Origin of the sequence: Streptomyces sp. UG1 (assembly GCF_049974585.1) — a bacterium.
GTDB lineage: Bacteria > Actinomycetota > Actinomycetes > Streptomycetales > Streptomycetaceae > Streptomyces.
On sequence record NZ_JBNGGG010000001.1, the window covers coordinates 115,344 to 226,816 of the forward strand.

Here is a 111,473-nt window from a genome sequence, read left to right on the forward strand (position 1 = left end):
ACGCGGTGAGCAGCATGAACGGCGGCCGGGCGGGGTCGGTGTGGAAGGCCGGGCGGCCGCCGAGGACCACTTGGGTACGGGGGCCTTCGGGTGCGTGGTTCGGGGGGATGCCGCCATAGAGGAGCTCGACGTCGCCGTACCGCTTGTCGAGCACCTCCTCGCGATGCCGGCCGATCCGCTCCCGGACGGTGTCCCAGTCGTCCTCGAACAGGCGCTGGAACCAGGTGGGGCTGTTGCGCAGGGCCGAGGGCGGCACGGCGCGCAGATGGAAGTACACACTCATCAGTGACTGGAGCGCACGGCGGCGGCAAAGCGTCACTCCCGGTAAACCTGGTTCCTGAGGGAGTCCTGTGTCCGTCGTGGGGGCGCGGTGGGGCGGTCCTGCACCGGTCCGGGAAAGCCGCCGGATCCGGGTGACGATTCGCCGGTCGAACACGCTTTTCCCAGATGTGACGACTCAGCAGGAGACCAGGCCCGCAGCCGCGACCAAGCCGGTGCGGTGGGCGGCGGACGCGGTGGCGACGATGCGCGAGGGAGCCCGGCTGCGGCTCGACTACTCGGCGCAGAGCCTGTGGCGGGTCGACCGGATGATCGAGAGCCTGCGGCGCGAGCGGACGCCGTATGCCGCCGTGGAGAACACGCTGCGTGGTTTCGGCGCGTACGCCGGTGAGGTGATCGCCCGCCAGACCGGCGCCGAGTGGTGGACGTCGGGCGGCGACCACTGGATCCGCACGCCCGACGGGCGGCTGTGGGATCCGATCGACGAGGCCCGGCGGTGTTTCGCGGGCGACGGGTCGCTGCGGCTGCTGTGCCGGGACGCGACGAGCGGGCGGCCGCGGTGGTGACGCGACGCCGTGGGGCATGACTCGGCCGGGACCCCGTGAATGGGAGGGGTCCCGGCCGAGTCAGGTGTTTCAGGTGGTGTCGACGGCTACGGCGTCAGCGCCTCGCCCAGTCGAGCGTCCGTCGGGGTGCCGAGGGAGCTCTTGGTGTAGTAGACGCCGCCGCTGTTGCTGATGCCGGCGCTGCCGCTGTCGAGCTGGAGGATGACGCCGTCGTAGCCGTTCTCGCCCTTCACGCCGATGGCCAGGTCGGCGCGGCCCCAGCCGGAGAGGTCCTGCAGGACGACGGCGGAACCGAGCATGTCGTTGGACTCGGTCACTCCGGTGATGCCGCTGCTGTCCTGTGTGAACCCCTTGCCGCCGGAGCCGGTCAGGCCGGACGAGGTGCCCCTGAGCAGCACGGCCATGCCCGCGTTGGTCCGGGCGACGTCGCTGCGGGTGAGGTCCTCGCCCGGGAGGCCGGCCAGGACGTCCGCGTAGCCGTCGTCGTCGTAGTCGCCGACCGCGACGGAGGCACCCATGCCGTCACCGGACTCGCCGGCGCCGGGAACGCCGCTGCTGCCCTGGTGGAGGGTGCGCATGCCGGTGGTGGTGAAGCCGGTCGAGGTGCCCGGAACCACGGTGACCTGACCCCCCGCCGCGGCGTCGGACTCGGCGGTGTACGGCTGGCCGATGGCGATGTCGTCGTAGCCGTTGCCGTTGACGTCGCCCGCGGCGATGGAGCGGCCGCCCTTGACGGACAGGACGCTGACCTTGACCAGCCCGGAGTCGCTGCCCTTGAACCAGGTGACGCGGGCGGTGCCGGACTGGTCGCGGTAGTTGAGGGCCACGTCCGCGTAGCCGTCGCGGTTGAAGTCGCCGGTGGCGGCGTCGAGGTACGCGAGGGACCCGGAGGCGCTGGTGAGCGTGCCGTACTGGGTGGTGCCGCCGGTCAGGCGGGCGTTCCAGCTGCCGCTGTTGCCGGTGCCGGCGGAGAAGACGTCGGCCTTGCCGTCGGCGTTGAAGTCGCCGACCGTGACGGCCGAGCCCAGCTTGGCGCCGGTCTGCGTCACGCCGGTGGTCGTGTAGTTGAACCCGGAGTCCAGGCCGGGACCGTACAGGACGGTGACCGAGCCGCGGTCCTTCGTGCTGCCCCAGTTCTCGCCGGGCGCGCCGACGGCGAGGTCGGCGTAGCCGTCGCCGTTGACGTCGCCCCAGGCGGTCGCGGTGCCGAAGTAGTCGTAGGACTCGTGGACGCCGGGGACGCCGGGGCTGTTCTGTGTGAGGGAGCGCTTGAGCGTGGCGTCCGGCCCCTCCGTGTTGCCCGGTACGACGGTCACCGTGCCGCCGCGGTTCAGCGCCAGGCGCGTGCCCGCGACCAGGTCGTTGACGCCGTCGCGGTTGAAGTCGGCGGTCGGGATGGCGGAGTTGGCGCCGGCGCTCGCGGCGTAGCGGCGGATCTCACCGAGCTTGGAGTAGAGGTTGGCGCCGGGGCACGCGGTGGCGTACGCGTCGCGGTGGCCCATGATCTGGTTGAGCGTGGCCTGTTCACCCTCGTTCCAGACGCCGGTGTTCCCCTTGGCGGTCAGGGTGACCTTGCCGTTGGGGTCGCCGCCGTACTGGCCCAGCTTCCAGGCCGCGACGCGGGCCACGGACTCCATGGCCGCGCGGCTCGGCCGGCCGGCCGGCTTGCCCCTGGCCGGGTCGCCCTCGAAGTCGCCGAGCACGGTGATCCCGGTGGTGTAGCTGTTGAAGCCGTAGGTGTGTGCGCCCTGAACCGGCAGGTCGACACCGCCCGCGCGGCCCTCGAAGATCTGGCCGCACTTGTCGACGACGAAGTTGTAGCCGAGGTCGTTCCAGCCGTTGCCGTCCACGTGGTAGGCCATGAGCCCGCGGACGATGGAGGCGGACTGGGCGCAGCTGTAGCTGTTGCTGCCGGCCGTGTGGTGCACGACCACAGCGTCGATCTTGTCGAGGTAGGTCGGCGGGTCGTCGACCTTGGACTCGTCCGCGCCCCAGGCGGCCCGGTTGATGATCGGCGGCTGGTTGACGGTGGAGGGCGGGGCGGTCGGCTTGGTCTCGGTCGGTGAGGGAGAGGCGGAGGTCGAGTCCGACTCCGAGGGGGACGGGGACGTCGAGTCGGACGGCGAGGGGGAGGCCGTGGTCTCCGCCGTGCTCTCACCAGAGGCCGGCGAGGCGGTGGCCGATTCCGTGTCCGTGGCGGTGTCCGTGGCCGTCTCCGCGGGGGAGGGACTGGTTTCGGCGGCGAACGCGGCCGGTTCGAACTCGCTGCCGGTGGAGGTGGTCTCGGCGGCCGTCACCACACCCGGGTCGACGAGGGTGACCTGAAGTCTCTTGGGCAGTCCGGCACTCGCGGTGCCGTCCTTGCCCACGACCTGCACCTCGACACCGTCGGACGGCCCCACCCACAGCGGCTCGGAGGCGCTGCGCGCGGCGGGCTCGTTCTTGTCCGGCTGGTCTCCGTCCAGGTCCAGGTTCTGCCAGCCGCTCCACTCGCCGGTCTCCAGGTTGCGGGTGCGCACCTGCGCGGTGCCGTCGAGCTTCTTCGCGGCCCCGGTCCAGGAGACGCCCAGCAGCGAGAACTGCTCGGTGCTGGTGCGCGGCAGCTCCCGCTTGCTGCTGCCCGTTCCCTTCAGCGCGAGGTCGAAGACCTTTACCGGCCGCTTGGCCCGGCCGGCCGCACCGGGTTCCTCGGAGGGCCCGGCCAGGGCGTACGTCGCCACGCCCCCACCTCCCAGGACGACGGCGCCGAGCGTGAGCCAGGCTCTGCGCTTCAGGCTCAGCGGTCTGTACGCGCGCGACGTACGACGCGTACGACGAGTACGACGACTCAAGACGAATCCACCCCAAATGAAGGTCGTTGGAGACCGAAGGAAGACCAGAGAAGAAAGTCACGCGAGGCACGTCCGTCACAGACATGGCTCGCTCCACCCAGCGTTTTGCACTGGGTAAACGTCACGGCAACGCATGCCGAAGTGACGGAGGTCACGTTTTGGCTCAGCCGATGGCGATGCGCGGGTGGGCGGACGGCTTGATCCAGCCCATGATGCGGTCCATGGTGGCCCGGGGCACGGAGACGCAGCCCGCGGTGGCGCCGCTGCCGTTGACGTGCAGGAAGATGCCCGCGCCGCGGCCGGGAGTGGCGGGCCAGCGGTTGAAGTTGATGACGAGCGCCTTGGCGTACTGCGTGGGGTAGTTGATGAGGTGCTCGCTGCCGCGCTCGCCGGACTCGGTGAGCGGGAAGTCCGCGCCCGCCTCGCCGTGCATGGAGTTGTAGAACTTCGACTCGGGGTCCTGCACCCACCAGTCGTCATCGGTGACCACGTGGTACGGCATGGCGGTGCCCCCGGCCACATGGCCGAAGCCCTCAGTGATCGTGTAGGTGCCGCTCGGGGTGGTGTACGTGCTCTGCCGCCGGGTCGCCCCGTCGGTCACGCCGTTGGAGCCGACCCGGCCCGCGCTGGTGCTGAACTGGGCTTTCCAGCCGGAGGATCCCTTGGCCCAGGCGGTGACGGTGGCGTAGGAGCCGCTGGCCTTCACCGTGATGAGCTGGGTGGCGTCGCCCACCTCGACCGGTACCGGGAAGTCGGGTGCGGCGGGTGCGGCGGGCGCCGGGTCCTGCTGACCGCCGGTTGCCGAACCGGTGCCTGTGCCCCCGCCCGTGCCGCTCGCCGCGTCGTTGGTCTCCTTCGCGGCGTCGCCGGAGGCGGAGGTGGAGGTGGACGGCGAGGCGGACGCGTCGCCGGAGGCGGAGGCGGACGGGCTGGCGGACGTGGAGGCTGAGGCGCTCGGCGACGCGGAGCCGGAGGCATCGGCGGGGCTGTCGCCCGGCGTTTGTGATATGTCGACCGAGTCGGCCGCCGCCTGCTGGTCGCCGGGTCCGCCGCAGGCGGACGTCACCGCCAGAACGCTGACGACGGCGGCGCTGATCAGAACCTGACGGGGGAAGACCTGCACGCTGGGCTCCTTGCCAATGGGGGCGTGTCGGGGGCGGGCGGTTCGCGGAGGCGGGCACGGTGACGAAGCGGGTGCATGTCACGGCACGACGGAGAGACCGCGCGGACGCATGCCGCACGGCCTGGGAGAGGTCATGCACAACCGGGCTCGGGTTGTAGTCAGGTCGCCGAACCGGTGTCAAGTGAGGCGACAAAGGGGCTGATATGGGGCAGCGTGGACGTCGGCCCTCGTCGGCCTTCGTCAGCCCTCGGTCGCGTTCGCCCGCTCGGGCAGGGCGCCGGTGCAGGTGGCGCGGCCGAAGGTGCCGGTGGCGGTGGCGCTTTGGACGTGCTTGCCGTTGATGGCGAGGGTGCAGCGGGCCTGGCCGCCCTTCTCGCCGAGGATGATGCTGACGGTCGGCTCCTGGCCGAGGGGGACGTCGACCGTCTTGCGCCAGGGCAGCGTCGCCGCCTTGACGACGACGGCCTCTCCAGAGGCGCTGCGAGCCTGGTAGGCGATGTCGGCGGTGCCCTCGCCGGTCACTTCGTAGGTCACCGCGGCGGTGGGGGTTCGGTCCGCGGGCTTCGACTCGTCCTCGCCCGGGTCGAGCACGCCGTAGAGGACGAGACCGCCGCAGACGGCCAGTGCGACGCCTGCGGCGAGCAGGCCGGCACGGTCGCCCGACGGCTTCTTCGAGCCTTTGGTATCCGAGCCTTCAGCATCCGAGCCTTCGGTGTCGGTTTCCATCACTTCGGATTCCTGGGTTTTTCCGGGCACGTTCAAATTCCCTTCCGCGTGTGAATGGTCAGGCGTTCGGCGCTGCAGTCGGCCGGGTTATACCCGATGCCATCCGTCGATGTCCAGCGAGCGGAAATATCGGACATCCGGCGACCTCTTTGGGGTCAAGTGCCCGAAATGGCCGATCGCTTGACATGGCGTCACCGGAATGACTAGAAATCCGGCGCCGCTGCCTATGGCCTGTCATCCGTGCAGGTGGAGGCGGGTTTGGGCGGCATATTTGGACCGTGACATTCGAGGAAAGGTTTGGCGTGAGACCCGGACTGGGCAGGCTTGTGGCGTGCCTTGTGGTGGCCGCGGTGACAAGTACCGCGCTGCCTCAGGTCGCTTATGCGGCGCCCGCTGACGACGGTGACGGAAAGGGAATTGTCGACACCGTCAAAGGCTGGTTCGCGGATGATAGCAAGGAAAACGAGAAGCCTCCGTCGCATGATGAATTGGGGATAGCCGACCGGCAGAAACTGCCGAAGGGCAAGGCCGATCCGGAGGCCAAGCGAGTCAAGGAGCTGACGGGACGGCGCACGGCGCACGCCCGCTTCTGGCAGTTGTCGGACGGCCGGGTGCAGGCGGAGCTGTCGGCGGTGCCGACGTCGTACCGCTCGGGTGAGGGCAAGAAGGCGACCTGGAAGCCGGTCGACACCGCGGTGCGCGGTACGAAGGCCAAGGGTTTCGCCTTCGCCAACACCACGAACAACGGGCGGTCCTGGTTCGGCGGGGATGCCGGCCGGCTGGTGCGGTTCGCCTCGCCGAGCGGCCGTTCGGTCACCCTGGGCCTGGACGGAGTGCGGGACAAGGACCTCGCCCCGAAGGTCAAGGATTCCACGGTCACCTACGCGGACGTGGTGCACGGCGCGGATCTGGAGTATGTGGTCGGTCCGGGCCGGGTGAAGGAGAACATCACCCTGGCCAAGCGCCCCAACGGTCCGGTGAAGTTCACCTTCACCCTGGATACGGACGGGCTGGAGCCGAAGGCCCGCAAGGACGGCTCGATCGCGCTGTACGGCGAGCTGCCGGACACGCCCGAGCTGGTGATCCCGGCGCCGTACATGACGGACGCGAAGAAGGCGGATACCTCCGTCTTCGGGCAGACCTACAGCACGAAGGTCACCCAGAAGCTGACCCGTGACGGCAAGCGGTGGAAGCTGACGGTGACGCCGGACACGCAGTGGCTGGCGTCGAAGGACCGGCAGTACCCGGTGGTGATCGATCCGACGATCACGATCGCGCCGTCGCCGTCGAGCGCGCAGGACGTGATGGTCCTGCAGGAGGCGCCGACGACGAACTACAGCTCCTCCTGGAAGCTGTCGGCGGGCCGCACGGACACGGGGGCGGCCCGGTCGCTGATCAAGTTCCCGCTGGACGAGATCCCGGCGGGCACGAAGATCGATGCGGCGCGGCTGGAGATGTACTACGACCAGTCGCACACCACCACCGGCACCAGTGTCCTGATCAAGGCGCACCGGGCGACCGGCGCCTGGGACGAGTCCACGGCGACCTGGGACAACACCAGTGCCCTGGTGGGTGAGCTGTCCGGCACCAGCGTGCAGGTCGACGACGGGGACGCGGGCACCACGGCCGCCTCCGGCACCTGGCCTGCCTCCACGTCGACGCTGACCCAGTACGCCGTCAACCAGGACTACCGCTACAACAAGGACGCGGTGGCCGGGGACACCTACACCTGGCAGCCCAGGCTGCCGGAGACCTCCACCTACCGGGTCGACGTGCACTATGTGCCGGCATCCGACCGGGCCACCAACGCCCCGTACACGGTGACCGGCACGAACGGCTCCACCACCTACACGGTGGACCAGACGGCCGGTTCGGGCGGCGTGTGGGAGTCCCTCAACGGCGGCTCGCAGATCAAGTTCTCCAAGGGCACCGCCGGCAAGGTGGTCCTGGGTGACGGCCCGGCCTCGACGTCAACGGCGGTGATCGCGGACGCGGTGCGCTGGGTGAACCCGGCGCAGTTGACCCGCAGCAAGGGCGAGTACAACACGTGGGACAAGTTCCCGGTCACCGACACCGTGCAGAAGTGGGTGAACGGCACCGAGCCCAATTATGGCTTCGTGCTCAAGGCGAGCGACGAGTCGACCAACGGTCCGCTGGGCGGTCCGCGCTATGAGGCCGGCGACGGCGATTACGGCGGCGAGACCTCCACGATCCCCAGGCTGACGGTCACCTACGGCAAGGTCGGCACCACGCTGAACTCCCCGCAGGTGATCCACTCCACTGGCCCGGAGCTGTCGTGGAAGGCGTACAGCAACGACTCCGGCGATGCGGGTCTGGACATCGTGGAGTACCAGCTGCACCGCTCCACGCAGCAGGCGTTCACCCCGTCCGCGGCCACCCTCATCGCGCCGGTCGACAAGGCGGCCACGTCGTATACGGACACCACCGCGACGCCGACGCCGGACTCGTCGTCGGTGGAGATCGGGCGGTCGTACTACTACCAGCTGGCGGTGAAGACGAAGAGCGGTGAGCTGCTCGGCTCCCCGACGCGGATCGTCGGCGTGCCCAAGGCGGGCCGCACGATGAAGCTCATCCAGGGCACGTCCGGGGTGACGGATACGACGTTGTCGTCCGCGCAGCCGGACACCAACCAGGACACCATGACGTCGTGGGGGGTGGGCCAGAACTGGCTGAGCGTGGGCAACAACTCCTCGACCTGGGGCACGACCCGCGCGGCGATGAAGTTCGCCACCGATGACATCCCGGCCACGGCGACGGTGCTGGAGTCGCGGCTGTTCATGTGGGCGGCGCAGACCACCACCGGCAGCGACGGTGCCGTCTACAACCTGCACGGCCTGACCCGGGACTTCGACGAGACCACGGCGACGTGGAACAACGCCACCTCCACCACGGCGTGGACGAGTCCGGGCGGGGATCACTCCTCCACGGTCTCGGATTACACCCCGCAGTGGAGCAACGACGTCGGCCGGCACTGGTGGGACGCCACCGGCCTGACCCAGGGCTGGGTCGACACCCCCTCCAGCAACCACGGTGCGATGGTCAAGCTGAAGGACGAGTCCTCGACCGGCCCGCAGGAGCGCACCCTGTTCCTGGCCTCGGAGGCGGACGACTGGCAGATCGGCCCGCTGCTGCGGGTGATCTACGTCGACTCCACCACCGAGGACACCTACTACGCGCCGCAGACGCCGTCCCGGATGACCCCGAACTCCACCTACAAGGTGGACTTCACGGTCACCAACACCACCAGCTCGGCGTGGGCGGCGGGTGAGCGGGAGCTGTCGTACACCTGGAAGCTCCCGGACGGCACGGACGTGACGACCGGCGGCAACCAGCTGTCCACGGCGATACCGGCGCTGAACCCCGGCCAGTCGGCCACGATCCAGGCGCAGGTCGCCACGCCGATCAACTCCGATGCCGGCAACAAGCGCACCGACTACGTGCTCGGCTGGGACGTCCGCAAGGTCTCCGACGGCAGCTGGCTGTCCGCCGGAACCGAGGGCATCGCGCCGCTGAAGCAGAACGTGGCGGTGGAGGACCCCACCTCCAACACCCTCGGTCTGGAGAAGTTCTACTCCTACACCGGCAAGAACACCGGCGCCGGCTCCACGGTGATGAACAACGTCGCCGCGGGCAACAGCGTCTGGTCCTACAACGCCATCAACAACCCCGGCCGCGGACTGAACACTTTCTTCCGCGTCGCCTACAACTCGCTCGACACCAGCGACACCGTTCTCGGCCACGGCTGGTCGGGCCAGGCGTCCGGCCCGCTGCGCCTGGGCGCGCCGCTGGACTTCCACCCCAACCCCAACCCGACCGAGGTCCGCCTCCCGGACGGCGACGGCACCACGCACGTCTTCCGCAAGCAGGCCGACGGCACCTGGAAGGCCCCGGCGGGCGTCCACTTCAAGCTGGACTTCAAGACCGGCACGGAGTGCACCCCGGACAAGGACAACACCCCGGACGCGTGGTCGCTGACCCGCCCCGACGGCACGCGCTTCTTCTTCGGCTGTGACGGCTATCTGACGTCGGTCGTCGACAACGACGGCAACACGCAGACGTACACGTACGAGGAGCGCAAGTCCAACAACAAGCCGACCAAGTTCCTGCGTTACATCACGGACCCGGTCGGCCGTCAGTCCCTGGTCGTCGACTACTACAAGAAGGGTGACGCCACCTACGAGTACATCGACGACACGGGCGCCAAGGTCAGCGGCACCAACCTGACCAACTCCAAGATCTACGACCACATCAAGTCCGTCACGGACATCTCCGGTCGCAAGATCACCTTCTACTACACGACCAAGGGCCTGATGGGCCGCATGGTCGACGGCGAGGACTCGTCCCAGCCGAAGGTCTTCAAGTTCACCTACGACGCCACCCAGGGCAACAAGAACGTCAAGCTGGTGACCGCCACCGACCCGCGTGGCAACGGCACCGACCTGGCGTACTACTACCCGCAGGAGGGGGACGACCCGAAGTATCACTGGTGGACGCAGACGATCACCGATCGTCTGAACGGCACCACGAACTTCGCGTACGCGGCCAACGCCACGAACACGAAGTTCACCGACACCACGGTCACCGACGCCGAGTCCCACGCGACGAAGTACGTCACCGACGACTTCGCCCGCCCGGTGGAGCTGACCAACGCCAAGTCGCAGACCACGAAGCTGGCCTGGGACGCGGACAACAACGTCACCTACCTGGAGGAGAACAACGGCGCCAAGGCCGCGTACTGCTACGACCCGAAGACGGGCTACCCGCTGCGTCAGTGGGACGCGGAGACCACCAAGTCGTGGACGTCGTTCACCCCGACCGACTACTGCGACCCGGCGAGCTACCCGTCCGGCGCCACGGCGTTCGAGTACCAGACCCGCGCGGACGGCTACTCGGCGAACCTGTTCCGCAAGACGTCCCCGCTGGGCAACACGTGGCAGTTCGGATACGACGACTTCGGCAACCCGACGTCGGTCACCGACCCCGAGGGTGTGGCGTCGGCCACGGAGGGTGACTACACGTCGACCACCACGTACGACGCGTACGGCCAGCCGCTGACGGAAACGGACGCGAATGGCCACACCACGAAGTACGACCAGTACGGTCCGTCCGGCTACCCGGAGAAGATCACCGACGCGAAGACCAACACGACCACGTTCGTCTACGACGAGCGAGGCAACACCCTGGAGGTCGTCAACGCCAAGGCCGCCAAGGTCACCCAGAGCTACGACTACTTCGGCCGCCCGCTGGAGCAGACGTCGCCGAAGGACCAGGCCGCCGGTGTCCTCATCACCACTCCGGCGCCGAAGTACGACGCCAACAACAACATCCTGACGGCGTACGCCCCGAACGGTGCCGAGACCTCCTCGGTGTACGACGCGGCGGACCAGGTCACCGACTCGCTGGCCCCGGTGGATGTGGCGGGCGACCCGGAGCGCCGTACGACCACGACGTACGACAAGGTCGGCAACGTCAAGACGGTCACCGAGCCCAAGGGCAACCTGACGGCGACGGTGGGCGACTACACGACCACGTACACGTACGACGAGATCTACCAGCCGGTCTCGGTGGTCAACGCCAAGGGCGACAAGGTCTCCAGTGAGTACGACAGCGTCGGCAACCTGGTCACCGTCATCGACCCGAAGAAGAACGCGACTGCGGACACGTCCGACTTCACCACGAAGTACACCTACGACCTGAACCACCGGGTCGTGAAGACGACGGACGCCGCGGGCAAGTTCACATCCGTCCACTACGACCTCGACGGCCGCGTCGATGAGGCGACGGACGCCGAGGGCAACACCACGGAGACGACCTTCGACCGGCGTGGTCTGACCAAGCAGGTCAAGGTCCCGTACTCCAAGGACGCCTCCACAGGCGCCGTCACCTATCGGACGACCCAGTACGAGTACGACGAGGTCGGCAACCGGACCAAGGTGATCAGCCCGCGGGGCGTGGAGACCACGGACGATGCCACCGACTACACGACGGAGACGATCTATGACGAGCTGAACCGGGTCAAGGAACAGCTCACAGCGTTCGACGCGGACGACACGCGCTACGCCACCCCGGACCGGACGTACTTCTTCTACGACGAGGCCGGTCAGCTCAAGGAGGTCTCGGCTCCGCCGTCGCAGGGCCAGAGCGTCCGCAACGTCACGTCGTACGAGTATTACGACAACGGCTGGGTGAAGTCGGCGAAGGATCCGTTCGACATCACCACGTCATACGACTACAACCTGCTGGGCCAGCAGACGAAGAACACGCTGACCTCGGCCGGCGGTTCCTCGCAGCGCACCATGACGTGGGACTTCTACCCGTCGGGCAACCAGAAGGCGCGCTCCGACGACGGTATCCCGGTCGGTCTGCAGGTCGTGGTGGTCGACTCCTCCGACGTCCACAACACCGCCACGCAGGGCACCTGGGATGCCTCCCAGGCGACCGACCAGTGGGGCTACGACGTCCGCACGAACGCGGCGGGTACGGGCACGGACACCTTCACCTGGCAGCTGGTCATCCCGCAGGACGGCACATACGAGGTCTTCACCCGCCACGGCAACGTGACGGGCGCGGCCACGAATGCCCCCTTCGAGATCACCCACTCCACGGGCACGGCCACCAAGACGGTGAACCAGTCGGCGAACGCGGGTGACTGGGTCTCGCTGGGCTCGTACACCTTCACCGAGGCCGGGACGCAGAAGATCACGCTGTCTGACAACGCCGACGGTTCGGTGATCGCGGACGGCATCAAGCTGGTCCGCTCCAACACGGGTGACACCGACAACGAGAAGAAGGACTTCACCTACACCTATGACGCCAACGGTCTGCTGAAGGAGGTCAAGGACCTCTCGCCGGGCGCCAAGGCGGATGCCTACGCCATGACCTACGACGAGCTGAACCAGCTGTCGAAGGTCGAGGAGAAGCTCGGCACGACGGTCAAGAACACGACGTCGCTGACGTACGACGTCAACGGCAACATCGACTCGACGACGCACGACGTGACCTGGTCGGCGTTCGAGTACGACGTCCGCGACATGATCAACAAGATCACGAACGCGGACTCGGCGACCGCCGGCAACCAGCAGATATCCACGTTCACCTACACCGACCGCGGCCAGCCGCTGAAGCAGGTCAAGCCGAACGGGAACACCGTCGACTACGCCTACTACCTCAACGGTGCGGTGAAGTCGCAGCTGGAGAAGAAGTCGGACGGGACCACGGTGGTGGCCTCGCACGATCTGGAGTACGACCCGAACGGGAACCGGTCGAAGGACACCGCGAAGGTGATGAACGCCGACAACTCGGCGGACTACCTGGACACGGTGTCGGTGTTCGACTACGACCCGCAGGACCGTATCGCCAAGGTCACCAAGACCGGGGACGCGGCGGGTACGGAGTCGTACGTCTACGACGGCAACTCCAACATCGTCGAGCAGACGGTCGGCGGTACGACGACGACGTCGACGTATGACCGCAACCGGCTGCTGAAGACGACGGTGTCGGGTGTGGCGTCGACGTACAACTACGACCCGCTGGGCCGCCTGGACACCGTCTCGTCCAACGGCAGCGTGCAGGAGAAGTACAGCTACGACGGTTTCGACCGGATCGCGAAGTACACGGCGGGCTCGGGTACGTCGGCGAAGTCGACGACGTACGTCTACGACGCCTTCGACCGCACTGCTTCGGAGACCACGTCCGGGACGAACGGGAAGACCACGGTCTTCACGTACCTGGGCATGGAGAACAAGGTGCTGCGGGAGGAGGTCGCGGACAAGGCGACCAAGTCCTACCAGTACGCGCCGTGGGGTCAGAAGCTGACCCAGATCAAGCACAACACGGACGCCACGAAGGAGTACTCGCACTACCTGTACCACCCCAAGGGTGATGTGGAGGCGGTTACCAAGCCGGATGGTACGACGCGTGCGACGTACGGGTACACGGCGTACGGCTCGGACGACGAGGGGCGCTTCACGGGTGCGGACAAGCCGGATGCGGCGAACCCGGACAAGGAGGCGTACAACGAGTACCGGTACAACGCCCATCGCTATGACGACGGGTCGGGCACTTATGACATGGGCTTCCGCAACTACGACCCGGGGCTCAACCGGTTCCTGACGCGGGACATGTTCGGCGGTGCGCTCAACGACATGGCCCTGGCCATGGACCCGTACACGGGCAACCGGTACGCGTTCGCGGGCGGCAACCCGATCTCGTTCATCGAGCTGGACGGCCACCTGTTCGGCCTGGACATCTCCCTGTCCGACGTGGGCCATGCCGCCCTCGATGTGGCGGGCATGGTGCCGGTCGTGGGCGAGGTCGCGGATGTCGCCAACGGCATCTGGTATGCGGCCGAGGGCAACTACGAGGATGCCGCGCTGTCCATGGCAGCAGCGGTACCGGGCCTCGGCGCGGCGGCGACGGCGGCCAAGTGGGCCAAGAAGGGCGCCAAGGCGGTCGACGCCGTCAAGGGCGGTAACAAGGCAAAGAATGCCGGCGAGAAGATCAAGGATGCCGGCAAGAAGATCAAGGATGCTGGCCAGAAGGTCAAGCAGAAGACCAAGGAGGTCAAGAGCAAGCTCAAGCGATCGTCGTGCAAGAAGGGGCAGAAGAACAGCTTCGTCCCGGGCACCAAGGTGCTGATGGCCGACGGGTCCACGAAGAACATCGAGGACCTGAAGACCGGTGAGTACGTCCTGGCCTCCGACCCGGAGACCGGCGACCTCCAGGCCCGCCAGGTCACCGACACCATCACCGGTGACGGCCTCAAGCACCTGATCACGCTGACGGTCGACCCTGACGGCAAGGATGGCAAGGCCAAGCCCAGCAAGATCACGGCAACGGCCAATCACCCGTTCTGGCTGCCGGACTACGGCCGCTGGGCCGAGGCCGGTGATCTCGAACCGGGCATGTGGCTGCAGACCGCAGCCGGCACCTGGGTCCAGATCACCGCGATCGACGACGCCCACCGTGCCCAGAAGGTCCACAACCTCACCGTCGACGGCCAGCACACCTACTATGTGATGGTCGGCAATGCACCAGTCCTGGTGCACAATGCCAAGCGGGACAGGAGCGATCCCGAGGAAGTCTGTCCGATCGGTCCCTATGCGTTCGAATCGATTCCGGCGCGGAGCAAGTCTCAGAAGTTCGACGAGTCTCCAGGCGGCGAAAGGGATCAGATCAATGAGATCGGGAGCCAGTTCGGATGCCACACCTGCGGAATCATCTTCCCCTTCGGCTCGAAGAAGGGGTATGTTCCTGACCACCAGCCCATCAGTTCGTGGGTGCCGGACGGATTTCCGCAGCGCCTGTATCCGCAATGTATCGACTGCAGTCGGAAGCAGGCTGGGTGGGCAAGGCAGTTGGCGCCCATCATGAAGCCGATATACGAGCGGATCGCCAAGGAAATGGGACTTTAGGGAGGTAGGACACCATGGACCTCACATGGGTCGAGTCGGAGGGCGGGCCGATGATTGTCGTGGAGGAATCGCTGAGAAACCTCTGGGGCGGCTACGCGAACTCTGATTACGAATCCGCCTGTGAGGTCGAAGACTACGCCGGGCTGGTGAGTTTTGGAGAGACTCCGGACTCCGGGCTGGCGCTGGTGATCGGCGATATCCCTGCCCCGACCGCTTTTATGGAGGAGTTCTGTGCCATTGTTCAATGGATCTCGGCCTCCAGCGATGCTCGATTCATCGAGGTCGTGCGCGGGGGTATCGACGATGTGGACAACTGGGTGGACGGTCCGGTGGTGAACGTGACGGGTCCGCTAGCCGTGTTCGATGCGGCTCTGCCTGGAGCAGAGGCTCGCGCAGACGAACTTCTGCTGGTGAATATCGAGCCGGCGGTCTATCAACTGAGGACCGCGGACATCGAGTCGGACACCGGTACGTGCGCAAGAGTCCACAAATTTGATCGAGTGATCCAGTCGGCTGAGCGTAGTCATTGAGTAGGGAAGCCCCGCTAGTCCTTGGCGGGGCTTTCCGTATTCTCTTGGCTCTCCGGAGCGCGCTCCGGAATCGTCTTGGTGACTACCGGTCGTTCCGGCGAACCCCTGATCGTCCACTGATCAACCCTTGATCGATCACTACATGAACTCAGGGCTGCTCCTCTCCTTCAATGGAGCGGATCAACGTAATTTCATTGAGGCAACCCAAGCGCCGAAATTTCCTACGCGGAGCTCTTTCGGTGTTATTTGCACGGACCTGCGCGCTCGGCCGGAACGTCAAGGACCAGGTCAAGCGGAAGAGCTGCAAGAAGAACAGCTTCGTCCCGGGCACCAAGGTGCTGATGGCCGACGGGTCCACGAAGAACATCGAGGGCCTCAAGGAGGGCGAGTACGTCCTGGCCTCCGACCCGGAGACCGGCAACCTCCAGGCCCGCCAGGTCACCGACACCATCACCGGTGACGGTGTGAAGCACCTGGTCACCCTCACCGTCGACCCCGACGGAAAGGACGGCAAGGCCAAGCCGAGCAAGATATGGCCGAGGGCCTGGAAACGGACGCGGTCGCCGAGAGACCAGTGGAGCTGGCCTACCGGCTGACCGTTGGCGAATTGGCGTCCGCGCTGCGGGCACGCGCGAGAAGCACCGGAGCAGGACGCTTTCAGCGCCGTGCGCTGGTCTGGACGGTGGCGGTCACGACCGTCGGCGCCCTGTTGTCGGCGGCTGGCTCCGGCCACCGGGACACACCATGGCCGCTGTATGCGGGGGTGGTGGTCTTCGCCGCCTTCATGACTGCGGTGCCGCGGTTGCAGGCGCGCCACCTCCACCGGCTCGCCGAACGGCAGGGAGACACCTGCGGGACGGTCGACGACACCGGGGTCCGGCTCACCACCGCGCACAGCTCGGCCAGCTTCGACTGGCACCTCTACTCGCGCTATGTCGAGACCCCGGAGTTGTTCGTGCTTCTCAGCGCCGACAAGTCCGCCGTCGGCTTCGTCGTCCTGCCCAAGCGGGCCGTGGCGGGCCCGGAGGAGGTGGACCGGCTGCGGGCGGTCCTCGACCGGCGGCTCGTGTGCGCGGACGACGCCGAGGCGCCCGGAAGGCCGCGGAGCCGGGGCCGGGCCGTCGGCCGTGGGGCCGGCTCCGTCGGACTGTTGCTGCTGGGGCTGCTGCTGTTCTTTTTCGCCTTCGCCGCCGTCCACCATGCCTCGCACCCGGACCGCTTTCCCGGGATCCAGAACAACAACGCCCCGATATCGGCCGTCATGCTGGGGCTGGGGGTGCTTGCGGTCGCCGGGGCTTGGTGGCTCGTACGGCGGATGACGGCCATGCGGATCGTGACCGCGGTGCTCGCCGTCCTTGTCCTGCTGGCCGGTGGCGCCGCCCTGTACCGCGTCGGACCGATGCTCCACTGTTGGGGCTCGGACCAGATCGCCCGCGGGCCCGAGGGCACCTACGTCTGCTACGACCTCTAAGGACCAGGCGCCGGAGGCGGTACAGGGTCTGGTGCCGGGGCCCATCACCTGACGCCTACCGCTATTTCCTGCCCTGTTCCCCGAAGGCGCCGCCAAGCGGGCTGGGGATGGCGTTGGCGGCGGCTCAGCCGCTCTCCCGGTAGTTCATGAACCAGTGGGTATCGAAATAGTGGGCCATCGTGAACGGGTGGTGCGGGTCGGTGAGGATGCGGCAGACGAACTCCGCGGCCTGGCAGTCGAAGGGGAGGTCCTCGCCGTCGAAGGACCGGATCACGACGGTCCAGCGATCGGGGTCGTCGCCGTTGGCCCTCCAGCAATACAGGTTTTCGTGTTCCGTGCCCGCCCAGATGAGCAGGCCGTCCTCCCTGAGATGTGTCCACGGCTCCTGGTACAGCCCCAGGAATCCGTCGAAGGCACCCTCTCCGAACGTCTCGACCATGCGCTTGTAGTCACTCGGCAGCGCAGTGCCCAGGCGCGACTCCATCCGCGTCCAGTCCACGTCCGGCCGCTGGGCGGGCTGTGTCCAGCAAGTGATCCGCTTGAGCCGCTCCACCTAGTCGACGTCCTCGTCCTGAGCGACCGCCAAGGGTTCCGGCACTTGCCCTCGAAGGGGCCGAGGAGAGGGGCGCCTCTGGACTCGTCGACCGTCGGATCGGTGAAGCCGTCGAGGACGAGGGTGCGCGGTGCGCCGTACCTGCTGCCGAGCAGGTCGATCAGGTCCTGCAGGTCCTGCAGGTCCAGGTCGCTGGGCAGGTACATGTAGCTGCTCCCGGGCCCGAGTTGGGCCAGCAGGTCGCTGACGGTCGATTGCGTGAGCTCCATGGCGGACAGTGAAGCGCACCGCACTGACAATGCACGTGCTCACAGACGTGGCCTCCGACGGCCGCGAGGGCCATGGCGGTGGCGAGCCCGCCACGTAGGAGGCCGAACCGGACGAGTGTGAGTTCAGGCGGGCAGTCCGCCGTCCTTGACGGCGGTGACGAACGACGACCAGGGGCCGGCCTTGAAGACGAGGGCTGGGCCGTCGGGGGCCGTCTTGCTGTCACGGACGGGGACGATGGCGGGGAGGTTGTCGGCGACCTCGATGCACGCGCCGCCGTCCGGGTTGCTGTAGCTGCTCTTACGCCACGTCACGTCCGTCAGGTCGATGGCTCGCACGGCACTTCCTCCAACATTCGCGTGATGAACTTCCGCGACTCGGCCGGGTTCAGCGCCTGGTCGCGCATTGCATCGTACGTACGTTGCAGCCGCTCAACAGAGGCGTTTTCTTCGATCAGTTCGCCGCGGTGCGCGTTCTCCGCGTATGCCACCGTAGCGCCGTCCAGCAGTCGCAGGAACATCACGTCTGTGCTCACCAGTCCGTGCAGGCCGGAAGTGTGCGGCAGTACCTGAAGCGTGATGTTCGGGCGCTCCGACACCTCCAGCAAGTACTCCAACTGTTCGCGCCATGCCTCGCCATCTCGCAGTGGGGTGCGTAGCACCGCCTCGGCGAGAAGGGCGCGGAATGGTGGCGCGTCCTCCCCTTCCAGCAGTTTCCGCCGACCCGTGCGCGCCTCGACCTGCTGGTCCAGCTCCTTGCCCTTGGCGCCACCCAGTGCGAGCACCTCGTACGCGTACGCCTCTGTCTGGAGCAGGCCGTGAATCGTGCTCACCCCGAAGTGCCACAGATTCACCGCCTCGCTCTCCAGCAGCATGTACCGCCGGTACCGCTCCTTGAACTGCGTCGGATCCGCCACCGCCAGCTCCCACAACGCCAACAACAACCCCGGCGTCCCGTAATGCCGATCCAGCGCCTCGGCGACCTCCGGGCTCCCCAGCGTCGCCCCGCTCTCCAGCTTCCCGAACAGCGACGCGTCCCAGCCCACCACCTTGGCCAGCTCACGCAGGCTCTCGCCCTTGGCCGTGCGCAGTAACCGGAGTTCCTCCGCGTACCGTCGGCGTGGTTCCTGGCTGCGTCCCGTGATCACCCTTCTCGGCGGCATCGCGCTCCTCCGTCGTCCCTGGAAGAAGGCCGTGGCAGGTGTGGAAGTAAGCCGAAGGGCGACGAAGGTGGACTCGTCCACGGCGTTCCGGTCCCGCTCGTAAGCCATGCTCGTAATGGCCAGAACACGCAGCGTAATCCAGGCAGTTCACTCCGCGTGGGTGAACGGCGGAAAGGGCGGACCATGACGACGGAGCGGCACCGGACGGCGGCGGCCGACACGATCAGAGACGCCGAAGAGGGCCGGGACGCCCTCGCGTCCGCCCTCGAACGCGCCGGGCTCCAGCTCCCCTCCCTGAGGGTGGACACGAACACCTACGCCGATGTGAACCCTCGCCCCCTCATCGAGCTGGGACGCTGTTCCCCGCCCCTGGCACGGGAGTTGGCGGCCGTCATCGAGAAGGGAACCGGCGGGGGAGCGGCACGGTGACCCGGCGTGTGTTCCGCTACGTCCCGTTCACCATCGAGCAGGACCGCACCGCGGAGCCCGAGTACGAGGCCCGCTGCGTGTCCGGCGACGAGACCGAGTGCGGGGCGCGGTCCGGTACGTACGGTCATCCCGCGCCCGTCGAGGAGTGGCAGCGCAAGCACACGCAGGAGACCCGGCACCTGCGCTACCGGCGGAACTTCGGCGACTACGCGGTGCTGCGGGCGAGCGGGGGCACGGCGTGAGCGTCGGTCACCACAGCTCTGCCGAGCGGGAAGAACTGGAGGGCCGGGAAGACGTAGCGGCCGGCTACCAGCCGTGCGAGCACCGGCAGATCGAGCAGCGTGACGGCAAGACCCACTGCCGGGACTGCGAGCGACAGCTCTACCTGTGAGGGCTCGGCCTCTCGGCTACACATCATCGCCGTCACTCGAAGTGACCGCGATGCATGGCCCTCGTCGGCGCCGACACCGCCGAATCCGGCCACTCTGCGCAGCCGCGGCACCGGCGAGGTCGGCCGTGGCCCGGGCGTGCCGCCCGAGCACCGCGCCGTCCGGGCAACTTTCGGCGCCGCGGTTCGCCTGCGCGCCGATGCGCCACGTGGTCGGAAAACGCGAACACCGCTGTGACATGTCCGCGCTCCTCGACGCTGAGATCAGCGTGATCATTGACGTGACGTACGGGGAGGACTGAGACGTCGCCTCCCGTACGGTTATGGGACCCATCAGCCGGGAGTGCGCCGCGAGCCGGGACGCCGCTGGCGAGCCCTACGCGGTCGTGTTGCGCGAGCGAGGGCGCCCCCAGCCGGTCGCCGTCCTCAATATCGCATGGGCGCACGGCTACCTGGGCGTGTGGGCGTACGACGACCAGGGCCGCCGCACCCGCGAGCTCGACCTGCGCCGCCTGGAAGCCGGTCGGCTCTTCCTCCGCCACATCGCTCAGTGGCGATACGACACCGAGGACATGGCGGAGTTCGCGGACCGCGCGGGGCGCGTCCTGGTCGACCTCTACCCGGACGGCCGGGGCCGGAAGGTCTCCGAGCCGAAGGGGATCGGGGGCGGCTCACTGCACACCCTGGCCGATGTTCCGGACGAGCGGCGCTGGGAGCCGGCTCGAACATTCGGAGACTGGGCGTGGGCGGTGGCCATGGCGACCGAAGGGCGTCTGTCGGGTGTCTCCTTGCGGGACGCACCGGAGGCACCGGAGGCAGTGGAGGAGAGTCCGAACCAACGCGGTCCGGCGGAAAACCGGGAGCACGGTCATGCCACCGCCCCCGGGTGGCGTCCGCCCAGCCCTCTGCGCCCTCGCCACCTCGACGAGATGTTCACGCCCGGCACCCGGTTCTCCCCGCCGGACGACCACGCCACCGGCCCGTATGTCGTGCGTGTCATCGACACCGGGACGCTACGGCTGCCGACCGGCCGGATCGTCGCCTGCGATCCGGGCTGGCTGCATCCCGGCGAGCCGTTCACGGTGGCCGTACCGCCCGGCCGCTACCGCATGCAGATCGCGACCGCGGCCTGCCCGAGCGAGCACTGGGGAAAGCCGCTGCGCATGGAGGATGTCACCGGTGCGCGCATCCTCATCTCAGACAAACCCACCGCCCATTGGGAGATGGCGCTGCGTCCCGGTGAGGACCCGCGGACACTGCGGGAGGACGAGTTCTACGGCTTCGGCGTGGACACCGGCACCGGCTGCTTCGTCGACGCCGCGGCGGCCGGCAGGCTCACCGGCGGCGAGAACACCGTCCCGTACGACGACAGCGCCGACGGCATCCTGGTCCTGGACGACCCGGAGTCCGGGGGCAACCTCATCGTCTACCCGAGCGGCATGGGAGACGGCTGCTACCCGGTGTGGATCGGCCGGGACACCGACGGCGAGGTCACGTGTCTCGTCGCTGACATGCTGATCCTGCGCCATCAGGAGCTGCTGCCGAACCGATCCCAGCATGACTCGTAGCGGACTCAGGCAGGACTCGTGGGGGGCACAGCCAGCAGCTCAGTCGTCGTTTGCTTCGAAGCTCTCCTAGCTCTGGAACCAGTGGACGTCGAAGTAACGGGCGGTCGAGAAGGGGTGGTGCGGGTCGGTGAGCATGCGGTGGATGAACTCGGCGGTCGAGCCGTCGAATCGCTGCCACGAGTCTGGGAACTCCTCCGACATGACGACAGGCCACTTGTCCGGGTCGGGGCCCTCGGTGAGCCAGTAGAACTGGTCGGCCTGCTCGGAACCGGCCCACTCGAGCAGCCCGCCGGAAGCCGGGAACAGGGTGTACGGCTCCCACAGCCTGTTGCCGTGCGCCCGGGCCCATTCGGCCAGCCACTCGGTGTGCCGGACGATGTCGGCGCTCTTGCATGGCGCATCGGGTACGGAGAGTTGGAGGAAGCCGTCGAAGGCGCCATGACCGAAGAGCTCGGCCAGCCGGTCGCCGACGAGCGCCTGTGCCGGGACTGCCGCCGTGCGCGGGCCGGCGCGGAAGCGGGTTCGGTCCCTGCGGATCGGGCCGCGCAGGCCGTCGTACGGGGTGCGGCGGCTGTTCGTGCTGCTCTGCGAGGGGAGGTGGCGCTGTGATCGGTGAGGGTGTGGATTGTCGTAATACGGCGTGTTACCTTCCTGGTATGGCGAAGACCCGTATCTCCATCAGCCTCGACCCCGGTGATGCCGAACTCATCAGGGCTGTCGCGGCGGAGAACGGCCTGGACGTGTCGGCGTTCCTGGTCATGGCGGGGCGCAAGGAGGCGGTACGGCTGGCGCGGCTCGCGGAGTCCTTCGTCGGCATCGATGCCGCGATCGAGGCGGCCGAGGCGGAGGCGGAGGAGCTCGACTGGCCGCCCGAGGGCGGGGTCGACGAGGGGGAGGTCGCCCGGATCCAGGCGGAGATCGCCGCTGCCCGTGCTGAGTCGGCCGCGCGTCGCAGGGGTGCCGTCGCGTGAACTTGGGGTGTCCGACCTGCCCGGACCTCGACTCGCTCGGTGATGTCGTCTACGACGCGGGCATGCTCATCGCCCTCGCGGAGAAGAATCCGGGACTCGCCGTGGCCCGGCACCGTGAGTTCGGCAGGAACGGCCTTCCTGTCGTTCCCGCACCCGTCGTCGCGCAGGCGTGGCGAGGCGGTGCGAGCCAGGCCCGCCTCGCACGCGCACTCAAGGAGTGCGCCGTGGTGTGCTGCTACACCGACAGGGAGTGGCGGCGCGTCGGAGAACTGATCGGCCGGGCCGACCTGCCCGCCCGGAAGAAGCCCGACCCGGTGGACGGACTCGTCGCGCTCACCGCCCTGCAGGTCGGCGCGGCACTGGTCGCCACGTCCGATCCCGACGACATCGCGGCATATCTGAGGCAACTGCCTGGAGCTGAGTCCGTCATCCCGATGCGGGTGTGACCGTGGGCGTCGGCCCGGGAAGACGTGAAGGCCGGTTCCGAACAACGGTGCTGGTGCCGGTCGCCGCGTCGACGACGCGCAGGCCGTATTCGGTGGCGTAGGCCTTGCGCTGCACGTCGGGCGACCAGTCGACGGGCGTCGTCGAGACGTCGTGACCGGTGGTGATACTGGGTGCTCCTCAGGAAGGCGATCAGCGACAGCGGTGGCGCCGGCAACATGGCTGCCAAGGAGGTCTACGAAGCCTTGGTCAAGTACACCGGTGGGGTCAAGACTGTGGGCCTGTGCGCCGGTGGCGGCTGCGGGTTCGTGGTCGGAGGGAACGCCTCGACCTGTCTGATCGTCGCGCAGCTACCGAGCGGGGAATTCGTCCTTAATCGGACTGAGTCGGTCGGCGTCGACTTACCTACCATTGGCGGCAGCGTGGAAATCAACCTGCTGGCAGCCTGGGGTGTCGGCGTGAACGTAGGCATTGAGTTCGGGATCGGCGCGGAAAATTCCAAGGGGAAGCAAGGGGAAGAAAGTTTGGGCGGCTCGCGGAGGGGTTGAATACGGTGCAGAACTGGAAGTCTCCATCGGATACAATTTCACCGGCGCTGGCGGCATGAGCAAGGATGCCGTCGCCGGCTTGTTCAGCTGACGCCTGAAGGATGCCGCCCAGCGTTTTGAGACCTCACGAACGGGCGAAAATGAACCTTGCAGCGAAATTCAGTGACGACATCATTGTCAGGATGGGCTTCGCCCCCTTCATGCTGGTGGTTGGCCTTCTGGTCCTGACCAACTTCAGGGGGGTCATTGATTACGTCTACTTCAAGAGTCAGGGGGAGGCAGCCACCCCTGCCCGGGTAATCGTATTTCGTATAGGCGGCTCCTTTTGGGTGATCGCTGCAGTCACCTTGCTCATTGGGATCTGGTGACGGCTGGACCAATGGTCCGTCCTCACCCGGCGATAAATAAGCTCTTCCGAACTTGCCCGGATCGGGTGGTGACGCGGGGCTTCGGCGTTCTCGCGTGATGTCGGGCTTGCCGACCATATCGATGAACCGGTCCATGTGTGACGACCCTAACGAAGCGCCTTGGTTTCCCCGCGTGCAAACAGGCCGACAGAATCCACGGGAAGGATCAGCGGGAGTCCCGCGCCTTCATCGAGGGCGTCACGGTAGGCGGTCAGGTCGTCGGGTTCAGACGTCAGAATGATCGACTCGGGATGCCGGGAGGCGATGACCACCGCCATGGCGTCTACCGCGTCCGGTCGCTTCTTCTCCGGTAGTGACGCCTTCCCTGTCAGGGCTCCCGTGCGCTGTGCATCACTCGTCAGGTGACCGGCGGCGCAGGTGGCGCAGTTTCCCGCGATGGCGGCCGGGGTGCCGAACACCACGCTTTCCCGGACGACGGCTCCCAAGGGATTCCACGGGCGAGGGCGCCAGGCCTGTGCCAGGACCCCGAGAGGAATGATCGGCGGGTGCTCTTGCCGGGCGAGCCAGGCATGGAAGGCCGCGGCCTCCCGGTTCCTGTGGTCCTCCAGGGCGATGAGCATGCCCCTTGTCGTAGAGGAAGACCGTCGCGCGGCGTTTCCTCGCTGACGGTGTAGTGCGGCAAGGGCTGCCGTGATCCCCGTTCCTGCCGCCTCGATCTCCTGTTCCGTGGGCGGCGCCCAGTCCTCGGGCGGGGCGGCGGCCTCCATCGCCGCGTTCTCGGCGTCCATGGAGGCGAACCGGGCGTTGATCATGTCCTGCTCGGCGTTCTCTCTGGCCACGGCGCAGGCGATGTACTTGGACACGTCCATGCCGAGTCTGTCGGTGTTACGGAGAGGGCTCGGTCCTTCGGCGGGCCGACGGCGGAGCTGGGGGGTGGGGACACGGATACCCATTCCAGTCCCGGGCTGGATGCCGGGGACCTTCCTACCCACCCCCCATGGCCGCGAGTCCCTCACGATCTCCGTCCGGCCCATCACCGCGCACCGTATCCCGAGCCACTGACATCAACGCGCCGCCGGCCCGTGTCCGAAGGCCGCGTGGCAACGGCGTGGTGTCACCGTGCGCCGCGCGACTGAAGGACCTGGGCGGCGCTGTAGTCGCGGGCGCGGACATAGTTCTCGGCATGGTCGCTTCCCGCGTACGACCAGGGTTCGGCGCCGATGTAGCCGTCCACCAGGCGGAACTGCTCGACCGCCGCCTCGTATCGGTCCTGCCAGAACAACAGGCTCGCCAGGATGTGGCGCACCGGTGGGATTCGCGGATCGTGCGGGTTCGTCGCGGCCGCCATCGCGACGTCGGCCAGTGCCGCGTCCACGGCGGCGACGATCTCCGGGCGCTTGTAGTATTCGTCCTGGTCGAGGTCGTCGTGCGCGATCTCGTACTCGAAGTACGCGTACAGCGGCAGCACGCTCAGCAGCCCGCCGGGGGCACCCTTCGCGGCCCCGGCCTGTGCGAAGGACAGCGCCAGTTCGTGCGAGCCGCCCCACTTGGCGCACCAGTACTGGAGGGCGGCGGTGTGGGCGGCCAGGTGGTACGGGTCGCGCTTGTCGATCTCGGCCCAGAGCGCCTCGAAGGCGGCGTGCGGATAGCCGAGGCCCATGGCCAGGGGGATCTCTACGATGTATGGGCAGGGGTCGTCGTCGCCACCGAGCGTCTGCGCCTCCTTGCAGGCCCCGTGTGCCTGTTCCAGCACCCGGTGGAAGCCCGCGAACTGCTCCTCGGTGGTGTGCCGCGCCGTCTGCGAGCCGCGGATCTCCCAGGCCAGGTCGATGAGCGACTCGGCGTGCACCAGGGCCGCGCCGGGGTCCTGCGGATGGGCGGTACGCCAGGCAAGCAGCCAGGAGTCGTCCTTCGCCGCCTCGCCGGCCAGCAGGCTGGAGCGGCGGTCACGCTCCTGCCAGTCGCGGCCCGCCTCGGCCAGATACGCCGCACCCGCCTGCCAGTTCCCCGCTCGTACGGCCTCCAGAACGACCTCGACCCGTGGGTCGGGGGCGGCGGAGCGCTCGGTGTCGAGCTGCTCGGCGGGCAGAAAGCCCAGTTGGGCGGCGGCCTTCGCCAGGTCTCGGTCGCGGACGCGCTCGGTTGAGGATCTCCACCTGCGGTACCCGAACCAAACAGCGATGAGGATTCCGACGATCGGGATGACGCGGTCCATGGACCTTCCTTGAGTAGCAGGCGATCAGTAGGCGATCAGTGGGCGGGAGTCAACAGTTGGCGCAGCGCACGTGTGTCCGGTACGTCGGCGACGGCCGCGTCCAGCGCGGACTTCAGCCACTCCTCGTAGCCATCGGGCATACGCAGCTTCGCGGACTCGGTCCAGGACAGCTCCCAGTGCGCCCAGCCGCGTCGTACCAGCTCATCGGAGACCAAGCCGGACAGTGCCGTACGGATTCCCGGGCGGGCGAACTCCCGCGCCGCCCGGCCCGTCGCGCTCGCGGCCTCCTCCGACGTGGGCAGCCGCTCGGCCATCTGCCACAGTCGGCCCGCGTCGATCGCGTCCAGCGTGGCCTGGAGTGAGCCGTCGCCACCGTGCACGTCACGCACGGCCTGCCGGAACGGTTCGGCGGACTCGGCCGCGTACTGTGCCATCGACGCGTGCACCAGCTGTGGCCAGTCCGCGGCCCGCCGTAGCTGCCGCGCCGCGGGCGACAGCGCCGCGTGCTCGACCTCGACGAAGGCGCGGGCCGGGTCGGTGAGCAGGGCCAGCGCCGGGCGCGCGCCGGCCAGGCCCCGTCCGTCGTAGGGCAGTTGCTCGATGCGGGCGATCCGGTCGGCGATCGGCGGGTGGGAGTCGTATGCGGAAGGCTCCTCCCTCGGCACCGACCTGCGCATCTCCGCCAGCTCTCCGGCACGCGCGGCGAGCAGATGACGCAGGCCGCCGAAGACCTCTCCGGGTGGCGGCAGCATCCCGGCGCTGGTGCCGAGGGTCGCGTACGACTGCATGTAGAAGCCGAATGCCGCGTCGAGTACCGGGATCTCGCGGAGCGCCGACGAGGTGGCGTCGCGGCCCGCGATCCGGGCGGCGGCGAGGTCGGCGGCGTACTCCTGCTGCCGCATGGTGCCGAGCATGCCGCGGATGTAGAGGTGTCCGTACGCCTTGAAGGGCACGGCCGCGAGCCGGTAGCTCAAGCCCGCGAAGCCGGAGTCGACCTCCCGGGCCTCCTTGCCCTTGGCCACCCGCCTGGCCTCCTTCTTCTCCAGCCGTGCCTGCTCCTTGGCGGCCTTCTTGGCGGAGCGCTCATGGAGCGCGGCGACGGTGCGGGTCACCTGGGTCCAGCCGCGTCGGTTGATCGCGGAGAGCCGGGTGTCGTGGTTGCTGTAATGGCCGAACTCATGGGCCAGGACGGCCGTCAACTGCGGCTCGCTGAGCCCGGTCATCAGCGGCAGGCCGATGAGCAGCCGCCGTTTGCCGGGCCGCAGCCCGAGCAGCCGGGCGTCCTCCGAGACGGCCGCGTTGACCTCGGCCACCAGATGGATCTCATCGGGTGCGCGGGTCCCGGTCTGCTCGGCCAGCGAGCGCACGAGGGCCCACAGCTCGGGCTCCTCCTGGTCGGTCACCCGTACCCCGCCCGGGTCCTCGCTGCGCGGCGCGCGCAACGTGAACATGCCCTGCACGATGGGGAACGCGAGGAGGGCGGACACGATCCAGATCTTGAGGTAGGCGGTGCCGGTGGTGGACTGCGCGGCGGCCCAGTCGATGGCGACGAGGGCGCCGAGCAGGATGAAACCGAGCAGGTAGAAACCGGCGAGCAGGACGAGAGCGCGCGTGGCTCCCAGAGTGGCTCCCATTGCGGGCAGAACTCCCCCAGGGTGTGGTGCGGAAAGCGGTGTGGGGGATGCGGGCGGGAGTATGACCCACCGCCGGATGTGGCGGCAAGCGCTTTCGCATAGCGGTCGATACGCACAAACCGATGGCAGACCGGGCCAAACCGCAAAGCCGATCCCCGGCGCAGCCGGGTCCGGACGGCCACCACGGGTGGACCGACGACGAGGACCCGCGCTCCCCGCGGGACCGGGGCCGGCTGGCGGGAAGGTCCGGAAAGGAGGCGCTGCGAGACCTGGATGTTGACCGCGGCGCTGGCCGCGGTGTGCTTCGCGTCGCCCGCGTAGCGGACGACGTAGCCCACTCAGCCCGCGGTGTCCGCGCGGTCGGTGCGGGACGGACTCGGGGCCTGCAGCGTGAGGGTGGACTCAACCCTCTTGCTGCTGTCCGGTGCCCAGGCCGGGCCGGCGTCCCGGAGCGTGGTGCTTCGGCCGCCACCAGCATGTCCGGGGCGCCGGGAGAGGAGGCGGCCGGCCAACGATGAGGCGTGGCCGCGTCGTCGGCGGACGCGGGCACGCCTCCAGTCAGTGTCAGGCCGCCCACACCTCCGCGTCGTCGGCCGGGACGGTGGTGGCCAGGCCCAGTTCCTTGCGGGCTGCGACCGTCTTGTTCGGGTCGATGCCGGAGAAGGCCGAGTCGTAGGCGATGTAGAACGCGTCGGCGTCGGCGGCGTTCGCGGCCTTCTTCCAGTGCCCGGCCGTCTTCGCAAGCTGCTCGCGGAGCTTGCCGACCTCCGTGCCGTCGATGCCCTTCAGGCCCTTGAGGTGCGTGTCGAGGGCGGCCGCGACGGCCTTGGCCTGCGCCTTGTAGCCGGGCAGGTCCTCCGCGGCGTCGTCCTTCTCGGGCTGGTTCGCCCACAGGGCGTCGTAGACGCCGTTCGAACCCTTCAGGAACGTGATCTGCTCGGGCTTCAAGGTCTTCGCGGTGTTCAGCGAGCCGCTGAACTTGCCCGATTCCTTGGCGTAGGTGCAGCTCACGGCGCGGTCGCCGGTCGCCCAGCTCTCCGCGGTCGGGTGGTAGTAGAAGACCTCGACCCCCTTGGGCAGCGCCCAGGTGTCCGGGGCGAACTTCGCCGCCTCGACCGGGCAGCGCTCGTCGGCGATCGCCGAGACCTCCTCGTCACCGGGGTAGCTCTTCTCCCCGGTGATCTTGAAGTCGGCCGCGACCTGACCCGTGTGGGACTCCTCGCAGGGCACGATCTCGACGAGCAACTCCTCGCCCTCGCCCTTGGTGTTCGGGTTGAAGCAGTCCCCGACTTCCAGTGAGAACACCGAGCGCTGGCGGGCCACCTTCTTGGCGCCCTCCTTGGTGCTGTCGACCGCGTCCGAGACCGTCGAGCACCCCACCGCGCCGATCGCGAGCAGGGCGACTACGGCAGATATACCGCGAAAGGGGCGATGCGGGGTACGGCTTGCCATGGCGTGTACATCCTCTTATGAGAACTTTATGGGGGATGGCGTGCGCATCGTATCCATTCGCTCCGACCTCTCCGACCCGCGGTGAGCCGCAATGGTTGTACCCCACGGGCAGTTGTACGAAGTTGGCGCCATCTCGCTGCGGATGAGCCCGAATACGGCGCTTTGTCCGGTGAGTTGACCTGAACGAACCCCGCCTGTTAGCCGTCTTGCCTGGTTGAGGGGGCTCGCAACCGATGACACGCACGACCGCTGATACGGGGGGACATTCCGCCAATGGGGCAGCACGTCAAGAAGCCGATACGTCCGCAGTGGCCTCGGTCGGGGGGCGTCGAAGGCCGGAGCCGGCTCCGTGGCCGCCGCGGCCTCGCGCGGACCGGTCTGGCCGGTGTCGCCCTCACCGCCGTGATGCTCGCATCCGGGGCCGCCGTCGCGTACTGGCACGGCGGCCGTGCCGACGACCGGGCAGTCGCCGACAACGCGGGGGACATGCTGGAGGCGCCCACCGCCGAGGCCGACGCCCCGCCCGCCGCGGAGCCGAGCACCGGCCGCCCCTCCGAGAGCCCCAGCGCCTCGCCCTCGTCCTCACCCTCTCCCTCCCCGACCCCCTCCAACTCCCCGTCGCCCACGACCGGCACCATCGACATCCCGGCCACCGGCCCCGGCACCTTCACCACCGCACAGGCCGACGGGTCGGCCGTCGGCACCGGCGGTCGCGTCCGGCGCTACAAGGTGATGGTCGAGGGCGGCATCGATGTCTCCGCGAGCGCGGCCGCCGAGGAGATCTCCGCGGTGCTCGCCGACCGGCGGGGCTGGACCCGCGACGGCGTGAACTCCTTTCAGCTCGTCAGCTCCGGGTCGTACGACTTCGTCGTGAAGATCGCCACCCCCGGCACGGTGGACCGCATCTGCGGAGCCGCGGGGCTGCTGACGCGCGGTGAGGTCAACTGCAGCGTGGGCACGGATGTCGTGGTCAACCTCAAGCGGTGGGTGCTGGGTTCGCCGGAGTTCGACGGGCCCATCGGGGAGTACCGCGCGCTGATCATCAACCACGAGGTCGGCCACCGCATCGGCCACGGCCACGAGGGCTGCCCGGGCCCGGGACGGCCGGCCCCCGCGATGATGCAGCAGATCAAGGGCCTCGACGGCTGTGTCGCCAACGCCTGGCCCTACGATCGCGACGGCCGCTACCTGGGCGGGCCCGCCGTTCCCTGAGATACGGCACATGCGGTGCCTCGCGGACGCGCCAGGCGCCGAAAGGTTGTACGAGTTCGGTGACTTCACCGTGTGCGAATGAACACGCCCGGTACCCGTGATGCTCATGACGTGACGTCCGCTGGGTCAGCGGGAGGACCGGTGGGAGTCCTGCCGCTGACCGACTGAATGGGTGGGGACCCATGAGCACAGTGGACAGGCGCGCCCCGCGCGCACGAGAGATGCGCCCGTACGCGGCGGCCTTCGTCGCCCGCGTCACCGCACGCAACCGTTTGCCGCTGGACTACTCCGTGGCCAGCCTGCGCATCGTCGACTTCCTGATCGACGGGCTGCGCAAGGGCGGCGCCGACCGGGAGCGGGCGCGCGAGACGCTGTTCGGTCTCGGGGCGTACGTCGGTGAGGTGCTGGTGCGCCGCGCGGGGGCGGTGTGGGAGGAGTTCGACGCCGACCAGCGCGCCTACTTCGGCCAGCCGGTCGGGGTGCGCATGCCGGACGGGCGGCGCTGGAATCCGCTGGGCAAGGTCCACAACCGCTTCGACGCCGGCGGCCCCGGGGAGTCGCTGCACGCCTTCTATCTGACCCTGCACGGGCGGGCGCGGAGGGCCGTGGCATGAGAAGGCGCCTCGTCGCGATGACCGTGTTCGCCGTCTCCGTCGCACTCACGGGATGCTCGACGGACCACGCGCCGCCCTCCGGGCCGAGCCACCCGTCCGCCGCACCCGCCGCCGAGCCCGAGCCCGCTCCCGAGACCCCCGCCGACTTCCTCGCCCTGGCCGAGGCGGCGATGGCCGCGGAGGACGGCTGGCGGTTCACCGTGCGCGGGAGCGAGGAACTGCTCCTGCGTGGGCAGAAGAGCGGCGCGACCTACTCGGCGCGGGTGCACCGGACCACCGGCGACCCGTGGGCGCTGCACTCCACCGGCAGCATCCGCAGCAGCAAGGGCGTGACCAGGTCCGAGGAGATCTACGTCGTCGACGGCACCGGGTACGTCAAGGAGGGCGACGCCGCCTGGCGGCACGGGCCCCTGTCCGACCCGGAGATCGCGGACAAGGTCGAGGATCCGGTCGCCGCGCTGGACGCGTTCGGCGACTACGGCGACGCGGTCTCCCTCGCCGTGTCGGACCGGCGGGTCGAACTGCGCGTGCGTACGACGCCCGCCGCGCTGACCGCCGTACGTGACCAGGCCGTCGTACGCAAGGCCCTGCGGGAACTCGCCCCGACCCTGGAGCAGTTGCGCGCGGCCGGTGTCACCGCGCCGGAGAGCGGGATCACGGTGGAGCGCGCCGAGGAGTCGCTCGTCCTCGACCCCTCGACGTATCAGGTCACTTCGCACACCTTCCGGTGCGTCTTCCGCATCCCGTACGGGAGCGGGGCCATCCGCTACGGCCAGGACGTGACCGAGCGGACCTCGGGGCCGTCCGGGGAGGCCGTCGTGCCGCCGGAGGGCGTGGAGTGATGGCCGCCCTGTGACACTTCCGTGCGGATCGGCGCTGTTGACCGTGGAGGAACGTGGGCAGCGGTGGCCACATCGCAGGGTGTGGATTCGCCACGAACCGGTACGGACGAGGACAGTTCTTGGGCCAGGGAGGGAAACCCCGCCGCGTGCGCGATCACGACGGGGAATTGGGCGCGGCCGTCGCGCGGGCTCAGGAAGGTGACGAGGCCGCGTTCGCGGTCGCGTACCGGCTGGTGCAGCCCGCCCTGCTCGGCTACCTGCGCGGGCTGGTCGGGGAGGACGCGGAGGACGTGGCCTCGGACGCCTGGCTGGAGATCGCCCGGGACCTCGGCCGGTTCAAGGGCGACGGGGCCGGGTTCCGGGGCTGGAGCGCGACCATCGCCCGGCACCGGGCGCTGGACCATCTGCGCCGGCAGAAGGTACGGCCGCGGCCGGCGCCGCTGGAGCAGGACGTACTGCTGGACCTGCCCGGTCCGCACAGCACGTACGACCAGGCGCTGGAGTCGATCTCCACCGACGCCGCCCTGGACCTGGTACGCGGGCTGCCGCGGGACCAGGCCGAGGCGGTGCTGCTGCGGGTGGTCGTCGGCCTCGACGCACGGTCCGCGGCCCGCGTCCTGGGCAAGCGCCCGGGCGCGGTGCGCACGGCCGCGTACCGGGGCCTGAAGCGCCTGGCCAAGCAGCTCGGCGCCGAAGGTGTGACGGATGACGGCCCCAGGACGCTGGGGGAATCGAAATGAACAGTGAGCGTGACGGCGGTGACCGGGGCGGCACATCGGCGCCTCGGTGAGGTGGAACCGTGTACGCGGTGAGTCGTACGGGGCGTGAAGGACGTACAGGCTCTACGAGCGTGCGGGTCTGCGCGGTCAGGTACGTCACGTGGATCGCGTACGGCATGTGCATGACGTGTCGCGCACAAGATGCATACAGATCAGGTCGGACAGGAACGGGAAACGGACATGGGTGAACGGCAGAGCGGCGGTGGGTCCACCGGCCGTCGGCGTGTGCACCCTGACGGCATGGCGTCCGGCCCCGCCCTCGCACTGGACGACGCCGAGCTGGAGGCGCTGCTCGCCGCCGCCGTACTGCGCGGGCACCGCGTGGACAGCGAGGGCGAGCAGCGGGCGGTGGCCGCGTTCCGGGCGGCCCGGGACTCGGGCGCACACCAGGCGGCGCGCACCCGGCGCCGGGACGACTGGCGGCCCCGCGAGCGGCGGCTGGCGCTGTCGGTGCGGACCACGCTCTCCCTGATCCTCGCGAGCCTCACGCTGGGCGGGGTCGCGTTCGCGGCGATCGGCTCGACCGGCTCCTCGGGCGAGTCCGACGGCGAGGGCGGGCCCACCCCGTCCAGCAGCGCTCCCGGTCGGCCGACCGCCGAGGCGTCCTCCGCCGGGTCCGCCGCCGAGCAGCCCGGCCGTCCGGACACCGCCCAGGACACCGAGGCCAGGTGCCGTGCCTACGACCAGGTCAAGGGCCAGGGCAAGGCCCTGGACGCCACGGCCTGGCAGCGGCTCGTCACGGCGGCGGGCGGCGAGGACAAGGTGGCCGCGTACTGCGCCGAGCAGCTCGCCCGAGCGGCGACGAGCAGGCCGAGCCAGGCCGCCACACCGGGCGGCGGCGCGGCGGGCGCGACGAACGGCGCCGGCAACGGGGACAGCGGCGGCGCCGGCAACGCACAGAGCGGCGCGGACAACGCGGAGAGCGGCGCGGACAACGCACAGAGCGGCGCGGACAACGCGGAGAGCGGCGCGGACAACGGCGCGCGCGGCGACCAGGGTGACCAGGGCAACCAGGCCGACAATGCTCCCGAGAACACCAGGAAGAACTGAGTTCCAGAGGGAATGACCTGAGGGGATGACCTGAGGGAACGACCACCCTCGCACGCCCCGATGTACTCACCCGTCGGGCCGCGAACCCTGCGCCGAGGCAACGGCCGGGGCCGCCACCCCCCACAGGAGAGGCCCCGGCCGTCGCGCGGCACGGGCCGCGCGGCGGCCCGTACTCTCTACAGCGTCATGGCTGCGTTTTCTGTCACACCTGCGCGGACACTCCGGGGGTTCCCGGGTAGTTGCATGTTGTACGGACATGGACGAGCGGCGGTTTCAGGCCGTAACGTGCCTTTCGCGCCGACGGCGGAGGCGACCAGGCCACCGCACGACCTGCGGTCTTGAAGCCGCAACCATTGATCGAGGAACCACGACGGCGAGAACCCGGTCCGCGAGAGCGGCGCCGGTTTAGGCGCAAAATAAGGGGCATCGAGTGCTCGGGGACGACGCGGAGCTGACCGCCGCGGTGCTTGCGGCACAGGACGGGGACGAGACCGCGTTCCGGACTGTGTACCGCTCCGTACACCCGCGGCTGCTCGGGTACGTGCGGACGCTGGTCGGCGACCCGGACGCCGAGGACGTCGCCTCGGAGGCGTGGCTGCAGATAGCGCGTGACCTGGAGCGGTTCAGCGGGGACGCGGACCGCTTTCGCGGCTGGGCGGCGCGGATAGCCCGCAACCGCGCGCTGGACCACATACGCATGCGCGGCCGCCGTCCCGCGATCGGCGGCGACGAGACGGAGCTGACCGGGAAGGCCGCCGAGTCCGACACCGCGGGCGAGGCCATCGAGGCTCTTGCCACCGACGGCACCCTCTCCCTCATCGCGCGGCTGCCGCAGGACCAGGCCGAGGCGGTCGTCCTGCGCGTGGTCGTGGGCCTCGACGCCAAGACCGCCGCGGAGACGCTGGGCAAGCGGCCGGGCGCCGTACGGACGGCCGCGCACCGTGGCCTGAAGCGGCTCGCCGAGCTGCTCGGCGACGATCCGGAATCGACCGGGGTGCTCGACGCCCTGCCTCCCCAGCGAGAACCGCGCGGCCGTGCGGTGACGTCCGCGAGTGTGACGCATATGCGCTCGCGGACGCAGAAGGATGTGTGATGGCCGACGAGCTGAACAGGTGGCTGGACCGCGAAACGGCGGAGCGTTTGCTGAGCGGAGAGTCACTGGAAGCTGTCGACGCGGCCGATCGCGACCAGGCCGAACGACTGGCCAAGACGCTTGAGGCGCTGACCGCCGAACCCCCGCCGACCAGCGAGGAACTCCCCGGAGAGGCCGCGGCGCTGGCCGCGTTCCGCATCGCCCGCAAGGGCCGGGAGGGGACCGCGCAGGACGCTCCCGCCACGGTCGGCGACCGCCCCGGACCGCCCGACTCCGACGCCGCCGACGCCGGCCTCGTCCGCCTCGGCCGCCCGGCCCGCGCAGCCCGCCGCCCTCGCTGGGCCCGTCCCGCACGGCTCGGTCTCGCCGCCGCGCTGGCCGTCGGCATGGTCGGCGGTGTCGCCGTCGCGGCCGGAACCGGAGTCCTGCCGACGCCGTTCGACCGCGACGAACCGGCCCGCCCGGCCGCCACCGTCTCGGCACCGGCGCCGACGGATCGCCCGCTCATCTCGCCGTCCCCCGGGATCGGCGGGCAGGACGAGCCCACCCCCGACGGCGGCTCGAGCGCCCCCGCCGGCCCCGGCGCCCCCGAGGACACGGCGGCACCCGGCGGCTCGGCCACGGACCGCGACTCCGCCTCCGGGAACCGGGAGAAGTCCGGCGGCTGGTGGAAGGCCGTCACCGCCTCCTGCCGCGACGTCCGCGACGGCAAGCCGCTGACCGGCGACCGCCGCCGCGCCCTGGAGAACGCCGCGGGCAGCTCCGCACGCGTGTGGAAGTACTGCAAGAACGTCCTGAGCGGCGCCGGCGAGAGCACCCGGTCCCGGTCCCAGCGGGACGGTGAAGACAACGCCGGCCAGGACAAGGGCCGCGACCAGGGCGACGACGACCAGGACAAGGACCGCGGCAGGGACAGGCACAGGGGCGACGAGGACGAGGGTGACCCGCGCGGTCGGCACGGCCGCGACGGCCACCGCACGCAGGGCGCCGCGCGGCTCCACTCGGCCGTGACCGCCCTGCAGCCTGCGCGCACGCCCACCGCAAGCCTCTGACCTGCGATTTTATAACTCGCGGAAAATTCTTCGGCGCGAGAGTGACGTTTTCGGCCGCGGCGGCGCTGATGAGAGTGAGCCGACTGGTCATCGGCCGTCGCACAGAGCCGGGGTTCCCCCCGTACCTGCGGCTCGTGCATCGGCGCGGGCGGGACACGTTCCCCCGGTCCCGCCCGCGCCCCATCTCCGTATCCCGCCCCTCACCAGTGGACGACGACCTTGTCGCCGGTCCGCACCTGGGCGAACATCTGCGAGATCGCCCGCTCGTCCGCCACGTTGACGCAGCCGTGCGAGGCACCCGCGTAGCCCCTGGCCGCGAAGTCGGACGAGTAGTGCACCGCCTGGCCGCCGCTGAAGAACATCGCGTACGGCATCGGCGAGTCATAGAGCGTCGACACATGGTGCCGCGACTTCCAGTAGACGCTGAACACACCCTCCCGGGTCGGTGTGTACTCCGACCCGAACCGCACCGGCACCGTCGCGACCGTCCGCCCGTCGATCATCCAGCGCAGGGTCCGGCTCGACTTGCTGATGCACAGCACCCGGCCGTCCAGACACCGCGCGTCCGGCGCGTCGGCGGGCTGCCCGCCCATCAGGTACAGATCCCACTTGCCGGGCTCGCGCGTCATCTTCAGCAGCCGCTGCCAGGTGACCTCGTCGGTCTTCCCCGTCTTCGGCAGCCCGCGCTTGCCCTGGAAGCCCCTGACCGCCCGCTCGGTGAGGTCGTCGTACGTCCCGGTCGGCCCGTCGAAGAGCCAGGCGATCTGCCGCAGCCTGGCCTGGAGCTCGCGCACGTCCCGGCCCGTGTCGCCGCGCTGCCACAGCACGGCGGGCGCCGCCGGCGGGGGCGGCGTCGCGCTCGGCTTGGCGTCGGGCGGCGCGGACTTCGGGGACGGTGTGCCGTCCGGCAGCTCTATGCGGATCGGCGAGTGCCGCTCGCCGTCCGAGGCCTGCACCGAGCACCCGCACAGCACCGCGAGCACGGCGCCCGAGGCGCACACCGCAGCCGTTCTCCTCATGCCCCTGATACGCATCCCCGCCCCCGGTCGTCTCACCACGGCCACCGGCCACCGGCCACCAGCGACCGGCGACCGGCGACCGCACCGATCTCACCTGAGATGTTCCCCGCGCGTGACCGGTCGCGAACTACGCGGCATCGTGGGACACAGGGAGGGGTGACCACGGCAACGCGGGAGGTACCCACCATGGCGCGCGAGTCGGAGTCCGGACTGCCCATCGAGCCGGTCTACGGACCGGACGCGCTGACCGACTGGGACCCGGCCGAGAAGCTGGGCGAGCCGGGCTCGTACCCCTTCACCCGTGGCGTGTATCCCTCCATGTACACGGGCCGCCCGTGGACCATGCGCCAGTACGCCGGCTTCGGCACGGCGACGGAGTCCAACGCCCGCTACCGCGATCTGATCGCGCACGGCACGACGGGCCTGTCGGTCGCCTTCGACCTGCCCACCCAGATGGGCCACGACTCCGACGCCCCGATCGCGCACGGCGAGGTCGGCAAGGTGGGCGTGGCGATCGACTCGGTCGACGACATGCGGGTGCTGTTCGGCGGGATCCCGCTGGACAAGGTGTCGACGTCGATGACGATCAACGCCCCCGCGGCCCTGCTGTTGCTGCTCTACCAGTTGGTCGCGGAGGAGCAGGGCGTCGGCGCCGACCGGCTGACCGGCACGATCCAGAACGACGTGCTCAAGGAGTACATCGCGCGCGGGACGTACATCTTCCCGCCCAAGCCCTCTCTGCGTCTGACCGCGGACATCTTCAAGTACTGCAGGGCCGAAATCCCGAAGTGGAACATGATCTCGATCTCCGGCTACCACATGGCCGAGGCGGGCGCGTCCCCCGCGCAGGAGATCGCCTTCACCCTCGCGGACGGCATCGAGTACGTCCGTACGGCGGTCACGGCGGGCATGGACGTCGACGACATCGCCCCCCGCCTGTCCTTCTTCTTCGTGGCCCGTACGACGCTCCTCGAAGAGGTCGCCAAGTTCCGCGCGGCGCGCAGGATCTGGGCGCGGGTGATGCGGGAGGAGTTCGGCGCGAGGAACCCCAAGTCCCTGATGCTGCGCTTCCACACCCAGACGGCCGGCGTGCAGCTCACGGCCCAGCAGCCGGAGGTGAACCTGGTCCGGGTCGCGGTGCAGGGCCTGGCGGCGGTGCTCGGCGGCACGCAGTCCCTGCACACCAACGCCTTCGACGAGGCGATCGCGCTGCCGACGGACAAGTCGGCCCGTCTGGCACTGCGGACCCAACAGGTACTGGCGTACGAGACGGACGTGACGGCGACCGTCGACCCCTTCGCCGGCTCCTACGCCATCGAGAAGATGACGGACGACGTGGAGGAGGCGGCCGTCGACCTGATGCGGCGGGTCGAGGATCTGGGCGGCGCGGTCGCGGCCATCGAGCACGGCTTCCAGAAGAACGAGATCGAGCACAGCGCGTACCGGATCGCCCAGGAGACGGATTCCGGGGAGCGGGTCGTGGTCGGCGTCAACCGCTTCCAGCTCGACGAGGAGGAGCCGTACGAGCGGCTGCGCGTCGACCCGGCGATCGAGACCCAGCAGGCGGAACGGCTCGCGAGACTGCGGGCGGAGCGGGACCAGGGGGCGGTGGACGCGGCGCTGGCCGCGCTGAGGAAGGCGGCCGAGGGGGAGGAGAACGTGCTGTACCCGATGAAGGAGGCGTTGCGGGGGCGGGCGACTGTGGGGGAGGTGTGCGGGGCGTTGCGGGAGGTTTGGGGGAGTTATGTGCCGAGTGATGCGTTCTGAGCTGGGCGATTACTCCGTACGGGTGATCATGGGCGGAGTCCGCCCATTCCCGGTTACTCTCGTGAAGAGTGCTCCCGAAAGGAGGTTGCCGTGGCTGTGATAGAGCGCGAGATGACGATCGCTGAGGCCGCCGACCGTGTCTCCAGCTGGCTGCCCGGACACCGCGTGGAGATTATTCGAGGGAGCCTCATCGTGTCACCGCCGCCGGATGAGCCGCATCAGGGAACGGTGTTCGAGGTCGGCTATGAGTTCCGGCGGGCCGGGGCCAAGGAAGCCGGTCTCAAGGTTCGCCCTGGTATCGGCCTCTGGTTGCCGACGGGGCCGGCGGATTACGCGATTCCGGATTTGTCGATCGTCGAGGCTGACATCGGTGACGCACTCGTCCGGAAGAACTGTTACGCCCCCCACGTCTTCCGGATGGTGTTGGAGGTGACCTCCTCCAACTGGTCTAACGACACGCTCAGCAAGCCCGAGGTCTACGCTGAAGCTGGCATCCCTGTCTATGCCGTCGTCGACCGAAATCACGACGAGGTCCTCCTCTACACCGACCCAGCCGACGGCAAGTACCCCGCCCCCCTCCGCTACAAGCGAGGCCAGACCGTCCCCATCCCCGAATCCGTAGGCGTCACCCTCGACCTCTCCGTCGACACCCTCCTCGACGGCGACGACTAGCGAAGCCCGAACCGGACCAGGTAGTCCCTCAGTCCGGCCACCTGGTCCCCGGCCCACCCCACATAACCGTCCGGCCGTACGACGAACACCCCGCAGCCGTACGACTCCTGCGCCTCCCCTCGCACCACCCGCACCGCCCCCGGCACCCCAGGCACCCCCACACCCACCGCCACCACCGTCCAGTGCGGCCCCCGAAACGCATCGAACAGCCGCACGCCACCCACCACCCCATCCGGCGCCCGATCCCCGGCCCGAACCGCCGCCGCCACCACCTCCCGCGTCTCCACAGTCAGGCTCGACTCCCTATACCCCAGCCCCAGTTGACGCGTAGCGTCCCCGCGCCGCACCTCCCCCCGATGCACGCCCGTCGACAGCCCCAGCACCCCCGCCGCGACAGGCCGCCGCTCCTCCTCATACGTGTCCAGCAGAGCCCCGCCCGCCCCGTCCCGCAGCACCGCCCCCAGCTTCCACCCCAGGTTGTAGGCGTCCTGCACACTGGTGTTGAGCCCCTGCCCGCCCGCCGGTGAGTGCACGTGCGCGGCGTCCCCCGCGAGGAACACCCGCCCGTCCCGGAACCGGTCCGCGAGGGCCGCCCGGGGCATGAAGTTCGAGGCCCACCGCACCTCGGTCACGTCCTCCGGCGCCAGATGGGAACGCGCGCCGACGACCCTGCGTACGCCCGACAGGGAGATGTCCACCGACGTCCCCTCCGCGAACCGGGCCGCGACCTGGAAGTCCTCCGTCCCCGCGAGCGGGCAGACGGCGAGGAAGCCCTCACCCTCCCCGCGTGGCGGGAAGAGATGCCAGTTGTCCCGGTCGAGGCCGGTGATCCTGACGTCCGCCACCAGCATCGGGCTCGGGTCCACCGTCTCGCCGGTCATGCCGATGCCGAGGGCCCGGCGCACGGCCGAGCGGCCGCCGTCCGCGGCGACGACGTACCGCGCGCGGATGCTCCCGCCGTCCGCGAAGCCCACGCTCACCCCGTCCTCGTCCTGCGCGATCCCGGTGGCCTCCCGGCCGAAGGCGACCTTCCCGCCCAGCTCCTCCAGTCGCGCGTACAGCACCTCCTGCGTCCGCCACTGCGGGACCATCCACGGCTCGCCGTACGGCGAGTCCTCGGTCACCTCGGCCGGGTCGAACATCTGGTGCTCACCCATCCGCTTCCCGTCCTGCCAGATCATCCCGACCGGATAGCTGCCGCCGGCCGCACGGATCGCGTCGAGTACGCCCAGATCGTCGAAGACCTCCATCGTGCGCGGCTGGATCCCCTTGCCGCGCGACCCCGGGAACAGTTCCTCGGCCCGCTCCACCACCAGCGCGTCCACCCGGCGGCGGGCGAGATCGATCCCGAGCGCGAGGCCGGTCGGGCCCGCCCCCACGATCAGTACTTCCACAAACAGATCATCCCGATTCATACCAATCTCCCTTAACGTTGTTAAGCGCCGCCTGAGCAGGAGGCTGCCCTTAACGCCGTTAAGCTGTCAAGCATGACCACGGACCGACGAGCCCCCCTCGACCGCACCCGCGTCGCGGACACCGCCCTCGAGCTCCTGAACGAGGCCGGCCTGGACGGACTGACCCTGCGCGCCATCGCCGGACGGCTCGACGTCAAGGCGCCGGCCCTGTACTGGCACTTCAAGGACAAGCAGGCGCTGCTGGACGAGATGGCGACCGAGATGTACCGCCGGATGGCCGCCGCAGCCCCCCTCGACCCCGCGGACACCTGGCGGGAACGCCTGCTGAAGTCCAGCCGCGGACTGCGCACGGCGCTGCTCGGCTACCGCGACGGGGCCAAGGTGTTCAGCGGCTCACGCTTCACCGGCATCGTGCACGCCGAGCAGATGGAGGACACCCTGCGCCTCTTCACGGCCGCGGGCTTCACCCTCGCCCAGGCGGTCCGCGCGACCTCGACGACGTACTTCTACACCCTCGGCTTCGTCACGGAGGAGCAGGGCGTCGAGCCCATGGCGGGCGAGCGGCGGGAGGGGTACGACGTGGGCGAGCGCGCCCGGCTGATGGCCGACCACCCCTTGTCGGCCCGGGCCGGCGCGGAGATCTTCGCCGACTTCGAGGCGCACTTCGAGGAAGGCCTTGCGGTGGTGATCGACGGGATCGGGGCGCGGTACGGGATCAGGTGACCGTTACTTTTCGTTCACCTGGTAGTTGGCAGGGAGTTGATGTGCCGCGTCGAACATCTTCTACGGTCGCAGGGATCCGCCCCGGAGAGAGCCCAGGTGTACGCGTGACCAACCGCCCCCCCACCCTGTCCGTGATCGTCCCGTGCTACAACATCGAGTCGTACGTACCCGAGACGGTGACCAGCCTGGTCAACAACGAGCGGGACGACTTCGAGTTCATCTTCGTCGAGGACCGGTCCACCAAGGACAAGACATACGAAGCGCTGCTGACGCTGACGAAGAGACTCAACAACAGCCGGGTGATTCGGCACGAGCAGAACGGCGGACTGGCCACCGCGCGCAACACCGGGATCGACGCCTCCGAGGGCCGCTACCTCACCTTCCTCGACGGTGACGACTGGCTGGCGCCGGGCTATCTCGCGGATCTGGTGGACGCCGTCGAGCGGTTCGACGTCGACTTCGTACGGACCGACCATGTGCAGGTCACGGGCATCGAACGGACCGTGCACCGGGCGCCCGAGGGCCGCCGGCACACCCCGCTCGACCCGCGCAGCTCGATCCTCCCGGTCGACGACACGACCATGGTCGACTACCCGTACGCCTGGGCCGGCGTCTACCACCGCCGCCTCCTCGACAAGGGCATGCTGCGCTTCCACGACGGACTGAAGACCGCCGAGGACCGCCCCTGGATCTGGGACCTGCACCGCAGGGCCGACTCCTACGCCGTCGCCAGCCTGCACGGCGTCTTCTACCGCCGGGGCGTGGCCAGCTCGCTGACCCAGATCGGCGATGTGCGCCAGCTCGACTTCTTCCGCTCCTTCGACCTCGTCCTCGCCGAGCTCGCCGACGACCCCGAGGCGGGCAGGCTGCGCAAGAAGGCGCTGCGCAACTACTGCGTCGTCATCGCCCACCAACTGCTCAGCCGCGGCCGCTTCGAACGCAGCATCGCCGCCAGGCTGAAGCAGATGGCCGCCGAGGCGCTGGGCAGGATGTCGGAGGACGAGCTGGAAGAGGCCCTCGTCGGGATGGGCGAGGAGCGGGTGTACATGCTGCGCCGGATACGGGGCGGTATGAAGGGAGTGGCGGCATGATCCAGATCTTCTTCTCGGCCACGCAGTACGCGGCCGCGACCGTCACCGCCGCCATCCGGGCCGGCCAGTTCGGCCCGCGCGAGGGCGTCCGCCGCATCCTGGTCGTCAGCAACACCGCCGCGATCCCCGAGGTCGGCACCCCGCTGGACAAGATGGCCGGCTTCGAGAAGCTGCGCCCCGAGTTCGACGAGGTGCGCTCCTGGAACGAGTTCATCTCCCCGCACCACCCGGCCGGCTGGTCCCCGCGCGGCCAGGACACCCTGCTGTGGGAGAAGGCCGTACGGCTGGCGTGGAACCTGGGCGACGAGCCCGTGGAGATCGCCTGCGAGTCCATCCAGGCCAACCCCTCCCGCGCGGTCGCCGACATCTTCGCCGACAGCCCGATCCATGTGTACGCGGACGGCCTGATGAGCTACGGCCCCACCCGCAACCGCATCCCGCACGGCATGAGCAGCCGTATCAAGCGCGTCCTGCACCTCGACCTGGTGCCGGGCCTGACGCCCATGCTCCTGTCCGAGTACGGCGTCGAGCCGGAGGCCGTACCGAACGAGGCGATCGTCGACGTCCTCGCGCAGATCGGCGAGTCCGGCGCCGGCATCCTCGCCGAGCGCCTGCCCGCCGACCACTCGCCCACCGCCGTCCTCCTCGGCCAGTACCTCTCGGCCATCGACCTGATCACCCAGGACGAGGAGGAGCGGCTGCACATCCGCTTCCTGCGCGCCGCCGCCCGGGCCGGTCACCAGGACGTCCTGTTCAAGCCGCACCCGAGCGCGCCCGCCGTCTTCAACGAGTCCCTGGAGGCGGTCGCCAAGGAACTCGGCGTCACGCTCACGGTCCTCAACGAGCCCGTCCTCGCCGAGACCGTCTTCGCCTACCTGAAGCCGAAGCTCGTCGTCGGCTGCTTCTCCACCGCGCTGATGACCGCAGCCGCCTTTTACGGCATCCCGGTCGCCCGCGTCGGCACGGACCTGCTCCTCGAACGCATCACCCCGTACGAGAACAGCAACCGCATCCCGCTGACCATCATCGACGCGGCCCTGCCCGACGCCGAGAACGCCGCCGAGCTGGGCTCCCCGCTCGAACTCGCCGGGATGGCCGAGGACCTGGCCCCGCTGGTGCGCAGCGTCGGCTACTGCATGCAGTCCCGCAAGCACCACGCGATGCGCGATGAGGTGACCGCCTGGCTCGGCGCCAACCTGGACCGGTACCAGCACTACTTCAAGCGCCGCCGCCTGACCAGCCTGCGCCTGCCCGGCGGCAGCCCGGTGCGCGCGGAGGCGCTGCGCCGGCATCCGGCGGTGCGCAAGGCCGTGCGGCAGCTCCGGTCGACGGCCGCCCGCAAGTAACACGCGGACGTAAGAAGGCGGTTGGGGCGCCCCGGTCCACGGGGCGCCCCAACCGCCTTTCCGGCTTCAGAACCGTACGGCCGGCAAGGCTCGCTTCAGCTTCGGTCCGAACGGCTTCTCCACGAACCGGTGCATCAGCCAGGCGAGCCCGAGCAGGCTCAGTACGGACAGCGCCAGCGTCGGGTAGGAGCCGAGCCCCAGGCCCTGGTGCAGCACCCGGATGAAGAACCAGCCCAGGTGCTCGTGGATCAGATAGAAGGGGTACGTCAGCGCCCCGGCCACCGTCAGCCAGTTCCAGTTGGCCCAGCGCGTCCAGCCCAGGGCCACCACCGCGACCGCGGCGAAGGCGAGGAAGACGATGCCCTGGACGACGTACGGGTTGCGGTGGAACTCGCCCTGTGCGCCCGGGTGCCACAGGGCCATCACCGAGTAGCGCTGGCCCAGCAGGAAGGACATGCCGACGATCCCCCACAGCAGCAGGTCGCTGCCGAAGCGGTGGATCAGGTACAGAGCGAGGCCGCCGACGAAGAAGGGGGCGTGGTCGCGCATCACCAGCTCGTCGAGGAGCGGGTTGTCGGCCACTCGGGCGAAGGGGGCGGCCAGCGTCCACAGGATGCAGAAGGTGACCACGCGTTTGTAGGTGACGCCCTTCCAGATCACGAACACGGCGAACAGCACGTAGAACTTCAGCTCCACCCACAGCGTCCAGCACACGCCCAGGACCCGCGGCACGCCCAGCGGCTGCTGCATCATCGTGAGGTTGACCAGGAACTCGTCCGGCCGGACCGGCGCGACGACGACCGGCAGGAGCACCGCGGCGCCGGTGACCATGACGATGGCCACCCAGTACGCCGGGTAGAGGCGGGCGATCCGGGAGCGGAAGAAGTCGCCGAGGCTGCGGCCCCAACTGCTCATGCAGATCACGAACCCGCTGATGACGAAGAAGAACTGCACACCCAGGCTGCCGTAGGTGGAGAACTGCGACAGCGTCGGGAACATCACCCCGGGGGACTGGTCCCAGGAGGTGGCGACCTCGCCGTCCTTCCCCGTGAAGTGGTACATGCACACCATCAGCGCGGCCACCAGCCGCAGCCCGTCCAGGGCGCGCAGCCGGCTCGCCGCCCGGGGGCGGACCGGAGGCCGGTCGGCCGGGGAGGGGGTCGGGCGGGTAGGCGGTGCCGTGGCCGTGGCCAGGCCGGACGTGCGCATCCGGGGGCCTTTCACGTGGGGGGAGGAGGACGTTCAGTCGTACGACCGTCGTTGCCGTGGGGGGCGACGACCGAACGATTTGTACCTCCGACGAGTGAAAGGCGATTGACGGGATCTTCACAGGGCGGTCATCTCGCGGGTGCACAAAGGTCATCCGACGGAAGGCCGCCCCCTCTACTTCCGGCCCGTCACCTGCTTCAACGCCCGCGCCCGGCGCGCCAGCCGGCGCACCGTCGCATTGCGCGGGATGAAGGAGAGCTGGGCCGGCACCGCCCCCGGCAGCGCCAGCGAGGTCAGGCGCTTGCGCTTGAAGTAGCGCCAGGTGTGCGGGTTCAGATGCCTGCCGAGGTAGGCCTCGGCCGCGCCGCGCAGCCCCGGGTAGATCTTCGGCTGCATCGCGAAGCCGACCGCCCTCAGCAGCGCGGCCAGTTCGTCCACCCGTTCACGCGCGGGCATCGTCCAGCCGTCGACCGCGGCGGCGTCCGCGACGTCCGGCAGCAGCGCGTCGACGATGGTCAGCGGCACGCGGTTGCTGTTCTGGTACGGCGCGAGCCGGGCCAGCAGGGCGTCGGTGCCGACCCGCGCGACCGGCAGCCCGTACAGGCCGGCGGCGGTCAGCAGCCCGGTCGAGAAGCAGCCGACGACGAGTGCGGGACGCAGCCGCTGGAAGGCGACCTCGGCGAGCACGGGCCCGTCCAGCAGGGTGAGCTCGGCGCCCAGCTTTGCCGCCTCGTCCTCCAGGAGCTTCGAGAAGCGGGCCGGCGCGACGGGGTGCGGCTTGAACACCAGCTTGCGATGGCCGAGCGCGACGGCGCCGCGCACCATCCGCAGATGCAGGTCCTCCTCCTCGGCGTCGGTGAGGATGCCGAGCGCACTGAGGTACTGGCCGAGCAGCAGCGCCGGCCGGTCGCCGCCGGAGTCTGCGGGCAGCGCGGTCTGAGCCTCGGCGAGTTCGCCGAGCACCTTCAGGAACACCTCGGACGGCACCAGTTCGGACGGCACGCCGAACTCGGTGAGCAGCAGCGGGGTGAGGCCCGGGACGAGATCGAGGTGCAGCAGCCGGCCGATCCGGGTGCCGACCAGCGGGTCGATCTTGTCGCGCGTGGGGCCATAGCTTATGAGGCCGTCCGCGTAGACGTCGACGGGGGCGCCGGTGAACAGCTGGCACAGCGCCAGCGCCGGGTTGACCTGCACGGACTCGACGGCCAACCGGATCTCGTCGTCACCGAGGCGCCACAGCAGCCGTACGTACCGCTCCCACATGGGGATGTCGTCGGCGCGCGGCGACCAGCCGCTCGGGTGGAACGGGGCGATGGTCTCGTTCCAGGACAGCACCTCGTCGAACCGCCCGCGCAGCGCGTCGAAGCCCGGCATCGTGTCGAGACAGGGGGCGATCTCCGGATTCACCGCGTTGTTGGTGACCAGCAGCAGCCTGCGGTCCGCCGGTTCGAACAGCCCGGCGTCCAGGGCGGCGGCGAGCGTCGCGGCGCCGTACAGGGTCGAGGCGCAGAAGATCTGGGTGGTGCGAGGCATCAGGCGGTCACCGTCCGTGCGCCCATCGACCGGCGGCGCACCCGCCGCAGCCGGGCCGCGCGCTGCGCATCCATCGAGTCCATGACCTCCGTGAGCACGTCCTGCGGCATTCTTTTCAGGGCGGCGGCGCTCATCGAGCGCAGTTTTCGAGCCACTGCGGGTTCGAACCTCTCGATCTGGCCGAGATGATGCGCCATGATCGCACAATATGTGCGCACGGCTTTCGGAAGCAGTTTATCGGCCTCGGGGTCACCCGCCGTCTCCTGGATTACCTGGTCGAACGCGCGAATGAAATCGAGTTGCCGCACATCACCGATCTGGGTGAGTGAGGATGCCACTCCGCGCCGGTAGTAGACACCCAGCAGTCCTACTACGGCGAAGGATTCCGACTCCCGGTGCAGCTTCCAGATCCACGGCCGGTCCTCGGCGGTGCGCAGACCATGGGTGAAGTGCAGGATCCCGCGGTCGACCAGACGACGGTGATAGATGCCCGCCCACGCGTACGCGTAGTCCACGGACGTCGAGCGGTCGGCGGGCAGGATCGCCTCGCGCGGATTGAGCACCGTCCGGCGCCGGCCGTGCGGCACCCGGTGGACGCTGCGGGCCCGCCCGGTGGACTGCACATGGTCGGTGCGCACGAAGTCACACCCCAACTCCTCGATGGCCGAAAGGAGTTGCGGGAAATAGCCGGGGGCGAGCCAGTCGTCGCCGTCCAGGAACGTCAGGTACTCGCCGCGCGCCTTGTCGATTCCGGTGTTCCGCGCGGTGGCCAGCCCTCCGTTCTGCTCGTGTCGGATGATCACCGCGCCCGGCAGCTCACGCTCCGCGCGCGCCAGGATGTCCGGTGTCCCGTCCGTCGAACAGTCGTCGACGAGGATGAACTCGAAGTCCTCACGTGTGTTCGCACGCAGGCTCTTGAGGGTGTCCGGCGCGTATTGCTGCACGTTGTAGAACGGCACGATTACGGAGAGCTTGACCACGTGAGGGACGTTAGGCGGCGGTCCGGCATCCGTCTTTACTCAGAGCTTGATGTCAGGTGAACGACGCGTGGCGATGCAGTGAACCAGGCTTTTTTTCAACCACTCCGGGCCCTGCTTCGTCGTTAGTCGATGTGCTGTTAACCGTTTGTTGCATTCGGGTTGGGAAGAACCTTGAAATCGCTTCCTAGCGTCATCGACGTGCCAGCAAGTGCGATGAAGACCCGGCGAGTTGCCGTACTCGCGGATTCCGATACCCGGTGGAAATGGGGCGCGCTCACCGCGAACCGTATCGCCCAGGATAATTCGGACATCCGTCTGGACGGTTACCTCCTGCGCGGTCGGGCCACCCCCACCGCCCGTCAGCTCCAGGAGGTCGGCGTACCCGCCGACTCCCTCCGTGAGGTGTCCGCCGTCGAGTTTCTGCGCACCATGGCGCAGGAGTCGTACGACGTCCTGGTCCTCGCCCTCGTCGGCGGGGGCGTGCAGGCCATGCTGCACGGCCTGAAGCGGGTCTGGGAGGGGCGCGCCGAGCGGCCCGTCGTCGTCACCGGCTATGTCGGCGTCGTCTACGAGAAGCTCGCCGACGGCCTGCTGCTGCGGCACGGCGCGGATCTCGTGCTCGCCAACTCCCGGCAGGACGCCGAGCGGTTCCGCGCGGTGTACGAAGGGGTCGGCGCCGACGCCTCGTCGGTGACCGAGGTCGCGCTGCCGTTCCTCGGCGGCGCGCCCTACACCGGCGAGCACGACCCGTACACGGTCGTCTTCGCCGCCCAGCCCTCGGTGCCGGACAGCCGCAAGGACCGCACCTACCTGCTGGACCGCCTCATCCGGCACGCCCGCAAGCACCCCGAGCGCGAGGTGCTGCTCAAGCTGCGCTCCAAGCCGGGCGAACACACCACGCACATCGAGGAGCTGCCGTACCAGAAGCTGGTGCAGCGGCTCGATCCGCCCGCCAACTTCAAACTGGTGTACGGCAACATGGGCGAGGTCCTCGACCGCACCGACCTGCTGGTCACCATCAGCTCCACGGCGGCGCTGGAGTCGCTGCACCGCCGTATCCCCACCGTCGTCCTCACCGACCTCGGCGTGCGCGAGGTGCTCGGCAACCACCACTTCGTGGGCTCCGGCTGCCTCGCCTCCTGGGACCAGCTCGACGAGGGACACCGCCCGGCGCCCGACGAGGAGTGGGTGTCCCGGCAGGGCGTCTGCGCCGACGGAACCTACGCCACCGCCTTCGACGCCGCCCGCGAACGCATCGCCAAGCTGCTCGAGCGCCCCGGCGGACTGCCCGCCCTGACGCCGTACTACACGCCGGCCACCGCGCCCGGCTATCTCCCCGGCATCCTCGCCCGCCACCACCTCGGCGTCGACGGCAGCCCGCTGCCCGGCGCCCCCGCCCACGACAGGGAGCCCGGCCCGGTCCGCCAGGTGGTGCGCCGGGCGGCACGCGGCGCCTACCGGCACGGCGTACAGCGCGTGGCACCCGTCATCCGGCGGATGGGGGAGCTGTGAGCCGCCAGATCCCACGTCAAGGAGCAGAACCCATGTCCAACTCGGAAGCAGGTCAGGGCGTGCGACGCGTGCTCGCCGTGATCCCCGCGCGCGGCGGCTCCAAGGGCGTGCCCGCGAAGAACCTGATGCCCGTCGGCGGTGTGCCGCTGGTGGCGCGCGCGGTGCGCGAATGCCGGGCGTCCCGCCTGGTGACGGACGTCGTCGTCTCCACCGACGACCAGGGCATCGCGGCCGCCGCCCGGCAGGCCGGCGCCGAGGTCGTGCTGCGCCCCGCCGCCATCGCCGGGGACACCGCCACCTCCGAGGCGGCCGTGCTGCACGCGATGGACGCGCACGAGGCGCTGCACGGGGCCCCGGTGGACGTCGTCCTCCTGGTGCAGTGCACCAGCCCGTTCATCGTCCGCGAGGACATCGACGCGGTCGTCAAGGCCATCGTCGCCAACGGCGCCGACACCTCCCTGACCGTCGCCCCCTTCCACGGCTTCGTGTGGCGCCACGGCGACGACGAGCCGACCGCCGCGGAAGTGGAGCGCAAGGCCGGCGGTGGCTTCGGCGTCAACCACGACAAGTCCTTCCGCCCCCGCCGCCAGGACCGCCCGCAGGACTTCCTGGAGACCGGCGCCGCCTACGCGATGGACGCGCCCGGCTTCCGCGAGCACAAGCACCGCTTCTTCGGCCGCACGGAACTCGTCCGCACCGACCCGGCCCGAGTCCTGGAGATCGACGATCCCCACGACCTGGCCCGCGCTCGCGCCCTCGCCCCGCTGTTCGACGCGGACCGGCCCGGCGCCCTCCCGACCACGGACGACGTCGACGCGGTCGTACTGGACTTCGACGGCACCCAGACCGACGACCGGGTGCTGATCGATGCCGATGGAAAGGAGTTCGTCTCCGTGCACCGCGGAGACGGCCTCGGCATCGCCGCCCTGCGCAAGAGCGGCCTGAAGATGCTGATCCTGTCCACGGAGCAGAACCCGGTCGTCGCCGCCCGCGCACGGAAGCTGAAGATCCCCGTGCTGCACGGCATCGACCGGAAGGACCTCGCACTCAAGCAGTGGTGCGAGGAGCAGGGCATCGCGCCTGAGCGCGTGCTCTACGTCGGCAACGACGTCAACGACCTCCCGTGCTTCGCCCTCGTGGGCTGGCCCGTGGCGGTCGCGAGCGCCCACGACGTCGTGCGCGGCGCCGCACGCGCTGTCACCGCCACACCCGGCGGCGACGGCGCGATCCGAGAGATCGCCAGTTGGATCCTCGGCCCCTCTCTCGATTCCCTCACCAAGTAAGGACATCTTTGCCATGAGCACCAACTCCCGTCTGCGCTCGTTCGGTTCGCGTGAGGTCGGCCCGGGCAAGCCCGTCTACATCTGCGGCGAGATCGGCATCAACCACAACGGTGAGCTGGAGAACGCCTTCAAGCTCATCGACGCGGCCGCCGAGGCCGGCTGTGACGCCGTGAAGTTCCAGAAGCGCACGCCGGAGATCTGCACCCCGCGCGACCAGTGGGACATCGAGCGCGACACCCCCTGGGGCCGGATGACCTACATCGACTACCGCCACCGTGTGGAGTTCGGTGAGGAGGAGTACCGCAAGATCGACGAGTACTGCAAGGAGAAGGGGATCGACTGGTTCGCCTCCCCGTGGGACACCGAGGCCGTCGCCTTCCTGGAGAAGTTCGACGTCCCGGCCCACAAGGTGGCGTCCGCGTCCCTGACCGACGACGAGCTGCTGCGCGCCCTGCGGGCGACGGGCCGCGCGATCATCCTCTCCACGGGCATGTCGACGCCGAAGCAGATCCGCCACGCGGTCGAGGTCCTCGGCTCGGAGAACATCCTCATGTGCCACGCCACCTCGACCTACCCGTCGGTGGCCGAGGAGCTGAACCTCCGCGTGATCAACACGCTGGAGAAGGAGTTCCCGAACGTCCCGATCGGCTACTCCGGCCACGAGACGGGCCTGCAGACCACGCTGGCCGCCGTCGCCCTCGGCGCCACCTTCGTCGAGCGCCACATCACCCTGGACCGCGCGATGTGGGGTTCGGACCAGGCCGCGTCGGTCGAGCCGCAGGGTCTGCAGCGCCTGGTGCGCGACATCCGCACCATCGAGGCCTCCCTCGGTGACGGCGTCAAGAAGGTCTACGACTCCGAGCTCGCCCCGATGAAGAAGCTGCGCCGCGTCGCCGGCGTGGTCGCCGAGGCGGAGATCGCCGCGGCTGCGGGCGAGCCGGTCCAGGTCTGAGACAGCTCCTGCTGAATCCGGGTCCGAGTGCTCCGCACGCGAGCGCTCGGACTCGGAGCCAGTTCCAGCGACTTCTGCATACGAGCGCCGCATGAGCGCCTTACGACGGGACGGTCGTACGTCGATGAGCCCCCGCGCCGGGAACACCGGCCCCCACACTCTCGCCTTCGTCGAGAGCCCGGTACAGCTCCTGAACGTGCTGGAGTGGGCGCACGCCCACGAGCACACCGTCGGCGCGGGGCTGACCCTCGTGGTCCTGTCCCCGATCGACCCCATGACCCGCGGCCAGCTGCGCCGGATGGCCGAGCTGGCGCGCGAGGACGGGCACGAGGTCCGCTGGGAGGAGGCGCGGGGCGGCACGGCGGCCCCGTTCCACACCATCGGCGGCCTGGCGGGCCTGCTGCGCCGAGCGGACCGAGTGGTCCTGGGCGACCCGTTCTCGCGCTATGTGCAGTTGTTGTTGACCATCACTCGGGCCCGCGACCTGGTCGTCGTCGACGACGGCACGGCGACGATGGAGTTCGTCGCCCAACTCGCCCGCGGCGAGCGCCTGGTGCGCTGGCACCGCAAGGGCGGTCGCCCCGGCCCCCGCGACCTGGTCTTCGCACCGGTGTCGTCGGCGGCCCGCAAGCGGCTGACGCCGGGTGCGCACCGGGCGGTCGAGATCTTCTCGTCCATGCCGATGGCTCAGACACCGGACGGTGTGAAGGTCACCGCCAACACCTTCGCCTGGACCCGCGACCGCTTCGGCCCGCCGCGCATCACCAAGGGCGCGGACATGGTGGGCACGTCCCTGGTCGAGACCGGCGTGGTCGACGGCGACCGCTACCTGGAGGCCGTCCGCTCCCTGGCCAGGACCCACGGCGCCACGCGCTACTTCGCGCACCGCAGGGAGAGTGCGGAGAAGCTGCATCGGCTGGCGGTGGAGACAGGGTTGGAGGTCGTACGGCCCGACTTGCCGCTGGAGCTGATCGCTCGTCGAGGGCCGATCGGCCGTACGATCCTGAGCTTCCCGTCGACCGTCGTGCACACCCTGCCGCTGGCGCTGTCGGGCACGGAGGTGCGGGTGGCGGTGTGTGACATCGACCCGGCGTGGCTGACGGAGAACGCCTCGCCGCGGGCGCAGGGCTTCCTGTCCGGGGTCACAGGCACGGCCCGGGACGTGCACCGACTGTCGGCGATCACGGCGGTGTAGGGACAGGCAGACCCCTGCCCCGCACCGCGAGCAACGCGGGGCGGGGCAGGGAATGATGGCACGGCTCAGCCGTCAGCGGAGACCGAGCATGGACCCGCCTTGGCCGAAGCCGGAGGCTTCCTGGTCGAAACCGGAGGCTTCCTCGTCGGAGCCGGTCGCGCCGGTCGCGTCCTGGCCGAAGCCGGACGTGTCCTGGCCGAACTCGGGCGTGGCCGGGGAGGCCGGGGAGCTGTTCCCGAATCCACTTCCGAAGTTGCTCATATCGTCGTCGTCGGCGAGGGCTTGGCCTGCGCCGCCGAGCAGCACGGTCCCGGCGAGAGCGACCGCGGCCAGCACGGTTGGTGCACGCATCAGTGTCTCCTTCGGTGGGTGTGTGTTCGGCGTAGGTATGCCGTCGGTCCACCTGCGAGAAGCGCCGACGTACGGACAAGCACCCGATTAGGGGCGCACATGGGCCTGCCCGGCCCCTACCCCGCCCTCCGCGCCAGCAGGAACGCGCGAGGCCGCTTCTCCTCACCCTGCGGCTCGCGCAGGACACGGGCCTGGAGCTGGAGACCGGCCTCGCTCAGGGCATCGGCCACGGTGTCCGGGGTGCGCCAGAAGCAGTCGAGCGAGATCTCCTCGCCGAAGCGCTCCGAGAGATGCATGCGGTCATCGGTGTCGCCCGACTGAAAGGCGAGCAGGACATGGCCGCCGGGCCGCAGCACACGGTGGAACTCGGCGAACGTCGCCGGCAGGTGATCGTCCGGGACATGGATGACCGAGTACAGCGCGAGGATTCCGCCCAACGTCTCGTCCGGCAGGTCCAGCGCCGTCATCGAGCCCACGTGGAACCGGAGTTCGGGGTGCGCGCGGCGGGCCAGGGCCACCATCCGCGGAGAGATGTCGACGCCGAAGACCGGTACGCCGAGGGCGTGGAGCTGAGCGGTGACCGAGCCGGGCCCGCTGCCGAGGTCGGCGACGGGTGCCGGGGCGTGCTCGCGGACCAGCTCGGCGAAGGCGGTGACGAGGCAGCGGTCCAGGGTGTGACAGTCGGACAGCCAGTCGGAGAGACGGTCGGTGTAGGCGGGGGCGATGGCGTCGTACGAGGCCCGGGTGGCCTCCAGGAAGTCGGCGTACTCGGTGGTCGTGGAGGTCCGGGGGTTCTGGGCGGTCACGGGGCGCACCCTAGTGCGGCGGGTGGATGGACGTCCGGGAGTTCACGAGGGTGCCGCGGAGTGTTCGTGGCGGCGATTCGATGGCCTCGGCTGTCGGGGCGGAACTCGTCGCCGCGGCCGTGCGAGGTGCCCGGGCGGCGCGGTGCGCATGGCTGCACGTGGACTTCGAGGACGACCTGCGGGCGTTCTACTTCGACGCCTGCGGGTTCAAGCCGACGGAGGCGGGGCTCATTGCGCTGGGGTGAGGGGTCTTCAGGGCTTCCATGAAGAGGGTGAAGGCTCCGGCGGGGAAGGTGAGTATCGCCTTGGCCGGGGCCTTTGAGTCGCGGATGGATATGTGGGTGGGGCGGTCCGAGATTTCCACGCAGGCGTTGCCGTCGCCGCCACCGGAGTACGACGACTTCCGCCAGTTGTCGGGAGTGCTCACCGTGTGTCTCACAGCTCCTTGGCCAGCTTGTGGATCAGCTCACGTGACCGTTCGGGGTCCAGTGACGCAGCTTCTACTCTACGGAAGAGCGTTCGAAAGACGCCGAGCTGGGCTTCGGAGTCGATGAACGTGGTGCCGTGAGGGCCGTCGCGCACCACGGTGTCCAGCTTCGGGACGGCACCGCCCGCGTAGATCATGGCGCTGCCGGTGTCGTCGAAGCGTTCCAAGGCGAAGGGGATGACGCGGACGGTGACGTGGTCCGCTTCGGAGAGCTCCAGGATGCGGGCGAGCTGAGCCTGTGTGGCCGCCCGGCCGCCTACGGTGATTCGCAGAGCCGCTTCGTGCATCACTGCCTTGTACGGGATCGCCCTGGCCCCTTCGATGATCAGTCGTCGCCGCATGCGATGCCGGACACGCAACTCCAGGTCGCTCTCGGTGAGTTCCGGAATGCGGGTCGAGAAGAGCGCCCGTGCGTAGTCCTCGGTCTGCAGAAGGCCTGACACGTGGAGCAGGTCCAGGTCCCATCGGAAGGTGGCGTTGTGTTCCAGCTCCGACAGGTCCAGGAATGACGTGGGCAGTTGCCCCTGGTACTCCTCCCACCAGCCGCGCGTCCGATCGATCGCCATCGCGGCCAGGGCATCGACGAACTCCCTGTCCGTGCAGGCGTAATGCCCTGCCAGTCGGCGTAGTCGCTGCCCGCTCACGCCCGAGGTGCCCGACTCGATCTGGCTGATCTGGACGGAGTTCACACCGAGCAGCGCCGCTGCCTCCCGGGCACTGAGCCCCGCCGCTTCACGGAGCCGGCGCAATTCGACCGCCAGCCGCAACTGTCGCGCTGTGGGCTCGCGCTTGGTCCCCATCGACCGCTCCCCTTGGTTCAACGCGCTTGCGAGCGCGACTCGTTCGGGGGCCAGGTTACGCGATCGGCTTGCCGTTTCTTAAATCTAAGGTCTACCGTCGGTGATGCGACGCACACGCTGCGGAACGCCGGGTTTTCCGGAAGCGCACCACTCCGTCCTGCCACGACGGCTGCGGCACTGCCACCGCTCGCCGACCGCGACCCCACACCGCCGAACAGGAGCCGACGCATGCCCGAAACCGAGTCCGAGCCCTGGGAGTACACGCTCTACATCCCGAACGACGTCCGGGCCGTCACCGTCTCCCGCCGCACCCTCCGCCTGATCCTCACCATGCACGGCCTGCTCGGCCTGGTCGACGTCGCCGAACTGCTCGCCACGGAGCTGGTCTCAAACGCCGTACGCCACACGAAGGGACCCGCCGCACTACGGGTGTGCTGGTCGGTGGGCGCGCTGCGGATCGGGCGTGGGACGCCGACCCTGAACCCCCCGAACCGCCGCGGCCGTTGGATCAGCCGGCCGAGTTGGAGGACGGGCGTGGCCTGGCCCTCGTCCGGGCCTGCGCCGATCTGTGGGGGTGGCGGCCGCTGTCCCGGCACGGCCACTCGGGCAAGTATGTGTGGTGCGAGCTGGCCACTTAGATCACGGCTTCTCGCGGGCATGTTCCGAATCCGGCATGACCGAAGAGGTCGACATGATCGTGAGCGGCGTGAACACGGATTCCGGAGGACGACTGATACGCGTCATGAGCAGCGACGCGGGCATCGGCGCGGCGGAGGAGAAGGCGGCCGAGGCCGCGGCCCTCCATCCCTGATGTGACCGGCTCGCCCAGCATGCGATGGGCCCATTTGGGCCACCCATGCTGTCGACGGTCCCTGGATACATCTGTCAGAGCTGGCCCAAACCGGCCAATCCCGGCCTCGGGGGACGGGAGCCGGGGCGCCACGCTCGGCATGCTCGCCGCCGCAGAGGACCAGGTGGGGGACCGGGTAGGGGAGCAGGCGCCCACATCGCGATCGGCGGCGGAGAACCGCCCGCGGCGACGCCCGGCCCGTACCGGTTCGCGGCCACGCGGATTCCGGCGGAGCGGCTCACCGTCAAGGAGGTACGGCGCCCCCGGCCGATCTGACCCGCGTCCTGCGTGAGCCGGCGGCCGTGGGATCGCTTGAGGACGCCTCGCCGCCCGGCTCCGACAGGTGAACAGAACCGACGGGGCGGGGCCGGACGTGGTATCCGTGAAGGAGGGCGAGATCCTCACTCTCCGTCGACTTCATGATCGAATCGGCGGATGGCGGGCGAGTTTACCCACCCAAACCGACACCTATGCGCCGGGCGGCCAAATTTTCTTCCCCTGAGGGGTTGAAGTTTTGTTGATCGCGGGTCAGTTGGCCCCCTCGGCGTCCTACCCTTCAGAGGGTGAACCAACTGATGTCCCCAAAGTCCGAAGCCGATCAACCCGGGGAAGCCGTCCTTCCCGGCACCCTGCCGGAGGCGCTCCGTGCCGAACTCGTCGAGTTCCGGCGCGACTTGCACATGCACCCCGAGCTCGGCAACCAGGAGTTCCGTACGACCGCCGCGATCAAGGCCCGGCTCGAGAAGGCCGGCCTGAATCCCCGCGTGCTCGCCCTCGGAACCGGGCTCATCTGCGACATCGGGGAGTGGGACGGCGGGCGCCCCATGCTCGCCCTGCGCGCCGACATCGACGCCCTGCCCATCCCGGACACGAAGAGTGAGTGCCCGTACCGCTCGACCGTGCCCGATCGGGCGCATGCCTGTGGGCACGATGTTCACACGACCGTGGTGCTGGGGGCCGGTCTCGTCCTGGCCGAGCTGCACCGGCGCGGCCAGCTTCCCCGGCCCGTCCGGCTGGTCTTCCAGCCCGCCGAGGAGGTGCTCCCCGGGGGCGCCGCCGACGTCGTCGAGTGCGGGGTGCTGGAGGGCGTGGGGCGGATCCTCGCCGTGCACTGCGACCCCAAGGTCGACGCCGGGAGGATCGGACTGCGGGAGGGCGCCATCACCTCCGCCTGCGACCGGCTGGAAATCTCCCTCGACGGGCCGGGCGGGCACACGGCACGCCCCCACCTCACCACTGACCTCGTCACCGCCGCCGCCCGCGTCGTCACCGACGTGCCCGCGCTGGTCGCCCGGCGTGCCGACGCCCGCAGCGGGCTCGCGGTGACCTGGGGCCGTATCGACTCCGGCCACGCCCCCAACGTCATCCCGCAGCACGCCGAGCTCTCCGGAACCGTGCGCTGCCTCGACCTCGACACCTGGCGGCAGGCGCCGGACCTCGTCGTCGCCGCGATCGACGAGATCGCCAACCTCCACCGCGCCAAGTCGGAGATCAACTACGTCCGGGGCGTCCCGCCCGTCGTCAACGACCCGGCCGCGACGGAGCTGCTGCGCGAGGCCATGGTCGCCCGCCGCGGCGCCGACTCCGTCGAGGGGACCGAGCAGAGCCTGGGCGGGGAGGACTTCTCCTGGTACCTGGAGCATGTGCCCGGGGCCATGGCCCGGCTGGGGGTGCGTGTGCCGGGGGATCGGATCGGGCGTGATCTGCATCAGGGTGACTTCGATGTCGACGAGTCCGCCATCGCGGTGGGCGTGGAGATGTTCACGGCGGCCGCGCTGATCGACGCCGTGGACTAGAGATCGGCCGGGGTGCCGTCGCCGTAGGTGTGCGGGCCCCCGCGTCCCTACGGCGTTCCGGTTGCGGTCGGTCGACGGCGGAGGGAGTCTGGGCCCATGTCGGGCGGCCCTGAGTGTCATCTGTGCGGTTTCGATCCGGTGGTTCACAAGGCCGTAACCGGCCATCGGCACGAATGGATAACGGCAGGGGGAAACCCCGTTCCCAGGAGTGTCTACGCGCGTTAATGTGCGCCGAACTCAGCACCCACTGCGGGGCTTGGAGAATGGGGACTTCACGATGCGTCGGATATCCAAACTGACCCGTGTCGCGGTGGGGGTCGCGTCGATCGCGCTCGCTGCCACGGCGTGCGGTGGTACCAGCAGCGACAGCGGCAGCGGCAGCGACGGCGGTGGCGACACCAAGGGTCTCGCGATCGCGTACGACATCGGCGGCAAGGGCGACCAGTCCTTCAACGACGCCGCGTACGCCGGTCTGCAGAAGGCCCAGAAGGAGTTCGACTACAAGACCGCCGACATCGAGCCCACCGAGGGAGAGACGGACGCCGACAAGGAGCAGCGCCTGGCCTCGCTGGCCAAGCAGGGCTACAACCCGGTGATCGGCGTCGGCTTCGCCTACGGTCCGGCGATGGAGGCCGTGGCCAAGAAGTACCCGAAGACCACCTTCGGCATCGTCGACTCGGTCGTCGAGGGCGAGAACGTCGCCTCCCTCGTCTTCGCCGAGGAGCAGGCCTCGTACCTCGCCGGTGTCGCGGCGGCCAAGGCCACCAAGACCAACACGGTCGGCTTCGTGGGCGGTGTGGACATCCCGCTGATCCACAAGTTCGAGGCCGGCTACAAGCAGGGCGTCCAGGACACCAGCGGCGGCAAGGTCAAGGTCGTCTCGCAGTACCTGACCCAGACCGCGGAGGAGGGCGGCTTCTCCAGCCCCGACAAGGGCAAGGCCGCCGCCGAGGGGCAGATCGAGAAGAAGGCCGACGTCCTCTACCAGGCGGCCGGTCTGTCCGGCCAGGGCGTCATCGAGGCGGCCGCCAAGGCCAAGGTCTGGGCGATCGGCGTCGACTCCGACCAGTACGAGCAGGCCGCCCTGTCGGCGTACAAGAACTACATCCTCACCTCCGCCCTCAAGGACGTCGGCGGCGCGGTCTACGCGCTGGCCAAGTCCGTGGAGGACGGCAAGCCGCTGACCGGCACCCAGACCTTCGACCTGAAGGTCAACGGCGTCGGCCTGTCCGAGTCCAACCCGGAGTTCGCCAAGATCGCGGGCCTCTCGGACGCCGTGGCGAAGGCCAAGGAAGGCATCATCGACGGCTCCATCAAGGTCAAGACCGAGTAGTCACGGTCGTATACCTCTGAAGCGGGCGGGCATCCGTGGGTGCCCGCCCGCTTCGTCGTACCGCCTAGCTGTCGGCAAGCCTTTGGTCAAGGCCGCGCGTGGTGTTGGCCACGGGCGCATAACAAGGTGGACAGAAGGGTTTTCCCGGCAGGTCTACGCGCGTTACTCTGCGGCGAAAGCCAGCGCCGTAGCTGTGAAGCTGTACCGAGCTGTATCTGTCCGGCGCTTGTACGACAGGAGTCACACCTCATGCGCCGGATTTCCCGGATCACGGTCGCAGGCGCAGCGACCGCCTCTCTGGCCCTCGCCCTCTCCGCCTGCGGCGGCACCTCCACCGAGGCCTCCTCGGAGTCGAAGGGGGGCGACAAGGGGCTCGCCATCGCGTACGACGTCGGCGGCAAGGGCGACCAGTCCTTCAACGACGCCGCGTACGCGGGCCTGGAGCAGGCGAAGAAGGAGTTCCGGTACGAGACGGCCGACGTCGAGCCCACCGAGGGTGAGACGGACGCCGACAAGGAGCAGCGCCTGGCCTCGCTGGCCAAGCAGGGCTACAACCCGGTCGTCGGCGTCGGCTACGCGTACGCCGCCGCCGTGAAGGCCGCCGCCGAGAAGTTCCCGGAGACCACCTTCGGCATCGTCGACGACTCCACCGTCGAGGCGAAGAACGTCGCCGACCTGGTCTTCTCCGAGGAGGAGGCCTCGTACCTGGCCGGCGTCGCCGCCGCCAAGAGCACCAAGACGAACACGGTCGGCTTCGTGGGCGGTGTGGACATCCCGCTGATCCACAAGTTCCAGGCCGGCTTCGAGCAGGGCGTCAAGGACACCAACCCCAAGGCGAAGGTCCTCACCCAGTACCTCACGCAGACCGCGGAGGAGGGCGGCTTCTCCAGCCCCGACAAGGGCAAGAGCGCTGCCGAGGGGCAGATCGAGAAGAAGGCAGACGTCGTCTACGCCGCCGCCGGTCTGTCCGGCCAGGGCGTCATCGAGGCCGCCGCCGCCAACAAGGTGTGGGCCATCGGCGTCGACTCCGACCAGTACAACCAGGAAGCCCTGGCGAAGTACAAGGACTCCATCCTGACCTCGGCGATGAAGGACGTCGCCAAGGCGGTGTACAACCTGGCGAAGTCGGTCGAGGACGGCAAGCCGGAGACCGGTATCGTTCGTGGCGATCTGAAGACCGGCGAGGTGAGCCTGTCGAACTCCAACCCGAAGTTCGCGGACGACGCCGAGGTCCAGGAAGCCATCAAGACGGCCAAGGAGAAGATCATCAGCGGCGAGATCAAGGTCGCGACCAGCTAAGCACTGCCACACCCTGAGCAGCGGTAACCCCGGGGTTACGTCCGCGCAACGGGGTACAGGGAGGTTTTTCCATGGGTTCCATGGGTTCCATGGGCTTTCCCCCGTACCCCGTTGTCAGCGGTGCGTCGGCCCCTTTCAGGCCATAGGGGCGCTACGCGCGTAGACGACCCCCGTCCCCAGGAGAGTGCGCCATCAACGCGTCCAGCAGCCCTCCGGCCGGCGCGGCGGTCAACGGTCAGGTGACCGCCGTCGAGCTCGCCGGGATCACCAAGCGTTTCCCGGGTGTCGTGGCCAACCACGACATCCACCTCACCGTCCGCAAGGGCACCGTCCACGCCCTCGTCGGCGAGAACGGCGCCGGCAAGTCGACGCTGATGAAGATCCTCTACGGCATGCAGAAGCCGGACGAGGGCACCATCGCGGTCGACGGCGAGCAGGTGACCTTCCACAGCCCCGCCGACGCCATCGCCCGCGGCATCGGCATGGTCCACCAGCACTTCATGCTCGCGGACAACCTCACCGTCCTCGAGAACGTGGTGCTCGGCAGCGAGCCGCTGCACGGCATCGGCGCCAAGGCCCGCCGCAGGATCAAGGAGATCTCCGAGCGCTACGGCCTCGGCGTGGAGCCCGACCGGCTGGTCGAGGAGCTCGGCGTCGCCGCCCGCCAGCGCGTGGAGATCCTCAAGGTCCTCTACCGCGGCGCCACCACGCTGATCCTCGACGAGCCGACCGCCGTGCTCGTCCCGCAGGAGGTCGACGCGCTCTTCGACAACCTGCGCGAGCTCAAGGCCGAGGGCCTGTCGGTCATCTTCATCTCCCACAAGCTGGGCGAGGTGCTCTCCGTCGCCGACGAGATCACCGTCATCCGCCGCGGCACGACGGTCGGTACGGCCGTCCCCGCCGAGACCACCCCGAAGCAGCTCGCCGAGATGATGGTCGGCAGCGAGCTGCCCACGCCGGAGACCGCCGAGTCCACGGTCACCGACCGCCCGGTCATCTCCGTCGACAAGCTGCGCCTGGAGGCGGTGGGCGGCAAGGCACTCCTGGACGACATCACCTTCACCATCCACGCGGGCGAGGTCCTGGGCATCGCCGGCGTCGAGGGCAACGGCCAGACCGAGCTGGTCGACGCGCTCATCGGCCTCAAGCACGCCGACTCCGGCACGATCACCATGATCGACGAGGAGATCACCGGCTGGACCACCCGCAGGCGCCGCGAGCAGGGCATCGGCTACATCCCCGAGGACCGCCACCGGCACGGCCTGCTCCTGGAGGCCCCCCTCTGGGAGAACCGCATCCTCGGCCACGTCACCGAGGAACCCCTGGCCAAGGGCGTCTGGCTGAACCCGAAGGCCGCGCAGGACGACACCCGCCGCATCGTCGAGGCCTACGACGTCCGCACGCCCGGCATCGACGTCACCGCCGCCTCCCTGTCCGGCGGCAACCAGCAGAAGCTGATCGTCGGCCGCGAGATGAGCCACAAGCCGCGCTTCCTGATCGCCGCGCACCCCACCCGCGGTGTGGACGTCGGCGCGCAGGCCGCGATCTGGGACCACATCCGCGAGGCCCGCCGCGAGGGCCTGGCCGTGCTGCTGATCTCCGCCGACCTGGACGAGCTGATCGGCCTGTCCGACACCCTCCGCGTGATCTACAACGGCAAGCTGGTCGCGGACGCCGACCCGGCCACCATCACGCCCGAGGAGCTCGGCACGGCGATGACGGGTGCCGCCTCCGGCCACCTGGAGCACGAAGAGACCCCTGAGCCCGGCGAAGACGAGGCCCGCTGATGAAGAAGTTCGACAAGGAGCGCGTGCTCCTCGCGGTGGCCGGACCGGTCATCGCGCTCGCCGTGGCCTTTGTGCTCACCGCGATCGTGCTGGTCGCCTCGGGCAAGAGCCCGGTCGAGCCGTACACCCTGATGTTCGAGCAGATCGGCTTCTCGGACATCCAGGTGCTGGTCATCAACCAGGCGTCGATGTACTACATCGCGGCCCTGGCGGTGGCCATCGGCTTCCGGATGAACCTGTTCAACATCGGCGTCGACGGCCAGTACCAGCTCGCCGCCATGATGGCCGCCATCGTCGGCGCCCACATGAACCTGCCGGCCGCGATCCAGATCCCGCTGCTGCTCCTGACCGCCGTCTTCACCGGCGCCTTCTGGTCCGGCATCGCCGGACTGCTCAAGGTCACCCGCGGCGTCAGCGAGGTCGTCGCGACGATCATGCTGAACGCGATCGCCACCTCCGTGATCGCCTACCTGTGGCTGCCGAACGTCTTCGGCGTCAAGGTCGGCAACAACAACACCACCGGCGAGATGCACGAGTCCGGCTGGGTGCCCGGCATCGACATGGGCGACGCCGGCGAGATCTACGGCCTGGTCTTCCTCGCCGTACTGCTGGGCATCGGCTACTGGGTCGTCCTCAACCGCACCCGCTTCGGCTTCGACCTGCGCGCCTCCGGCGCCTCGCAGACCGCCGCCGCGGCCAGCGGCGTGGACCCCAAGCGCATGGTCCTCACCGCCATGCTGCTCTCCGGCGGCATCGCGGGCCTGGCCGGCCTGCCGATCCTGCTCGGCGACACCCACACCTACAGCCTGAACTTCCCCACCGGCATCGGCTTCCTCGGCATCGGCATCGCCCTGCTCGGCCGCAACAGCCCCGTCGGCATCGCGTTCGCCGCGCTGCTGTGGGCCTGGCTCGACAAGGCCTCGCCCGAGCTGGACTTCCACGGATACGACAAGGAGATCGCGGTCATCATGCAGGGCCTGATCGTGCTCTCGGTCGTCGTCTCCTACGAGGCCGTCCGCGAGTGGGGCCTGCGTCGTCAGCAGCGCCAGGTCGGCGCCGAACTGGCCGCCGGTCACGTGCTCGGCGCCGACAACAACACCACGAAGGAGGTGGCTGGCCGATGACCGCCCCGACCTCGGCGACCGACGTCAACCAGCCCACGCTGCAACCCGCGGCGCCCACCGGCCGCCGCCTGTCGTGGCAGGTGCTGCTGCTGGTCATCGCCGGAGCCCTGGCGCTGACCTCGATCGTCCGCATCATCACCGGCGCCGACGGCATCACCAACGTCAGCCAGATGTCCACCGCACTCCAGCTCGCCGTGCCGATCGGCCTCGCCGGTCTGGGCGGCCTGTGGGCCGAGCGGGCGGGCGTCATCAACATCGGCCTCGAGGGCATGATGATCCTCGGCACCTGGTTCGGTGCCTGGGCCGGCTTCCAGTGGGGCCCGTGGACCGGTGTCGTCGTCGGCATCATCGGCGGCTGCATCGGCGGCGTCCTGCACGCCATCGCCACCATCACCTTCCGGGTCAACCACATCGTCTCCGGTGTGGCCATCAACATCCTCGCCCTCGGCATCACCCGCTACCTCGCGCCCCTCGCCTTCGAGGGCCACGCGGGCGGCTCCGCCAAGCAGTCCCCGGCGGTCGACTCCCTCGGCCACTTCACGGTCCCCGGCCTGTCCGACGGGCTGCGGGACCTGAACAACCAGGGCTGGTTCTTCGTCTCTGACATCGCCGGCCTGCTCGGCGGCCTGGTCACCAACGTCTCCTGGCTGACCCTGATCGCCGTGGCGCTGATCCCGGGCACCTGGTGGATCCTGTGGCGCACCGCCTTCGGTCTGCGGCTGCGCTCCTGCGGTGAGAACCCGGTGGCGGCCGAATCCCTCGGTGTGAACGTCTACAAGTACAAGTACCTCGCCGTGATCATCTCGGGCGGCCTGGCCGGCCTCGGTGGCGTCTTCCTCTCCATCGTCGCCAACCCCTTCTATCTGGAGGGCCAGGTCAGCGGCCGCGGTTACATCGGCCTCGCCGCGATGATCTTCGGCAACTGGATGCCGGGCGGCCTCGCCCTCGGCGCCGGGCTCTTCGGCTACACCGACAGCCTCAACCTGCGCGGCGGCTCCACGAACGTCCACGCCCTGCTGCTGCTCGGCGCGCTTCTGCTGATCATCGGCGCGATCTGGCTGGTGGTCCGCAAGAAGTACGCCCCGGCGGTGATCACCGCGGTGGTCGGCGCCCTGGTGTTCGCCTGGTACGCCACCACCGACGAGGTGCCCAACCAGGTCGTCTCCGCCACGCCGTACGTCATCACCCTCATCGTCCTCACGCTGTCCGCGCAGCGCCTGCGGATGCCGAAGGCGAACGGCCTGCCGTATCGGAAGGGTCAGGGCAAGTGACCCCGGCCGCCGCCCACGACGTCGACTGGGAGCAACTGCGCGCGGCGGCGCGGGAGGCCATGTCCCGCGCGTACGCCCCGTACTCCGGCTACCCGGTCGGCGTCGCGGCCCTGGTCGACGACGGCCGCACGATCACCGGCTGCAATGTCGAGAACGCCTCCTACGGCCTCTCCCTGTGCGCCGAGTGCGGTCTGGTCTCGGAGCTGCAGAACACGGGGGGCGGCCGGCTGACCCACTTCGCGTGCGTGGACCGCGAGGGTGAGCCCCTCGTCCCGTGCGGGCGCTGCCGCCAGTTGCTCCACGAGTTCGGCGGCCCGGACCTGCTGCTGCAGACCCCGGCGGGGATCCTGCCGCTGTCGGCGATGCTGCCCCAGGCGTTCGGCCCGGACCACCTCGGCAAGTAACTCCCGTGCGGCCCCTCCGAGTTGCTCAACGCGACCGGCTCGGAGGGGCCGTACGACTTCTGGAACCCTCGGAAGGAAGCCAAGCCATGGCTATGGACGTAATCTCCGTCATCCGCACCAAGCGGGACCGCGGTGAACTCAGCGACGAGCAGATCGACTGGGTCATCGACGCGTACACCCGCGGGGAGGTCGCCGACGAGCAGATGTCCGCGCTCGCCATGGCGATCCTGCTCAACGGCATGAACCGCCGGGAGATCGCCCGCTGGACGGCCGCGATGATCGCGAGCGGCGAGCGCATGGACTTCTCGTCCCTGTCGCGCCCCACGGCCGACAAGCACTCCACGGGCGGCGTCGGCGACAAGATCACGCTCCCGCTCGCGCCCCTGGTGGCGGCGTGCGGGGCCGCCGTCCCCCAGCTCTCGGGCCGCGGCCTCGGCCACACCGGCGGCACCCTGGACAAGCTGGAGTCGATCCCCGGCTGGCGCGCGCTGCTGTCGAACGAGGAGATGCTGTCCGTGCTGGACGGCACCGGCGCGGTGATCTGCGCGGCGGGCGACGGCCTGGCCCCCGCGGACAAGAAGCTGTACGCGCTGCGCGACGTGACGGGCACGGTCGAGGCGATCCCCCTGATCGCGTCCTCGATCATGTCGAAGAAGATCGCGGAGGGCACCGGCTCGCTGGTCCTGGACGTGAAGGTCGGCACCGGCGCCTTCATGAAGACCCTCGAGGACGCGCGCGAGCTGGCGTCCACGATGGTGGGCCTGGGCACCGACCACGGAGTGAAGACGGTCGCGCTCCTGACGGACATGTCCACCCCGCTCGGCCGCACCGCCGGCAACGCGCTGGAGGTCCGCGAGTCGGTGGAGGTCCTCGCGGGCGGCGGCCCGGCGGACGTGGTGGAACTGACGATCGCCCTGGCCCGCGAAATGCTGGAGGCGGCGGGGGTACGCGACGCCGACCCGGCGAAGGCCCTGGCCGACGGCTCGGCGATGGACGTCTGGCGGCGCATGATCGCGGCCCAGGGCGGCGACCCGGACGCGGAACTGCCGGTGGCGCGCGAGCAGCATGTGGTCACAGCCCCGTCGTCCGGTGTCCTGACCCGCCTGGACGCCTACGACATCGGCGTCGCCGCCTGGCGCCTGGGCGCGGGGCGTGCCCGCAAGGAGGACCCTGTGCAGGCGGGCGCGGGCGTGGAGATGCACGCCAAGCCGGGCGACACGGTGACAGCGGGCCAGCCCCTGCTGACCCTGCACACCGACACCCCCGAGCGCTTCGAGTACGCGCTCCAGTCGGTGGAGGGCTCTTACGACATCGCGGCGCCGGGGACGGACTTCACGGCCTCGCCGGTGGTGCTGGAGCGGATTGCCTGAGACGCCTGAGCAGACACGGGGCCGGGACCTTCGGGTGCCGGCCCCGTCCCGTGTGACGGGACTCAGCCGAGCAGGGTGGCGACGACCACCAACACCGGCACCGACAAGACCGTCGACACCAGAATCGAGTCCCGCGCCAGGCGTTCGCCCACCCCGTAACTCGCCGCATACGTGTACAGGTTCTGCGCGGCCGGCAGCGCCGACGTCACCACCACGTCCAGCAGTTGGGCGCCCCGCAACCCGAACACCCCCACCGCCAGCGCCCACGCCACCACCGGCTGGCCCACCGACTTCAGCGCGACCGAGAGGAACACCGGGAGCCGGTCCGGCCCCCGCCCGGGCATCGTGCTGCCGCACAGGGAGATACCGAACGCCAGCAGGACGGCCGGGACCGACATGCCGCCGATCAGTGTCAGGGGGTCGAGGACGGGCGCGGGGACCTTCACCCCAGCCGCCGACACCGCCACACCCGCCAGTGAGCCGACCGCGATCGGGTTGCGCAGGGGAGTCAGCAGGCGGCGCCAGGCCGGGCCCTTCTCGCCCTCGCCGGAGAGGTCGAGGACCGTCAGGGCGACGGGGGTGACCCCGACCAACTGGAACAGCAGCACCGGCGCCACGAGCGAGGCGTCGCCCAGGACGTACACGGCGATCGGGATGCCGAGGTTGCCGGAGTTGACGTAGCTGGAGCACAGCGCGCCGATCGTCGTACGGCCCACCCCCCAGTGCCGTACGACACCCACCGCGACGAAGACCCCGGCCGCCGCGGCCGTGCTCAGGGCCGTGACCAGGAGGCGGCTGGAGAAGATCACCGAGAGGTCGGTCCGCGCGAGCGTGGTGAACAGCAGGGCCGGGGACGCCACATGGAAGGCCAGCTTGGTGAGAACCTCGCGGCCGTGATCGCCGAGGTAGCCGCGGCGGCCGATCGCATAGCCCACGCCGATGACGACCGCGATCACCGCGAACCCCGTCAACACCCCCTGCACGGAGCCCCCTTGGCGGGGAGGAGACCGCAGGATATTCGGGGACGCGCTGATACATGGGGCATACAGCCAACCCTCCGGGGGAGGAGGGGAGCCGGTCAATGTGATCCCGGTTGGCGGACAGAGGGCAGCGGGCAGCGGGCAGCGGGCACCCCGGCTGCGCACGGGTACCGGCCGTGGGTGGTCGGCGTGGCCGGCAGCGCTCGGGGATCTCCGGCCGCGATGAGTTATCCGCCCCCGCCCGGTCTACCGATCGTGGACGCCATGACACCCGCTGTACTCGTGCTTGCCGGCCCCGTCACCCGGGACGAGGTGGCAGGGCTGTGCGATGCCGTGCGGGCGCGGCTGGAGGGCACCCGGGCGAGAGTCGTGGTGTGCGATGTCGGCGGGCTCGGACCGCCGGGACTCGGCACCGTGGATCTCCTGGCCCGGCTCCAGCTCACCGCCCGCCGCGCCGGAGGGCGGATTCGGCTGCGCGACCCGGACCCCGCGCTACACGCCCTCCTCGACCTGGTCGGTCTCAGCTTCGAGGTGGAGGGGGAGCCCGAACAGCGGGAACCAGCGCTTGGTGTCGAGGAAGCAGTGGAACCCGGTGATCCGCCCCTCTGATATCTCCAGCACCTGCACGGCCCACGGAGTGAAGCCGCCCGCCTCCGGATCCGGTTTGTACTGCGCGAAGCCAGGCAGCCCGTTGACCTGCACCGGCACCAGACGCGAGCCCGCGCACGGGGCGCCGAGCGTCGTCATGAAGCCGGTGATGTCCTTGACGCCGGTCAGCCACAGGTCGAACGGCGGCATCGTCATGATGGCGTCCTCGTGCAGCAGGGCCGTCAGCGCCGTCATGTCATAGCCCTCGAACGCCGCGACATACCGGTCCAGGAGCTTTTGCTGCTCCTCGTCCAGCGGGTCGGACACGGCGGCCTCGGCGCCCGGCTGCTGCTGCTCGGCGAGGGTCGCCCGGGCCCGCTGGAGCGCGCTGTTCACCGACGCGACCGTGGTGCCCAGCAGCTCGGCGACCTCGCTCGCCTTCCAGGCCAGCACCTCGCGCAGGATCAGCACCGACCGCTGCTTGGGCGGAAGCTGCTGGAGGGTGGCCATGAACGCGAGCCGCACCGACTCCTTGGCGACCGCGGCCTCCGCCGGGTCGTCCGTCGTGGGCAGCACCCGATTGTCCGGCATCGGCTCCAGCCAGGTGTTGTCCGGACGGGGCGAGAGCGCCGCCTGGGCCAGCGGCGTCGACTCCGTCAGGTCCATGGGCCTGGCCCGCTTGTTGCCCGCCGTCAGCATGTCCAGGCACACGTTGGTCGCGATGCGGTACAGCCACGAGCGGAGACTGGAACGCCCCTCGAACTTGTCGTAACTCCGCCAGGCCCGCACCATCGTGTCCTGCACCGCGTCCTCGGCCTCGAAGGACGAACCGAGCATGCGGTAGCAGTACCCGGTCAGTTCGACGCGGTGCTTCTCCAGCCTGACGTCGAGGTCCGTTGTCGTAGTCGCCGTGCCGTCGCTCATCGTCCACCCACCCCTGTGGCCCTGGTCCCGTGGTGCGCCTCGTCGCGCCCAACACTTCGGAAGCTACAGCAGGCCACTGACAATGGCCCCCGGAGCGCACAAAAGCGCAGGTCGAAGCGGGGTCAGACCAGTTGTCGCACGGACATGAGCAGATGGCGGTGCCGCACCGGACCGCCGCCCTCGCCGTCCAGTGCGCTCAGCAGGGCCCGCTGCCCCGTGCCCAGCAGCTCCAGCCGCAGCCGGGGCGCCTCGAAGGAGTTCAGCGCGTCCAGCAGATACCCCGGGTTGAAGGCCACCGTGACCTCCCGCGCGCCGCTCAGCGAGGCGGGCAGCCGCTGCGTGGCCACGTCGTCGCCGTACCCGGCCCGCAGCAGCACGGACCCGTCGCCGGAGAAGTCCATCCGCACCGGGCTGCTCGCCTCGGCCACCACGGCCACCCGCCGCACCGCCTCCGTCAGCGCCCCGCACTCCACCTCCGCGACCGCCGCCCCCGCCGTGTCGAACAGCGCCCCGTACGCCGGCAGCCGCCCGTCCAGCAGCCGCACGACACTGCGCATGCCCCCGCCCTCGAAGCCGGCCAGCCCGCCACCCGCGGCCGCGTCCAGCCCGATCCGCACCACCCCGCACCGCGCCAGCCACCGCGCGGTGTCCAGCAGCCGCCGGGCGGGCACCAGCGCCTGCACGGCACCGTCCGCGGCCGCCGCGTCCCCTTCCGGCTTCCACTCCACCCGCCGTACGGCATACCGGTACCGGTCCGAGGCCGCCAGCGTCATCGAGTCGCCGTCCAGGCGCAGTTGTACGCCGGTCAGCACCGGCAGCGTCTCGTCCCGCCCGGCCGCCACGGCCACCTGTCCCACGGCGGTCGCGAAGGCGGCGGCGTCCACGCTGCCGTACGCCGACGGCTGGGACGGCAGAGCCGGGTACTCCTCGCGCGGCAGCGTCGACATCCCGAACTCGGTGCCGCCCGCCGCCACCGTGAACCGCGTCCCCTCCAGGGCGCAGCTCACCGGCCCGTCCGGCAGCACCCGGCAGATGTCCAGCAGCCGGCGCCCCGGTACGAGCACCTCTCCGGCCGCCCCGGTCGCGGCGTCCACCTCGATGCGCGCCGCCGCCTCGAAGTCGAACCCGGAGACCGTCAGGCGCCCCGCCCCCGCCGCCAGCAGCAGGCCGCCCAGCACGGGCACCGGTGTGCGTGCGGGCAATGCCCGTCCCGCCCAGCCGACCGCCTCGGCGAAGGCGGCCCGTTCGATGCGGAAGTCCATCAGAAATCCCCCTGCTCGGTCCGGTGGTCAGTGATCGCGGAGGTTATCCGCGGCCACTGACAACCGGCCCCGACCAGGGGGAGCGTGGAGCCGGTGGCGGCTCAGGCCGCCGTCGTCAGGCGCTCGCGCCGCAGGCGGGCCGCCCGGGTGCCGAACACCGTGATCGTCACGACGCCGAGGACCGCCAGCAGTCCGACACCGACCGTGCCGGTCCAGCCGCCGGCGTGGAAGGCGACCGCGCCGAGCGTGCTGCCCGCGCTGGAGCCGACGTAGTAGGCGGACTGGTACAGCGCGGCGGCCTGGGCGCGGCCGTGGCCGGCCGTCTTGCTGACCGCCGAGGACGCCACCGCGTGGCCGGCGAAGAAGCCGCCGGTGATCAGGACCAGGCCGAGCAGGACCAGGGGGAGGGACCCGGACAGGGACATCAGCAGGCCCGTCGCGGTCGTCGCGCCCGCCGCGTACAGCGCGCCCCGGCGGCCCAGGCGGCCGACCAGGCGTCCCGCCGTGGACGCCGACACCGTGCCGACCAGGTAGACCAGGAAGATCGAGCCGATGATGCCCTGGGGGAGTGAGAACGGGGCCTGAGTCAGGCGGTAGCCGATCACCGTGTACACGCCGCCGAAGACCGTCATGAACAGCGCGCCGATCGCGTACAGGCGGCACAGCAGCGGGTTGGACAGGTGGTCGCGGACCGTGCGGGCCAGGACGCGCGGGCGCAGGGAGCCCGGCTTGAAGTGGCGCGGCGCCGGGAGCAGCAGCCGGAAGGCGAGCGCGCACGCCACCGCGAGCACGCCGATCACACCGACGGCGACCCGCCAGCCCCACTCCTGCGCGACCCAGCCGGTGATGACCCGGCCGCTCATGCCGCCGACGCTGTTGCCCGCGACGAACAGGCCGATCGCCGTGATCAGCGCCTTGGGGCGGACCTCCTCGGCCAGATACGCCGTCGCCGACGCCGGAAGTCCGGCCAGCGCCGCGCCCTGGACCGCGCGCAGCACGACCAGCGCGGTCAGGTTCGGCGCGAAGGGGACCAGGAGCCCGACCGTCACCGCGACCGCCAGCGACGCCGTCATGACCGTACGGCGTCCGAACCGCTCCGACAGCGCGCTCATCGGCAGCACGAACAGGGCGAGACCGCCGGTCGCCGCCGCCACCGTCCAGCTCGCCTCGCTCGCCGCCACCCCGAACCCGCCCGAGATCAGCGGCAGCAGGGCCTGCGTGGAGTACAGGAGCGCGAAGGTCGCGACACCGGCGAGGAAGAGGGCGAAGCTCATCCGGCGGTAGCCGGGGCCGCCCGGGGCCATGCGGGAGTCGACGACGGGGACTGCGGGTGTGGCGTCCACGGTGGTGGACGCCCCGGTACTGGCGGGAGACATGCTTCGAAGCTACGTACGACCCCGCTCATCCGTCCAATGCATGGAATCGCCATAATCGTTCCCATGGAGCATCAGCAGAGGTCACAAGGTCGCCTGTCACCATCCGGTGACACAGAAGACATGGTGATGTTGCTGGCGCCGCGCCTCGCGTACTTCGCCGGCGTCGCCCGCACCGAGCACGTCACCCGCGCCGCGCAGGAGATGCGGGTCCCGCAGTCCACGCTCTCGCGCGCCATGGTCCGCCTCGAACAGGACCTGGGCGTCGACCTGTTCGCCCGCCACGGCCGTACGGTCTCCCTGACCCCGGCCGGCCGCACCTTCCTCGGCTCCGTCGAACGCGCCCTCGCCGAGGTCGGCCGCGCCGCCGAGGAGGTCCGCGCCGACGCCGACCCGGCCACCGGCAAGGTCGCCTTCGGCTTCCTGCACACCATGGGCGCCGAGACCGTCCCCGGCCTCCTGCACGCCTTCCGCGCCGACCACCCCCGCGTCCGCTTCAGCCTCGTCCAGAACTACGGCGAGGCGATGATCGAGCGGCTGCGCGCCGGAGAGCTCGACCTGTGCCTGACCTCCCCGGTCCCGGACGCCCCCGACCTGGTCGCCCGACGCCTGGACGAACAGAAGCTCCGCCTCGTCGTCCCCGCCGACCATCGCCTCGCCTCGCGCAGGCGCGTCCGGCTGGCGGAGGCGGCCGACGAGACGTTCGTGACCCTGGAGCCCGGCTACGGCATGCGCCGTATCACCGACGACCTGTGCAAGGAGGCGGGCTTCAAGCCGCGGATCGCCTTCGAGGGGGAGGAGGCGGAGACACTGCGGGGACTGGTGGCGGCGGGTCTCGGGGTCGCCCTCCTGCCACCGCCCGCCGTACCCCGTCCCGGGGTGGTGGAACTGACGGTCACGGCCCCGAGGGCGGCCCGCGAGATCGGCGTCGCCTGGCTGGCGGACCGCCCGGACACACCTCCGGTGGCGGCGTTCAAGAAGTTCCTGCTGTCCAGGAGGGGCAACCTGCTGCCGGGCTAGGCCGCGGAGAGCCACCAGAAGGGTCCTAGGGTCTGGTCCTGTTCGGGCCGGACCGCGAACGCAGCGACTTCCCGAACCCCGCCGCCAGCGGCATCCGCAACCCCAGCGGCGGCGGAGCCGCGAACGCGTCCGCCACCGGACGGGAGAACGCCCGCCCGAACAGCACCCCCATGGCGAAGTCCTCGGCCAGGGCGAGGACTTCATCCCGGTGCTGATGCAACCCGTGCCGGTCGGAGTGCACTTCGAACCGGCACACATCCCGGTTCGCCTTCTTCGCCCGCTCCGCCAGCCGGAACGACAGCTCGGGATCGGTCCGCTCGTCGTTCGTGCCGTGCACGATCATCACCCGCCGGCCCCCGAGCTGCTTCACCGGTTCGGGCTCGGCCGCCACGTCGTCCTCCGGCAGCCAAGGGGCGATCGCCAGCACGGAGTTGACGGCCTCGTGGCCCCCCGCGCGCAGGGCAGCCCGCCCGCCCATGTCGATCCCGACGAGGCACACGGGGACGTCCCCGTAGCGCCGTACGACCTCGTCGGCGGCCCACAGCGCGTCGCTCGCCAGATTCGCCGCAGGACCGTTCCAGCCGCGATAGCGGTAGCGCACGACATGGGAGGCCAGGCCCTCCCCGCGGCCCGCCCGCGTCAGCCGGCGGCCCAGCGTCCGCACATACGACGTCGCCAACAACGCCGCCGGCTTGCGATGTGAGACCTCGTCACCTCCGGGAAGCAGCAGCACCACGCCGCTCACCGCCGTCGGCTCCGGCCCGATCGCCCTGCCCAGCCGGACCCTGCGCACCGGCGTCGCTTGCTGTGCCATGACAGAACAGTGTCAGAAGGGCGGGTGTACGCGACCCGTCCTTGGGGTCACCGTTACGTATCGACGCATTCGTACAAGCGGGGAAACAGGGTGTTCAACGGATGATCTACGCGCGTAGGCAGTACAGTGCGGAAATGACGAGCGAGACTGCCCAGAAGGCGAACACCCCGAGCTCGGACCAGATCCGCCGGGCGCCGAAGGTTCTGCTGCACGATCACCTCGACGGCGGGCTGCGCCCCGGCACGGTCGTCGAGCTCGCCCGCGACAGCGGGTACTCCCAGCTCCCCGAGACCGACCCCGGCAAGCTCGGCGCCTGGTTCCGCGACGCCGCCGACTCCGGATCCCTGGAGCGGTACCTGGAGACCTTCTCCCACACCGTCGGCGTGATGCAGACCCGCGACGCCCTTGTGCGGGTCGCCCGCGAGTGCGCCGAGGACCTCGCCGAGGACGGCGTCGTCTACGCCGAGGTGCGCTACGCGCCCGAACAGCACCTCGAAGGCGGGCTCAGCCTCGAAGAGGTCGTGGAGGCGGTGAACGAGGGCTTCCGTGAGGGCGAGGCGCTCGCGCGCGAGAACGGTCACCGGATTCGGGTGGGCGCCCTGCTCACCGCCATGCGGCACGCCGCCCGCGCGCTGGAGATCGCCGAACTCGCCAACCGCTACCGCGACCTGGGCGTCGTAGGCTTCGACATCGCGGGCGCCGAGGCCGGGCATCCGCCGACCCGGCATCTCGACGCCTTCGAGTACCTCAAGCGGGAGAACAACCACTTCACCATCCACGCGGGCGAGGGCTTCGGGCTGCCGTCCATCTGGCAGGCCCTGCAGTGGTGCGGCGCCGACCGGCTCGGGCACGGGGTGCGCATCATCGACGACATCCAGGTGCACGCCGACGGCTCCGTGAAGCTCGGGCGGCTCGCGTCCTACGTACGGGACAAGCGCATCCCGCTGGAGCTGTGCCCCAGCTCCAACCTCCAGACGGGCGCCGCCGACTCCTACGCCGCCCACCCCATCGGGCTGCTGCGCCGACTCCACTTCCGGGCGACCGTGAACACCGACAACCGGCTGATGTCCCACACGAGCATGAGCCAGGAATTCGAGCACCTTGTCGATGCATTCGGTTACACGCTCGATGACATGCAATGGTTCTCCGTCAATGCGATGAAATCATCGTTCATTCCTTTCGATGAACGGCTCGCGATGATCAATGACGTCATCAAGCCCGGATATGCCGAACTCAAGTCCGAGTGGCTGTTCCGGCAGACCGCCTCCACCAGCGGTTCTGAGGAGGGCGAGGGGTAGGTCCGGACCCCTTGGGCACACGAGGTACGGGCTCCATTCACAATGCGTCCGCATTTCGATGTTTGCGGCCGAGTGGGGGGCGTGTTTACGGTCGAGGACCGCTTACATCCCCGTAACCCGATTTCGAGATTTCGAGGACGCATTTCATGAAGCAGTCTGCTGCCAAGACCTTCGGTGTCGCCGCTCTCGGTGCCGCTTTCGCCGCCGCGGGCGCGGGTGCCGCGAACGCCGCGCCGGTCGCGCCGGACGCCGCCGCCGGTACGGCGCTGGACACCGTCAACCAGACGCTCCCCGCCGAGAACCTCTCGCAGGCGGCGCCGGGCGCCGGTGCGGCCGGTGCCGGGCTGGCCACGGGTCAGGAGGCGCTCACCACCGGGCTGTCGGCCGCGCAGCCGGCTGCCGAGCAGGCGGTGGCCGGTGGGCCGACCGGCGTGGTCGCCGGGCTGCTCGGTGGGCTGCCGGTGCAGGGGGTTGCTGAGGGGCTGCCTACTCAGGGGCTGCCGGTGCAGGGGCTGCCCGTGAACGGGGTTCCGCTCGGCTGAGTCCGGGTCAGACGTGAAGCGCCGCTGGGGCGCACTCCTTGGATTTCGTCAGGGGGTGCGTCCCAGCGGCTTTTTGTGGAGGTGGTGACTCAGAGGGGTGGTTCGGTTGGTTGGTGGTGAGGGCTTACTACCAGGCCGCGCGGGTCTTGTTCGCCTTGTCCTCCGAGGGGAGCAGGATCCACAGGGCTATGTAGAGCAGGAACTGCGGGCCCGGGAGCAGGCAGGAGAGGAGGAAGATCACGCGCATGGTCGTCGCGGAGGTGCCGAAGCGTCGTGCCAGCGCGGCGCACACTCCGCCGATCATGCGGCCGTTGGTGGGTCGGGCGAGCGCGGTCATGGTGCGGCTCCTTCGCGAGCGTCGGTCGAAGGTTCTCCCTCGTGGGGCCCTTCGAGTGGGTGCCTCATCTGACATCCACGCTACGCGGACGAACCGGGCATAGCGTCCCTCTACGGAGCTATCCCGACCCTGGGAATCGTCGGGGTCCTACCCTGAGCCGGCCCCTGGGGGGAGGCGGGGTGCTGTGCGCGCTCGGACCTGCGGCGCAGGTGCCGGCGGGCCGCAGGGACGATCGTCGCGTGGGCCAGGGCCACGCCGAGCGTGTTCAGGAGCAGGGAGTCGACGTCGACGATCTGGCCGGGGACGCCGGTCTGCAGGAGCTCTATCGCGAGGGAGATCAGGGCGGCGGCGGCGGCCGTGCGGACCAGGGAGCCGAGGGGGGAGGCGGTGAGTCTGCCGTGGGTCATCGGGATCAGTACGCCGAGGGGGGCGAGGAGTGCGAGGCCCTCCGTGATGCGGCGGGCCGCCTCTTGCCAGCCGAGGTCCAGGTCGGCTCTGATGCCGGCGAACGGTTGCAGGTTGGCCGGGGTCACCCAGGGGACGTCCAGGGGGCGCAGCGTGAGCCAGGCGACGAATGCGAGGTGTGCGAGCAGGAGGACGCCTCCCGTCGCACGGATGCGGATCGCGGCGCTGTCGCCGCCGATGGAGCCTTGACGCTGCACGACCCCCTAGACGCTTGCCCCGGTGGGATCGGTTCCGGGGTGGGTGGTTGTGGGGTGAGGTGTCTGCCACATGCCTGCGGCGGCTTGTGCGGGATCGGTGGGGGTTCGCGTCGATGCCTGCGGCGCCTGTGCGGGTTCGGGGGGGGTGCGCGTAGCGCCCAAGGGTGGGGAGTGGGTCGGGGCCGCGCCGGGGGGTGTCCGCCCTCGGTCGGGCGGTTGCCGTCGGGCAGGGAGGTGGCGTCTTTTGACGCCCGCCGCTGCGGGCGGACACCCCCCGACGCGGCCCCTTCCCGCCGTGCGCGGCTGCGGCGCCCGCTCGAAGGGCGCGGTGCGCGGTCCGTGGGGTCAGCCGTCCGTGATCTCCGTCGACGGGGGCTCGTTGCTGCCCGGTCTGGTGCGGACCTCGTCCGTGCAGTCGTAGCGGCGGGGTGGGGCGGACGTGGGGCCGCCCAGGATGACCGAGCCGTCGCCCTCCGTGGCCGAGGAGTCGGAGAAGGTGCAGACGATCTGGGCCAGGGCGAAGGACGTGAGGTCGGTGGGGGGTGTGCTCAGGCGGAGGGTTTCGTCGGGGTCGTCGCGGCGGGGGCCCATCACGTCCATGGCGCCTCGGACGTCCGTGGTGTAGCCGGCCTCCTTCTCGGCGGTCGACGGGGGTGCCTCCAGTTCGTCCAGGAGGCCCTGGGCGACCAGGAGGCGTCGGGCCGAGTCCGCCGTGCCGTCCGGTACGCGTACGGTCCTGTCCACCGCGACCAGTTGGGAGCCGCACAGCAGGAACACCTGGACCGGGAGGCCTCTCGCGGCCTGTGCCGAGACGTTCGGTTCGGACAGGGAGCAGCGCACGCGGGAGGGGGCGGGGCCGAAGTCGGTGGGGACTTCGGTGGGGCGTATGCCGCAGCCGGAGAGCAGGGCGGCGGAGAGGGCGGAGAGGGCCAGGAGGCGGTGGGTGGTCATCCTTCCTCTCCCTTGTCCGGCTCGTTGTTGGCCTCGTCCGCCGCGCGGGCCAGGTCGGAGGCGTCGCGGGGCAGGCGCAGGGTGAAGACCGCGCCGCCCTCGGAGGAGTTGGCGGCGGTGATCTCGCCGCCGTGGATGTGGGCGTTCTCCAGGGCGATGGACAGGCCCAGGCCGCTGCCCTCGGAGCGGGGGCGGGAGGCGCTGGCCTTGTAGAAGCGGTCGAAGACGTGCGGGAGTACGTCCTCGGGGATGCCCGGGCCGTGGTCGCGTACGGCGATGACGATCTCGTCGTCCGCCTCACGGACCGCGACGCGGACCGGGGAGCCGCCGTGCTTGAGGGCGTTGCCGATCAGGTTGGCCAGGATGACGTCCAGGCGGCGGGGGTCCAGCCGGGCCGTGATGCCGCGCTCGGCGTCCAGGTCGACGGCGTCCAGCCAGGCGCGGGCGTCGATGCAGGCGGTGATCTGGTCGGCGATGTCGACGTCGTCGAGGACCAGACGTGCCGTGCCCGCGTCGAAGCGGGTGACCTCCATCAGGTTCTCGACCAGGTCGTTCAGGCGGCGGGTCTCGCTCACGACCAGGCGTACGGCGGGCTCGATCATGGGGTCCATCGAGCCGGACTCCGCCTCGAGTTCCTCTTCCAGGACCTCGGTGACAGCGGTGATCGCGGTGAGCGGAGTGCGCAGTTCGTGGGACATGTCGGCCACGAAGCGGCGGGAGGCCTCGTCGCGCCCGGCCATGTCGGCGACCCGCTTCTCCAGCGCGGCGGCGGCGTTGTTGAACGTGCGGGACAGGTCGGCCAGTTCGTCCGTGCCGGAGACGCGCAGGCGGGTGTCCAGCTTGCCCTCGCCGAGGCGGCGGGCGGCGACGCCCAGGCGCTGCACCGGCTTCAGTACGGTCGTGGCGGCGGCCTGCGCGAGCAGCGCGGAGCCGATCAGGGCGAGGCCCGTGGCGATGCCGAGGGACCAGGCGAGGGAGTTGAGGTCCTTGGCTTCTTGTTCCAGGGACTTCAGCATGTAGCCGGTCGCCCCGCCGCCGCCCACCTTCGTGCCGGCGATCAGGTACGGGGTGTCGTCCTCCACGATGCGCTGCCAGTACAGGTGGTACTCGGGCTCGTTGCCGGAATCGTCCCGCTGCTTCTCGTTCACCGCCGTGCGCAGGGACTTCGGCACGTCGGCCAGGGTGAAGCCGTCCAGGCCGCCGGAACTGCCGTAGGCGGGAGAGCCGTCGGCGTCCTGGGCGACCAGCAGGACGGAGAAACGCTGGCTGCTGTTGGCCATCAGGCCCGCGGTGTGCTGCAGTTCGTCCTGGGTCGGCTCCTGGGGGAGCAGGCCCGCGCGGGTCTGCATCTCCCGCTCGAAGTCGCGCAGCACCGCGTCCTGGGTGCGCTTGAGCACCGCCTCGCGGTTGAGCCAGTAGGCGATGCCGGAGGCCGATACGGCGGCCGTGAGCGCCACGAGACCGAAGACCACGACGAGTCGAAGGCGCAGGCTGGTGAAACGCAGCCTCGACCACACTCCCTTGCGAGCCGCGACCCAGCCGCGGAAACCACCTTGCACGTCCGTCACTGAGGCGCGTCCAGGCGGTAGCCGACACCACGGACGGTACGGATCAGGGTGGGGGAGGAGGGGACGTCCTCGACCTTGGCGCGCAGCCGCTGGACACAGGCGTCGACGAGGCGGGAGTCGCCGAGGTAGTCGTGTTCCCAGACCAGGCGCAGGAGCTGCTGGCGGGACAGGGCCTGGCCGGGGCGGCGGCTCAGTTCGAGCAGCAGGCGCAGCTCGGTCGGGGTGAGCTGGAGGTCCTCGCCGTTCTTGGTCACGGTCATCGCCGCGCGGTCGATGACGAGGCTGCCGAAGGCCGCCGCGTCGTTCGACTCCCGCTCCCCGCGGCGCAGCACGGCCCGGATCCGGGCGTCGAGGACCCGGCCCTGGACGGGTTTGACGACGTAGTCGTCGGCGCCGGACTCCAGTCCGACCACGACGTCGATGTCGTCGCTGCGCGCGGTCAGCAGGATGATCGGAAGCTGGTCGGTGCGCCGGATGCGACGGCACACCTCGAACCCGTCGATGCCGGGCAGCATCACATCCAGCACGATCAGGTCCGGCCGCTGCTCACGCAGCAGTTTCAGCCCGTCCTCGCCGGTGGCAGCGGTGGCCACACGGTGTCCCTGGCGCGTCAGTGAGAGCTCCAGGGCCGTGCGGATGGCGTCGTCGTCCTCGATCAGCAACAGGGAAGGCACGGGCCTCATTCTGGCCCATGCGGGGGCGGTCTTTCGACTCCTGTACGAGCTGTAGGGGTACGTGCGCGTAGCGCTGTCCGCTGTGAGCGCGCTGTCCGGGTGCTGGGGCGGGCCTCTGACACCGGCCCCTGTGACAGGTCTGTGACAGTCGGCGGACACGGCCATGAAGGTGCCGGGGCAAGCTTTTCGGCACAGGCAAGACAGCAAGCCGACAGCAAGTCGGACGAGCAGAACACCGGGAAGTCCACGACGGGGGGCGCGAGATGAACACGCTGCACGGCACCAGCACCAGCGCAGTGATCACGCGTCTGCACGATGTGAACGGGGGCCGGGGTTCGGAGAAGTCCGGTGCCGTGAGCGGGCGGGGGTGCGCTCGCGGCGCCGGGCGTCAGCACACCGCGTACATGACGGTGGTTGACGGTTTCACGGGGGAACCGCACGGGGGAGCCGCGTACAGGGAGGACTCGGGGGAGCGGCGTCGCTCGCTGTCGGAGGCGGAGTTCACCGCCTACGTCCAGGAGCGTCGCTCCTCCCTGTACGCAACCGCCTACCACCTGACCGGTGACCGCTTCGAGGCCGAGGACCTGCTGCAGAGCGCGCTGTTCTCGACGTACAAGGCGTGGGACCGGATCACCGACAAGGCCGCCGTCGGGGGTTACCTGCGGCGGACGATGACCAACCTGCACATCAGCGCGTGGCGCCGCCGCAAGCTGAACGAGTACCCGACCGAGGAGCTGCCGGAGACGCCCGGCGACACGGACGCGATGCGCGGCACCGAGCTGCGCGCGGTCCTGTGGCAGGCGCTGGCCCGGCTGCCCGAGCTCCAGCGGACGATGCTGGTCCTGCGTTACTACGAGGGCCGCACCGACCCGGAGATCGCGGACATCCTCGACATCAGTGTCGGCACGGTGAAGTCCAGCATCTGGCGGTCGCTCCGCCGGCTGCGCGAGGACGAGGTCCTCAGCTTCGGCCGTGACGAGGAAGACGCCTTCGGGGAGCTTGTCGCCTGAAGGTCGGTCCGGGGGGACCGAAGGGGGAGCGGTAACAAGTGGGGGGACCCACGGGGGTCCGGGGGGCCAACGGGGGACCTACGGGGATCACGGGGGAACACGGGGGATGCTCCACCACGGGGGAAACGGGTGGGGCACAACGAGAGCGGGGCTGGAGGGCCGGGGGGTCCATCCAGTCCCGTTCTTCGTGCCTTCGTGTCTTCGTGTGTTCGAGGGCTGGGCCCTGTCGTTTGGATCAGGGGGCCGTCGGCGCGGTGTTCGCCGCCGGGCAGCGGCCCGCGGCGGCTGCCGTGAGGCGGCCCAGGGCCTCGTCGCGGTCGCAGGCATGGGCGCCGAGGGACGTCTGGTGGGCGATGATCGAGCGCTCCAGGCGCATCAGGCGCCAGCCGCGGCGCAGCAGGAAGGGGACCGACTTGCGGCCCTCCTTCAGATCGCGCAGGAAGCGGCGGCGGAAGGTCTTCACCGGGCCGCGGTTCAGGCAGAGCGCGTCGGCCAGTACGCCCAGTTCACGGCAGCGGTCCACGATCTCGGCCGCGAAGACGCCCTCCGCGACGAACAGCGGCGTACGGCCGATCTCGACGGTCTCCTCGCCGGTGCGGGCGCTCAGCGAGATGTCGTACGCCGGCACGTTCGTACGGCCCGTGCGGCACAGCTCGGCTATCGCCGAGACGGCCGTGTCGGCGTCCCATGAGTCGGGGTGGTCCCAGTCGATGTCGGAGCTCCCGGGGACCTGGGGCAGCGTCGGGTCGTCGCCCTCTTTGTAGAAGTCGTCGAGCCGCAGGACCGGAAGACCGGAACGGGCGGCGAGCAGGGACTTGCCGGAGCCGGAGGGGCCGCAGAGCAGCACGACTCGCGTCGGTATGGGCGGTTGGGAACTCACGGGACACCAGTGTGAGGCATCGCCGGGCCGGAGGACGACCCGGCGGGGCGCCTTTGAAGCGTGGGTCACATCTCTTCGGTTGTGGGCGGGTGGGTCAGGCCGTGCGGCCGAGATGCGTGACCATGATGCGGATCACGTTGTCGTCGATGATGTAAAAGACCCGGTAGTCGCCGACATGAAGGCGTCGTACATCAGGCGATCCGTACGGAACGGATGTTGCCGGGCGAGGCTCATAGGCCAGCTTGTCGATCGTGTCCAGGACGAGCGCGAGACCGCTCGGGTCCTCCTTCAGGAACCGCGCCGCTGAGTCCAGGGCCCTTGGTTCGAAGATGATCTCGTAGGTCACTTCTTTTCGAGCCCCAGTCGCCGGCGCACCTCGTCCATGGGGATGCCTGGCTCGAGCGTTCCCTCCGCCTTGCGGCGCTGGTAGTCCGCGAGTGCCAAGGCGTCTTCGAAGTCCTCTATAACCTGGGGTGACACGAGGAGCGCAGCCACGTGACCGTGGTCCGTGAGGGCGATGGTCTCGCGGCCGTGGGCGGCGCGGCGGACCAGGTCGCCGAGCTGGGAGCGGGCGGAACTGATGGCGATCTCAACCATGAGACAGATGGTGGCACATGATTAACGTTGTGGGCAATTCCGGTCTCGGCAGAGAGCCACGCCTCCCCCGGACGGAGGGAAGGCGCGGCTCTCCGGCTTCAGGGGCTCAGTACGACGAGCCCGACGCGCCCAGCGACCCCGTCGGGTGCCAGACCGTCTTCGTCTCCAGGAACGCCGTCATGCGGTCGGTGCCGGGAGTGGCGGCCCAGTCGTCCACAGGCTGTGGACGCACCACCCGCTTGAGGTTGTCCGCCGCGGCGATCTCCAGCTCCTTCGCCAGCACGTCGTCGGCGCCCGCGAGGTCGATCGCGTTGACGTCCTGGTGCGCGGCCAGCGGTGTCGCGATCTCCGCCGTACGGCCGGAGAGGATGTTGACGACGCCGCCGGGGAGGTCGGAGGTGGCCAGTACCTCGCCCAGGGACAGGGCGGGCAGCGGGGCCTTCTCCGACGCCACCACGATCGCCGTGTTGCCCGTGGCGATCACCGGCGCGACCACGGACACCAGGCCCAGGAACGACGACTCCTGCGGGGCCAGGACGGCCACCACGCCCGTCGGCTCGGGGGACGAGAGGTTGAAGAACGGGCCCGCGACCGGGTTGCCGCCGCCCACCACCTGGGCGATCTTGTCCGTCCAGCCCGCGTACCAGACCCAGCGGTCGATCGCCGCGTCGACCTGCGTGGCCGCCTTCGACTTCGACAGGCCCTCGGCGTCGGCGACCTCGCGGACGTACTGCTCACGGCGGCCCTCAAGCATCTCGGCGATGCGGTAGAGGATCTGGCCGCGGTTGTACGCCGTCGCGCCGGACCACCCGCCGAACGCCTTGCGCGCGGCGACCACCGCGTCACGGGCGTCCTTGCGGGAGGAGAGGGGCACGTTGGCCAGCCACTTGCCCTTGGAGTCGGTCACCTCGTACACCCGGCCGCTTTCGGAACGCGGGAACTTCCCGCCCACGTACAGCTTGTAGGTCTTGAAGACGGAGAGTCGGGTCGCGTCAGACATCGAGGTACGCCTCCAGGCCGTGGCGGCCGCCCTCGCGGCCGAAGCCCGACTCCTTGTAGCCGCCGAACGGCGAGGTCGGGTCGAACTTGTTGAACGTGTTGGACCAGACGACGCCGGCCCGGAGCTTGTTGGCGACGGCCAGGATCCGCGAGCCCTTCTCCGTCCAGATGCCCGCCGACAGGCCGTACGGCGTGTTGTTCGCCTTGGCGACGGCCTCGTCCGGCGTGCGGAAGGTGAGGACCGACAGGACCGGGCCGAAGATCTCGTCGCGGGCGATGCGGTGCGCCTGGGTGACGTTGGTGAAGAGCGTCGGGGCGAACCAGTAGCCGGCGGTCGGGATCTCGCAGGCCGGGGACCAGCGCTCGGCGCCCTCCGCCTCGCCCTGCTCGACGAGCGCGGTGATGCGGGAGAGCTGCTCTTCGGAGTTGATCGCGCCGATGTCGGTGTTCTTGTCGAGGGGGTCGCCCAGGCGGAGCGTGGAGAGCCTGCGCTTCAGCGACTCCAGCAGCTCGTCCTGGATCGACTCCTGGACCAGCAGCCGGCTGCCCGCGCAGCAGACCTGGCCCTGGTTGAAGAAGATGCCGTTCACGATGCCCTCGACGGCCTGGTCGATCGGGGCGTCGTCGAAGACGATGTTGGCGCCCTTGCCGCCGAGCTCCAGGGTGAGCTTCTTGCGGGTGCCCGCGACGGTCCGCGCGATCTCCTTGCCGACGGCCGTGGAGCCCGTGAAGGCGACCTTGTTGACGTCCGGGTGCGCGACGACCGCGGCGCCCGCGTCGCCGTAGCCGGGAAGGATGTTGACGACGCCCTTGGGCAGGCCGGCCTGGCGGCAGATGTCCGCGAAGAAGAGCGCGGAGAGCGGGGTCGTCTCGGCGGGCTTGAGGACCACCGTGTTGCCGGTCGCGAGCGCCGGGGCGATCTTCCACGCCAGCATGAGGAGGGGGAAGTTCCAGGGGATGACCTGGCCGGCGACGCCCAGCGGCTTCGGAGACGGTCCGAAGCCCGCGTAGTCCAGCTTGTCGGCCCAGCCCGCGTAGTAGAAGAAGTGCGCGGCGACCAGGGGGAGGTCGGCGTCCCTCGTCTCCTTGATCGGCTTGCCGTTGTCCAGGGTCTCCAGGACCGCGAGCTCCCGGGCCCGCTCCTGGATGATCCGGGCGATGCGGAACAGGTACTTCGCGCGCTCGGAGCCGGGCAGCGCCGACCACTTCTCGAAGGCCTTGCGGGCGGCCTTCACCGCGCGGTCCACGTCGGCCTCGCCGGCCTGGGCGACCTCGGAGAGGACCTCCTCCGAGCTGGGGCTGACCGTCTTGAACACCTTGCCGTCGGCGGCCTCGGTGAACTCGCCGTCGACGAACAGGCCGTAGGACGGGGCGATGTCGACGATCGACCGTGACTCGGGAGCGGGGGCGTATTCAAAGGCTGTCATCGTGATCAGTCCACCGTCACGTAGTCGGGGCCGGAGTAGCGGCCGGTGGCCAGCTTCTGACGCTGCATCAGCAGATCGTTCAGGAGCGAGGAGGCGCCGAAGCGGAACCAGTGGTTGTCGAGCCAGTCCTCGCCGGCGGTCTCGTTGACCAGCACGAGAAACTTGATCGCGTCCTTGGAGGTACGGATCCCGCCGGCCGGCTTCACACCGACCTGGATGCCGGTCTGGGTACGGAAGTCCCGCACCGCTTCCAGCATAAGAAGGGTGTTCGCCGGGGTGGCGTTCACGGCGACCTTGCCGGTGGACGTCTTGATGAAGTCGGCGCCGCCCAGCATGCCGAGCCAGCTCGCCCGCCGGATGTTGTCGTACGTCGACAGCTCGCCGGTCTCGAAGATGACCTTGAGACGGGCCGCCCCGCAGGCCTCCTTCACGGCGACGATCTCGTCGTACACCTTCATGTAGTTCCCGGCGAGGAACGCGCCCCGGTCGATGACCATGTCGATCTCGTCGGCACCGGCGGCGACGGCCTCACGGACGTCCGCCAGCTTCACCCCCAGGGGCGCGCGGCCCGCGGGAAAGGCGGTGGCGACCGAGGCGACCTTCACGGTCGACCCGGCGACGGCCTCCTTGGCGGTGGCCACCATGTCGGGGTACACACAGACGGCCGCGGTCGCCGGAGTCGTACGGTCGGTGGGGTCGGGGTGCACCGCCTTGGCGCCGAGCGCCCGGACCTTGCCCGGGGTGTCCGCGCCTTCCAGCGTCGTCAGGTCGACCATCGAGATGGCGAGGTCGATGGCGTACGCCTTGGCGGTCGTCTTGATGGAACGGGTACCGAGGGACGTGGCGCGCGCCTCCAGACCGACCGCGTCGACGCCGGGCAGCCCGTGGAGGAAACGGCGCAGCGTGCTGTCGGACGCGGTGACGTCCGGGAGTGCGTGAGCTGCGGCAGATGCATTGGTGGGCATGGTCACCAGACGAGCATATCTACGCGCGTAGCGGCTGTACACCCCGAAGAGGCGGATCTGTGAAACGCCGGGTGGTCGCACGCCCCAGGGGCGCGGGGCTGTATCGATATGCGGCTCCGCCGCGTGGGCGCGACCAGCCACAGACAACCCGCACTCGCCCACGAACAAGTACTCCCACGGCGATCAGGTGCCCGGCCAAGCGCCGCAGGCATGCGGCAGAATCGGGCGCATGACGACGCCGCACCAGCCCCCCAGCCCCGACCCCGCGACGAAGGACCGGGTCTACCGCTCACCCATGGGCATCGTCGGCGGCGTCGCACTGCTCGGCATCGTGCTCTGGCTGGGCATCGACGCACTCGTACGCGGCGAGGGCCGCACCCAGTGGCTCGCCCTCGCGGCGATGATCCTCATCGTGCCGCTGGTGTCCGCCTTCACCGTGCGCCCGGCGGTGTACGCCAACGAAGAGCGGCTCCGCATCCGCAACCCGCTCCGCGTGATCGTGCTGCCCTGGGGGGAGATCGCCTCGCTGCGGTCCGGCTACTCCAACGAGGTCGTCACCAAGGCCGGCACCAAGTTCCAGCTCTGGGCCGTCCCGGTCTCGCTGCGGGCCCGCAAGAAGGCGGCGCGGCGCACGGCCCGGGCCGCGGCGGGAGGTGAGCGTCGCGGGCCCGGCGGACCGGCGTTCGGCGGGCTCGGGTTCGGCGCGCCGCGCGGGGACGTCGACGCGGACGGGCCGCTGCGGGCCGAGACCGACAAGATCATGGACGACCTGCGGGAACTGCTGGAGCACCGGGAACAGGCGGAGTCCGCACAGGGCGAGGTGACCGTCCGCTGGGCCTACGAGGTGGCGGGGCCGATCGTCGCGGGCGCCGTGCTGCTGGCGATCCTGCTGGCGATGGGCTGAGCGGCCCGCACGTCGGCCGCCGTGCCGAAAACGCCCGAAGGGGTGCCCCCGGATGGGGGCACCCCTTCGGAACGGTCAGGGAGTCGTCGTACGGCTCAGATGCCCGCCGCCGTCGACAGGTCCTGCTTGATCGCCGCCAGCAGGTCGGCCGCCCGGGCGCGGGCTGCGGGCAGTTCGGCGTGGGAGCCGACCGGGACGACGACCTCCAGGTAGCACTTCAGCTTGGGCTCCGTGCCGCTGGGGCGGACGATCACGCGGGCGCCGTCCAGGGTGTAGCGCAGGCCGTCGGTGGGCGGGAGGGTGGCCGTGCCCCGGGTGAGGTCCTCGGCGCGGGTGATGGCCAGGCCGGCGAGCTCGGTCGGCGGCTGCTCGCGCAGCCGGCGCATGGCGTCGGCGATGACCGACAGGTCCTGGACGCGGACCGAGAGCTGGTCGGTGGCGTGCAGGCCGTGCTCCACGGCGAGGTCGTCGAGGAGGTCGAGGAGCGTGCGGCCCTCGGCCTTGAGCACCGACGCCAGCTCGGTGATCAGCAGGGCGGCGGTGATGCCGTCCTTGTCGCGCACGCCCTCGGGGTCGACGCAGTAGCCGAGGGCCTCCTCGTAGCCGTAGCGCAGGCCCTCCACGCGGGCGATCCACTTGAAGCCGGTGAGGGTCTCCTCGTACGGCAGGTTCGCCTTCTCGGCGATCCGGCCGAGGAGGGAGGAGGAGACGATCGACTCGGCGAAGGTGCCCTGTGCTCCCCGGTCGACGAGATGCGCGGCGAGCAGCGCGCCCACCTCGTCGCCGCGCAGCATCCGCCACTCCTCGCCGTCCTTGACGGCCACGGCGCAGCGGTCGGCGTCCGGGTCGTTGGCGATGACCAGGTCGGGGTCGGTCTCGCGGGCCTCGGCGAAGGCCAGGTCCATCGCGCCGGGCTCTTCCGGGTTGGGGAAGGCGACGGTGGGGAACTCCGGGTCCGGGTCGGCCTGCTCGGCGACCAGGGCGGGGGCGGGGAAGCCCGCGCGGGCGAAGGCGGCGAGCAGGACGTCCTTGCCGACGCCGTGCATCGCCGTGTAGACCGTGCGGGCGGTGCGGGGCGAGTCGGGGGCGAGGACCGCGTCCGTGCGGGCGAGGTAGGCCTCAAGGACGCTGTCGTCCAGGGTCTGCCAGCCCTCGGTGGGGCGGGGGACGACCGTGAGGGACGGGACCGCGGCGATCTCCTGCGCGATGTCGATGTCCGCGGGCGGGACGATCTGGGAGCCGTCGCCCAGGTACACCTTGTAGCCGTTGTCGCGGGGCGGGTTGTGGCTGGCGGTGACCTCCACGCCGGCCACCGCGCCGAGGTGCCTTATGGCGTACGCCAGGACCGGGGTGGGCAGGGGGCGCGGGAGTACGGCGGCGCGCAGGCCGGCGCCGGTCATGACGGCGGCCGTGTCCCGCGCGAAGTCCTCCGACTTGTGGCGGGCGTCGTAGCCGATGACGACGAGGCCGTTGTCGTGGCCCTGCTTCTTGAGGTAGGCGGCGAGGCCGGCGGCGGCGCGGATGACGACGCTGCGGTTCATCCGCATGGGCCCGGCGCCGAGTTCCCCTCGCAGGCCCGCGGTGCCGAACTGGAGGGTGCCGCTGAAGCGGGCGGCGAGCTCTTCGACGTCCGCGGCTTCGATGAGCTTGGCGAGCTCGTCGCGGGTGTCCGGGTCGGGGTCCTCGGCGAGCCATGCCCGGGCGCGGGCGATGAGATCGTCGTGCACGTCGGTCAACCTCTCGTTTTGTGTCGTTCGGAGCGGGGAGGGTGTTTGAGTTTTTTCGCCCCCGCCGCCCCTACCCGTCCCATCCCAGGGGCGCTGCCCCTTCGACCCCGCCAGGGGGCTCTGCCCCCTGGACCCCCGCTCCTCAAACGCCGGAGGGGCTGCATTTTCCCCTGCTCCTCGAACGGCGGAGGGGGATTCTCAGCCCGTCCGGCGTTTGAGGACGAGGCCCGTTCAGGGCCGAAGCGGGGGTCTGGGGGCGGCAGCCCCCAGGGATGGGACGGGTAGGGGCGGCGGGGGCGAGAAAACGCCTACAGACGCCCCAGCACCTGCGCCAGCAGCGAGCCCATCCGCGTCGCGCTGTCACGACCGGCCTGGAGGACCTCCTCGTGGTTGAGGGGCTCGCCCGTCATGCCGGCCGCGAGGTTGGTCACCAGGGAGATGCCCAGAACCTCGGCGCCCGCCTCACGCGCAGCGATCGCCTCCAGCACCGTCGACATGCCCACCAGATCGGCACCGATCACCCGCGCCATCCGGATCTCGGCCGGCGTCTCGTAGTGCGGGCCGGGGAACTGGGCGTAGACGCCCTCCTCCAGCGTGGGGTCGATCTCCTTGCACAGGGCCCGCAGCCGCGGCGAGTACAGGTCCGTCAGGTCGACGAAGTTCGCGCCGACGATCGGGGACGTCGCCGTGAGGTTGATGTGGTCGCTGATCAGGACCGGCTGGCCGGGGCGCATGCCCTCGCGCAGACCGCCGCAGCCGTTGGTGAGCACCACGGTCTTGCAGCCCGCCGCCACGGCGGTGCGCACGCCGTGCGCCACGGCGGCGACGCCACGGCCCTCGTAGTAGTGGGTGCGGCCGAGGAAGACCAGGGCGCGCCGGTTGCCGATCCGGTAGGAGCGGATCTTGCCGCCGTGCCCTTCCACCGCCGGCGGGGGGAACCCGGGCAGCTCGGTGACCTGGAACTCGGCCTCGGGTGCGCCGAGGGCGTCCACGGCCGGAGCCCAGCCGGAGCCCATCACGAGGGCGACGTCGTGGGTCTCGGCGCCCGTGAGTTCGCGCAGGCGCGCGGCGGCGGCGTCGGCGGCGGCGTGCGGGTCGCCCTGGATGTCGTCCGGAAGAAGAGATGCGTTCACGCGACTGAGGGTAGCCGGTTTGGGCCTACGCGCGTAGATGACGGAGCTCACGGGATGGCGATCGTTGTCTTGTCGTTTCCGACGAAGCCTGCGCCGAGCGGGCGGTCACTCGTCGGTGATGACGATGTCCTTGTCGTTGAAGACCTCGACGATGAAGACCAGCAGTCGCCCCAGGCTGATCGAGTACTCCACCAGGATGTTCTGCGTGAGCCGGACCGTACGGTCGTCTCCGGTGGCACTTATGGCGCGGGACGCGGGAAGGAAGGGGTCCCGCGCCAAAACGGCGATCCCCTTGTCGAAGGAGCTGCGCTGGCGGTCGTCGAGCCGGTCACGTGCCGTCGCGGCCTGCTCGGTGTAGTAGACCTGGTAGGTGCGCCGCTCCTCGCTCATGGAATTCTCCCGTTCGTGGTGTCGATCCTTGCCAAGCCTAGAGGTCAGGCCCCTTCAGCAAGGCCGCTTGCGCAGCTCCATCACATAATCGTGTGGCGCCCCCGCCGATTCCGCCGCATCGGCGATCTCCCCGAGGTAGCGGGCCGCCGGCAGACCGCCCTCGTAGGCGTTCAGGACGTACGTCCACGCCGGCTCCTCGCCCTCCAGCGTGTGCACGCGGACGCGGAGCCGGCGGTAGATGCCCAGGCCCACGCCCTCCCAGCGGTCCAGGGAGTCCGCGTCCATGGGCGCGATGTCGTAGAGCGCGACGAAGACCTGCTCCCCCGGCTCCTCGACGAGCGTCGCCAGCGCGCCGTCCCAGCCGAGCTGTTCGCCCCCGAACGTCAGCCGCCATCCGTTCAGCCAGCCGGTGGCGCGCAGCGGCGAGTGCGGGGCGCGGCGGGTCATCAGCCGCGCGTCGAGATTGCCGGCGTACGCGGCGTAGAGCGACATGGGGAGAGGGTACGGCAGGTGCATCCCGTGCCCCTGTCGTAACGGTGGTGTCTCGGGCGGGCCCCCAGGCGGTCGCATGGTGCGGCGTGCGGGACAATGGAGTACGTGACTCGGATCGTGATCATCGGTGGCGGACCCGGCGGATACGAAGCGGCGCTGGTCGCCGCGCAACTCGGCGCGGAGGTGACCGTCGTCGACTGCGACGGCCTCGGCGGGGCGTCGGTGCTCACCGACTGCGTGCCGTCGAAGACCCTCATCGCCACGGCCGAGGTGATGACCACCTTCGACTCCTCCTACGAGGAGCTGGGGATCATCGTCGCCGACGACACCCCGCACATCGACACGCCCGCGCGCGTCGTGGGCGTCGATCTGGGCAAGGTCAACCGGCGTGTCAAGCGGCTCGCGCTCGCGCAGTCCCACGACATCACCGCCTCCGTCACGCGGGCCGGCGCGCGCGTGATGCGCGGGCGCGGCCGGCTGGAGGGCATGCAGGCCCTCGACGGCTCCCGCAAGGTCGTGGTGCGGGCCGCGGACGGGACCGAGGAGACGCTCGTCGCGGATGCGGTGCTGATCGCCACCGGCGGGCATCCCCGTGAGCTGCCCGACGCCCAGCCCGACGGCGAGCGCATCCTGAACTGGACCCAGGTCTACGACCTCACCGAGCTGCCCGAGGAGCTCATCGTGGTCGGGTCCGGTGTCACCGGTGCCGAGTTCGCCGGCGCCTATCAGGCGCTCGGGTCGCGGGTCACCCTCGTCTCGTCGCGCGATCGCGTGCTGCCCGGCGAGGACCCGGACGCCGCGGCCGTCCTGGAGGACGTCTTCCGGCGCCGCGGCATGAACGTCATGGCCCGCTCGCGCGCCGCCGCCGCCAAGCGGGTCGGCGACCGGGTCGAGGTCACCCTCGCCGACGGACGGGTCATCAGCGGCAGCCACTGCCTCATGGCCGTCGGCGCCATCCCGAACTCCGAGGGCATGGGCCTGGAGGAGGCCGGCGTCAAGCTGCGCGAGTCCGGGCACATCTGGACCGACAAGGTGTCGAGGACCACGGCTCCCGGGGTGTACGCGGCCGGTGACGTGACCGGTGTCTTCGCCCTCGCCTCGGTCGCGGCGATGCAGGGACGTATCGCCATGTACCACTTCCTGGGCGACGCGGTGGCCCCGCTGAACCTGAAGACCGTGTCGTCCAACGTCTTCACCGACCCCGAGATCGCCACCGTCGGCTACACCCAGGCGGACGTGGACGGGGGCAAGATCGACGCCCGGGTCGTCAAGCTGCCGTTGCTGCGCAACCCGCGCGCGAAGATGCAGGGCATCCGGGACGGCTTCGTCAAGATCTTCTGCCGGCCGGGTACGGGCATCGTGGTCGGCGGCGTGGTCGTCTCGCCGCGCGCCTCGGAACTGATCCACCCGATCTCGATCGCGGTCGACAACAATCTGACGGTCGAACAGATCGCGAACGCCTTCACCGTGTACCCCTCCCTTTCGGGCTCGATCGCCGAGGTGGCACGCCAGCTCCACACCCGGAAGACCGGCGGCGAGTTCTGACGGCCGGATCCGACTCCCCGCTGGTCACGGGGAGTTGTCGAGCATGCGTACGGCATAGGCGGCGGGCCTAGGCTCTATACCACTTCTTGCCCTGGCGTGCGAACAACTTCTGTTATTCGGCGCAAACTGCTGAAACCAGACGGTCGTTGGGGTTACTGTCAGTTTCGTGTTCGCTGCAGAACGTCGTCAATTGATCCTCGAAATGGTGCGAGCGAACGGGGCCGTGTCGCTCCGTGAGCTCGCCCGCGTCGTCCAGACCTCCGAAGTGACCGTACGGCGGGACGTGCGCGCGCTGGAGGCAGAAGGACTCCTCGACCGCCGGCATGGCGGTGCGGTATTGCCGGGCGGGTTCACGCGGGAGTCCGGCTTTCCGCAGAAGTCACATCTCGCGACCGCCGAGAAGACGGCCATCGCCGACCTCGCCGCGAACTTCGTGGAGGAGGGCGAGGCGATCGTCGTCGGGGCGGGAACCACCACGCAGGAGCTGGCCCGGCGGCTCGCCCGGGTGCCCGGGCTGACCGTCGTCACGAACTCGCTGTTGGTGGCGCAGGCCTTGGCCCATGCCAACCGGGTCGAGGTCGTGATGACCGGCGGGACGCTGCGCGGGTCGAACTATGCGCTGGTGGGCAGCGGCGCCGAGCAGTCCCTGCAAGGGCTGCGGGTGTCCCGGGCCTTCCTCTCCGGGAGCGGGCTCACCGCCGAGCGCGGCCTGTCCACGTCCAACATGCTCTCCGCGTCCGTCGACCGGGCGCTGGTGCAGGCGGCCTCCGAGGTCGTCGTCCTCGCCGACCATACGAAGCTCGGCACGGACACCATGTTCCAGACGGTGCCCACGGACGTCATCACACGGCTGGTCACCGACGAACCGCCCGCCCACGACGACCGCGCCCACACCGAGTTGCAGGCCCTTGCCGATCAGGGGGTGCAGATCGCTGTGGCCGGAGCGACGGGGGCGGGCGGTTCGTCGGGGGGTGACGAGGTCCCTGCGCGACGTCAACGGGCCCTGCCAAGTCCGCGGCGCGGGCAGACGCCGGGGGGTGGGGCGGGGTTGCGTTCCGCTGCCGCGACGGTGCTGGGTGAGCAAGGGGCCGAGCGGGAGCGGGCGCGAGTTGCGGATCTGCGGCGGCGTTAGGGTCGCCTATTCGCCGTACGGGTCTTGGTTGTTGGGCGGCTGCCGGTCGTTTGTGGCTGGTCGCGCCCACGCGGCGGAGCCGCAAATCGACACAGCCCCGCGCCCCTAGGTTGGCCGTAGTCCCCGGAGTGTCAGGTGCAGCAAGCGGTCCGCCAACTCCGGATCCCCCGGTGTCTCCTCTGCCGCCAGGGCAATGGCGTGTGTCAGTTGGAGGAGGTCGGTGATGGCCACGTCGGGGCGGACGGAGCCGGTCTTCTGGGCCCGTTCCAGCAGTGCGCCGCCCGCCTCGCGGATCGGGCCGCTGCACCGTGCCAGCGCCGAGGCCTTGTTGTCGGTGGCGGACATCAGGGCGTGGGCCAGGCCTCGGTACTCGCCGGCGTGGGTGACCATCTCGCGCAGCCAGGTCACCAGGGCCGCGCAGGGCTCCGGGGCTTGCAGGAGTTCTCGGGAGCGGGTCAGCAGGTCGCCGGCCGCCTCCTCGAAGACGGCGCTCAGCAGGGCGTCGCGGTTGGGGAAGTGGCGGTAGAGGGTGCCGATGCCCACGCCCGCCCGGCGTGCCACGTCCTCCAGGGACGCGTCCGTGCCGTGTTCGGCGAAGGCGGAGCGGGCCTCGGTGAGCAGGCGCTCGTGGTTGCGGCGGGCATCGGCGCGCATGCCTGTCGGCGGCCGGGCCATGGGGCTCACCTGCCCTTCCCTCACTTGGTCCTCGGGTGCGGAAGCGCCCGGCGGGCTGATCGCTCAGTCCGCCGGGCGCCTCAGGACGTCGTACGACTCAGTCCTTGATCTCGCAGATGGCGGCGCCGGAGATGAGGGAGGCGCCGATCTCGGCGGACAGGCCCTTGATGGTGCCGGACTTGTGTGCGTTGAGGGGCTGTTCCATCTTCATCGCCTCGAGGACGACGATGAGGTCGCCCTCCTTGACCTCCTGGCCCTCCTCGACGGCGACCTTGACGATGGTGCCCTGCATGGGGGAGGCGAGGGTGTCGCCGGAGGCCGCGGGGCCGGACTTCTTCGCCGCGCGGCGCTTGGGCTTGGCCCCGGCGGCCAGGCCGGTGCGGGCCAGGGTCATGCCGAGGGAGGCGGGCAGGGAGACCTCCAGGCGCTTGCCGCCGACCTCGACCACGACCGTCTCGCGGCCGCTCTCCTCGTCCGTCTCGGTGTCGGCCGGGGCGGCGAAGGGCTTGATGTCGTTGACGAACTCGGTCTCGATCCAGCGGGTGTGGACCGTGAACGGGTCCTGGCTGCCGGTGAGTTCGGGGGCGAACGCCGGGTCCACGACCACCGCGCGGTGGAACGGGATGGCCGTCGCCATGCCCTCGACCTGGAACTCCTCCAGCGCGCGGGCGGCGCGCTGCAGGGCCTGCTCGCGGGTGGCGCCGGTGACGATCAGCTTGGCCAGCAGGGAGTCCCAGGCCGGGCCGATCACCGAGCCGGACTCGACGCCGGCGTCCAGGCGGACACCGGGGCCGGTGGGCGGGGTGAAGGTGGTCACCGTGCCGGGGGCCGGCAGGAAGTTGCGGCCGGGGTCCTCGCCGTTGATGCGGAACTCGAAGGAATGGCCGCGGATCGCCGGGTCGTCGTATCCGAGTTCCTCGCCGTCGGCGATGCGGAACATCTCGCGGACCAGGTCGATGCCGGTGACCTCCTCGGTGACCGGGTGCTCGACCTGGAGGCGCGTGTTGACCTCCAGGAAGGAGATCGTGCCGTCCAGGCCGACCAGGAACTCGACGGTGCCCGCGCCGACGTAGCCGGCCCCCTTGAGGATGGCCTTCGACGCGCTGTACAGCTCGGCGGTCTGCGCCTCGGACAGGAAGGGCGCGGGGGCCTCCTCGACCAGCTTCTGGTGGCGGCGCTGCAGCGAGCAGTCACGCGTGGACACCACGACCACGTTGCCGTGCTGGTCGGCCAGGCACTGGGTCTCCACGTGGCGGGGCTTGTCGAGGTAGCGCTCGACGAAGCACTCCCCGCGACCGAACGCGGCCACCGCCTCGCGGACGGCGGAGTCGTACAGCTCCGGGACCTCTTCGAGGGTGCGGGCGACCTTCAGGCCGCGTCCGCCGCCGCCGAAGGCGGCCTTGATGGCGATCGGCAGGCCGTGCTGCTCGGCGAAGGCGACGACCTCGTCGGCGCCGGAGACCGGGTCGGGGGTGCCCGCGACCAGCGGGGCGCCCGCGCGCTGGGCGATGTGCCGGGCGGCGACCTTGTCGCCGAGGTCGCGGATGGCCTGCGGCGGGGGGCCGATCCAGATCAGACCGGCGTCGAGGACGGCCTGGGCGAAGTCGGCGTTCTCCGACAGGAAGCCGTAGCCGGGGTGGATGGCGTCCGCGCCGGACTCGCGTGCGGCTTTGAGTACCTTGTCGATGTCCAGGTAGCTGGTGGCCGGGGTGTCACCGCCCAGGGCGAACGCCTCATCCGCGGCGCGGACATGCAATGCGTCCCGGTCCGGGTCCGCGTAGACGGCCACGCTCGCGATCCCGGCGTCCCGGCAGGCCCGGGCCACGCGGACAGCGATTTCGCCACGGTTGGCGATGAGCACCTTGCGCACGATTGAGGCTCCCTCCTTGAAACAAGCCGAGTTTAGGGACTGCCGACACGACACTTCGACCCGTCCCCAGTGGTGAGCTTGCCCACACGGAGCGTGATGCCAGGCTCGCCCAACCTGCGAAATCCCTTGTCGCGCCACGGTACGCAGGTCTCTTCCGGAAAACCCTAGCTCCCCCCTGTGGTCAAGGTCTCTGTCATCACGTGCTGCGGGCCACTCGGTTTCTTTGTGGAATCCCTACGAATGGCCCAATGCATCTTTGCCGACCACCGAACCCTTGTCCCGGGGTTTACCCGTTAGTAGCGTTCGCGATGTCTCGAACGTACTTGGGGTAACCCGGGTTGGGCTCGAAAGTGGGTGGGGGCCGGTGGTGCGCAGGCCGGTGGCGTGGGTCGTGGCGGTCGTGCTCCTGGTCGAGGCGTTCGGCGTCGCGGCGCTGAACTGGTTCCTCGGGGTCGTCGTCGACCGTCAGGACATGTCCCTGGCGGGCCTGGACCCGGACATGATGTCGATGTCCTCGAAGATCGGCGGCGTGGTCTTCGGCGCCTACTTCGCGCTGTGCGGCCTGGTCGCCCTGCTCGTGGCCGTGCGCAACCGTGCCCCGGCCGGGTTCGGCCGCATCCTGCTGATCAGCGCGGCCGTGGTGCACGGGCTGCTGGCCGCGTTCGTCTGGGGCCTGGTGGGCTGGACGGCGTTCGTGTTCATGGTCGTCGTACTCGGCCTGATCGTGCTGCTGCTGATGACGTACGACGCCCCGGCCGCGCCCGAGGAGCCCGTGGACGCCGCTCCGGGTGAGGGCGACGGCGACGGCTCCCCGGCCGGCGGCGCTCCGGTCAGTCCTCCGCCGGCGCCCACAACTGGGTGATGCCGATGCCCAGTTGGGCCAGCAGCCGGCGCACCAGCGGCAGGCTGATGCCGATCACATTGCCGTGGTCGCCGTCGATGCCGTCGATGAACGGGGCCGAGCGGCCGTCCAGGGTGAACGCCCCGGCGACGTAGAGCGGTTCGCCGGAGGCGACGTACGCGGCGATCTCCTCGTCGGTCGGCTCGCCGAAGCGGACGATCGTGGAGGCGGTGGCGGAGGCGTACCGGCCGCTGACGGTGTCGTAGACGCAGTGGCCGGTCTGCAGGGTGCCCGCGCGCCCGCGCATCGACTTCCAGCGGGCCGTGGCCTCCTCGGCGTCGGCCGGCTTGCCCAGGGCCTGGCCGTCCAGGTCGAGGACGGAGTCGCAGCCGATCACGATCGCGCCCTTGACCTCCGGCTTCGCCGCCACGACGGAGGCCTTCGCCTCGGCCAGGGCCAGTGCCAGCTCGGCGGGGGTGGGTGCGTGGACGGCGTCCTCGTCGACGCCGCTCACGACGACCTCGGGTTCCAGCCCCGCCTGGCGCAGCAGGCCCAGTCGGGCGGGGGAGGCGGAGGCGAGGACGAGTCGGCGGCGGGGCTGATCAGTCATGCCGTCAGCGTATCGGCGCCTCCGGCCGGGCTCATCCCCGCCCGAGCAGCCCGAGCACGATCATCGCGAGCACCACGGCCAGCGCCATGAGAACGCCCAGCCGCCGCAACATCTCCTGCGTGTCGCGCAGTTCCTTGGGCGGCTCGTTCTCGGGGTCGGACCACAGCATGCCTTCCATCGTCGGTCGGCGGTTCGGCCCGGCGCCTGAGTACGCATACTCAACTTCACCAAACGGTGCTACGGTTCCATTAACTAAAGGGACTTCAGTTCTGTTTGGAGAGTGTGTCATGTTCACCACTTCCTGGATCGCGGCCCCTCAGTCGCCCAGCGAGGGCTTCACGCCCAACTGGTCCCGTGAGGGCTTCTGGCGTCAGTCGCTGCGGCAGGTCGTCCGGCTGTCGGCGGGTGGTGGCCGGGTTCGGGTGCGGCTGTCCAACGCGTACGGCGCCTCGCCCGTGCGTGTCGCGGGCGCGAGCGTGGGGCGTACGGCTGTGGGGGCCGCGGTGGAGCCGGGATCGCTGACGCGGCTCACGTTCGGGGGCGCGGGGCAGGTCGCGATACCGGTGCGCGGGGAGGTCGTCAGCGATGACGTCAGACTCGCCGTCGCGGCCGGGGAGCCGGTGACCGTCACGCTCCACTTCGACGGCGCCACCGGGCCCGCGACCTTCCATGCCCAGGCGTTCACGACCGGCTATCGGGGCGAGGGCGACCGGTCTGCGGACGCGGGCGGCGAGGGCTTCGACGCGGTGAGCGAGTCCTGGTACTTCCTGACGGCGGTGGAGGTCGACGCCGACCGCACGGACGCCGTCGCCCTCTTCGGCGACTCGATCACGGACGGGTTCGGCTCGACGGTGGGCGCGGACCGGCGGTGGTCGGACGCGCTCGCCGAGCGCACGGGGCGGCCCGTGCTCAATGCGGGGATCGGCGGGAATCTGCTGCTCAACGATTCGGCCTGGTACGGGGAGAAGGCTCTCCACCGGTTGCGCCGGGACGTCCTCGACCGGCCCGGAGTGGACACACTCGTCGTGCTGCTGGGGCTCAACGACATCGGCTTCAGCGAGACGGACGAGCAGCCGACGTACAAACCGGCGCCGGTGGTGGAGGCGGAGGAACTCATCGCCGGGCACCGGGAGTTGATACGGCAGGGCCGGGCGGCGGGACTGCGGCTGATCGGCTGCACGCTGCTGCCGTTCGGAGGGTCGGACCACTGGGGTGAGCACGCGGCCAAGGTGAGCCACGAGCTGAACGAGTGGATCCGGTGCTCGGGGGAGTACGACACGGTGGTGGACCTCGGCCGGGCCATGGCCGACCCCGCGGACCTCGACCGCCTGCACCCGTCGTACGACTTCGGCGATCACCTGCACCCGAACGACGCCGGGTACGAGGTGATGGCCGAAGCCGTGTCGGCGATCCTCTGACTAGCCGGGCCAGTAAGTACGCGCCCACGTCGTCGGCCCCGGCTGCGGCAGCCGTCGCCTCGCGATGCGGGAGGGGTCCGACCAGGAGTCGCGGGCGGTGGGGGCGCCGGGCGGGAGGGCGCTGGCCGCCGTGGCGCGGGCGCGGACCACCGCCAGTGCGGCGGCCAGCTCCTCCGGTGTCGGGTTGCCCCGTAGGACCTTGATGTTCATGGCGGCTCCCGGCGGGCCTAGAGAGGGATGTTGCCGTGCTTCTTCGGAGGCAGGGATTCCCGCTTCGTACGCAACTGACGCAGACCCCGTACGACGTGCAGGCGCGTGTCGGACGGCATGATCACCGCGTCGATGTAGCCGCGCTCGGCCGCGACGTAGGGGTTGAGGAGGGTGTCCTCGTACTCCTGGATCAGCCGCGCACGCACCGCCTCCAGGTCCTCCCCGGCCGCCTCCGCCTCGGCGAGGGTGCGCCGGTGCAGGATGTTGACCGCGCCCTGGGCACCCATGACGGCGATCTGGGCGGTCGGCCAGGCGAGGTTGAGGTCGGCGCCCAGGTGCTTGGAGCCCATGACGTCGTAGGCGCCGCCGAAGGCCTTGCGGGTGATGACCGTGATCAGCGGGACGGTCGCCTCGGCGTAGGCGTAGATGAGTTTCGCGCCGCGGCGGATGATGCCGGTGTGCTCCTGGTCGACACCCGGCAGGAAGCCCGGCACGTCGACGAAGGTGATCACCGGGACGTTGAAGGCGTCGCAGGTGCGCACGAAGCGCGCGGCCTTCTCACTCGCGTCGATGTCGAGGCAGCCGGCGAACTGCATCGGCTGGTTGGCGACGATGCCGACCGGGCGGCCCTCGACCCGGCCGAACCCGGTGACGATGTTCGGCGCGAACAGCGGCTGCGTCTCGAAGAACTCGGCGTCGTCCAGGACGTGCTCGATCACCGCGTGCATGTCGTACGGCTGGTTCGCGCTGTCCGGCACGATCGCATCCAGCTCGCGGTCCTCGTCGGTGACGGACAGGTCCGCCTCCTCCGGGAACGCCGGGGGCTCGGAGAGGTTGTTGGACGGCAGGTACGACAGCAGCTGCTTGACGTACTCGATGGCGTCCTTCTCGTCCCCGGCCATGTGATGCGCCACGCCCGAGGCCGAGTTGTGGGTCCTGGCCCCGCCCAGCTCCTCGAAGCCGACGTCCTCGCCGGTGACCGTCTTGATGACGTCGGGGCCGGTGATGAACATGTGCGAGGTCTGGTCGACCATGACCGTGAAGTCGGTGATGGCGGGGGAGTAGACCGCGCCGCCCGCGCAGGGGCCGACGACGAGGCTGATCTGCGGGATGACGCCGGAGGCGTGCGTGTTGCGGCGGAAGATCTCGCCGTAGGCGCCGAGGGAGGCGACGCCCTCCTGGATCCGTGCCCCGCCCGAGTCGTTGATGCCGATGACCGGGCAGCCGGTCTTCAGCGCGAAGTCCATGACCTTGACGATCTTCTGGCCGTAGACCTCGCCGAGGGCCCCGCCGAAGACGGTGAAGTCCTGCGAGAAGACGGCCACCGGGCGGCCGTCGACCGTGCCGTACCCGGTGACGACACCGTCCCCGTACGGGCGGTTCTTCTCCAGCCCGAAGTTGGTGGAGCGGTGCCGGGCGAACTCGTCGAGCTCGACGAAGGACCCCTCGTCCATCAGCAGCTCGATGCGCTCACGGGCCGTCAACTTGCCCTTGGCGTGCTGCTTCTCGACGGCGCGTGCGGAGCCGGCGTGCGTCGCTTCCTCGATACGGCGCTGGAGATCCGCGAGCTTGCCCGCGGTGGTGTGGATGTCGATCCCAGGGGACCCTTGGATCTCGTGACGCTCTTCCGGCTCGGACATCGGGATGTGGCTCCCTGCCTGCTCAAAAGGGGGGACGGTTACTCATCCGTAGAGTAGTGGGGCGCCTACCAATCGGCAGTGCGGCGTTTACCACACCGCCCTGGTCTTCCCAGGAAGGTCGGCGAGATCTACGGAAACCTCAGACCTAGGGTGGCTTGCATGACGCCGCGAGATGCATCAGACGACAGCCGCTGGTCCGATCTGGACCGCCCGCCCCTCAACGCCGCCGCCCTGCGTCGGGCGCTCGTGCGGGAGGGCAGCCTGTGGACGCAGGTGGAGGTCGTGCAGCGCACCGGCTCCACCAACACCGATCTCGTGGACCTGGCCACCGCGGGCAAGGCGGGCGAGGGCACGGTTCTGGTCGCCGAGGAACAGACGGCCGGCAAGGGGCGCCTGGACCGCGACTGGACGGCACCGGCCCGCTCGGGGCTGTTCTTCTCCGTACTGCTGAACCCGGCCGAGGTGCCGGTGCCCCGCTGGGGCTGGCTGCCGCTGCTCACCGGCGTCGCCGTGGCGACCGGCCTGTCCCGGGCCGCGGGCGTCGACATGGCACTCAAGTGGCCGAACGACCTGCTGGTGACCATCGGCGGCGACGAACGCAAGACCGGCGGCATCCTCGCGGAGCGGGCCGGGGACGCGGGGGTCGTCATCGGCGTCGGCATCAACGTCACGCTGCGCGAGAACGAGCTGCCGGTGCCCCAGGCCGGGTCGCTGGCGCTGGCCGGGGCGGCCGGCACGGACCGGGATCCGCTGCTGCGCGGCGTGCTGCGGTCGCTGGAGGACTGGTACGGGCGATGGCGGGCCGCGGCCGGGGATCCGCTGGTCAGCGGGCTCCAGGAGACGTATGCGGCGGGGTGTGCGACGTTGGGGAAGGTGGTGCGCGCCGAACTGCCGGGCGACCGGGCGATCACCGGGGAGGCGGTCGCCATCGACGGGGACGGACGGCTGGTGCTGGCGACGGAGGAGGGCGTGCAGGAGCCGGTGGGGGCCGGGGACATCGTGCATCTGCGATTGGCATGAGGCCCGCATCCGGGCCGGGCAGGGCTTTCTCTTACGGAGTGAGCTGGCGCACACCTGCCGTAAAGTGAAGGCCGGTCGATTACTGACCGCGGCAGATCGGAAGGGCAGCAGGCGTGACCGTCGACGACACGGGCTCCGGCACGGGCGCGGACGGCCGGGTGGATCCCTACGCCGCCGATCCGGGCGAGGATCCGCTCGCCCTGCGTCTGGAACAGCTCATCCTCGGCGCCGAGCGGCGCTACACCCCGTTTCAGGCCGCCCGCAGCGCCGGGGTCTCCATGGAGCTGGCGTCCCGCTTCTGGCGGGCCATGGGCTTCGCCGACATCGGGCAGGCCAAGGCGCTGACCGAGGCCGACGTACTGGCCCTGCGGCGCCTCGCCGGTCTCGTCGAGGCGGGGCTGCTCAGCGAGGCCATGGCCGTGCAGGTGGCCCGCTCGACCGGGCAGACCACCGCCCGGCTCGCCGAATGGCAGATCGACTCCTTCCTGGAGGGCCTGACCGAGCCCCCGGAGCCCGGCATGACGCGGACCGAGGTGACGTATCCCCTGGTCGAGCTGTTGCTGCCCGAGCTGGAGGAGTTCCTCGTCTACGTCTGGCGCCGCCAGCTCGCCGCCGCGACCGGCCGGGTCGTGCAGGCCGCCGACGACGAGGAGATGGTCGACCGGCGGCTGGCGGTCGGATTCGCCGACCTCGTGGGCTTCACGCGGCTGACCCGCCGCATGGAGGAGGAGGAACTCGGCGAACTGGTCGAGGCCTTCGAGACCACGGCGGCCGACCTGGTGGCCGCGCGCGGCGGGCGGCTGATCAAGACCCTCGGCGACGAGGTGCTGTACGCGGCCGACGACGCGGGTGTCGCCGCAGAGATCGCGCTCCGTCTCATCGAGACGATGGCGGGCGACGAGACCATGCCCGAGCTGCGCGTCGGCATCGCCTTCGGCACGGTGGCCACTCGTATGGGCGATGTCTTCGGTACGACCGTGAACCTCGCCTCCCGGCTGACGTCGATAGCCCCGCGCGACGCCGTCCTCGTCGACAGCGCGTTCGCGGAGGAGCTCATCCGCTCGGGCGAGGCGCCGGCGTCCGAGGCGGACGCGGCGGAGGCCGCCGCGGCGGCGGAGAAGGAGGGGGAGGAGGCCCCGGTGTACCGGTTCGCGTTGCAGCCGATGTGGCAGCGGCCGGTGCGGGGGTTGGGGGTCGTGGAGCCGTGGCTCTTGACGCGGAGGGCGGCTGCCGGGGGCGAGTGAGCGCCGTTGCGGCGGCTGTTTCGTGTCGGCTGCGGGTTCGTTGTGGCTGGTCGCGCCCACGCGGCGGAGCCGCATATCGATACAGCCCCGCGCCCCTTGAGGGCGTTGCAGTGTGGGGCGTTGGTCAGTTCTGCAGGGGGTCCACGCACAGGCCGATGACCGGGATGCAGACCGGGTTGGCGTCGGACTGAGTCGGTTGTGTGGGGGGCGGGGTCGTCGGTGGCTGGTCGGGGGGCTCTTGTGTGGGCGGGGGCGGCTGGGGTGTTGCTGTTCCCGGGGGTTGGGGTGTCGTCGGCGTGGTCGGTCGGGCCGTGGGCCGTTCTGGGGTCGTCGTGGTGTTCGGGGGCGTCGGTACGAGGATCGAGGTCGGTGTGGACGCCGCTTCGCGGCCGCCCATCGCGGATGTCGACGTCGGGGTCGGCTTCGGGGGTGTCGTCGGGAGGGCGGTGGCGGCGTTCGCCGTGCGGTCCGGCCGCGGGGCCGTGTCCGGGGCGGGGGCCGCGGGCGGGTTGGACTCCGATGCGCCCAGGCTGCCGGTGACGCCGGAGTCCGGGGTCGGGCGCACGAGGCTCAGGGCGCCGGCCGCCAGGGCCAGGCCTCCGGCCGCGAGGAGGACCTTGCGGGGGCGGGGGCGGCGGTGTCGGCCGCGGGGGCCGAAGAGGCGGGTGGCGGCGACGGGGGCGTACGGGCCGAACGCCTCGGCTGTCTCCGTCGCTTCCATCCCTGTGGCTTCCGCGTCCGTGGCTTCCGCCCTCGTCGCTTCTGCCCTCGTGGCTTCCGTGTCCGTGGCTTCCGCCCTCGTCGTTTCCGCCGCCGGCGCCTCCGCCCCCGGCGTCGTCTCGCGTGCCCTCGGCTCGTCCGCCGTTGTGCCCATCGCGCCCCTCCCCATGCGCCCGCGCCCCCAATTGCGCCGTCGCGTCGCGCACGTTATGCGGTGGCGTGGGTGGTGGGGCGTGGGTTGGGTGGGATGTCACTCGAACGGGGTGTCGGGCCTGGACCCGGGAACCGGTCGTGGTGGGCCTTTCCCCGGCGGGGTGCTGCTGCGATGATCGGGGCGAGTGTTGTTAACCCGCGTTAACCGGAGGGTGTCATGAGCGAGGAGCGGTACGGGGAGTTCGTGCTGGTGCGGCGGCATGGGGAGGGGCATGTCGCGGAGCTGGCCCTCGACCGGCCCAAGGCCATGAACGCCGTCTCGACGGAGATGGCCCGCTCGATCGCGGGGGCGTGTGCGGCGCTGGGCGCGGACCGTGACGTACGGGTGGTGGTGCTGACCTCGACGCACGAGCGGGCGTTCTGCGTCGGGGCGGATCTGAAGGAGCGGAATTCGTTCAGCGACGCGGATCTCGTGCGGCAGCGGCCGGTGGCGCGGGGTGCGTACACCGGGGTGCTGGAGCTGCCCGTGCCGACGATCGCGGCGGTGCACGGATTCGCGCTGGGGGGCGGCTTCGAGCTGGCGTTGTCGTGCGATGTGATCGTGGCCGACCGCACGGCCGTGGTGGGGCTGCCGGAGGTGTCGGTGGGGGTGATCCCGGGCGGTGGGGGTACGCAGCTGCTGCCCCGGCGGGTGGGGGCGGCCCGGGCGGCCGAGCTGATCTTCACGGCACGGCGCGTCGAGGCCGCCGAGGCCCGGGAGCTGGGGCTGGTGGACGAGCTGGTGGAGGAGGGGCGGGACCGGGAGGAGGCGCTGGCCATGGGGGCCCGGATCGCCGCGAACTCGCCGGTGGGGTTGCGCAACGCCAAGCGGGCGCTGCGCCTGGGGCACGGGATGGATCTACGGGCCGGTCTCGAGGTCGAGGACGCGGCCTGGCGGGCTACGGCGTTCTCCGGGGACCGGGCGGAGGGCGTGGCGGCGTTCAACGCGAAGCGGAAGCCGCAGTGGCCGGGCGAGTGAGGGCCCGTTCGCCACGCCAACGTCCCAAACCGGGGTAAAGCTCCCTAACCTGGAGTGATGGGTGAGGACGGACGGCTCTCGGCCGTGGTGGCGCTGGCGCAGGGGATGGCGGCGGCGCACACCCCGCGTGAGTCCTGGCGGGCGGCGGCGCTGGGCGCGTGTCGGGCGCTGGCCGGGAGTTTTGCCGCGCTGTCGGTGTGGGAGCGGGAGCTCGGGCGGTTGCGGGTGCTCGTGAATGTGGGGGACCGGGCGCGCGGGGAGGAGGAGTTTCCGGGGGACGAGGCGTATCCGGTGCATCAGTTCCCGGAGATCACCGAGTTTCTGCACGAGCGGTGGGTGGCCGGGGGCGAGCCCAACGCCTGGGTGGAGACCGCCGAAGGGCCGGCCGCCGGGCATCCCGGGTACTGCCATCAGCGGGTCGCGGCGCTACGGCGGCGGGGGCGGGGGTGCTGTGTCGTCGCGCCGGTCGTGCTGAACGGGCGGGCGTGGGGGGAGCTGTACGTCGCCCGGTCGGCCGGGGCGCCGGTCTTCGACCGGGGGGACGCCGACTTCGCCACCGTGCTCGCGTCCGTGGTCGCCGCCGGGCTCGCGCAGAGCGAGCGGCTGGAGGAGGCTCGGCGGCTGGCGTTCACCGACGCGCTGACCGGGCTGGCGAATCGGCGGGCCGTCGATGTGCGCCTCGAGGAGGCGATCGAGCGGCATCGCCGGGACGGTGTGGTCGTCAGCCTCGTCGTGTGTGACCTCAATGGGCTCAAGCGGGTCAATGACACCCAGGGGCATGCGGTCGGTGACCGGCTGCTGGAGCGGTTCGGGTCGGTGCTGTCGCTGTGCGGTGCGATGTTGCCGGGGGCGCTCGCGGCGCGGCTGGGCGGGGACGAGTTCTGTCTGCTGGCGGTTGGTTCGGCCGCGGATGACGTGGTGAAGACGGCGGACGAACTGTGCCGTCGGGCGGGGGAGTTGGAGCTGGGGGAGGGGGTCGCGTGCGGGATCGCGTCCACCGAGGACTCGATCGGGGAGGTGCGCTCCGCCCGACGGTTGTTCCGACTGGCCGACGCCGCGCAGTACCGGGCGAAGGCGGTGCGGGCCGCTCGGCCGGTCGTCGCGGGGCGGGAGGGGCCGGACGACCCGGTGGTACGCCTTGCCGACGAGCCCTTCGGCGAGGGCGTGGGGGAGCGGCGGAGGTTCCGGGGGCGGTTGCCGTGACGGGTGCGGGTGCGGGCCGTGCGGTTTCTCGCCCCCGCCGCCCCTACCCGTCCCATCCTCCAGGGGCGCTGCCCCTTCGACCCCGCTGGGGGCTACGCCCCCAGACCCTCCGTCGGCCTGAACGGCCTCGTCCTCAAACGCCGGACGGGCTGAGAGCGCGGGCCGCGGTTCTGTAAGGGGTGTACCGCTCATCCACTGGTGACAACTTCGTCTTCACTGCGTACGCTCCTGAATATGGATATGCACACTGTGGTGGTGGGGACGTCCGGGGTCACCGCGTCCGACGTCCTTGCCGTGGCGCGTGGCGGGGCCCGGGTCGAGTTGTCGGGGGAGGCGGTCGCGGCGCTTGCCGCTGCCCGGGGGATCGTGGACGCGCTGGCGGCCAAGCCCGACCCCGTCTACGGCGTCTCCACCGGGTTCGGCGCCCTGGCGACCCGGCACATCAGCCAGGAGCTGCGGGCCCAGTTGCAGCGCAACATCGTGCGTTCGCACGCCGCGGGGATGGGGCCGCGCGTGGAGCGGGAGGTCGTACGGGCCCTGATGTTCCTGCGGCTCAAGACCGTCTGTTCCGGGCACACCGGAGTGCGGCCCGAGGTCGCGCAGACCATGGCCGATGTGCTCAACGCCGGTATCACGCCCGTCGTTCACGAGTACGGCTCCCTCGGGTGCTCCGGGGACCTCGCCCCGCTCTCCCACTGCGCCCTGACGCTGATGGGGGAGGGCGAGGCCGAGGGCCCGGACGGGAGCGTGCGGCCCGCCGGCGAGCTGCTCGCCGCGCACGGCATCGCTCCCGTCGAGCTGCGCGAGAAGGAGGGCCTCGCCCTTCTCAACGGCACCGACGGCATGCTCGGCATGCTGGTGATGGCCCTCGCCGACCTCGACACCCTCTACAAGTCCGCCGACGTCACCGCCGCCCTGAGCCTCGAGGCCCTGCTCGGGACGGACAAGGTGCTCGCGCCCGAGCTGCACGCCATCCGGCCGCATCCGGGGCAGGGCGCCTCCGCCGCCAACATGCTGGCCGTGCTCAAGGGTTCGGGACTGACCGGGCATCACCAGGACGACGCGCCCCGGGTGCAGGACGCGTACTCGGTGCGCTGCGCCCCGCAGGTCGCCGGTGCCGGGCGGGACACCATGGCGCATGCGAGGCTCGTCGCCGAGCGGGAGTTGGCCTCGGCGGTCGACAACCCCGTGGTCCTGCCGGACGGGCGCGTCGAGTCCAACGGCAACTTCCACGGGGCGCCCGTCGCCTACGTCCTCGACTTCCTCGCCATCGCCGTCGCCGACCTCGCCTCCATCGCCGAGCGCCGCACCGACCGGCTGCTGGACAAGAACCGCAGCCACGGGCTGCCGCCGTTCCTGGCCGATGACGCGGGCGTCGACTCGGGGCTGATGATCGCGCAGTACACACAGGCCGCCCTGGTGAGCGAGCTGAAACGGCTCGCCGTGCCGGCCTCCGCGGACTCGATTCCGTCGTCCGCCATGCAGGAGGACCACGTCTCCATGGGCTGGTCCGCCGCCCGCAAGCTGCGCACGGCCGTCGACAACCTCACGCGCGTCCTCGCCGTCGAGCTGTACGCCGCCACGCGCGCCATAGAGCTGCGGGAAGGGCTCGCCCCGGCACCGGCCTCACAGGCCGTCATCGACGCCGTCCGGGCCGCCGGCGTCCAGGGCGCGGGCCCGGACCGGTTCCTGGCGCCCGACCTCGCCGCGGCCGACGCGTTCGTGCGCGGTGGGGGGGTGGTCGCGGCGGCGGAGCAGGTCACCGGGCCGCTGCAGTAGATGCCTTGACGTCGTCGGGGCCCTGCCGCGCGGCAGGGCCCCGGGTGGTTACTTGAGCTTGGCGACCTGTGCCTCGACCACGGCGGCCGGGATATCGGCCGCCCCACCGGTGCTGAGCGCGGCGATGTTCACCGCGTAGAACGTGGCGATGGTGTTGCCCTTGCGCACCACCTCGGTGTGGAAGGTGGCCGTGCCCTCGCCGCCCATGTCGACGGTCTCGACGAACGCGAGGGACTCGTCACCCAGTCCGGAGCCCTTCTCTGAGGCGACCTTGGTGACCTTCCCGTCGTCGTCCCCGGCGGCGAGGCTGTACCCGCCGGAGCAGGCTGTCACGCCGTCGGAAACGGCCTTCATGGCCTTCGCGGCGCCGTCGCCCTCGTACGAGGACAGGCCCACGAACGTCAGGTTGACGTCGAAGAGGTCCGCGGCGTCCTCCGGCTGCGCGGTGGCGGTCGACGCCTTGTCCTCCGCGACGGAGTTGCTGGCGTTGGCGTCCGTGTCACCCGGCGCGAGACCGCCCGTTGACCAGGCGAGCGGGTCGCACTCCGCCTTGTCGGTCTTCACCTCGGACTTGGACTTCGGCAGGGTGTCGTCGCCCGAGGTGACCTTGTAGCCCTCGACCTCACCCTGCGTGAGGAGCAGCTTCTCCAGCTCGGCCGTGGTCAGCGGCTTCGCGGCCGGAGCCGACGGCGAGGAGGAGGAAGCGGAATTCGTGGAATCCTTGGCGTCGCCCGAACCGGAGTCGGAACAGCCCGTGACAAGGGCGAGCGACAGCGCACTCACGGCAACCGTGGCGGCGATGCGCACGCCCGATGATCTCTTCATGCGCGGACTATGAGGCCCTGGTCAAGCGTGCGTCAAGCCAGTTCAGAAACCGAGACGTTCCCGGCGAACCGAATAAATCATGAAGCCCGCGCCCAGCGTGAGGAAAGCGGTCCCGCCCACGACGTACGGTGTCGTGTCGAAGCTTCCGGTGTCGGCGAGCCGGGTGTCGTCCGCACTGCTGCCGCCCGTACCGTCGGAGGCGGCTCGCGCCTGCTGGGTCATCTGTGCCGACGGGGTCGCCGAGGGCTCCGTTCCGGCCGGCTCGTCGCCCGTCGCGTTCGCGGAGGGCACGAACCACAGGGCGGTGAGGAGGGCTCCCGCGGCGGTGGCGGTCAGCAGCGATCGGCGTGCGGTGGACGACGATCGGTGAGCGGCGGACACGGAATATCGATCCCCTTGCGGTGCTGGCGAATTGGCCGTGTGGGGCGATGTTAGTGAAAGTGGCGGGTCACGGGAAAGTCACGGGAGAAAAGGGCCGTACGCTCCGGGCATGAGTACTCCAGAAACATCACGTTTTGTCCGGCTTCGGATTGAACTCGTTCTCGAAGTGGACGACGCGGACGCCGTGACCAAGGCCGCGCTGCGGCGACTTCAGGAAGAGGGGGAAGAGGGAGGAGAAGGAGGGGCCGACAGTACTGTGACGGAAGACACTGCCGAGGCCCTCGCCTATCTCGTTGATCCGTTCGACCTGGTCAGCGAGGTGCCGGGAGTCGAACTCGCCCAGGCCTCCTGGTCCAGCGAACGTATCGAGTACGACCCTGATTCGCCGGAGTGGGACTTCGACGAGGATGATGGCGGCGAGGACTTCGACGACATCGACGACATCGACGACTTCGACGGCGAGAGCGAAGGGGCCGAGCGGGCCGGCTGAGGCGCCTTGGGGAATTTGTGACCCCGGGCGGCAACCGCCGCCCGGGGTTTCGTCGTCTCATGGTGCGCACTGACCGACATCCGCACCATCCGCCCCGGCGGACGTGGTGTGCCCCACACATACAAGGGATGTGGAACGGGACGAACCGGTCGTAGCGTTGAAGATTCTTGACGGGGACTCTCGGGGTTTTGGGGATTCGGGAAAGATGGAGAAGCGTGTGATGACGAACAGTAGGCGGCGCAAGGGCCTGACGGTCGCGTCCGCACTGCTCGGCGGGGTCCTGGTGCTCTCGGCCTGCTCCGGCGGCGGTGACGACGACGCCGCCGCGGGCGACGGCGACACCTCGCAGGCCAAGGTCGACGAGGCGGCCGCCAAGGAGACCTCCGAGGCCCAGATCAAGATCACGCCGGAGGACGGCACCGACAACGCCTCCATCAACAACTCCGCCGCCGTCACCGTGAGCAAGGGCACGCTCACCGAGGTGACGATGGCGACCGCCGACGGCACTGCGGTCGAGGGCGAGATATCCGCCGACAAGACGAGCTGGAAGCCCAGCGCCCAGCTTCAGCGCTCCACGACCTACAAGGTCAGGGTCACCGCGAAGGACTCCAAGGGCCTCGAGGCGCACGAGAACGCCTCCTTCACCACGGTCTCCCCGAGCAACAGCTTCCTCGGCTACTTCACGCCGGAGGACGGCTCCACCGTCGGCGTCGGCATGCCGGTGTCGATCAACTTCGACAAGGCGATCAGCAACAAGGCGGACGTCCAGAAGGGCATCACCGTCTCCACCACCAGCGGCCAGGAAGTCGCCTGCCACTGGTTCAACGACACCCGCATGGACTGCCGACCCGACGAGTACTGGCAGGAGGGCTCGACCGTCACCCTGAAGATGGCCCTGGACGGCGTCGAGGGCTCCAAGGGCGTCTACGGCGTCCAGGAGAAGACGGTCACCTTCAAGATCGGCCGCAACCAGGTCAGCTACGTCGACGCGAAGACCAAGCAGATGAAGGTCACGCAGGACGGCAAGACCATCAAGACCATCCCGATCTCTGCCGGTTCCCCGGAGAACAAGACCTACGAAGGCATCATGGTGATGTCCGAGAAGTTCAAGGAGACGCGCATGAACGGCGCGACCGTGGGCTTCACGGACGACGACGGCAAGGGCGAGTACGACATCAAGGACGTGCCGCACGCCATCCGCCTGTCCACCTCCGGCACCTTCATCCACGGCAACTACTGGGGCGCCAAGTCCATCTTCGGCAACGTGAACACCAGCCACGGCTGCGTGGGCCTGTCCGACACCAAGGGCGCCAAGGACAAGGGCACCGCGGGCTACTGGTTCTACAACAACTCGATCGTCGGTGACGTCGTGGTCGTCCAGAACACCGGCGACAAGACCATCGCGCCGGACAACGGCCTCAACGGCTGGAACATGGACTGGGCGCAGTGGAAGGCCGGTTCGGCCGTCTGAGGCCGTCTGACGTCTGACAGCCGCCTCACAGCCGACCGATGCCGCCCTCAGGGGCGGCATCGGTGTTTCCGGGGACGTGGTCAACTCCGATCGGCCGCGCTTCCGGTTCGACGCCCAGAGCGACGGCGCCGAGGAGGAGCGCGGCAGCGACCGCGTCATGGTGCGCGGCTTCCAGCCCCTGTCGGCCTCGACCGTGACCGAGGTCGGCTCGCAGAGCGGGGTCTTGGACGCGGTGGGCGGGCTGAGTCTTCAGGTCACCAAGGTCAGCGGGCAGTTCACGCGCGGGCAGTTCCAGCAGGACCAGAACAGCGGAGGCCGCCAGGGCGGCGGAGGACCCGGGCAGCCGCAGGGCGAAGTGCGGGTCGGCGGTGCCGACTTCGACGTCAACAGCTACTCCGTCTACGGTCTACGGTGCGGACGTCACCAAGCCGGGGCTCGGGCCGCTGACGTCCTCGAAGATCACCAGCGGCCACCATCAAGGGCACCAAGCTCGAGGTGATCGGCATCGCCACGCCCGACAGCGGTGACGCGGCCGCGAACCTCTACATCCCGCTGCGGCAGGCGCAGACGCTCGCCGACGCGAAGGACAAGGTCACCACGGCGGGCCGCCGCTCGGATCGGGCGGATCCTTGACGCTGCCCACGCTGCCCATGCGGCCATCGGCCTCCCGGCGCGTGAGCCGCCGGCGGTGTCCACGCGGCGCGGACCGTCGCGGCCCGGCTGGTCGGCTTCCGCCTCCCGCCGGGCAGCCTCGCGGTCAGCGCTCCGTGCGGGCGGGCAGCCGCCATCCCGGACGCGGGAAGTGGCAGGTGTAGCCGTCCGGGTAACGCTGCAGGTAGTCCTGGTGCTCGGGCTCGGCCTCCCAGAAGGGGCCGACCGGCTCCACCTCGGTGACGACCTTGCCCGGCCACAGGCCGGAGGCGTCCACATCCGCGATCGTGTCCTCGGCGATCCGCTTCTGCTCGTCGTCCACGTAGTAGATCGCCGAGCGGTAGCTGAGGCCGATGTCGTTGCCCTGGCGGTTCTTGGTGCTCGGGTCGTGGATCTGGAAGAAGTACTCCAGGATCTCGCGGAAGTCGGTCTTCGCGGGGTCGAAAAGGATCTCGATGGCCTCCGCGTGCGTGCCATGGTTACGGTACGTCGCGTTCGGTACGTCACCCCCGGTGTATCCGACCCGGGTCGCCGTCACGCCCGGGAGCCGACGGATCAGCTCCTCCATCCCCCAGAAGCATCCGCCGGCCAGCACGGCCCTCTGCGTCTGCGCAGCCATTACGACCCTCCAATGTCGGTCACCTCGGGCACTCGACTCGCACACCACCGGCATGCCGTGCCCACTGCCCACAACGCGCGAGGGTTCCAGGCGATTCCGTGCGCCCGGCCAATCCGCCCTGCGCTGCCTCAGGGGCGGCCGCGTCGTGCCGTGAGTTGTCGGCTGGTCAGGGCCCAGGACGTGGTCCGGCGGACTCGGACCGTCCAGGTGTCACCCGGTGGGGATGGGCTGGAAGCGCTCCAGGTCGTGGCGTTCGCCGTCCTCGTGCCGGTGCCAGAGCTGGAAGGTGATCGCCTTGCCGTCGAAGGCGGTCTGGGAGGGAGCATGGCCCGGCAGGCGCGGTCGCTGGACGTACTCGTCCGCCGCCACCTGGGCCCGGGAGCCCGGCGGGTCCTGGACCGCAGGCGCAGCGGCTGCCCGCGCGATGGTCCTGCGAGATCCGCCGTACCCGAGCCACCTCGACGC

The 111,473-nt window shown here is 70.1% G+C and carries 107 protein-coding genes and 4 pseudogenes (1 of these 111 only partly in view); 58 read left to right on the plus strand and 53 right to left on the minus strand.

Features of this window, described 5'->3' with window-relative positions; genetic code table 11:
- On the minus strand, positions 1 to 283 hold the 5' portion of the coding sequence (locus ACP4J3_RS00505) for a DUF1877 family protein (RefSeq protein ID WP_426529094.1). 212 nt of this gene lie to the left of the window's left edge; only the first 283 of its 495 coding nucleotides appear in the window; it begins with the start codon at positions 281 to 283; the stop codon falls past the left edge of the window.
- Positions 284 to 449: 166 nt separating this feature from the next.
- Between ACP4J3_RS00505 and ACP4J3_RS00510 the strand changes: the two genes are divergently transcribed.
- Positions 450 to 845 (plus strand): hypothetical protein, encoded by a 396-nt coding sequence (locus tag ACP4J3_RS00510; RefSeq protein WP_426529096.1) that lies wholly within the window; start codon positions 450 to 452, stop codon positions 843 to 845.
- Between the two features lie 86 nt (positions 846 to 931).
- On the opposite strand, the gene ACP4J3_RS00515 is transcribed toward ACP4J3_RS00510, so the two are convergent.
- The 3 genes from ACP4J3_RS00515 to ACP4J3_RS00525 form a co-directional block, all read right to left on the minus strand.
- A complete protein-coding gene (locus ACP4J3_RS00515) occupies positions 932 to 3,565 on the minus strand; it encodes an FG-GAP-like repeat-containing protein (protein WP_426529098.1) in 2,634 nt (877 codons plus the stop codon).
- A 274-nt stretch (positions 3,566 to 3,839) separates the two neighbouring features.
- Entirely contained in the window at positions 3,840 to 4,799 is a 960-nt protein-coding gene (locus tag ACP4J3_RS00520) for a L,D-transpeptidase family protein (protein WP_426529100.1), read from the minus strand.
- A 240-nt stretch (positions 4,800 to 5,039) separates the two neighbouring features.
- On the minus strand, positions 5,040 to 5,525 hold the full coding sequence (locus tag ACP4J3_RS00525; protein WP_426529102.1) for a hypothetical protein: 486 nt from the start codon (positions 5,523 to 5,525) through the stop codon (positions 5,040 to 5,042).
- Between the two features lie 488 nt (positions 5,526 to 6,013).
- Between ACP4J3_RS00525 and ACP4J3_RS00530 the strand changes: the two genes are divergently transcribed.
- The 4 genes from ACP4J3_RS00530 (at position 6,014) to ACP4J3_RS00545 (ending at position 16,960) form a co-directional block, all read left to right on the plus strand.
- Complete coding sequence (locus ACP4J3_RS00530; protein WP_426529104.1) at positions 6,014 to 14,959, plus strand: DNRLRE domain-containing protein; 8,946 nt, start codon at positions 6,014 to 6,016, stop codon at positions 14,957 to 14,959.
- A gap of 14 nt (positions 14,960 to 14,973) precedes the next feature.
- Entirely contained in the window at positions 14,974 to 15,489 is a 516-nt protein-coding gene (locus tag ACP4J3_RS00535) for an Imm21 family immunity protein (RefSeq protein ID WP_426529106.1), read from the plus strand.
- Positions 15,490 to 15,728: 239 nt separating this feature from the next.
- Positions 15,729 to 16,085, plus strand: a complete 357-nt coding sequence (locus ACP4J3_RS00540; RefSeq protein WP_426529108.1) for a hypothetical protein — start codon at positions 15,729 to 15,731, stop codon at positions 16,083 to 16,085.
- An 86-nt stretch (positions 16,086 to 16,171) separates the two neighbouring features.
- Positions 16,172 to 16,960 carry a YcxB family protein gene (locus ACP4J3_RS00545; protein WP_426529110.1) on the plus strand — a complete coding sequence of 263 codons (789 nt, stop codon included), beginning with the start codon at positions 16,172 to 16,174 and terminating at the stop codon, positions 16,958 to 16,960.
- A gap of 124 nt (positions 16,961 to 17,084) precedes the next feature.
- On the opposite strand, the gene ACP4J3_RS00550 is transcribed toward ACP4J3_RS00545, so the two are convergent.
- From ACP4J3_RS00550 to ACP4J3_RS00560, 3 genes are all read right to left on the minus strand, one after another.
- Positions 17,085 to 17,513: a hypothetical protein gene (locus ACP4J3_RS00550; RefSeq protein WP_426529112.1), complete on the minus strand. Its 429-nt coding sequence runs from the start codon at positions 17,511 to 17,513 to the stop codon at positions 17,085 to 17,087.
- A 392-nt stretch (positions 17,514 to 17,905) separates the two neighbouring features.
- Positions 17,906 to 18,118 carry a DUF397 domain-containing protein gene (locus tag ACP4J3_RS00555; RefSeq protein ID WP_426529114.1) on the minus strand — a complete coding sequence of 71 codons (213 nt, stop codon included), beginning with the start codon at positions 18,116 to 18,118 and terminating at the stop codon, positions 17,906 to 17,908.
- A complete protein-coding gene (locus tag ACP4J3_RS00560) occupies positions 18,100 to 18,942 on the minus strand; it encodes a helix-turn-helix domain-containing protein (protein WP_426529762.1) in 843 nt (280 codons plus the stop codon). The genes ACP4J3_RS00555 and ACP4J3_RS00560 overlap by 19 nt, the downstream gene beginning before the upstream one ends.
- 183 nt (positions 18,943 to 19,125) lie before the next feature.
- Here ACP4J3_RS00560 and ACP4J3_RS00565 point away from each other — a divergent pair, with 183 nt between their 5' ends.
- The 4 genes from ACP4J3_RS00565 (at position 19,126) to ACP4J3_RS00580 (ending at position 21,327) form a co-directional block, all read left to right on the plus strand.
- Positions 19,126 to 19,371 (plus strand): hypothetical protein, encoded by a 246-nt coding sequence (locus ACP4J3_RS00565; protein WP_426529116.1) that lies wholly within the window; start codon positions 19,126 to 19,128, stop codon positions 19,369 to 19,371.
- Positions 19,368 to 19,613, plus strand: coding sequence for a hypothetical protein (locus ACP4J3_RS00570; RefSeq protein WP_426529118.1), 246 nt, complete (start codon positions 19,368 to 19,370; stop codon positions 19,611 to 19,613). Before ACP4J3_RS00565 ends, ACP4J3_RS00570 begins: the two co-directional genes overlap by 4 nt.
- Positions 19,610 to 19,762 (plus strand): hypothetical protein, encoded by a 153-nt coding sequence (locus tag ACP4J3_RS00575; RefSeq protein WP_426529120.1) that lies wholly within the window; start codon positions 19,610 to 19,612, stop codon positions 19,760 to 19,762. The genes ACP4J3_RS00570 and ACP4J3_RS00575 overlap by 4 nt, the downstream gene beginning before the upstream one ends.
- 320 nt (positions 19,763 to 20,082) lie before the next feature.
- Complete coding sequence (locus ACP4J3_RS00580; RefSeq protein ID WP_426529122.1) at positions 20,083 to 21,327, plus strand: DUF4241 domain-containing protein; 1,245 nt, start codon at positions 20,083 to 20,085, stop codon at positions 21,325 to 21,327.
- Positions 21,328 to 21,393: 66 nt separating this feature from the next.
- On the opposite strand, the gene ACP4J3_RS00585 is transcribed toward ACP4J3_RS00580, so the two are convergent.
- Complete coding sequence (locus ACP4J3_RS00585) at positions 21,394 to 21,528, minus strand: hypothetical protein (protein ID WP_426529124.1); 135 nt, start codon at positions 21,526 to 21,528, stop codon at positions 21,394 to 21,396.
- A gap of 237 nt (positions 21,529 to 21,765) precedes the next feature.
- On the opposite strand from ACP4J3_RS00585, the gene ACP4J3_RS00590 reads away from it, so the two are divergent.
- From ACP4J3_RS00590 to ACP4J3_RS00605, 4 genes are all read left to right on the plus strand, one after another.
- A complete protein-coding gene (locus ACP4J3_RS00590; protein WP_426529126.1) occupies positions 21,766 to 21,936 on the plus strand; it encodes a hypothetical protein in 171 nt (56 codons plus the stop codon).
- Positions 21,937 to 21,983: 47 nt separating this feature from the next.
- The gene (locus tag ACP4J3_RS00595; RefSeq protein ID WP_426529128.1) at positions 21,984 to 22,298 is read left to right on the plus strand and encodes a hypothetical protein; all 315 of its coding nucleotides are present in this window, start codon (positions 21,984 to 21,986) and stop codon (positions 22,296 to 22,298) included.
- Complete coding sequence (locus tag ACP4J3_RS00600; protein ID WP_426529130.1) at positions 22,295 to 22,744, plus strand: hypothetical protein; 450 nt, start codon at positions 22,295 to 22,297, stop codon at positions 22,742 to 22,744. Before ACP4J3_RS00595 ends, ACP4J3_RS00600 begins: the two co-directional genes overlap by 4 nt.
- 171 nt (positions 22,745 to 22,915) lie before the next feature.
- On the plus strand, positions 22,916 to 23,290 hold the full coding sequence (locus ACP4J3_RS00605) for a hypothetical protein (RefSeq protein ID WP_426529132.1): 375 nt from the start codon (positions 22,916 to 22,918) through the stop codon (positions 23,288 to 23,290).
- Between the two features lie 83 nt (positions 23,291 to 23,373).
- Here ACP4J3_RS00605 and ACP4J3_RS00610 read toward each other — a convergent pair whose 3' ends face one another.
- The 5 genes from ACP4J3_RS00610 to ACP4J3_RS00630 form a co-directional block, all read right to left on the minus strand.
- A complete protein-coding gene (locus tag ACP4J3_RS00610) occupies positions 23,374 to 23,793 on the minus strand; it encodes a hypothetical protein (protein WP_426529134.1) in 420 nt (139 codons plus the stop codon).
- A gap of 11 nt (positions 23,794 to 23,804) precedes the next feature.
- Positions 23,805 to 24,527 (minus strand): hypothetical protein, encoded by a 723-nt coding sequence (locus ACP4J3_RS00615; protein WP_426529136.1) that lies wholly within the window; start codon positions 24,525 to 24,527, stop codon positions 23,805 to 23,807.
- A gap of 245 nt (positions 24,528 to 24,772) precedes the next feature.
- A complete protein-coding gene (locus ACP4J3_RS00620) occupies positions 24,773 to 25,873 on the minus strand; it encodes a hypothetical protein (RefSeq protein WP_426529138.1) in 1,101 nt (366 codons plus the stop codon).
- A 35-nt stretch (positions 25,874 to 25,908) separates the two neighbouring features.
- On the minus strand, positions 25,909 to 27,507 hold the full coding sequence (locus ACP4J3_RS00625; protein ID WP_426529140.1) for a M48 family metallopeptidase: 1,599 nt from the start codon (positions 27,505 to 27,507) through the stop codon (positions 25,909 to 25,911).
- A gap of 564 nt (positions 27,508 to 28,071) precedes the next feature.
- Positions 28,072 to 28,959: a septum formation family protein gene (locus ACP4J3_RS00630; protein ID WP_426529142.1), complete on the minus strand. Its 888-nt coding sequence runs from the start codon at positions 28,957 to 28,959 to the stop codon at positions 28,072 to 28,074.
- A gap of 273 nt (positions 28,960 to 29,232) precedes the next feature.
- On the opposite strand from ACP4J3_RS00630, the gene ACP4J3_RS00635 reads away from it, so the two are divergent.
- The 7 genes from ACP4J3_RS00635 (at position 29,233) to ACP4J3_RS00665 (ending at position 35,601) form a co-directional block, all read left to right on the plus strand.
- Positions 29,233 to 30,171: a DUF3152 domain-containing protein gene (locus ACP4J3_RS00635; RefSeq protein WP_426529144.1), complete on the plus strand. Its 939-nt coding sequence runs from the start codon at positions 29,233 to 29,235 to the stop codon at positions 30,169 to 30,171.
- 182 nt (positions 30,172 to 30,353) lie between these two features.
- A complete protein-coding gene (locus ACP4J3_RS00640) occupies positions 30,354 to 30,785 on the plus strand; it encodes a hypothetical protein (RefSeq protein ID WP_426529146.1) in 432 nt (143 codons plus the stop codon).
- Positions 30,782 to 31,627, plus strand: coding sequence for a hypothetical protein (locus ACP4J3_RS00645; RefSeq protein WP_426529148.1), 846 nt, complete (start codon positions 30,782 to 30,784; stop codon positions 31,625 to 31,627). The genes ACP4J3_RS00640 and ACP4J3_RS00645 overlap by 4 nt, the downstream gene beginning before the upstream one ends.
- A 119-nt stretch (positions 31,628 to 31,746) precedes the next feature.
- Positions 31,747 to 32,367, plus strand: a complete 621-nt coding sequence (locus tag ACP4J3_RS00650) for an RNA polymerase sigma factor (RefSeq protein ID WP_426529150.1) — start codon at positions 31,747 to 31,749, stop codon at positions 32,365 to 32,367.
- Positions 32,368 to 32,646: 279 nt separating this feature from the next.
- Positions 32,647 to 33,456, plus strand: a complete 810-nt coding sequence (locus ACP4J3_RS00655; RefSeq protein ID WP_426529152.1) for a hypothetical protein — start codon at positions 32,647 to 32,649, stop codon at positions 33,454 to 33,456.
- A gap of 430 nt (positions 33,457 to 33,886) precedes the next feature.
- Positions 33,887 to 34,549: an RNA polymerase sigma factor gene (locus ACP4J3_RS00660; RefSeq protein WP_426529154.1), complete on the plus strand. Its 663-nt coding sequence runs from the start codon at positions 33,887 to 33,889 to the stop codon at positions 34,547 to 34,549.
- On the plus strand, positions 34,549 to 35,601 hold the full coding sequence (locus ACP4J3_RS00665) for a hypothetical protein (protein WP_426529156.1): 1,053 nt from the start codon (positions 34,549 to 34,551) through the stop codon (positions 35,599 to 35,601). Before ACP4J3_RS00660 ends, ACP4J3_RS00665 begins: the two co-directional genes overlap by 1 nt.
- A gap of 200 nt (positions 35,602 to 35,801) precedes the next feature.
- Here ACP4J3_RS00665 and ACP4J3_RS00670 read toward each other — a convergent pair whose 3' ends face one another.
- Positions 35,802 to 36,620, minus strand: a complete 819-nt coding sequence (locus tag ACP4J3_RS00670; RefSeq protein ID WP_426529158.1) for a L,D-transpeptidase family protein — start codon at positions 36,618 to 36,620, stop codon at positions 35,802 to 35,804.
- Positions 36,621 to 36,806: 186 nt separating this feature from the next.
- On the opposite strand from ACP4J3_RS00670, the gene ACP4J3_RS00675 reads away from it, so the two are divergent.
- Both ACP4J3_RS00675 and ACP4J3_RS00680 read left to right on the plus strand, forming a co-directional pair.
- On the plus strand, positions 36,807 to 38,387 hold the full coding sequence (locus ACP4J3_RS00675) for an acyl-CoA mutase large subunit family protein (protein ID WP_426529160.1): 1,581 nt from the start codon (positions 36,807 to 36,809) through the stop codon (positions 38,385 to 38,387).
- 90 nt (positions 38,388 to 38,477) lie between these two features.
- On the plus strand, positions 38,478 to 39,059 hold the full coding sequence (locus tag ACP4J3_RS00680) for a Uma2 family endonuclease (protein WP_426529162.1): 582 nt from the start codon (positions 38,478 to 38,480) through the stop codon (positions 39,057 to 39,059).
- Here ACP4J3_RS00680 and ACP4J3_RS00685 read toward each other — a convergent pair.
- Positions 39,056 to 40,474, minus strand: a complete 1,419-nt coding sequence (locus ACP4J3_RS00685) for an FAD-dependent oxidoreductase (RefSeq protein ID WP_426529164.1) — start codon at positions 40,472 to 40,474, stop codon at positions 39,056 to 39,058. The two genes, ACP4J3_RS00680 and ACP4J3_RS00685, sit on opposite strands and share 4 nt — an antisense overlap.
- Positions 40,475 to 40,546: 72 nt before the next feature.
- Here ACP4J3_RS00685 and ACP4J3_RS00690 point away from each other — a divergent pair, with 72 nt between their 5' ends.
- From ACP4J3_RS00690 to ACP4J3_RS00700, 3 genes are all read left to right on the plus strand, one after another.
- The gene (locus tag ACP4J3_RS00690) at positions 40,547 to 41,197 is read left to right on the plus strand and encodes a TetR/AcrR family transcriptional regulator C-terminal domain-containing protein (RefSeq protein WP_426529166.1); all 651 of its coding nucleotides are present in this window, start codon (positions 40,547 to 40,549) and stop codon (positions 41,195 to 41,197) included.
- 104 nt (positions 41,198 to 41,301) lie between these two features.
- Positions 41,302 to 42,288, plus strand: coding sequence for a glycosyltransferase family 2 protein (locus ACP4J3_RS00695; protein ID WP_426529168.1), 987 nt, complete (start codon positions 41,302 to 41,304; stop codon positions 42,286 to 42,288).
- Positions 42,285 to 43,634: an alpha-2,8-polysialyltransferase family protein gene (locus ACP4J3_RS00700; RefSeq protein ID WP_426529170.1), complete on the plus strand. Its 1,350-nt coding sequence runs from the start codon at positions 42,285 to 42,287 to the stop codon at positions 43,632 to 43,634. Before ACP4J3_RS00695 ends, ACP4J3_RS00700 begins: the two co-directional genes overlap by 4 nt.
- A gap of 66 nt (positions 43,635 to 43,700) precedes the next feature.
- On the opposite strand, the gene ACP4J3_RS00705 is transcribed toward ACP4J3_RS00700, so the two are convergent.
- From ACP4J3_RS00705 to ACP4J3_RS00715, 3 genes are all read right to left on the minus strand, one after another.
- Positions 43,701 to 44,843 carry an acyltransferase family protein gene (locus ACP4J3_RS00705; protein WP_426529172.1) on the minus strand — a complete coding sequence of 381 codons (1,143 nt, stop codon included), beginning with the start codon at positions 44,841 to 44,843 and terminating at the stop codon, positions 43,701 to 43,703.
- Between the two features lie 174 nt (positions 44,844 to 45,017).
- Complete coding sequence (locus ACP4J3_RS00710; protein ID WP_426529174.1) at positions 45,018 to 46,376, minus strand: polysialyltransferase family glycosyltransferase; 1,359 nt, start codon at positions 46,374 to 46,376, stop codon at positions 45,018 to 45,020.
- Positions 46,376 to 47,356 carry a glycosyltransferase family 2 protein gene (locus ACP4J3_RS00715; RefSeq protein ID WP_426529176.1) on the minus strand — a complete coding sequence of 327 codons (981 nt, stop codon included), beginning with the start codon at positions 47,354 to 47,356 and terminating at the stop codon, positions 46,376 to 46,378. Before ACP4J3_RS00715 ends, ACP4J3_RS00710 begins: the two co-directional genes overlap by 1 nt.
- Before the next feature lie 198 nt (positions 47,357 to 47,554).
- On the opposite strand from ACP4J3_RS00715, the gene ACP4J3_RS00720 reads away from it, so the two are divergent.
- The 4 genes from ACP4J3_RS00720 to ACP4J3_RS00735 all read left to right on the plus strand — a co-directional run bounded on the left by ACP4J3_RS00720 (position 47,555) and on the right by ACP4J3_RS00735 (position 52,298).
- Positions 47,555 to 48,868, plus strand: a complete 1,314-nt coding sequence (locus ACP4J3_RS00720; protein ID WP_426529178.1) for a DUF6716 putative glycosyltransferase — start codon at positions 47,555 to 47,557, stop codon at positions 48,866 to 48,868.
- A 32-nt stretch (positions 48,869 to 48,900) separates the two neighbouring features.
- Positions 48,901 to 50,151, plus strand: a complete 1,251-nt coding sequence (locus tag ACP4J3_RS00725) for a cytidylyltransferase domain-containing protein (RefSeq protein WP_426529180.1) — start codon at positions 48,901 to 48,903, stop codon at positions 50,149 to 50,151.
- 13 nt (positions 50,152 to 50,164) lie between these two features.
- Positions 50,165 to 51,103, plus strand: coding sequence for an N-acetylneuraminate synthase family protein (locus ACP4J3_RS00730; RefSeq protein ID WP_426529182.1), 939 nt, complete (start codon positions 50,165 to 50,167; stop codon positions 51,101 to 51,103).
- A 124-nt stretch (positions 51,104 to 51,227) separates the two neighbouring features.
- Positions 51,228 to 52,298, plus strand: a complete 1,071-nt coding sequence (locus tag ACP4J3_RS00735) for a hypothetical protein (protein WP_426529764.1) — start codon at positions 51,228 to 51,230, stop codon at positions 52,296 to 52,298.
- 72 nt (positions 52,299 to 52,370) lie between these two features.
- On the opposite strand, the gene ACP4J3_RS00740 is transcribed toward ACP4J3_RS00735, so the two are convergent.
- Both ACP4J3_RS00740 and ACP4J3_RS00745 read right to left on the minus strand, forming a co-directional pair.
- A complete protein-coding gene (locus tag ACP4J3_RS00740) occupies positions 52,371 to 52,649 on the minus strand; it encodes a hypothetical protein (protein WP_426529184.1) in 279 nt (92 codons plus the stop codon).
- Between the two features lie 116 nt (positions 52,650 to 52,765).
- Complete coding sequence (locus ACP4J3_RS00745; RefSeq protein ID WP_426529186.1) at positions 52,766 to 53,464, minus strand: class I SAM-dependent DNA methyltransferase; 699 nt, start codon at positions 53,462 to 53,464, stop codon at positions 52,766 to 52,768.
- A gap of 77 nt (positions 53,465 to 53,541) precedes the next feature.
- Here ACP4J3_RS00745 and ACP4J3_RS00750 point away from each other — a divergent pair.
- Positions 53,542 to 53,700, plus strand: a pseudogene (locus tag ACP4J3_RS00750) (GNAT family N-acetyltransferase); the annotation flags it as partial.
- Here ACP4J3_RS00750 and ACP4J3_RS00755 read toward each other — a convergent pair.
- Positions 53,643 to 53,882 (minus strand): DUF397 domain-containing protein, encoded by a 240-nt coding sequence (locus tag ACP4J3_RS00755; protein WP_426529188.1) that lies wholly within the window; start codon positions 53,880 to 53,882, stop codon positions 53,643 to 53,645. The pseudogene ACP4J3_RS00750 and the gene ACP4J3_RS00755 sit on opposite strands and share 58 nt — an antisense overlap.
- A gap of 8 nt (positions 53,883 to 53,890) precedes the next feature.
- Positions 53,891 to 54,742, minus strand: coding sequence for a helix-turn-helix domain-containing protein (locus ACP4J3_RS00760; protein ID WP_426529190.1), 852 nt, complete (start codon positions 54,740 to 54,742; stop codon positions 53,891 to 53,893).
- A gap of 228 nt (positions 54,743 to 54,970) precedes the next feature.
- Here ACP4J3_RS00760 and ACP4J3_RS00765 point away from each other — a divergent pair.
- From ACP4J3_RS00765 to ACP4J3_RS00810, 10 genes and pseudogenes are all read left to right on the plus strand, one after another.
- Positions 54,971 to 55,380, plus strand: a pseudogene (locus ACP4J3_RS00765) (ATP-binding protein).
- A 35-nt stretch (positions 55,381 to 55,415) separates the two neighbouring features.
- Positions 55,416 to 55,553, plus strand: a complete 138-nt coding sequence (locus ACP4J3_RS00770; protein WP_426529192.1) for a hypothetical protein — start codon at positions 55,416 to 55,418, stop codon at positions 55,551 to 55,553.
- A 614-nt stretch (positions 55,554 to 56,167) separates the two neighbouring features.
- A complete protein-coding gene (locus ACP4J3_RS00775) occupies positions 56,168 to 57,388 on the plus strand; it encodes a M20 family metallopeptidase (protein WP_426529195.1) in 1,221 nt (406 codons plus the stop codon).
- 277 nt (positions 57,389 to 57,665) lie between these two features.
- On the plus strand, positions 57,666 to 58,721 hold the full coding sequence (locus ACP4J3_RS00780) for a BMP family lipoprotein (protein WP_426529197.1): 1,056 nt from the start codon (positions 57,666 to 57,668) through the stop codon (positions 58,719 to 58,721).
- A gap of 249 nt (positions 58,722 to 58,970) precedes the next feature.
- The gene (locus ACP4J3_RS00785; RefSeq protein ID WP_426529199.1) at positions 58,971 to 60,020 is read left to right on the plus strand and encodes a BMP family lipoprotein; all 1,050 of its coding nucleotides are present in this window, start codon (positions 58,971 to 58,973) and stop codon (positions 60,018 to 60,020) included.
- Between the two features lie 239 nt (positions 60,021 to 60,259).
- Positions 60,260 to 61,807, plus strand: a complete 1,548-nt coding sequence (locus tag ACP4J3_RS00790) for an ABC transporter ATP-binding protein (RefSeq protein ID WP_426529201.1) — start codon at positions 60,260 to 60,262, stop codon at positions 61,805 to 61,807.
- On the plus strand, positions 61,807 to 62,931 hold the full coding sequence (locus ACP4J3_RS00795; protein WP_426529203.1) for an ABC transporter permease: 1,125 nt from the start codon (positions 61,807 to 61,809) through the stop codon (positions 62,929 to 62,931). Before ACP4J3_RS00790 ends, ACP4J3_RS00795 begins: the two co-directional genes overlap by 1 nt.
- Positions 62,928 to 64,202 (plus strand): ABC transporter permease, encoded by a 1,275-nt coding sequence (locus tag ACP4J3_RS00800; RefSeq protein ID WP_426529205.1) that lies wholly within the window; start codon positions 62,928 to 62,930, stop codon positions 64,200 to 64,202. The genes ACP4J3_RS00795 and ACP4J3_RS00800 overlap by 4 nt, the downstream gene beginning before the upstream one ends.
- Positions 64,199 to 64,606, plus strand: coding sequence for a cytidine deaminase (locus ACP4J3_RS00805; RefSeq protein WP_426529207.1), 408 nt, complete (start codon positions 64,199 to 64,201; stop codon positions 64,604 to 64,606). Before ACP4J3_RS00800 ends, ACP4J3_RS00805 begins: the two co-directional genes overlap by 4 nt.
- 86 nt (positions 64,607 to 64,692) lie before the next feature.
- Complete coding sequence (locus ACP4J3_RS00810; protein ID WP_426529209.1) at positions 64,693 to 65,976, plus strand: thymidine phosphorylase; 1,284 nt, start codon at positions 64,693 to 64,695, stop codon at positions 65,974 to 65,976.
- Positions 65,977 to 66,038: 62 nt separating this feature from the next.
- Here the strand turns inward: ACP4J3_RS00810 and ACP4J3_RS00815 are convergent, their stop codons facing one another.
- Positions 66,039 to 66,959 carry an AEC family transporter gene (locus tag ACP4J3_RS00815; protein ID WP_426529211.1) on the minus strand — a complete coding sequence of 307 codons (921 nt, stop codon included), beginning with the start codon at positions 66,957 to 66,959 and terminating at the stop codon, positions 66,039 to 66,041.
- Positions 66,960 to 67,178: 219 nt separating this feature from the next.
- Here ACP4J3_RS00815 and ACP4J3_RS00820 point away from each other — a divergent pair, with 219 nt between their 5' ends.
- Positions 67,179 to 67,565, plus strand: coding sequence for an STAS domain-containing protein (locus ACP4J3_RS00820; RefSeq protein WP_426529213.1), 387 nt, complete (start codon positions 67,179 to 67,181; stop codon positions 67,563 to 67,565).
- Here the strand turns inward: ACP4J3_RS00820 and ACP4J3_RS00825 are convergent.
- The 3 genes from ACP4J3_RS00825 to ACP4J3_RS00835 all read right to left on the minus strand — a co-directional run bounded on the left by ACP4J3_RS00825 (position 67,449) and on the right by ACP4J3_RS00835 (position 71,106).
- Positions 67,449 to 68,468 (minus strand): sigma-70 family RNA polymerase sigma factor, encoded by a 1,020-nt coding sequence (locus tag ACP4J3_RS00825; protein ID WP_426529215.1) that lies wholly within the window; start codon positions 68,466 to 68,468, stop codon positions 67,449 to 67,451. The two genes, ACP4J3_RS00820 and ACP4J3_RS00825, sit on opposite strands and share 117 nt — an antisense overlap.
- A gap of 122 nt (positions 68,469 to 68,590) precedes the next feature.
- Positions 68,591 to 69,730, minus strand: a complete 1,140-nt coding sequence (gene dnaN / locus ACP4J3_RS00830; RefSeq protein WP_426529217.1) for a DNA polymerase III subunit beta — start codon at positions 69,728 to 69,730, stop codon at positions 68,591 to 68,593.
- 101 nt (positions 69,731 to 69,831) lie between these two features.
- A complete protein-coding gene (locus tag ACP4J3_RS00835; RefSeq protein ID WP_426529219.1) occupies positions 69,832 to 71,106 on the minus strand; it encodes an MFS transporter in 1,275 nt (424 codons plus the stop codon).
- 63 nt (positions 71,107 to 71,169) lie between these two features.
- Between ACP4J3_RS00835 and ACP4J3_RS00840 the strand changes: the two genes are divergently transcribed.
- A complete protein-coding gene (locus ACP4J3_RS00840) occupies positions 71,170 to 72,123 on the plus strand; it encodes a LysR family transcriptional regulator (RefSeq protein ID WP_426529221.1) in 954 nt (317 codons plus the stop codon).
- 25 nt (positions 72,124 to 72,148) lie between these two features.
- Here ACP4J3_RS00840 and ACP4J3_RS00845 read toward each other — a convergent pair whose 3' ends face one another.
- A complete protein-coding gene (locus tag ACP4J3_RS00845; RefSeq protein ID WP_426529223.1) occupies positions 72,149 to 72,937 on the minus strand; it encodes an alpha/beta hydrolase in 789 nt (262 codons plus the stop codon).
- Between the two features lie 134 nt (positions 72,938 to 73,071).
- On the opposite strand from ACP4J3_RS00845, the gene ACP4J3_RS00850 reads away from it, so the two are divergent.
- Both ACP4J3_RS00850 and ACP4J3_RS00855 read left to right on the plus strand, forming a co-directional pair.
- Entirely contained in the window at positions 73,072 to 74,235 is a 1,164-nt protein-coding gene (locus ACP4J3_RS00850) for an adenosine deaminase (protein WP_426529225.1), read from the plus strand.
- A 146-nt stretch (positions 74,236 to 74,381) separates the two neighbouring features.
- A complete protein-coding gene (locus ACP4J3_RS00855) occupies positions 74,382 to 74,777 on the plus strand; it encodes an ATP-binding protein (protein WP_426529227.1) in 396 nt (131 codons plus the stop codon).
- A 127-nt stretch (positions 74,778 to 74,904) separates the two neighbouring features.
- Here the strand turns inward: ACP4J3_RS00855 and ACP4J3_RS00860 are convergent, their stop codons facing one another.
- From ACP4J3_RS00860 to afsQ1, 5 genes are all read right to left on the minus strand, one after another.
- Positions 74,905 to 75,114, minus strand: coding sequence for a PspC domain-containing protein (locus ACP4J3_RS00860; RefSeq protein ID WP_426529229.1), 210 nt, complete (start codon positions 75,112 to 75,114; stop codon positions 74,905 to 74,907).
- Between the two features lie 110 nt (positions 75,115 to 75,224).
- Positions 75,225 to 75,776 carry a VanZ family protein gene (locus ACP4J3_RS00865; protein ID WP_426529231.1) on the minus strand — a complete coding sequence of 184 codons (552 nt, stop codon included), beginning with the start codon at positions 75,774 to 75,776 and terminating at the stop codon, positions 75,225 to 75,227.
- A gap of 345 nt (positions 75,777 to 76,121) precedes the next feature.
- Positions 76,122 to 76,727, minus strand: coding sequence for a hypothetical protein (locus ACP4J3_RS00870; protein ID WP_426529233.1), 606 nt, complete (start codon positions 76,725 to 76,727; stop codon positions 76,122 to 76,124).
- Entirely contained in the window at positions 76,724 to 78,295 is a 1,572-nt protein-coding gene (locus ACP4J3_RS00875; protein WP_426529235.1) for an ATP-binding protein, read from the minus strand. The genes ACP4J3_RS00870 and ACP4J3_RS00875 overlap by 4 nt, the downstream gene beginning before the upstream one ends.
- Positions 78,292 to 78,969 carry a two-component system response regulator AfsQ1 gene (afsQ1, locus tag ACP4J3_RS00880; RefSeq protein ID WP_041819431.1) on the minus strand — a complete coding sequence of 226 codons (678 nt, stop codon included), beginning with the start codon at positions 78,967 to 78,969 and terminating at the stop codon, positions 78,292 to 78,294. Before afsQ1 ends, ACP4J3_RS00875 begins: the two co-directional genes overlap by 4 nt.
- 263 nt (positions 78,970 to 79,232) lie before the next feature.
- On the opposite strand from afsQ1, the gene ACP4J3_RS00885 reads away from it, so the two are divergent.
- On the plus strand, positions 79,233 to 79,979 hold the full coding sequence (locus ACP4J3_RS00885; protein ID WP_426529238.1) for a SigE family RNA polymerase sigma factor: 747 nt from the start codon (positions 79,233 to 79,235) through the stop codon (positions 79,977 to 79,979).
- Between the two features lie 235 nt (positions 79,980 to 80,214).
- Here the strand turns inward: ACP4J3_RS00885 and ACP4J3_RS00890 are convergent, their stop codons facing one another.
- The 6 genes from ACP4J3_RS00890 to deoC all read right to left on the minus strand — a co-directional run bounded on the left by ACP4J3_RS00890 (position 80,215) and on the right by deoC (position 84,853).
- Positions 80,215 to 80,928, minus strand: coding sequence for a uridine kinase family protein (locus ACP4J3_RS00890; protein WP_426529240.1), 714 nt, complete (start codon positions 80,926 to 80,928; stop codon positions 80,215 to 80,217).
- A 25-nt stretch (positions 80,929 to 80,953) separates the two neighbouring features.
- Entirely contained in the window at positions 80,954 to 81,205 is a 252-nt protein-coding gene (locus ACP4J3_RS00895) for a type II toxin-antitoxin system RelE family toxin (RefSeq protein WP_426529242.1), read from the minus strand.
- A complete protein-coding gene (locus tag ACP4J3_RS00900) occupies positions 81,202 to 81,456 on the minus strand; it encodes a type II toxin-antitoxin system Phd/YefM family antitoxin (RefSeq protein WP_426529244.1) in 255 nt (84 codons plus the stop codon). Before ACP4J3_RS00900 ends, ACP4J3_RS00895 begins: the two co-directional genes overlap by 4 nt.
- A gap of 106 nt (positions 81,457 to 81,562) precedes the next feature.
- Positions 81,563 to 82,456: an aldehyde dehydrogenase family protein gene (locus ACP4J3_RS00905; protein ID WP_426529246.1), complete on the minus strand. Its 894-nt coding sequence runs from the start codon at positions 82,454 to 82,456 to the stop codon at positions 81,563 to 81,565.
- Positions 82,449 to 83,882, minus strand: coding sequence for an aldehyde dehydrogenase family protein (locus tag ACP4J3_RS00910; RefSeq protein WP_426529248.1), 1,434 nt, complete (start codon positions 83,880 to 83,882; stop codon positions 82,449 to 82,451). The genes ACP4J3_RS00905 and ACP4J3_RS00910 overlap by 8 nt, the downstream gene beginning before the upstream one ends.
- A 5-nt stretch (positions 83,883 to 83,887) precedes the next feature.
- Positions 83,888 to 84,853 (minus strand): deoxyribose-phosphate aldolase, encoded by a 966-nt coding sequence (gene deoC / locus ACP4J3_RS00915; protein WP_426529250.1) that lies wholly within the window; start codon positions 84,851 to 84,853, stop codon positions 83,888 to 83,890.
- Between the two features lie 223 nt (positions 84,854 to 85,076).
- Here deoC and ACP4J3_RS00920 point away from each other — a divergent pair, with 223 nt between their 5' ends.
- On the plus strand, positions 85,077 to 85,751 hold the full coding sequence (locus ACP4J3_RS00920; protein ID WP_426529252.1) for a PH domain-containing protein: 675 nt from the start codon (positions 85,077 to 85,079) through the stop codon (positions 85,749 to 85,751).
- Between the two features lie 95 nt (positions 85,752 to 85,846).
- Here ACP4J3_RS00920 and ACP4J3_RS00925 read toward each other — a convergent pair whose 3' ends face one another.
- The 4 genes from ACP4J3_RS00925 to ACP4J3_RS00940 all read right to left on the minus strand — a co-directional run bounded on the left by ACP4J3_RS00925 (position 85,847) and on the right by ACP4J3_RS00940 (position 89,493).
- Positions 85,847 to 87,478 (minus strand): phospho-sugar mutase, encoded by a 1,632-nt coding sequence (locus tag ACP4J3_RS00925; protein ID WP_426529254.1) that lies wholly within the window; start codon positions 87,476 to 87,478, stop codon positions 85,847 to 85,849.
- A gap of 308 nt (positions 87,479 to 87,786) precedes the next feature.
- Positions 87,787 to 88,611 carry a purine-nucleoside phosphorylase gene (locus ACP4J3_RS00930; RefSeq protein WP_426529256.1) on the minus strand — a complete coding sequence of 275 codons (825 nt, stop codon included), beginning with the start codon at positions 88,609 to 88,611 and terminating at the stop codon, positions 87,787 to 87,789.
- A gap of 105 nt (positions 88,612 to 88,716) precedes the next feature.
- Positions 88,717 to 89,001 (minus strand): hypothetical protein, encoded by a 285-nt coding sequence (locus ACP4J3_RS00935; RefSeq protein ID WP_426529258.1) that lies wholly within the window; start codon positions 88,999 to 89,001, stop codon positions 88,717 to 88,719.
- A 54-nt stretch (positions 89,002 to 89,055) separates the two neighbouring features.
- Positions 89,056 to 89,493, minus strand: coding sequence for a gamma-glutamylcyclotransferase (locus tag ACP4J3_RS00940; protein WP_426529260.1), 438 nt, complete (start codon positions 89,491 to 89,493; stop codon positions 89,056 to 89,058).
- Between the two features lie 84 nt (positions 89,494 to 89,577).
- Between ACP4J3_RS00940 and ACP4J3_RS00945 the strand changes: the two are divergent.
- A pseudogene (locus tag ACP4J3_RS00945) lies at positions 89,578 to 91,038 on the plus strand (NAD(P)H-quinone dehydrogenase); the annotation flags it as partial.
- A gap of 166 nt (positions 91,039 to 91,204) precedes the next feature.
- Positions 91,205 to 92,170, plus strand: coding sequence for a DeoR/GlpR family DNA-binding transcription regulator (locus ACP4J3_RS00950; RefSeq protein ID WP_426529262.1), 966 nt, complete (start codon positions 91,205 to 91,207; stop codon positions 92,168 to 92,170).
- Between the two features lie 105 nt (positions 92,171 to 92,275).
- Here ACP4J3_RS00950 and ACP4J3_RS00955 read toward each other — a convergent pair whose 3' ends face one another.
- Complete coding sequence (locus ACP4J3_RS00955; protein WP_426529264.1) at positions 92,276 to 92,845, minus strand: TetR/AcrR family transcriptional regulator; 570 nt, start codon at positions 92,843 to 92,845, stop codon at positions 92,276 to 92,278.
- Positions 92,846 to 92,942: 97 nt separating this feature from the next.
- Positions 92,943 to 94,715: a biotin carboxylase N-terminal domain-containing protein gene (locus ACP4J3_RS00960; RefSeq protein ID WP_426529266.1), complete on the minus strand. Its 1,773-nt coding sequence runs from the start codon at positions 94,713 to 94,715 to the stop codon at positions 92,943 to 92,945.
- A gap of 364 nt (positions 94,716 to 95,079) precedes the next feature.
- Between ACP4J3_RS00960 and ACP4J3_RS00965 the strand changes: the two genes are divergently transcribed.
- Entirely contained in the window at positions 95,080 to 95,577 is a 498-nt protein-coding gene (locus ACP4J3_RS00965; protein ID WP_426529268.1) for a hypothetical protein, read from the plus strand.
- Here ACP4J3_RS00965 and ACP4J3_RS00970 read toward each other — a convergent pair.
- Complete coding sequence (locus ACP4J3_RS00970; RefSeq protein WP_426529270.1) at positions 95,546 to 96,166, minus strand: Maf family protein; 621 nt, start codon at positions 96,164 to 96,166, stop codon at positions 95,546 to 95,548. The two genes, ACP4J3_RS00965 and ACP4J3_RS00970, sit on opposite strands and share 32 nt — an antisense overlap.
- A gap of 31 nt (positions 96,167 to 96,197) precedes the next feature.
- Positions 96,198 to 96,335 (minus strand): morphogenic membrane protein MmpB, encoded by a 138-nt coding sequence (gene mmpB / locus ACP4J3_RS00975; protein WP_426529272.1) that lies wholly within the window; start codon positions 96,333 to 96,335, stop codon positions 96,198 to 96,200.
- Positions 96,336 to 96,453: 118 nt separating this feature from the next.
- On the opposite strand from mmpB, the gene ACP4J3_RS00980 reads away from it, so the two are divergent.
- Positions 96,454 to 97,584, plus strand: coding sequence for an SGNH/GDSL hydrolase family protein (locus tag ACP4J3_RS00980; protein WP_426529274.1), 1,131 nt, complete (start codon positions 96,454 to 96,456; stop codon positions 97,582 to 97,584).
- Here ACP4J3_RS00980 and ACP4J3_RS00985 read toward each other — a convergent pair whose 3' ends face one another.
- Positions 97,585 to 97,794, minus strand: a complete 210-nt coding sequence (locus tag ACP4J3_RS00985; protein ID WP_426529276.1) for an acyl-CoA carboxylase epsilon subunit — start codon at positions 97,792 to 97,794, stop codon at positions 97,585 to 97,587.
- Between the two features lie 17 nt (positions 97,795 to 97,811).
- Positions 97,812 to 99,434 (minus strand): acyl-CoA carboxylase subunit beta, encoded by a 1,623-nt coding sequence (locus tag ACP4J3_RS00990; RefSeq protein ID WP_426529278.1) that lies wholly within the window; start codon positions 99,432 to 99,434, stop codon positions 97,812 to 97,814.
- Positions 99,435 to 99,593: 159 nt separating this feature from the next.
- Here ACP4J3_RS00990 and ACP4J3_RS00995 point away from each other — a divergent pair, with 159 nt between their 5' ends.
- The gene (locus tag ACP4J3_RS00995) at positions 99,594 to 100,454 is read left to right on the plus strand and encodes a biotin--[acetyl-CoA-carboxylase] ligase (protein WP_426529280.1); all 861 of its coding nucleotides are present in this window, start codon (positions 99,594 to 99,596) and stop codon (positions 100,452 to 100,454) included.
- 113 nt (positions 100,455 to 100,567) lie between these two features.
- Entirely contained in the window at positions 100,568 to 101,698 is a 1,131-nt protein-coding gene (locus tag ACP4J3_RS01000; protein ID WP_426529283.1) for an adenylate/guanylate cyclase domain-containing protein, read from the plus strand.
- Between the two features lie 124 nt (positions 101,699 to 101,822).
- On the opposite strand, the gene ACP4J3_RS01005 is transcribed toward ACP4J3_RS01000, so the two are convergent.
- Positions 101,823 to 102,419 (minus strand): hypothetical protein, encoded by a 597-nt coding sequence (locus ACP4J3_RS01005; protein ID WP_426529285.1) that lies wholly within the window; start codon positions 102,417 to 102,419, stop codon positions 101,823 to 101,825.
- A gap of 369 nt (positions 102,420 to 102,788) precedes the next feature.
- Between ACP4J3_RS01005 and ACP4J3_RS01010 the strand changes: the two genes are divergently transcribed.
- The 3 genes from ACP4J3_RS01010 to hutH all read left to right on the plus strand — a co-directional run bounded on the left by ACP4J3_RS01010 (position 102,789) and on the right by hutH (position 106,571).
- Positions 102,789 to 103,589, plus strand: a complete 801-nt coding sequence (locus ACP4J3_RS01010; protein ID WP_426529287.1) for an enoyl-CoA hydratase/isomerase family protein — start codon at positions 102,789 to 102,791, stop codon at positions 103,587 to 103,589.
- Positions 103,590 to 103,646: 57 nt separating this feature from the next.
- Positions 103,647 to 104,792, plus strand: coding sequence for a diguanylate cyclase domain-containing protein (locus ACP4J3_RS01015; RefSeq protein WP_426529289.1), 1,146 nt, complete (start codon positions 103,647 to 103,649; stop codon positions 104,790 to 104,792).
- Positions 104,793 to 105,032: 240 nt separating this feature from the next.
- On the plus strand, positions 105,033 to 106,571 hold the full coding sequence (hutH, locus tag ACP4J3_RS01020; RefSeq protein ID WP_426529766.1) for a histidine ammonia-lyase: 1,539 nt from the start codon (positions 105,033 to 105,035) through the stop codon (positions 106,569 to 106,571).
- Positions 106,572 to 106,619: 48 nt separating this feature from the next.
- On the opposite strand, the gene ACP4J3_RS01025 is transcribed toward hutH, so the two are convergent.
- Together ACP4J3_RS01025 and ACP4J3_RS01030 are read right to left on the minus strand one after the other, a co-directional pair.
- On the minus strand, positions 106,620 to 107,396 hold the full coding sequence (locus ACP4J3_RS01025) for a hypothetical protein (protein WP_426529291.1): 777 nt from the start codon (positions 107,394 to 107,396) through the stop codon (positions 106,620 to 106,622).
- A 42-nt stretch (positions 107,397 to 107,438) separates the two neighbouring features.
- Positions 107,439 to 107,777 carry a hypothetical protein gene (locus ACP4J3_RS01030; RefSeq protein ID WP_426529293.1) on the minus strand — a complete coding sequence of 113 codons (339 nt, stop codon included), beginning with the start codon at positions 107,775 to 107,777 and terminating at the stop codon, positions 107,439 to 107,441.
- Between the two features lie 109 nt (positions 107,778 to 107,886).
- Here ACP4J3_RS01030 and ACP4J3_RS01035 point away from each other — a divergent pair, with 109 nt between their 5' ends.
- From ACP4J3_RS01035 to ACP4J3_RS01045, 3 genes and pseudogenes are all read left to right on the plus strand, one after another.
- Positions 107,887 to 108,267, plus strand: a complete 381-nt coding sequence (locus ACP4J3_RS01035; RefSeq protein ID WP_426529295.1) for a hypothetical protein — start codon at positions 107,887 to 107,889, stop codon at positions 108,265 to 108,267.
- A gap of 220 nt (positions 108,268 to 108,487) precedes the next feature.
- Positions 108,488 to 109,738, plus strand: a complete 1,251-nt coding sequence (locus ACP4J3_RS01040; protein WP_426529297.1) for a L,D-transpeptidase — start codon at positions 108,488 to 108,490, stop codon at positions 109,736 to 109,738.
- 82 nt (positions 109,739 to 109,820) lie between these two features.
- Positions 109,821 to 110,338, plus strand: a pseudogene (locus tag ACP4J3_RS01045) (ABC transporter permease); the annotation flags it as partial.
- Positions 110,339 to 110,495: 157 nt separating this feature from the next.
- Here ACP4J3_RS01045 and msrA read toward each other — a convergent pair.
- Positions 110,496 to 111,008 (minus strand): peptide-methionine (S)-S-oxide reductase MsrA, encoded by a 513-nt coding sequence (gene msrA, locus ACP4J3_RS01050; RefSeq protein ID WP_426529299.1) that lies wholly within the window; start codon positions 111,006 to 111,008, stop codon positions 110,496 to 110,498.
- A 210-nt stretch (positions 111,009 to 111,218) separates the two neighbouring features.
- Positions 111,219 to 111,377 (minus strand): hypothetical protein, encoded by a 159-nt coding sequence (locus ACP4J3_RS01055; RefSeq protein WP_426529301.1) that lies wholly within the window; start codon positions 111,375 to 111,377, stop codon positions 111,219 to 111,221.
- Positions 111,378 to 111,473: the final 96 nt, after the last annotated feature.

What these genes read in the sequence shown, in the direction of transcription:
- ACP4J3_RS00525 (WP_426529102.1), bottom strand. Translation starts at nt 5,525, where the DNA reads ATGGAAACCGACACCGAAGGCTCGGATGCTGAAGGCTCGGATACCAAA.
- ACP4J3_RS00535 (WP_426529106.1), top strand. Translation starts at nt 14,974, where the DNA reads ATGGACCTCACATGGGTCGAGTCGGAGGGCGGGCCGATGATTGTCGTG.
- ACP4J3_RS00560 (WP_426529762.1), bottom strand. Translation starts at nt 18,942, where the DNA reads ATGCCGCCGAGAAGGGTGATCACGGGACGCAGCCAGGAACCACGCCGA.
- ACP4J3_RS00565 (WP_426529116.1), top strand. Translation starts at nt 19,126, where the DNA reads ATGACGACGGAGCGGCACCGGACGGCGGCGGCCGACACGATCAGAGAC.
- ACP4J3_RS00580 (WP_426529122.1), top strand. Translation starts at nt 20,083, where the DNA reads ATGGGACCCATCAGCCGGGAGTGCGCCGCGAGCCGGGACGCCGCTGGC.
- ACP4J3_RS00585 (WP_426529124.1), bottom strand. Translation starts at nt 21,528, where the DNA reads ATGTCGGAGGAGTTCCCAGACTCGTGGCAGCGATTCGACGGCTCGACC.
- ACP4J3_RS00590 (WP_426529126.1), top strand. Translation starts at nt 21,766, where the DNA reads ATGACCGAAGAGCTCGGCCAGCCGGTCGCCGACGAGCGCCTGTGCCGG.
- ACP4J3_RS00595 (WP_426529128.1), top strand. Translation starts at nt 21,984, where the DNA reads ATGGCGAAGACCCGTATCTCCATCAGCCTCGACCCCGGTGATGCCGAA.
- ACP4J3_RS00610 (WP_426529134.1), bottom strand. Translation starts at nt 23,793, where the DNA reads ATGGACCGGTTCATCGATATGGTCGGCAAGCCCGACATCACGCGAGAA.
- ACP4J3_RS00615 (WP_426529136.1), bottom strand. Translation starts at nt 24,527, where the DNA reads ATGGACGTGTCCAAGTACATCGCCTGCGCCGTGGCCAGAGAGAACGCC.
- ACP4J3_RS00620 (WP_426529138.1), bottom strand. Translation starts at nt 25,873, where the DNA reads ATGGACCGCGTCATCCCGATCGTCGGAATCCTCATCGCTGTTTGGTTC.
- ACP4J3_RS00625 (WP_426529140.1), bottom strand. Translation starts at nt 27,507, where the DNA reads ATGGGAGCCACTCTGGGAGCCACGCGCGCTCTCGTCCTGCTCGCCGGT.
- ACP4J3_RS00630 (WP_426529142.1), bottom strand. Translation starts at nt 28,959, where the DNA reads ATGGCAAGCCGTACCCCGCATCGCCCCTTTCGCGGTATATCTGCCGTA.
- ACP4J3_RS00635 (WP_426529144.1), top strand. Translation starts at nt 29,233, where the DNA reads ATGGGGCAGCACGTCAAGAAGCCGATACGTCCGCAGTGGCCTCGGTCG.
- ACP4J3_RS00640 (WP_426529146.1), top strand. Translation starts at nt 30,354, where the DNA reads ATGAGCACAGTGGACAGGCGCGCCCCGCGCGCACGAGAGATGCGCCCG.
- ACP4J3_RS00645 (WP_426529148.1), top strand. Translation starts at nt 30,782, where the DNA reads ATGAGAAGGCGCCTCGTCGCGATGACCGTGTTCGCCGTCTCCGTCGCA.
- ACP4J3_RS00655 (WP_426529152.1), top strand. Translation starts at nt 32,647, where the DNA reads ATGGCGTCCGGCCCCGCCCTCGCACTGGACGACGCCGAGCTGGAGGCG.
- ACP4J3_RS00665 (WP_426529156.1), top strand. Translation starts at nt 34,549, where the DNA reads ATGGCCGACGAGCTGAACAGGTGGCTGGACCGCGAAACGGCGGAGCGT.
- ACP4J3_RS00670 (WP_426529158.1), bottom strand. Translation starts at nt 36,620, where the DNA reads ATGAGGAGAACGGCTGCGGTGTGCGCCTCGGGCGCCGTGCTCGCGGTG.
- ACP4J3_RS00675 (WP_426529160.1), top strand. Translation starts at nt 36,807, where the DNA reads ATGGCGCGCGAGTCGGAGTCCGGACTGCCCATCGAGCCGGTCTACGGA.
- ACP4J3_RS00685 (WP_426529164.1), bottom strand. Translation starts at nt 40,474, where the DNA reads ATGAATCGGGATGATCTGTTTGTGGAAGTACTGATCGTGGGGGCGGGC.
- ACP4J3_RS00690 (WP_426529166.1), top strand. Translation starts at nt 40,547, where the DNA reads ATGACCACGGACCGACGAGCCCCCCTCGACCGCACCCGCGTCGCGGAC.
- ACP4J3_RS00700 (WP_426529170.1), top strand. Translation starts at nt 42,285, where the DNA reads ATGATCCAGATCTTCTTCTCGGCCACGCAGTACGCGGCCGCGACCGTC.
- ACP4J3_RS00705 (WP_426529172.1), bottom strand. Translation starts at nt 44,843, where the DNA reads ATGCGCACGTCCGGCCTGGCCACGGCCACGGCACCGCCTACCCGCCCG.
- ACP4J3_RS00710 (WP_426529174.1), bottom strand. Translation starts at nt 46,376, where the DNA reads ATGCCTCGCACCACCCAGATCTTCTGCGCCTCGACCCTGTACGGCGCC.
- ACP4J3_RS00725 (WP_426529180.1), top strand. Translation starts at nt 48,901, where the DNA reads ATGTCCAACTCGGAAGCAGGTCAGGGCGTGCGACGCGTGCTCGCCGTG.
- ACP4J3_RS00730 (WP_426529182.1), top strand. Translation starts at nt 50,165, where the DNA reads ATGAGCACCAACTCCCGTCTGCGCTCGTTCGGTTCGCGTGAGGTCGGC.
- ACP4J3_RS00735 (WP_426529764.1), top strand. Translation starts at nt 51,228, where the DNA reads ATGAGCCCCCGCGCCGGGAACACCGGCCCCCACACTCTCGCCTTCGTC.
- ACP4J3_RS00740 (WP_426529184.1), bottom strand. Translation starts at nt 52,649, where the DNA reads ATGCGTGCACCAACCGTGCTGGCCGCGGTCGCTCTCGCCGGGACCGTG.
- ACP4J3_RS00760 (WP_426529190.1), bottom strand. Translation starts at nt 54,742, where the DNA reads ATGGGGACCAAGCGCGAGCCCACAGCGCGACAGTTGCGGCTGGCGGTC.
- ACP4J3_RS00770 (WP_426529192.1), top strand. Translation starts at nt 55,416, where the DNA reads ATGACCGAAGAGGTCGACATGATCGTGAGCGGCGTGAACACGGATTCC.
- ACP4J3_RS00775 (WP_426529195.1), top strand. Translation starts at nt 56,168, where the DNA reads ATGTCCCCAAAGTCCGAAGCCGATCAACCCGGGGAAGCCGTCCTTCCC.
- ACP4J3_RS00780 (WP_426529197.1), top strand. Translation starts at nt 57,666, where the DNA reads ATGCGTCGGATATCCAAACTGACCCGTGTCGCGGTGGGGGTCGCGTCG.
- ACP4J3_RS00785 (WP_426529199.1), top strand. Translation starts at nt 58,971, where the DNA reads ATGCGCCGGATTTCCCGGATCACGGTCGCAGGCGCAGCGACCGCCTCT.
- ACP4J3_RS00795 (WP_426529203.1), top strand. Translation starts at nt 61,807, where the DNA reads ATGAAGAAGTTCGACAAGGAGCGCGTGCTCCTCGCGGTGGCCGGACCG.
- ACP4J3_RS00800 (WP_426529205.1), top strand. Translation starts at nt 62,928, where the DNA reads ATGACCGCCCCGACCTCGGCGACCGACGTCAACCAGCCCACGCTGCAA.
- ACP4J3_RS00810 (WP_426529209.1), top strand. Translation starts at nt 64,693, where the DNA reads ATGGCTATGGACGTAATCTCCGTCATCCGCACCAAGCGGGACCGCGGT.
- ACP4J3_RS00820 (WP_426529213.1), top strand. Translation starts at nt 67,179, where the DNA reads ATGAGTTATCCGCCCCCGCCCGGTCTACCGATCGTGGACGCCATGACA.
- ACP4J3_RS00825 (WP_426529215.1), bottom strand. Translation starts at nt 68,468, where the DNA reads ATGAGCGACGGCACGGCGACTACGACAACGGACCTCGACGTCAGGCTG.
- dnaN (WP_426529217.1), bottom strand. Translation starts at nt 69,730, where the DNA reads ATGGACTTCCGCATCGAACGGGCCGCCTTCGCCGAGGCGGTCGGCTGG.
- ACP4J3_RS00835 (WP_426529219.1), bottom strand. Translation starts at nt 71,106, where the DNA reads ATGTCTCCCGCCAGTACCGGGGCGTCCACCACCGTGGACGCCACACCC.
- ACP4J3_RS00840 (WP_426529221.1), top strand. Translation starts at nt 71,170, where the DNA reads ATGGAGCATCAGCAGAGGTCACAAGGTCGCCTGTCACCATCCGGTGAC.
- ACP4J3_RS00845 (WP_426529223.1), bottom strand. Translation starts at nt 72,937, where the DNA reads ATGGCACAGCAAGCGACGCCGGTGCGCAGGGTCCGGCTGGGCAGGGCG.
- ACP4J3_RS00850 (WP_426529225.1), top strand. Translation starts at nt 73,072, where the DNA reads ATGACGAGCGAGACTGCCCAGAAGGCGAACACCCCGAGCTCGGACCAG.
- ACP4J3_RS00855 (WP_426529227.1), top strand. Translation starts at nt 74,382, where the DNA reads ATGAAGCAGTCTGCTGCCAAGACCTTCGGTGTCGCCGCTCTCGGTGCC.
- ACP4J3_RS00860 (WP_426529229.1), bottom strand. Translation starts at nt 75,114, where the DNA reads ATGACCGCGCTCGCCCGACCCACCAACGGCCGCATGATCGGCGGAGTG.
- ACP4J3_RS00870 (WP_426529233.1), bottom strand. Translation starts at nt 76,727, where the DNA reads ATGACCACCCACCGCCTCCTGGCCCTCTCCGCCCTCTCCGCCGCCCTG.
- ACP4J3_RS00885 (WP_426529238.1), top strand. Translation starts at nt 79,233, where the DNA reads ATGAACACGCTGCACGGCACCAGCACCAGCGCAGTGATCACGCGTCTG.
- ACP4J3_RS00900 (WP_426529244.1), bottom strand. Translation starts at nt 81,456, where the DNA reads ATGGTTGAGATCGCCATCAGTTCCGCCCGCTCCCAGCTCGGCGACCTG.
- ACP4J3_RS00905 (WP_426529246.1), bottom strand. Translation starts at nt 82,456, where the DNA reads ATGTCTGACGCGACCCGACTCTCCGTCTTCAAGACCTACAAGCTGTAC.
- ACP4J3_RS00910 (WP_426529248.1), bottom strand. Translation starts at nt 83,882, where the DNA reads ATGACAGCCTTTGAATACGCCCCCGCTCCCGAGTCACGGTCGATCGTC.
- ACP4J3_RS00920 (WP_426529252.1), top strand. Translation starts at nt 85,077, where the DNA reads ATGACGACGCCGCACCAGCCCCCCAGCCCCGACCCCGCGACGAAGGAC.
- ACP4J3_RS00935 (WP_426529258.1), bottom strand. Translation starts at nt 89,001, where the DNA reads ATGAGCGAGGAGCGGCGCACCTACCAGGTCTACTACACCGAGCAGGCC.
- ACP4J3_RS00940 (WP_426529260.1), bottom strand. Translation starts at nt 89,493, where the DNA reads ATGTCGCTCTACGCCGCGTACGCCGGCAATCTCGACGCGCGGCTGATG.
- ACP4J3_RS00955 (WP_426529264.1), bottom strand. Translation starts at nt 92,845, where the DNA reads ATGGCCCGGCCGCCGACAGGCATGCGCGCCGATGCCCGCCGCAACCAC.
- ACP4J3_RS00970 (WP_426529270.1), bottom strand. Translation starts at nt 96,166, where the DNA reads ATGACTGATCAGCCCCGCCGCCGACTCGTCCTCGCCTCCGCCTCCCCC.
- mmpB (WP_426529272.1), bottom strand. Translation starts at nt 96,335, where the DNA reads ATGCTGTGGTCCGACCCCGAGAACGAGCCGCCCAAGGAACTGCGCGAC.
- ACP4J3_RS00980 (WP_426529274.1), top strand. Translation starts at nt 96,454, where the DNA reads ATGTTCACCACTTCCTGGATCGCGGCCCCTCAGTCGCCCAGCGAGGGC.
- ACP4J3_RS00985 (WP_426529276.1), bottom strand. Translation starts at nt 97,794, where the DNA reads ATGAACATCAAGGTCCTACGGGGCAACCCGACACCGGAGGAGCTGGCC.
- ACP4J3_RS00990 (WP_426529278.1), bottom strand. Translation starts at nt 99,434, where the DNA reads ATGTCCGAGCCGGAAGAGCGTCACGAGATCCAAGGGTCCCCTGGGATC.
- ACP4J3_RS00995 (WP_426529280.1), top strand. Translation starts at nt 99,594, where the DNA reads ATGACGCCGCGAGATGCATCAGACGACAGCCGCTGGTCCGATCTGGAC.
- ACP4J3_RS01005 (WP_426529285.1), bottom strand. Translation starts at nt 102,419, where the DNA reads ATGGAAGCGACGGAGACAGCCGAGGCGTTCGGCCCGTACGCCCCCGTC.
- ACP4J3_RS01010 (WP_426529287.1), top strand. Translation starts at nt 102,789, where the DNA reads ATGAGCGAGGAGCGGTACGGGGAGTTCGTGCTGGTGCGGCGGCATGGG.
- ACP4J3_RS01015 (WP_426529289.1), top strand. Translation starts at nt 103,647, where the DNA reads ATGGGTGAGGACGGACGGCTCTCGGCCGTGGTGGCGCTGGCGCAGGGG.
- hutH (WP_426529766.1), top strand. Translation starts at nt 105,033, where the DNA reads ATGCACACTGTGGTGGTGGGGACGTCCGGGGTCACCGCGTCCGACGTC.
- ACP4J3_RS01025 (WP_426529291.1), bottom strand. Translation starts at nt 107,396, where the DNA reads ATGAAGAGATCATCGGGCGTGCGCATCGCCGCCACGGTTGCCGTGAGT.
- ACP4J3_RS01035 (WP_426529295.1), top strand. Translation starts at nt 107,887, where the DNA reads ATGAGTACTCCAGAAACATCACGTTTTGTCCGGCTTCGGATTGAACTC.
- ACP4J3_RS01040 (WP_426529297.1), top strand. Translation starts at nt 108,488, where the DNA reads ATGACGAACAGTAGGCGGCGCAAGGGCCTGACGGTCGCGTCCGCACTG.
- msrA (WP_426529299.1), bottom strand. Translation starts at nt 111,008, where the DNA reads ATGGCTGCGCAGACGCAGAGGGCCGTGCTGGCCGGCGGATGCTTCTGG.